The sequence below is a fragment of the Kitasatospora sp. NPDC001175 genome (assembly GCF_053598215.1).
The window spans coordinates 57,672-162,874 of sequence record NZ_JBSFJU010000014.1 but is presented as its reverse complement, the minus strand read 5'-3'; the positions used below and the strand labels follow the sequence as shown (position 1 = coordinate 162,874).

At 72.3% G+C, this 105,203-nt stretch carries 86 protein-coding genes and 8 pseudogenes (1 of these 94 only partly in view); 40 read left to right on the top strand and 54 right to left on the bottom strand.

Features of this window, described 5'->3' with window-relative positions; translation table 11 throughout:
- Positions 1 to 497 (bottom strand): annotated as a pseudogene (locus tag ACWDAK_RS13640) (hypothetical protein); the annotation flags it as partial.
- A 715-nt stretch (positions 498 to 1,212) separates the two neighbouring features.
- On the opposite strand from ACWDAK_RS13640, the gene ACWDAK_RS13635 reads away from it, so the two are divergent.
- Both ACWDAK_RS13635 and ACWDAK_RS13630 read left to right on the top strand, forming a co-directional pair.
- A complete protein-coding gene (locus tag ACWDAK_RS13635) occupies positions 1,213 to 2,550 on the top strand; it encodes a hypothetical protein (protein WP_427393322.1) in 1,338 nt (445 codons plus the stop codon).
- Positions 2,551 to 2,672: 122 nt separating this feature from the next.
- Positions 2,673 to 3,020: a hypothetical protein gene (locus tag ACWDAK_RS13630; RefSeq protein WP_427393323.1), complete on the top strand. Its 348-nt coding sequence runs from the start codon at positions 2,673 to 2,675 to the stop codon at positions 3,018 to 3,020.
- Between the two features lie 101 nt (positions 3,021 to 3,121).
- Here ACWDAK_RS13630 and ACWDAK_RS13625 read toward each other — a convergent pair whose 3' ends face one another.
- The 5 genes from ACWDAK_RS13625 to ACWDAK_RS13605 form a co-directional block, all read right to left on the bottom strand.
- The gene (locus ACWDAK_RS13625; protein ID WP_344637894.1) at positions 3,122 to 3,550 is read right to left on the bottom strand and encodes a spore-associated protein; all 429 of its coding nucleotides are present in this window, start codon (positions 3,548 to 3,550) and stop codon (positions 3,122 to 3,124) included.
- A 229-nt stretch (positions 3,551 to 3,779) separates the two neighbouring features.
- Complete coding sequence (locus ACWDAK_RS13620; RefSeq protein ID WP_344637895.1) at positions 3,780 to 4,739, bottom strand: helix-turn-helix domain-containing protein; 960 nt, start codon at positions 4,737 to 4,739, stop codon at positions 3,780 to 3,782.
- 157 nt (positions 4,740 to 4,896) lie between these two features.
- Positions 4,897 to 5,517: a DinB family protein gene (locus ACWDAK_RS13615; protein ID WP_344637896.1), complete on the bottom strand. Its 621-nt coding sequence runs from the start codon at positions 5,515 to 5,517 to the stop codon at positions 4,897 to 4,899.
- Between the two features lie 103 nt (positions 5,518 to 5,620).
- On the bottom strand, positions 5,621 to 7,114 hold the full coding sequence (locus ACWDAK_RS13610; RefSeq protein WP_427393324.1) for a vWA domain-containing protein: 1,494 nt from the start codon (positions 7,112 to 7,114) through the stop codon (positions 5,621 to 5,623).
- Positions 7,111 to 7,998, bottom strand: coding sequence for an AAA family ATPase (locus tag ACWDAK_RS13605; protein WP_344637898.1), 888 nt, complete (start codon positions 7,996 to 7,998; stop codon positions 7,111 to 7,113). The genes ACWDAK_RS13610 and ACWDAK_RS13605 overlap by 4 nt, the downstream gene beginning before the upstream one ends.
- A 201-nt stretch (positions 7,999 to 8,199) precedes the next feature.
- On the opposite strand from ACWDAK_RS13605, the gene ACWDAK_RS13600 reads away from it, so the two are divergent.
- Positions 8,200 to 9,531 (top strand): M1 family metallopeptidase, encoded by a 1,332-nt coding sequence (locus tag ACWDAK_RS13600; protein WP_427393325.1) that lies wholly within the window; start codon positions 8,200 to 8,202, stop codon positions 9,529 to 9,531.
- Positions 9,532 to 9,576: 45 nt separating this feature from the next.
- On the opposite strand, the gene ACWDAK_RS13595 is transcribed toward ACWDAK_RS13600, so the two are convergent.
- The 3 genes from ACWDAK_RS13595 to ACWDAK_RS13585 form a co-directional block, all read right to left on the bottom strand.
- The gene (locus tag ACWDAK_RS13595) at positions 9,577 to 10,134 is read right to left on the bottom strand and encodes a hypothetical protein (RefSeq protein ID WP_427393326.1); all 558 of its coding nucleotides are present in this window, start codon (positions 10,132 to 10,134) and stop codon (positions 9,577 to 9,579) included.
- An 84-nt stretch (positions 10,135 to 10,218) separates the two neighbouring features.
- Positions 10,219 to 12,111, bottom strand: a complete 1,893-nt coding sequence (locus tag ACWDAK_RS13590; RefSeq protein WP_344637901.1) for an Ig domain-containing protein — start codon at positions 12,109 to 12,111, stop codon at positions 10,219 to 10,221.
- A 636-nt stretch (positions 12,112 to 12,747) separates the two neighbouring features.
- Positions 12,748 to 13,383: an acetate uptake transporter gene (locus ACWDAK_RS13585; RefSeq protein WP_344637902.1), complete on the bottom strand. Its 636-nt coding sequence runs from the start codon at positions 13,381 to 13,383 to the stop codon at positions 12,748 to 12,750.
- Between the two features lie 345 nt (positions 13,384 to 13,728).
- Between ACWDAK_RS13585 and ACWDAK_RS13580 the strand changes: the two genes are divergently transcribed.
- Positions 13,729 to 14,052, top strand: a complete 324-nt coding sequence (locus ACWDAK_RS13580) for a hypothetical protein (RefSeq protein ID WP_427393327.1) — start codon at positions 13,729 to 13,731, stop codon at positions 14,050 to 14,052.
- A gap of 15 nt (positions 14,053 to 14,067) precedes the next feature.
- Here ACWDAK_RS13580 and ACWDAK_RS13575 read toward each other — a convergent pair whose 3' ends face one another.
- Entirely contained in the window at positions 14,068 to 15,285 is a 1,218-nt protein-coding gene (locus ACWDAK_RS13575; RefSeq protein WP_427393362.1) for an RNA-guided endonuclease InsQ/TnpB family protein, read from the bottom strand.
- A 69-nt stretch (positions 15,286 to 15,354) separates the two neighbouring features.
- Here ACWDAK_RS13575 and tnpA point away from each other — a divergent pair.
- Positions 15,355 to 15,726 (top strand): annotated as a pseudogene (gene tnpA / locus ACWDAK_RS13570) (IS200/IS605 family transposase).
- A gap of 67 nt (positions 15,727 to 15,793) precedes the next feature.
- On the opposite strand, the gene ACWDAK_RS13565 reads toward tnpA, so the two are convergent.
- From ACWDAK_RS13565 to ACWDAK_RS13555, 3 genes and pseudogenes are all read right to left on the bottom strand, one after another.
- Positions 15,794 to 16,543, bottom strand: a complete 750-nt coding sequence (locus ACWDAK_RS13565; RefSeq protein WP_344637904.1) for a methyltransferase domain-containing protein — start codon at positions 16,541 to 16,543, stop codon at positions 15,794 to 15,796.
- The gene (locus ACWDAK_RS13560) at positions 16,540 to 17,241 is read right to left on the bottom strand and encodes a TIGR04282 family arsenosugar biosynthesis glycosyltransferase (RefSeq protein WP_344637995.1); all 702 of its coding nucleotides are present in this window, start codon (positions 17,239 to 17,241) and stop codon (positions 16,540 to 16,542) included. The genes ACWDAK_RS13565 and ACWDAK_RS13560 overlap by 4 nt, the downstream gene beginning before the upstream one ends.
- A pseudogene (locus ACWDAK_RS13555) lies at positions 17,215 to 17,889 on the bottom strand (glycosyltransferase family 2 protein); the annotation flags it as partial. The pseudogene ACWDAK_RS13555 and the gene ACWDAK_RS13560, both read right to left, overlap by 27 nt.
- 115 nt (positions 17,890 to 18,004) lie before the next feature.
- Between ACWDAK_RS13555 and ACWDAK_RS13550 the strand changes: the two are divergent.
- The 3 genes from ACWDAK_RS13550 (at position 18,005) to ACWDAK_RS13540 (ending at position 20,914) form a co-directional block, all read left to right on the top strand.
- Entirely contained in the window at positions 18,005 to 18,841 is an 837-nt protein-coding gene (locus ACWDAK_RS13550) for a response regulator transcription factor (protein ID WP_425557688.1), read from the top strand.
- Positions 18,838 to 19,989 (top strand): sensor histidine kinase, encoded by a 1,152-nt coding sequence (locus ACWDAK_RS13545; protein ID WP_344637905.1) that lies wholly within the window; start codon positions 18,838 to 18,840, stop codon positions 19,987 to 19,989. Before ACWDAK_RS13550 ends, ACWDAK_RS13545 begins: the two co-directional genes overlap by 4 nt.
- Before the next feature lie 166 nt (positions 19,990 to 20,155).
- Positions 20,156 to 20,914, top strand: coding sequence for a TIGR00266 family protein (locus tag ACWDAK_RS13540; RefSeq protein ID WP_344637906.1), 759 nt, complete (start codon positions 20,156 to 20,158; stop codon positions 20,912 to 20,914).
- Positions 20,915 to 20,987: 73 nt separating this feature from the next.
- Here ACWDAK_RS13540 and ACWDAK_RS13535 read toward each other — a convergent pair whose 3' ends face one another.
- Both ACWDAK_RS13535 and ACWDAK_RS13530 read right to left on the bottom strand, forming a co-directional pair.
- Positions 20,988 to 23,789 (bottom strand): penicillin acylase family protein, encoded by a 2,802-nt coding sequence (locus ACWDAK_RS13535; RefSeq protein WP_427393328.1) that lies wholly within the window; start codon positions 23,787 to 23,789, stop codon positions 20,988 to 20,990.
- A gap of 59 nt (positions 23,790 to 23,848) precedes the next feature.
- Positions 23,849 to 24,283 carry a ribosomal maturation YjgA family protein gene (locus tag ACWDAK_RS13530; protein WP_344637908.1) on the bottom strand — a complete coding sequence of 145 codons (435 nt, stop codon included), beginning with the start codon at positions 24,281 to 24,283 and terminating at the stop codon, positions 23,849 to 23,851.
- 144 nt (positions 24,284 to 24,427) lie between these two features.
- Here ACWDAK_RS13530 and ACWDAK_RS13525 point away from each other — a divergent pair, with 144 nt between their 5' ends.
- Positions 24,428 to 25,051, top strand: coding sequence for a histidine phosphatase family protein (locus tag ACWDAK_RS13525; protein ID WP_427393329.1), 624 nt, complete (start codon positions 24,428 to 24,430; stop codon positions 25,049 to 25,051).
- Between the two features lie 285 nt (positions 25,052 to 25,336).
- Here ACWDAK_RS13525 and ACWDAK_RS13520 read toward each other — a convergent pair.
- Positions 25,337 to 25,855: pseudogene (locus ACWDAK_RS13520) on the bottom strand (MBL fold metallo-hydrolase); the annotation flags it as partial.
- A gap of 387 nt (positions 25,856 to 26,242) precedes the next feature.
- Here ACWDAK_RS13520 and ACWDAK_RS13515 point away from each other — a divergent pair.
- A complete protein-coding gene (locus ACWDAK_RS13515; RefSeq protein ID WP_427393330.1) occupies positions 26,243 to 29,242 on the top strand; it encodes an AfsR/SARP family transcriptional regulator in 3,000 nt (999 codons plus the stop codon).
- A 15-nt stretch (positions 29,243 to 29,257) separates the two neighbouring features.
- On the opposite strand, the gene ACWDAK_RS13510 is transcribed toward ACWDAK_RS13515, so the two are convergent.
- Together ACWDAK_RS13510 and ACWDAK_RS13505 are read right to left on the bottom strand one after the other, a co-directional pair.
- Entirely contained in the window at positions 29,258 to 29,452 is a 195-nt protein-coding gene (locus ACWDAK_RS13510) for a hypothetical protein (RefSeq protein ID WP_344637912.1), read from the bottom strand.
- A gap of 110 nt (positions 29,453 to 29,562) precedes the next feature.
- The gene (locus tag ACWDAK_RS13505; RefSeq protein ID WP_427393331.1) at positions 29,563 to 30,036 is read right to left on the bottom strand and encodes a winged helix-turn-helix transcriptional regulator; all 474 of its coding nucleotides are present in this window, start codon (positions 30,034 to 30,036) and stop codon (positions 29,563 to 29,565) included.
- 158 nt (positions 30,037 to 30,194) lie between these two features.
- On the opposite strand from ACWDAK_RS13505, the gene ACWDAK_RS13500 reads away from it, so the two are divergent.
- A complete protein-coding gene (locus tag ACWDAK_RS13500) occupies positions 30,195 to 30,590 on the top strand; it encodes a tautomerase family protein (RefSeq protein ID WP_427393332.1) in 396 nt (131 codons plus the stop codon).
- A 95-nt stretch (positions 30,591 to 30,685) separates the two neighbouring features.
- Here the strand turns inward: ACWDAK_RS13500 and map are convergent, their stop codons facing one another.
- A complete protein-coding gene (gene map / locus ACWDAK_RS13495) occupies positions 30,686 to 31,453 on the bottom strand; it encodes a type I methionyl aminopeptidase (RefSeq protein WP_344637915.1) in 768 nt (255 codons plus the stop codon).
- 75 nt (positions 31,454 to 31,528) lie between these two features.
- Between map and ACWDAK_RS13490 the strand changes: the two genes are divergently transcribed.
- Both ACWDAK_RS13490 and ACWDAK_RS13485 read left to right on the top strand, forming a co-directional pair.
- Positions 31,529 to 31,804: a helix-turn-helix domain-containing protein gene (locus ACWDAK_RS13490; protein WP_344637916.1), complete on the top strand. Its 276-nt coding sequence runs from the start codon at positions 31,529 to 31,531 to the stop codon at positions 31,802 to 31,804.
- 327 nt (positions 31,805 to 32,131) lie between these two features.
- A pseudogene (locus ACWDAK_RS13485) lies at positions 32,132 to 32,608 on the top strand (alkaline phosphatase family protein); the annotation flags it as partial.
- A 117-nt stretch (positions 32,609 to 32,725) separates the two neighbouring features.
- Here ACWDAK_RS13485 and ACWDAK_RS13480 read toward each other — a convergent pair.
- The 3 genes from ACWDAK_RS13480 to ctaD form a co-directional block, all read right to left on the bottom strand.
- Positions 32,726 to 33,085 (bottom strand): peptidase inhibitor family I36 protein, encoded by a 360-nt coding sequence (locus ACWDAK_RS13480; RefSeq protein WP_344637918.1) that lies wholly within the window; start codon positions 33,083 to 33,085, stop codon positions 32,726 to 32,728.
- A 163-nt stretch (positions 33,086 to 33,248) separates the two neighbouring features.
- Complete coding sequence (locus ACWDAK_RS13475) at positions 33,249 to 33,782, bottom strand: hypothetical protein (protein ID WP_427393333.1); 534 nt, start codon at positions 33,780 to 33,782, stop codon at positions 33,249 to 33,251.
- A gap of 92 nt (positions 33,783 to 33,874) precedes the next feature.
- The gene (gene ctaD, locus ACWDAK_RS13470) at positions 33,875 to 35,638 is read right to left on the bottom strand and encodes an aa3-type cytochrome oxidase subunit I (RefSeq protein ID WP_449806460.1); all 1,764 of its coding nucleotides are present in this window, start codon (positions 35,636 to 35,638) and stop codon (positions 33,875 to 33,877) included.
- A gap of 277 nt (positions 35,639 to 35,915) precedes the next feature.
- Between ctaD and ACWDAK_RS13465 the strand changes: the two genes are divergently transcribed.
- Positions 35,916 to 37,631: a GAF domain-containing sensor histidine kinase gene (locus ACWDAK_RS13465; RefSeq protein ID WP_344637998.1), complete on the top strand. Its 1,716-nt coding sequence runs from the start codon at positions 35,916 to 35,918 to the stop codon at positions 37,629 to 37,631.
- A 299-nt stretch (positions 37,632 to 37,930) separates the two neighbouring features.
- Here ACWDAK_RS13465 and ACWDAK_RS13460 read toward each other — a convergent pair whose 3' ends face one another.
- From ACWDAK_RS13460 to ACWDAK_RS13445, 4 genes are all read right to left on the bottom strand, one after another.
- Positions 37,931 to 38,317: a pyridoxamine 5'-phosphate oxidase family protein gene (locus ACWDAK_RS13460; RefSeq protein ID WP_344637920.1), complete on the bottom strand. Its 387-nt coding sequence runs from the start codon at positions 38,315 to 38,317 to the stop codon at positions 37,931 to 37,933.
- A gap of 102 nt (positions 38,318 to 38,419) precedes the next feature.
- On the bottom strand, positions 38,420 to 39,166 hold the full coding sequence (locus tag ACWDAK_RS13455) for a response regulator transcription factor (RefSeq protein ID WP_344637921.1): 747 nt from the start codon (positions 39,164 to 39,166) through the stop codon (positions 38,420 to 38,422).
- A gap of 609 nt (positions 39,167 to 39,775) precedes the next feature.
- Complete coding sequence (locus tag ACWDAK_RS13450) at positions 39,776 to 41,035, bottom strand: globin domain-containing protein (protein ID WP_427393334.1); 1,260 nt, start codon at positions 41,033 to 41,035, stop codon at positions 39,776 to 39,778.
- A 181-nt stretch (positions 41,036 to 41,216) separates the two neighbouring features.
- A complete protein-coding gene (locus ACWDAK_RS13445; protein ID WP_427393335.1) occupies positions 41,217 to 42,413 on the bottom strand; it encodes an MFS transporter in 1,197 nt (398 codons plus the stop codon).
- 101 nt (positions 42,414 to 42,514) lie between these two features.
- Between ACWDAK_RS13445 and ACWDAK_RS13440 the strand changes: the two genes are divergently transcribed.
- From ACWDAK_RS13440 to ACWDAK_RS13430, 3 genes are all read left to right on the top strand, one after another.
- Positions 42,515 to 42,835 (top strand): ArsR/SmtB family transcription factor, encoded by a 321-nt coding sequence (locus ACWDAK_RS13440; RefSeq protein WP_427393336.1) that lies wholly within the window; start codon positions 42,515 to 42,517, stop codon positions 42,833 to 42,835.
- Positions 42,836 to 43,247: 412 nt separating this feature from the next.
- Positions 43,248 to 45,131, top strand: a complete 1,884-nt coding sequence (locus tag ACWDAK_RS13435; RefSeq protein ID WP_344637925.1) for an APC family permease — start codon at positions 43,248 to 43,250, stop codon at positions 45,129 to 45,131.
- Between the two features lie 96 nt (positions 45,132 to 45,227).
- On the top strand, positions 45,228 to 46,583 hold the full coding sequence (locus tag ACWDAK_RS13430) for a DUF2254 domain-containing protein (RefSeq protein WP_344637926.1): 1,356 nt from the start codon (positions 45,228 to 45,230) through the stop codon (positions 46,581 to 46,583).
- 161 nt (positions 46,584 to 46,744) lie between these two features.
- Here ACWDAK_RS13430 and ACWDAK_RS13425 read toward each other — a convergent pair whose 3' ends face one another.
- Together ACWDAK_RS13425 and ACWDAK_RS13420 are read right to left on the bottom strand one after the other, a co-directional pair.
- Positions 46,745 to 47,785 carry a PP2C family protein-serine/threonine phosphatase gene (locus tag ACWDAK_RS13425; RefSeq protein ID WP_427393337.1) on the bottom strand — a complete coding sequence of 347 codons (1,041 nt, stop codon included), beginning with the start codon at positions 47,783 to 47,785 and terminating at the stop codon, positions 46,745 to 46,747.
- A gap of 225 nt (positions 47,786 to 48,010) precedes the next feature.
- Positions 48,011 to 48,964 carry a pseudouridine synthase gene (locus ACWDAK_RS13420; protein WP_344637928.1) on the bottom strand — a complete coding sequence of 318 codons (954 nt, stop codon included), beginning with the start codon at positions 48,962 to 48,964 and terminating at the stop codon, positions 48,011 to 48,013.
- Positions 48,965 to 49,142: 178 nt separating this feature from the next.
- On the opposite strand from ACWDAK_RS13420, the gene ACWDAK_RS13415 reads away from it, so the two are divergent.
- Positions 49,143 to 49,616 (top strand): hypothetical protein, encoded by a 474-nt coding sequence (locus ACWDAK_RS13415; protein WP_427393338.1) that lies wholly within the window; start codon positions 49,143 to 49,145, stop codon positions 49,614 to 49,616.
- Between the two features lie 223 nt (positions 49,617 to 49,839).
- On the opposite strand, the gene ACWDAK_RS13410 is transcribed toward ACWDAK_RS13415, so the two are convergent.
- Positions 49,840 to 51,369, bottom strand: coding sequence for a helix-turn-helix domain-containing protein (locus ACWDAK_RS13410; RefSeq protein WP_427393339.1), 1,530 nt, complete (start codon positions 51,367 to 51,369; stop codon positions 49,840 to 49,842).
- 95 nt (positions 51,370 to 51,464) lie between these two features.
- Here ACWDAK_RS13410 and ACWDAK_RS13405 point away from each other — a divergent pair, with 95 nt between their 5' ends.
- From ACWDAK_RS13405 to ACWDAK_RS13395, 3 genes and pseudogenes are all read left to right on the top strand, one after another.
- Entirely contained in the window at positions 51,465 to 51,620 is a 156-nt protein-coding gene (locus ACWDAK_RS13405) for a hypothetical protein (RefSeq protein ID WP_344637931.1), read from the top strand.
- Between the two features lie 17 nt (positions 51,621 to 51,637).
- Positions 51,638 to 52,045: pseudogene (locus ACWDAK_RS13400) on the top strand (cytochrome P450); the annotation flags it as partial.
- A gap of 117 nt (positions 52,046 to 52,162) precedes the next feature.
- Positions 52,163 to 52,843 carry a YoaK family protein gene (locus ACWDAK_RS13395; RefSeq protein ID WP_344637932.1) on the top strand — a complete coding sequence of 227 codons (681 nt, stop codon included), beginning with the start codon at positions 52,163 to 52,165 and terminating at the stop codon, positions 52,841 to 52,843.
- 161 nt (positions 52,844 to 53,004) lie between these two features.
- Here the strand turns inward: ACWDAK_RS13395 and ACWDAK_RS13390 are convergent, their stop codons facing one another.
- The 7 genes from ACWDAK_RS13390 to ACWDAK_RS13360 form a co-directional block, all read right to left on the bottom strand.
- Positions 53,005 to 53,829: a helix-turn-helix domain-containing protein gene (locus ACWDAK_RS13390; RefSeq protein ID WP_427393340.1), complete on the bottom strand. Its 825-nt coding sequence runs from the start codon at positions 53,827 to 53,829 to the stop codon at positions 53,005 to 53,007.
- 288 nt (positions 53,830 to 54,117) lie between these two features.
- Positions 54,118 to 54,999 (bottom strand): ribonuclease BN, encoded by an 882-nt coding sequence (locus ACWDAK_RS13385; protein WP_344637934.1) that lies wholly within the window; start codon positions 54,997 to 54,999, stop codon positions 54,118 to 54,120.
- 169 nt (positions 55,000 to 55,168) lie between these two features.
- Positions 55,169 to 56,380: a threonine--tRNA ligase gene (gene thrS / locus ACWDAK_RS13380; RefSeq protein ID WP_427393341.1), complete on the bottom strand. Its 1,212-nt coding sequence runs from the start codon at positions 56,378 to 56,380 to the stop codon at positions 55,169 to 55,171.
- 222 nt (positions 56,381 to 56,602) lie between these two features.
- Entirely contained in the window at positions 56,603 to 57,247 is a 645-nt protein-coding gene (locus ACWDAK_RS13375) for a hypothetical protein (RefSeq protein WP_427393342.1), read from the bottom strand.
- Positions 57,244 to 58,239, bottom strand: coding sequence for a WXG100 family type VII secretion target (locus tag ACWDAK_RS13370; RefSeq protein WP_344637937.1), 996 nt, complete (start codon positions 58,237 to 58,239; stop codon positions 57,244 to 57,246). The genes ACWDAK_RS13375 and ACWDAK_RS13370 overlap by 4 nt, the downstream gene beginning before the upstream one ends.
- Positions 58,239 to 58,550, bottom strand: coding sequence for a type VII secretion target (locus tag ACWDAK_RS13365; RefSeq protein ID WP_344637938.1), 312 nt, complete (start codon positions 58,548 to 58,550; stop codon positions 58,239 to 58,241). The genes ACWDAK_RS13370 and ACWDAK_RS13365 overlap by 1 nt, the downstream gene beginning before the upstream one ends.
- A 238-nt stretch (positions 58,551 to 58,788) precedes the next feature.
- The gene (locus tag ACWDAK_RS13360; RefSeq protein WP_427393343.1) at positions 58,789 to 58,932 is read right to left on the bottom strand and encodes a hypothetical protein; all 144 of its coding nucleotides are present in this window, start codon (positions 58,930 to 58,932) and stop codon (positions 58,789 to 58,791) included.
- 537 nt (positions 58,933 to 59,469) lie between these two features.
- Between ACWDAK_RS13360 and ACWDAK_RS13355 the strand changes: the two genes are divergently transcribed.
- Both ACWDAK_RS13355 and ACWDAK_RS13350 read left to right on the top strand, forming a co-directional pair.
- Positions 59,470 to 59,928: a helix-turn-helix domain-containing protein gene (locus ACWDAK_RS13355; RefSeq protein ID WP_344637940.1), complete on the top strand. Its 459-nt coding sequence runs from the start codon at positions 59,470 to 59,472 to the stop codon at positions 59,926 to 59,928.
- A 117-nt stretch (positions 59,929 to 60,045) separates the two neighbouring features.
- Positions 60,046 to 60,414 carry a DUF4180 domain-containing protein gene (locus tag ACWDAK_RS13350; RefSeq protein ID WP_344637941.1) on the top strand — a complete coding sequence of 123 codons (369 nt, stop codon included), beginning with the start codon at positions 60,046 to 60,048 and terminating at the stop codon, positions 60,412 to 60,414.
- A 101-nt stretch (positions 60,415 to 60,515) separates the two neighbouring features.
- On the opposite strand, the gene ACWDAK_RS13345 is transcribed toward ACWDAK_RS13350, so the two are convergent.
- Positions 60,516 to 62,159 carry a S53 family peptidase gene (locus tag ACWDAK_RS13345; protein ID WP_344637942.1) on the bottom strand — a complete coding sequence of 548 codons (1,644 nt, stop codon included), beginning with the start codon at positions 62,157 to 62,159 and terminating at the stop codon, positions 60,516 to 60,518.
- 454 nt (positions 62,160 to 62,613) lie between these two features.
- Positions 62,614 to 63,507, bottom strand: coding sequence for an N-acetylmuramic acid 6-phosphate etherase (locus ACWDAK_RS13340; RefSeq protein ID WP_344637943.1), 894 nt, complete (start codon positions 63,505 to 63,507; stop codon positions 62,614 to 62,616).
- 184 nt (positions 63,508 to 63,691) lie between these two features.
- Here ACWDAK_RS13340 and ACWDAK_RS13335 point away from each other — a divergent pair, with 184 nt between their 5' ends.
- Entirely contained in the window at positions 63,692 to 64,894 is a 1,203-nt protein-coding gene (locus ACWDAK_RS13335; RefSeq protein ID WP_427393344.1) for a M20 metallopeptidase family protein, read from the top strand.
- A gap of 45 nt (positions 64,895 to 64,939) precedes the next feature.
- Here ACWDAK_RS13335 and ACWDAK_RS13330 read toward each other — a convergent pair whose 3' ends face one another.
- The gene (locus ACWDAK_RS13330) at positions 64,940 to 65,383 is read right to left on the bottom strand and encodes an ASCH domain-containing protein (RefSeq protein WP_344637945.1); all 444 of its coding nucleotides are present in this window, start codon (positions 65,381 to 65,383) and stop codon (positions 64,940 to 64,942) included.
- 173 nt (positions 65,384 to 65,556) lie between these two features.
- Between ACWDAK_RS13330 and ACWDAK_RS13325 the strand changes: the two genes are divergently transcribed.
- The 4 genes from ACWDAK_RS13325 (at position 65,557) to ACWDAK_RS13310 (ending at position 68,472) form a co-directional block, all read left to right on the top strand.
- Positions 65,557 to 65,754: a hypothetical protein gene (locus tag ACWDAK_RS13325; RefSeq protein WP_344637946.1), complete on the top strand. Its 198-nt coding sequence runs from the start codon at positions 65,557 to 65,559 to the stop codon at positions 65,752 to 65,754.
- 87 nt (positions 65,755 to 65,841) lie between these two features.
- Positions 65,842 to 66,723, top strand: coding sequence for an NAD(P)-dependent oxidoreductase (locus ACWDAK_RS13320; protein ID WP_344637947.1), 882 nt, complete (start codon positions 65,842 to 65,844; stop codon positions 66,721 to 66,723).
- Positions 66,724 to 66,946: 223 nt separating this feature from the next.
- Positions 66,947 to 68,218, top strand: a complete 1,272-nt coding sequence (locus ACWDAK_RS13315) for a C39 family peptidase (RefSeq protein ID WP_427393363.1) — start codon at positions 66,947 to 66,949, stop codon at positions 68,216 to 68,218.
- Positions 68,219 to 68,307: 89 nt separating this feature from the next.
- A complete protein-coding gene (locus tag ACWDAK_RS13310; protein WP_344637949.1) occupies positions 68,308 to 68,472 on the top strand; it encodes a hypothetical protein in 165 nt (54 codons plus the stop codon).
- Between the two features lie 309 nt (positions 68,473 to 68,781).
- Here ACWDAK_RS13310 and ACWDAK_RS13305 read toward each other — a convergent pair whose 3' ends face one another.
- The 5 genes and pseudogenes from ACWDAK_RS13305 to ACWDAK_RS13285 form a co-directional block, all read right to left on the bottom strand.
- Positions 68,782 to 69,303 (bottom strand): TerD family protein, encoded by a 522-nt coding sequence (locus ACWDAK_RS13305; protein ID WP_344637950.1) that lies wholly within the window; start codon positions 69,301 to 69,303, stop codon positions 68,782 to 68,784.
- Between the two features lie 73 nt (positions 69,304 to 69,376).
- Complete coding sequence (locus ACWDAK_RS13300) at positions 69,377 to 69,751, bottom strand: hypothetical protein (RefSeq protein WP_344637951.1); 375 nt, start codon at positions 69,749 to 69,751, stop codon at positions 69,377 to 69,379.
- Positions 69,752 to 69,769: 18 nt separating this feature from the next.
- Entirely contained in the window at positions 69,770 to 70,054 is a 285-nt protein-coding gene (locus ACWDAK_RS13295) for a phosphopantetheine-binding protein (protein WP_344637952.1), read from the bottom strand.
- Between the two features lie 88 nt (positions 70,055 to 70,142).
- Positions 70,143 to 71,261, bottom strand: a pseudogene (locus ACWDAK_RS13290) (amino acid adenylation domain-containing protein); the annotation flags it as partial.
- Between the two features lie 201 nt (positions 71,262 to 71,462).
- Entirely contained in the window at positions 71,463 to 72,476 is a 1,014-nt protein-coding gene (locus tag ACWDAK_RS13285) for a GlxA family transcriptional regulator (RefSeq protein WP_425557696.1), read from the bottom strand.
- A gap of 205 nt (positions 72,477 to 72,681) precedes the next feature.
- Here ACWDAK_RS13285 and ACWDAK_RS13280 point away from each other — a divergent pair, with 205 nt between their 5' ends.
- Positions 72,682 to 73,416, top strand: coding sequence for a DJ-1/PfpI family protein (locus ACWDAK_RS13280; protein ID WP_344637954.1), 735 nt, complete (start codon positions 72,682 to 72,684; stop codon positions 73,414 to 73,416).
- Between the two features lie 165 nt (positions 73,417 to 73,581).
- Here the strand turns inward: ACWDAK_RS13280 and ACWDAK_RS13275 are convergent, their stop codons facing one another.
- On the bottom strand, positions 73,582 to 74,490 hold the full coding sequence (locus ACWDAK_RS13275) for a LysR family transcriptional regulator (protein ID WP_344637955.1): 909 nt from the start codon (positions 74,488 to 74,490) through the stop codon (positions 73,582 to 73,584).
- Positions 74,491 to 74,609: 119 nt separating this feature from the next.
- On the opposite strand from ACWDAK_RS13275, the gene ACWDAK_RS13270 reads away from it, so the two are divergent.
- From ACWDAK_RS13270 to ACWDAK_RS13255, 4 genes are read left to right on the top strand one after another with little or no spacing between them, the layout of a single operon-like run.
- Entirely contained in the window at positions 74,610 to 75,785 is a 1,176-nt protein-coding gene (locus ACWDAK_RS13270; protein ID WP_344637956.1) for a CaiB/BaiF CoA transferase family protein, read from the top strand.
- Positions 75,786 to 75,816: 31 nt separating this feature from the next.
- Positions 75,817 to 76,608, top strand: a complete 792-nt coding sequence (locus tag ACWDAK_RS13265) for an enoyl-CoA hydratase/isomerase family protein (RefSeq protein WP_344637957.1) — start codon at positions 75,817 to 75,819, stop codon at positions 76,606 to 76,608.
- 28 nt (positions 76,609 to 76,636) lie between these two features.
- Positions 76,637 to 77,803, top strand: coding sequence for an acyl-CoA dehydrogenase family protein (locus ACWDAK_RS13260; RefSeq protein WP_344637958.1), 1,167 nt, complete (start codon positions 76,637 to 76,639; stop codon positions 77,801 to 77,803).
- Complete coding sequence (locus ACWDAK_RS13255; protein ID WP_344637959.1) at positions 77,800 to 78,870, top strand: acyl-CoA dehydrogenase family protein; 1,071 nt, start codon at positions 77,800 to 77,802, stop codon at positions 78,868 to 78,870. Before ACWDAK_RS13260 ends, ACWDAK_RS13255 begins: the two co-directional genes overlap by 4 nt.
- Positions 78,871 to 79,142: 272 nt before the next feature.
- Here ACWDAK_RS13255 and ACWDAK_RS13250 read toward each other — a convergent pair whose 3' ends face one another.
- The 5 genes from ACWDAK_RS13250 to ACWDAK_RS13230 all read right to left on the bottom strand — a co-directional run bounded on the left by ACWDAK_RS13250 (position 79,143) and on the right by ACWDAK_RS13230 (position 88,280).
- Positions 79,143 to 79,913, bottom strand: a complete 771-nt coding sequence (locus tag ACWDAK_RS13250) for a 4'-phosphopantetheinyl transferase family protein (RefSeq protein WP_344637960.1) — start codon at positions 79,911 to 79,913, stop codon at positions 79,143 to 79,145.
- 13 nt (positions 79,914 to 79,926) lie between these two features.
- Positions 79,927 to 80,895 carry a ketoacyl-ACP synthase III gene (locus tag ACWDAK_RS13245; protein WP_344637961.1) on the bottom strand — a complete coding sequence of 323 codons (969 nt, stop codon included), beginning with the start codon at positions 80,893 to 80,895 and terminating at the stop codon, positions 79,927 to 79,929.
- A gap of 29 nt (positions 80,896 to 80,924) precedes the next feature.
- Positions 80,925 to 85,697 carry an SDR family NAD(P)-dependent oxidoreductase gene (locus tag ACWDAK_RS13240; protein ID WP_427393345.1) on the bottom strand — a complete coding sequence of 1,591 codons (4,773 nt, stop codon included), beginning with the start codon at positions 85,695 to 85,697 and terminating at the stop codon, positions 80,925 to 80,927.
- Entirely contained in the window at positions 85,687 to 87,108 is a 1,422-nt protein-coding gene (locus tag ACWDAK_RS13235; protein ID WP_344637963.1) for an acyltransferase domain-containing protein, read from the bottom strand. Before ACWDAK_RS13235 ends, ACWDAK_RS13240 begins: the two co-directional genes overlap by 11 nt.
- Positions 87,109 to 87,572: 464 nt before the next feature.
- Positions 87,573 to 88,280: a hypothetical protein gene (locus tag ACWDAK_RS13230; RefSeq protein ID WP_344637964.1), complete on the bottom strand. Its 708-nt coding sequence runs from the start codon at positions 88,278 to 88,280 to the stop codon at positions 87,573 to 87,575.
- Positions 88,281 to 88,624: 344 nt separating this feature from the next.
- On the opposite strand from ACWDAK_RS13230, the gene ACWDAK_RS13225 reads away from it, so the two are divergent.
- Positions 88,625 to 90,088, top strand: coding sequence for a hypothetical protein (locus tag ACWDAK_RS13225; RefSeq protein ID WP_427393346.1), 1,464 nt, complete (start codon positions 88,625 to 88,627; stop codon positions 90,086 to 90,088).
- Between the two features lie 509 nt (positions 90,089 to 90,597).
- Here ACWDAK_RS13225 and ACWDAK_RS13220 read toward each other — a convergent pair.
- Complete coding sequence (locus tag ACWDAK_RS13220; protein ID WP_427393347.1) at positions 90,598 to 92,304, bottom strand: AMP-binding protein; 1,707 nt, start codon at positions 92,302 to 92,304, stop codon at positions 90,598 to 90,600.
- A 394-nt stretch (positions 92,305 to 92,698) separates the two neighbouring features.
- Here ACWDAK_RS13220 and ACWDAK_RS13215 point away from each other — a divergent pair.
- From ACWDAK_RS13215 to ACWDAK_RS13200, 4 genes and pseudogenes are all read left to right on the top strand, one after another.
- Positions 92,699 to 92,917, top strand: a pseudogene (locus tag ACWDAK_RS13215) (hypothetical protein); the annotation flags it as partial.
- A 139-nt stretch (positions 92,918 to 93,056) separates the two neighbouring features.
- Positions 93,057 to 95,831 carry a helix-turn-helix transcriptional regulator gene (locus tag ACWDAK_RS13210; RefSeq protein WP_427393348.1) on the top strand — a complete coding sequence of 925 codons (2,775 nt, stop codon included), beginning with the start codon at positions 93,057 to 93,059 and terminating at the stop codon, positions 95,829 to 95,831.
- 389 nt (positions 95,832 to 96,220) lie between these two features.
- A complete protein-coding gene (locus tag ACWDAK_RS13205; RefSeq protein ID WP_344637969.1) occupies positions 96,221 to 96,751 on the top strand; it encodes a sigma-70 family RNA polymerase sigma factor in 531 nt (176 codons plus the stop codon).
- 61 nt (positions 96,752 to 96,812) lie between these two features.
- Positions 96,813 to 99,611: a helix-turn-helix transcriptional regulator gene (locus ACWDAK_RS13200; protein ID WP_427393349.1), complete on the top strand. Its 2,799-nt coding sequence runs from the start codon at positions 96,813 to 96,815 to the stop codon at positions 99,609 to 99,611.
- 332 nt (positions 99,612 to 99,943) lie between these two features.
- Here ACWDAK_RS13200 and ACWDAK_RS13195 read toward each other — a convergent pair whose 3' ends face one another.
- Together ACWDAK_RS13195 and ACWDAK_RS13190 are read right to left on the bottom strand one after the other, a co-directional pair.
- Positions 99,944 to 100,831 (bottom strand): oxygenase MpaB family protein, encoded by an 888-nt coding sequence (locus ACWDAK_RS13195; protein ID WP_427393350.1) that lies wholly within the window; start codon positions 100,829 to 100,831, stop codon positions 99,944 to 99,946.
- A gap of 74 nt (positions 100,832 to 100,905) precedes the next feature.
- On the bottom strand, positions 100,906 to 101,046 hold the full coding sequence (locus ACWDAK_RS13190; RefSeq protein ID WP_344637973.1) for a hypothetical protein: 141 nt from the start codon (positions 101,044 to 101,046) through the stop codon (positions 100,906 to 100,908).
- Positions 101,047 to 101,339: 293 nt separating this feature from the next.
- Here ACWDAK_RS13190 and ACWDAK_RS13185 point away from each other — a divergent pair, with 293 nt between their 5' ends.
- Positions 101,340 to 101,912 carry a sigma factor-like helix-turn-helix DNA-binding protein gene (locus ACWDAK_RS13185; protein WP_427393351.1) on the top strand — a complete coding sequence of 191 codons (573 nt, stop codon included), beginning with the start codon at positions 101,340 to 101,342 and terminating at the stop codon, positions 101,910 to 101,912.
- Positions 101,909 to 102,673 (top strand): anti-sigma factor family protein, encoded by a 765-nt coding sequence (locus tag ACWDAK_RS13180; protein WP_344637975.1) that lies wholly within the window; start codon positions 101,909 to 101,911, stop codon positions 102,671 to 102,673. The genes ACWDAK_RS13185 and ACWDAK_RS13180 overlap by 4 nt, the downstream gene beginning before the upstream one ends.
- A gap of 591 nt (positions 102,674 to 103,264) precedes the next feature.
- Here the strand turns inward: ACWDAK_RS13180 and ACWDAK_RS13175 are convergent.
- Positions 103,265 to 105,203 carry the 3' portion of a BTAD domain-containing putative transcriptional regulator gene (locus tag ACWDAK_RS13175; protein ID WP_427393352.1) on the bottom strand. 1,508 nt of this gene lie beyond the right edge of the window, so 1,939 of the gene's 3,447 nt are visible here — the last part of the coding sequence; the start codon falls outside the window, past its right edge; its stop codon occupies positions 103,265 to 103,267.

Here is a 105,203-nt window from a genome sequence, read left to right as displayed (position 1 = left end):
ATGAGCAGGTACACCGCGACGCGGGTCCGCCTCGGGGCTCGGGAGGCGGCTGGGTGGGCAAGCGGGCCGTCGGCTGCGCCGGCGTGCGGCCGCCCGCATCGCGGGCAGTCGCCGCGCAGCCGTCGGCGGTACGACAAACCGACGATGAGCAGGAGGGCGGCACCGGCCGTGTTCAGTAGCACCTGGGCCAGCCCGGTGGCGCTCTCGATCCCCGAGAGCGTCGCGATTGCCACGAAATAGATCGGCAGCCCGGTCATTCCCACGACGAACACCGGGAGCGCCACGATCAGTGCCGTCACCACCGCAACCCGGCCGAGCTTGGCGAGAGTTCGGGTGCTGGCCAGGCAGGCGCCGCCGGCCAGGAGCGCGAGGGCCGCCAGGAAGAGCTGGACCCCCGGCGCGTACGCGGAGTGCTCCTTCCATTGCACGGTGGTGCCCGTCACCGCCCAGGTGACCTCGACAGCGGCGTACAACACGCCCCACACTGCGGCGACCACGGGCGTCCACACGGGCCACCGCCGCCACCACAACATCCGCCCCGGGCTTGCGGTCGGCGGCTTAGGAACGCCACCTACTTCCGAGTTCGCAGGAACAACCACCGTGACCCCCGTATATCCGGATTGCCGACGCTCCAAGATTCCGCGTCACCCGCGCTGGTCACATCCATCCCACGGATCATCCGGCTTCCCCCGCGCGGGGGAAGCCGGATCGTGAGTGTTAGCCCGGCCGGAGGATCCATCGCGCCCGCACTCCGACCAGAGGATCCTTGCCAGCCGCGAAGGCCACCAATTGTGCAACGTTCCTCCCGCACCGCTTCCAAGGAGTTCGTGCCCTCCTCACCAGACCACTGCTCCCACAAGCCGCCCGGCGCGAGCAACGGCTGTGCACGGCTGGTGCCGAGCACGCCGTCGAGGTACAGAGTGTCCCCATGGCCTTCCGCTGGCATTGCCGGTCGTCGCTCTCGTCCACGGGACGTGGAAGAAGTAGGGCCTGGTCCAGGTAACGGCGCAACAGGCCCGCATCCTGGTCTGCTCCAATCGTCGCGGATACTGGCGCGGCCCGGGCCCTGCCAGCATGATGCTCAAGCCCCTACTGGCGGGGCCCTCCATGAGCGCCTGCGGGCCGCGAAGTCGGGGTTCGGCGTGCTTACGGAAGTCGAACGGAGGCCCGCCATTGCGCCGGAGCGGCGGGCCCCGGTGGCAGGGTGAACCCGTGCCAGCCACCCGCCCGCCCGCCCGCTCCGCCACCGTGCTCGCCGTCTGCGCCCTGGTCGCGCTGGTCGCCGCCCTCGCGCTGACCGTCACCCGGGGCGGGACGCTCGGTAACTCCCGTCCGCTGCACGGTTGGTACCTCGCCGACCTCGTCCTGTTCGCGACCGCCGTGGCCCTGCTGCGCCGAGTGCCCGCGCCGCGGGTCGCCGGACTGGTCCTGGCGGGCAGCGTGGCCGTCGCCGCCACCGGCCTGGCGGCACCGCCGCGCACCAGCGACGACGTGTACCGCTACGTCTGGGACGGCCGGGTCCAGGCCGCCGGTGTCTCGCCGTACCGGTACACGCCCGACGACTCCGCGCTCGCCCGGCTCCGGGACCCAGCGCTGTTCCCGCCGGACCCCTGCCGGGCATGGAACGAGCACCGTACCGCCTCGGGTGTCTGCACCCACATCAACCGGCCCGGCGTGCACACCATTTACCCGCCCGTCGCCGAGTTCTGGTTCCTCGGTCTGCACGCGGCCGGCGGGACCGTGCGGACCGTCCAGGTCGGCGGCGCGTTGCTCGCGGTCGCCACCACCGGGGTGCTGCTGGTCCGCCGCCGGGACTGGCGCGCGGCGCTCTGGGGATGGTTCCCCGGCATCGCGATCTGGTCCGTCAACGACGCCCATGTGGACACCCTGGGTGCGTTGCTGCTGGTCATCGCCCTCGCGCTGGCGGTCAGGCGGCGCGTCGTCGCCGCCGGGGCCGCGCTCGGCGCGGCCGTCGCCACCAAGCTGCTCCCCGGACTCGCGCTGCCCGGCGCGATGTCGGGCGTGCTCGCCCGCCGTCCGGGCCTCGGTGATCTGGTGCTGCCCGGCGCCGCGCTGGCCGCGTTCGCGCTCGCCTACCTGCCGTACGTGATGGCCTCGGGCACCGGGGTGATCGGCTACCTGCCCGGCTATCTGCGCGAGGAGGGGTACCAGGACGACGGCGGCATCGGGCGGTTCGGCCTGCTGCGGCTGCTGCTCCCGGCGGACTGGGCGCCGTACGCGGCCGCTCTGGTGCTGGCGGTGGTCGTGCTGTACGTCCTGCGGCGAGGCGACCCGGCGCGTCCGTGGAGCGGTGCGCTGCTGGTCACCGGTACCGCGCTGCTGCTGGTCGCGCCCGCGTACCCCTGGTACGGCCTGCTGGTCGTCGCGCTGGTGGCGCTCGACGGGCGCTGGGAGTGGCTGGCCGTCCCCGCAGCCGGGCAGGCGCTCTATCTCCTCCAGGGCGGCGCCCAGCAGCCCGCGTACGGCGCCGCGTTGGCCGTGGTGGTACTCGGCGCGATCGTGCGACGTGCCCGGATCAAGAAAAGTTGACGTCTCGTCAACTCGGTGCAGTGCGAAGGTGACGCGAGGAATCGTTTCGGCGGATGCGGGGCCTCCTACCGTGGTGCCTGTCCGACCTGGCAAACCCTGCCATCGAGAAGGAACACCTGATCATGCGTCTCCGCAACGCCGCGACGGCCGCCACCGCCGCTCTCCTGCTCGTGCTGACCGTGCCCGCCTCGGCCGGCGCGGCTCAGGGCGAGTTCACCTACCGGTTCATCGGCCTGGACGGCTCCCCGCAGATCGGCCGGCTGATCGACCCGCCGAGCCGAGTGTGCGTCAACCTGCCCGAGGTGGCGGATCCGAACGACTCCGAGCCCGCCGACACCCCGCGCAACCGCACGGCCTCGACCGCCACGGTCTTCAAGGACGCCGACTGCGGAGGCGACCGCTTCAGCCTTCGACCGTTCACCGGCCACGCCTCCGAGCGCCTGAAGTTCCGTTCGGTGGTCTTCTCCTGAGGCCCGCCCGGAGCCGGCCGGCCTCGGCCCTCGGAGGAAGGCCGAGGCCGGGGGATCACGGACGGTCCTCAGTCACGGTGCGTCCTGGTGCGGCTGGTCCGTCAGCCGCACCAGCCCGGGCCCTCGCCCCACCAGCCACCGGAGTTGTAGTCCTCGCCGCCGAAGTAGATGCACTGTCCGGGGGCGTACAGGTAGACCGGCCCGGCGTAGGAGCTGTAGTTGCCGGCGTCCTGCTGCCGTCCGCTGCCGTCGCCGTAGGTGATGTAGGCGCCGGTGAGGGTCGGGGTGCCGACCCGGCTGTTCTTGATGGTGACCACACAGTTCTTGCCGGTCGAGCCGCTGTAGGTCAGGTAGACCGTCGAGGTGCCGCCCGGCAGGTTGAAGGAAGCGCGAGTGCCGTAGCTGGAACCGCAGACGGACTGCGGGGTGTAGTGGGCGATGGCGGCGTCGGCGGTCGCGGGGACCGCCAGCAGGCCCGCGCCGACGACCGTGGTGAGGGCCGCCAGACGGACTGACGTTCGGAAGGACATTCCGGCTCCTTGGTGTCGATCCTGCTGTCTGCAACGCTCTCCGTGCACTGTGCTCCGGGCGGTTCGCGGGACGGGACCGGCCTGTCCGGACCGGGTCCTGCCGGACCTCGGGTGCGAGACTCCCCCCAGTGCGGCCGGGCCGGGTCTCCCGGTGCGGCCGTCCTTGCAGAGCCTGCCGTGGGACGGGCCGGCCTGTCTTGTACGAAAGCGAAAGCGTGCCGCTGCCCGGTCAGAACCGGCCGGTCAGGACCGGCCGGTCAAAGTAGGCCGGTCCGGCGGGGCCGTCCGCTGCCGGGAGCAGCGCGGCGCTGGTCACCCGGCCGCGGAGTCGGTCGGTCGGCTCGGGGAGCCCGGCGCCGAGATCGCGCCAGCCGAAGAACTCCCGGGGTGAGCAGCCGACCATCCCCTTGAAGGTGCGGTCGAGGTGGGCCTGGTCGTAGAACCCGCACCGCTCGGCGATCAGTGCGCCGCACGGCCGGCCCGGGGCCTCGAACGCCTCGAGTGTGCGCTGCAGCCGGGTGATCTGGGCCACCTGCTTCGGCGGCACCCCGATCTGCGAGCGGAAGCGCAGTTCCAGCCGGCGGCGGCTCCAGCCGGTGAGATCGGTCAGCTGCTCCACCGTCGTCTGCCCGCCGGAGGCCCGAAGCGCGTTCCAGGCGCGGGCGACCGCCGGATCCCACTCCGTTCCCTCGGCCAGCCCGGCGGTGAAGAAGGCGTCGAGGATGCCGAACCGCGCCGGCCAGCCCGCTGCCCCGGCCAGGCGATCGACCAGTTCGGTCGCACCGCGGCCGATGACCTCGGAGACGTCGGTCCACCGGTTGCCGAGCTCGGCCGCCACGGGACCGAACATCCGGTACGCGCCCTGCGGGGTGAGCGAGACCGTGACTCCCCGCAGCCGGCCGTCGTGCGCCGCGATCGTCGCGGTACGCCGCAGACCGCTCACCACGGAGGTGAACCGTGCGACGGGGCCCGGCTCCACCGCGTCGACCAGGGAGATCACACCCTCGAAACCGAGCGCCAACGTGATGACGTCGGTGGGTACTTCGATGCGTCGTCGCGGCTGCGGCAGTCTCATCCGGTAGCCGCGGTAGCCGAGGACCCAGTCCCGCAGCGCGGGACCGGGACGGCCGTACACCATCGTGCACTCGCTGCCGGTGGACAGTGGTAATCGCTGGTGGTCCATTGCCATGGGCTCGTCCTCCACTCGCCGTCCTGATGTGGGCACGATGGCCCAGTGCGTCGGAAGGCGTCAACGAGATGGGTGTCAATCCCATTGCGTGAAGGGCAAGTTGAGCCTTCTTCGGAGTGAGAGCAGCCGAGTCGTGATCCGGCCGTGACGGGATGGGTCAGTGCTGCCGTGCGCGGTAGAGGTCGCGGATCAGGGCGATCTCGGCTCCGTGGTGCAGCAGTTCCTGGTTGACCCACCAGACCGTCTCGATGAAGAGGTCCTCCGGGTCGCTGCCGTACGGGTACCGGCTGAATCCGACCGTGTCGAGCGCGGCGTCGTCGGCACCGAGCAGCACCGCTCGCCAGGCCGTGGCAGCGGAGTCGAAGACCCTGATCGCCCCGGCGGCGTCCGCGGCGACCGGGTGGTCCTCCCGGGTCAGTCGGTGGCTGCCGTCGGTGTGGTCGGCGCGGAGGGCGAGCATCTCGCTGAGGTGGCTCAGGCGCCACGCGATGGTGGTGAACGGCGGCGGCGAGGGGTGCGGGCTGTCTGCCGAGTCGCGTCCCCAGCCGCCCGCACCGACCAGGAAGGCCGCGCTCGGCCCGGGCCCGTCCACACGCCGGCGGATCGACCAGCAGCCTGGTGCCGGCTCCCAGCGGTACTCCTCGTCGGTCATGGGTGCGACGTCGACGTCCACGCCGTTGCCACTGTCCGAGACCGGGCCCGCCATCCGGTCGGTGAGGCGCTTGCGGGCGAAGTCGAACTGCTCCAGCAGTGGGACCAGTCGAGGTGGCGTGGTCAACTAACCCTCCTGTGCTCAGCCGGCCGGCGGGGAAGGCGGCTTGCCCTCGCCGGACCGACCCTGCCACAGCCGGCCGGCGACCGCACTCGGATTCCCGCGTTACTCAGACCGGCAGCAGCCGGGCGATGAGTTCGCCCAGGCGGCGGGCGTTGCGGCAGGAGTGCATCTCGACGAGTCCGGCGTACGCGTGAGCGGCGGAGTCGCCAGTGGCCCAGAGCTCGGTCTGCTCGGGGTTGAGCCAGTAGACCCGGCGGGCGCGTTCCGAAATCCGCTTCAGGGCGGGCAGGTTGGGATCGCGGCCGTTGTTGCGGGCGTCGCCGAGGACGAGGACGCAGGTGCGCGGACCGAGCGCGTCCGGATAGTGGTCGGCGAACTCGCCCAGTGCGGCGCCGTAGTCGCTGTTGCCGTGGAAGCCGACCACCTTGGCCTCGGTGAGGATGCGCCGGCTGAGCGCGGCCGGGTCGGCGGAGCCCGCGGAGACCAGCCGGGTCACCTCGTCGGTGCGGTTGACGAAGGCGAAGACGCGGACCTTGCTGAACTGGTCGCGCATCGCCTGCACCAGCAGCATGGTGAAGTCCGCGAAGCCCGCCACCGAGCCGGACACGTCGCACAGCAGCACGATCTCGGGCCGGCCGGGGCGACGCCGGCGGTAGGCCGGACGCAGCGGTACGCCGCCGGTGGAGAGCGAGCGCCGAAGGGTGCGGCGCAGGTCGATCCGGCCGCCGCTCGCCTTGCGGCGGCGGGCGGCCAGCCGGGTGGCGAGCTTGCGGGCCAGCGGCTGTACCGTGCGGCGCAGTTCGGCCAGTTGGTCGCGGCCCGCGAACAGGAAGTCGACCTGGTCGGTGCTGGGTGCCACGGCGCGCCGGGCGACCTGGTCGGTGCCGCGCAGTTCGGCGACGCGCCGCCGGGCCTCGGTGCCCACCAGACCGCGGAAGCCCTGGATCCGGCGGCGGATCCCGTCCGCGTCCAGCCGGTCGGTGAACCCGGGCGGCTGTCCGGCACGGAGGGCGGCGAGCACCCGGGCCAGCAGGGTCTCCGGCTGCAACCGGCTGAGGGTCTGGTACGCGGACCAGCCCTGGGCGGTGGGGCCGGAGCCGTACCTGCCGAGGGTGTTCACCGCCTCGCCCGCAAGCCGGGTGAGGGCCGCGCGGTCGTCGGCGGCCAGTGCCTCGGCCAGCCGCTCCCTCAGGTCGTCCAGGACGGCCCGGTCGGCGGGGTTGACGGGACTGACCGGGCTGACGGGGTTGACGGGCTCGGCGGTGGCGGGCCCGGCCGGTCCGGGGTCCGCGCTCCGGCGGGCGGCCTCCGGGGTGCCGACGCCGAGCGGGAAGTAGAGGTCGAAGGTGGCGTCGAACACGGCGCGTTGGCCGTCGGTGCGCAGCAGTGCGGCGGCGAGCCCTTCGCGGATGTACGCGCGGTCGGTGAGGCCGAGCACGGCGAGCACGGAGGCGGCGTCCACACTCTCGCCGGGGCCGATCCGCAGGCCGTGGCCGCGCAGTGCCTGGACGAACCCGGTCAGCCGCTCGGGCAGGGCGTTCACCGGCTCGGCGGCGTCGGCCGCGCCCTGGTCGGCCTCGCTCACTTTGGTCTCGCTCATGTCAACGTCAGCTGACGGGAGGCCTTCAGCACGTCGTCCTGGTGCTTGAGGATCACACCGAGGCTGTCGCGGACCACCGTCTCGTCCAGGGTGTCGGCGCCGAGTGCGAGCAGGGTCCGGGCCCAGTCGATGGTCTCCGCCACCGACGGCGACTTGCGCAGTTCCATCGCCCGCAGCGCGCCGACCACCTTGACCAGCGATTCGGCGAGCACCTCGTCCAGGCCGGGCACCTTCAGCCGGACGATCCGCTGTTCCAACCGGGCGTCGGGGAAATCGAGATGCAGGAACAGGCAGCGGCGGCGCAGCGCTTCGGAGAGCTCGCGGGTCGCGTTCGAGGTGAGCAGCACGAACGGGCGGCGGGTGGCGGTGATCGTGCCCAGTTCGGGCACGGTGACCTGGAAGTCGCTCAGCACCTCCAGCAGCAGGCCCTCGACCTCGACATCGGCCTTGTCGGTCTCGTCGATCAGCAGCACGGTCGGCTCGCTGCCGCGGATCGCGGTGAGCAGCGGCCGGGTGAGCAGGAACTCCTCGCCGAAGATGTCGGTGCGGGCCGCCTCCCAGGTCTCGTCCCGCCCGGCGGTGATCCGCAGCAGTTGCTTGGCGTGGTTCCACTCGTACAGCGCGCGGGACTCGTCGATGCCCTCGTAGCACTGCAGCCGGACCAGTCTCGCGCCGCCGACCCGGGCGACCGCCTTCGCCAGTTCGGTCTTGCCGACCCCGGCCGGGCCCTCCACCAGCAGCGGTTTGCCGAGCCGGTCGGCCAGGAAGACCGTGGTGGCGACCGCCGGCGAGGCCAGATAACCCGCCTCGGCCAGCTTCGCGGACACATCGTCAACCGAGGTGAAGAACCCGGTTCCGGTCGGCTGCGCGCCGTCGTCGCTCATTTCGCCAACTCCCCTTCGCCCAGCGTCGTACCGAGTACCTTACTGGTCGGTCACTTGGCTGGTTCGAGTCGCGGGACCGCTCGGGGAGGGGCAGTGGGCGGACCGCATCCGGGGACGACGGGTGACCTGCGCGGGGTGAGCCCGGCGGTAGGGTGGGTGCCACGGCACCACGGCGGGCCCTCGCAGAGAGCGGACGAACCGGTGAACTCCCAGCAGGCGCGAGCCACCAGCGGCTACTTCCCCGACAGCGGCGACCCGCGCTACCGCGTCCGGCGGTACGAGCTGAAGCTCGACTACCGGCCGGAGGGCAACCGGCTCGTCGGCAGCGCCCGGATCGAAGCCGTCGCCGCCCCGGGACCGGACCGGCTGGGGGAGTTCGTGCTGGACCTGGCCGGTCTGAGGGTCGGGCGGGTCCGGGTGGACGGACGGGCGGCGCAGCACACCCATCGCGGGGGCAGACTGCGGATACGTCCGGCCGTGCCCCCGGCGCCGGGCGCCGAGTTCACCGTCGAGGTGCGGTGGTCCGGCAAGCCCCAGCCGGTCCGCAGCCCGTGGGGCGGGATCGGCTGGGAGGAGACCGAGGACGGCGCCCTGGTGGCCGCTCAGCCGGTCGGTGCGCCGTCCTGGTTCCCGTGCAACGACCGGCCCTCGGACAAGGCCGCGTACCTGATCTCGCTGACCGTGCCGTCCGGGTACACGGTGGTACTCGGCGGGCGCCTGCTGGCGCGCGCCGCGCACGCGTCCACCACCACCTGGGTCTACGAGCAGCCGGCCCCGACGCCCAGCTATCTGGTCGGGCTGTCGATCGGCTCGTACCGGGCGGTGCGGCTGGACGAGAGCCCCGCCGCCGTGCCGCAGCTCGGGTACGTCCCGGCCCGCCTGGCAGCGCGCTTCGAGAGCGACTTCGGGCGGCAGCCCGAGATGATGCGGTTGTTCCAGGAGCTGTTCGGCCCCTACCCGTTCGGCGAGTACACGGTGGTGGTGGTCGATGAGGAGCTGGACGTGCCCGTCGAGGCCCAGGGGCTCGCCACCTTCGGGGTCAACCACCTGGACGGCGCGCGCGGCTGGGAACGGCTGGTCGCCCACGAGCTGGCCCACCAGTGGTTCGGCAACAGCGTCACCGTCGCCGACTGGCAGCACATCTGGCTGAACGAGGGCTTCGCCAAGTACGCCGAGTGGCTCTGGTCGGAGCGCTCCGGCGGCCCCGCCGCCCACACCCTCGCCGAGGCCGCACACCGCCAACTCTCGTCCCTGCCACAGGATCTGGTCCTCGCCGACCCGGGCCGCCGGCTGATGTTCGACGACCGCGTCTACCAGCGTGGTGGCCTCACCGTCCACGCCCTGCGCCGCGTCCTGGGCGACGACACCTTCTTCCGGCTGCTGCGCGACTGGACCGACACCCACCGCCACTCGACCGTCACCACCGCCGACTTCACCGCCGCCGCCACCCGCTGGGCCGGCCGCCCACTGGACGACTTCTTCACGGCCTGGCTGACCGAACCGGCACTCCCGCCCCTGCCGGGTGGTGACTGACGGGCCCGGGCCGCCGGTGAGGAGTTCAGGCCGGGTGTTCCGCCGTCAACCGGTGACCTCGACGGTGACGGTGTAGCTGCCCTGCCCCGGTGGGCAGCGCATCGCCTCGCCGCAGCTGCGCCGCCCGGCGGTGACCTTCGCACTGCCCGGCCGCCGGGCGACGAAGTCGGCCGCGGCCACGCCGCAGCCGCCGCCGGGCTCGCAGGCCCCCGTGGGTGTGCTCCCGCCGGAGACGGCCGCGAGCACCTGGGAGTCGGAACTGGCCGGGATCGACCAGTAGGTGCTGTGCAGCCGGACCAGCACGGCCGTGCCGGTGCCCACCCGGACCGTGCTGCCCGCGGCGTGCTCGTCGAGGAGGACCGACCCGGGCGGGGCCGTACCCGGAGCGGAGGCCGTCGGGGAAGCCGTCGTGGATGCCGGGGCGGACGCCGGGTCGGATGGTGTAGCTGACGCCGGGCCCGGGGCGGACGGCGACGATGGCGATGACGGCCCGGCGGAGGCCGGGCGGCCGCCGGTCGTCGAGCAGCCGCCGACGGCCAGGGCGGTGCTGAGCAGTGCGCCGAGGATGTGCGCGGTACGCCGGTGAACCGTTCGAGGATTCACGGTCCCTCCTGTCGTGGTCTCCCCTTGGACGGCCGCGGGGGCGAGCCGGTTCCGGCCCGCCCCCGCAGTGGGAGTGACGTTACGTCAGGAGACGGTCACGTCGTCGTAGTAGGTGTAGGTCGCGTCGCCCGGGTAGTTGTCGTCCTTGTTGGTGAGGGTGAGGGTGTAGCTGTGGCCCGCGGTGAGGGAGCCGGTGGCCTGCTTCCAGCCCGAGCCCAGGGTGCAGGTCTTGGCCAGGACGGTCTTGCTGGTCCCGGTGGTGTTGTCCTTGAGGGTCGCTGTCGCCCAGTCGTAGGTCACCGTGTCGTCGCAGGTGACGTCGTACCAGAAGGAGACCTTGCTGCTGCCGGCCGGCGCGGTGAAGGTCTGGGCGATCGAGGAGGTGGTGGTCGGGTTGGCCGAGCCGAGCATCGCGCCGTAGCCGCCGCTGTGCGCGGCGGAGGCGGAGGCACTGGTGACGCCGCTCGCGCTCCAGCCGCTCAGGCTGCCGGTCTCGAACCCGCCGTTGGTGATGGTGCCGCCACCGCCGCCGGAGCCGGAGACGGACCAGGAGAAGGTCGCGCTACCGGAGGCGCCGGTGCCGTCCTTGGCGGTGACCGTCACCGAGGAGGTGCCTGCGGTGGTCGGGGTGCCGGAGATCAGTCCCGAGGAGCTGATCGACAGGCCGGCCGGCAGGCCGGTGGCAGAGTAGGTCAGCGTCTGGCCGGAGGCCGAGTCGGTAGCGCTGATCTGCAGGCTGACCGCGGTGCCGACGGTGCCGCTCTGGCTGCCCGGGTTGGTCACCGTGACGGTGTTCTGGCCGGTGCCGCCGCCCACGATCGGGTGCGAGATGGCGCAGGAGTTGGTGTCGTTGGACCAGCTGGCCTGCTCGGCGAAGGTGCCGGTGCCCATGGTCACCATGGCCGCGCCGCCCGCCGTGCCGGGGCTGAGCCAGGCGCACTCGTCCGAGTTCTCCTGGCCGTTGTAGGAGCTGCCGGCCTGCTGGTTGGTCCAGCCGCCCGCCGGGAACTGGTCGGACATCGTCTCGTGCCACTCGTGGCCGAGGGTCATCGTCCAGCCGTCCAGGGCGCCGGGCGAGTTGACGAAGCCGACACCGCAGCCCGCGCCGGAGTCCATGTTGTAGGGCTGGTTGGAGAACGCCAGATCGCCGTAGGGCGAGCTGACCGCGCCGCCGGTGAGCGAGCTGTCACCGGTGTAGTCGTGCCAGGCACAGTACTGGTTCTGGTAGTTGTCCGGGTTGGTGCCGTGCGGCGAGAGGATCACGTAGTAGGCGTCCCGGTTGGCCGCCGCCGTGGTGTTGCCGAAGTGGCCGGCTGCCTTGACGGCCTCCTGGCCCAGCTGGTTGCCGCTGGCCGCGCTCGGCGAGGAGCCGGAGTTGTCGTACCAGACGCCGGCCAGCACGCCGCCGCTCTGGTAGGGGACGAAGCTGGCGTTCGAGGGGCAACTGGTCGCGCCCGCCGAGACGTTGGGGCCGTCACACCACTGCGTCAGGTCGGCCGACCACAGCTCGTTGCCGGTGCCGATGTCCTTGAACATCTCCTGGGCGACCGGTGCGCCGCCCTGCGCGTCACCGGAGAAGGTCAGGTCGCCGTTGCCGTTGGTGCTCTGCGTACCCCACTGGGTGCCGTAGAAGACCAGGTAGACCTTGGCGTGGCCGTCCAGGACGCCGACGCCGTTGGTGCCGCCGCCGTACGACAGCGTCTCCGGGCCGGTCGCGACGTGCGGTGACGGCTGGGCAGCGGCCCAGGCCTTCATCTTGGCGTTCTGCTGGATGGTCGGCACCACACCGTGCCGGTAGTCGTGCCCGTACGCGGGGCTGTACGGGTTGGCGACGGATCGGGTCCGGTTCTGCTGCGCGTCCGGCGCGGCCGCCGCCTGGGGTGCGGTGGCGGCGATCAGGGCGCCGGTGACGAGGGACAGTGCGGCGAGGCCGGTCAGGGCGGCTCTGGCCGCGCCGCGGCTGTGGGGGTTGCCCATGTGCGGGGGATCCTCTCTCCTGCAGGTCGCCCGGGCGCCGGTCGGCGGCGGGCGGTCGGGGCTGCGTGGGACAGGTGGCGGGGCGCACTGGTCGGACGGTAGCCCGGTGACCGGGCCGGACGCCGGAGGTGTCGCACGGCAGGGCGGGAGAGCGAAAGGTCACGCGGTGTCTGCGCAGCGGAGGATCCTGGCAGCCGAGGAACTCGGGACACGGCGTAGCGGTCCGCTTGGGGCTCTCGTCCTGTTCCGGCGGTGGGGCGGTGGAACCAACCGTGGTGGATCGCACGGTGTCTGACGATCTGACAGGTTGTGCGCCTCGCTGTCGTGAAGCAAAGCACTGCCGGGGAAGGCGGGTCAACGGAGTCGGCGTGGAGCTGACGCGCTTTTTACCTCCCGACCGATCGATCGGGAGGTTAGGTGTTCGGGATCGTGTGCGATGCATTCATGGACGTCAGAGGGCTGCGGCTCGCCCTCGGCACCGCGAGGGCCCGCCCGGCCGCAAGGGCGGGCGAGGTGGTGCGAGGCGCAGGGTGCACGCGACCGCCGCGGTGGCCAGAGCCACCGCGGCGGGATCGGATGGGGTCGAAAGCTGTGCTTCCGGGTATCTCTTGACTCATCGTGAGCCGCTGCGGCGGCTCAACTCAGCGGCCACACCGGCAGCACCGTCCGCTTCCAGGTGCTGTTGGCCACCGTGGCGAAGGAGGCGTACCAGGCGACCAGCGCGGTGATCAGGCCGACCCATCCGCCGATCCTGATCCAGTCGGTCGACTGCGCGAACGCGCCGATGGTGAGGAACAGGAAGGTGAGGCTCAGGGTGGCGAAGACGCCGAGCACGGCGCCGTTGGTGCGCAGTGCGGCCATCGTCATGTAGACGGTGAAGATGGTCCATGCCAGCAGGAACAGGCCGGTCGCCTGGTACAGCTGCGGCTCCTGCATCAGGTGCGGCACCACTCCGCCGACGTACCCCCAGTACGCGAGCCAGAAGGCCCCGAGGGAGGCGAACGCGGTGGCGGCGAAGGTGTTGCCCCGGCGGAACTCCCACATCCCGGCGAGCACCTGCACGATGCCGCCGTAGAAGAAGGCCAGCGGCAGCACCACGTAGCCGACCGCCCCGTTGATCAGTCCGGCGTTGAACCAGCTGAGCACGAAGGTGGTCATGGCCAGGGCCGCCAGGCCCAGCGCGCCCGGATCCGCCGTGGCGGGGGCAGTCGGGGCGGGTGCGGCGACCGGCGCGGCGGCGGGCTGCGAACCCGATCGGTCGGCGTCTGCCACGATGACTCCTTTCCGCGGCGCGGGCGTCCGCCGCCCGGTCGGGCCGTCGGGCCGGAGCGGACTGGGACGGATGCGGCGCCGAGGGTTGCCCGGAGGCCCGGCTGCGGTGTCCATCGGAGGTGGTGGACGCCGACCTGACCACCATCTTTCAGGGTAGATCGGGCAAAAGGATCGGCAAGGCGGCCACGGACGCTCGTTCCGGCCGCAGGGCCGGGGAGAATCCGCCATTCCGCCGGGAACGGAGAGCCGCGCCGAACAGAGAAGGCCAGCATGGGCGGGGACAGGACAAGACGTGTCGGCGTCGCCCTGCGGCGACGGCCCGTTCCGTCGGAAGGGGAACATGCCATGCTCGGCCTGAACAAGGTTCTGGGGACGGCAACCGCGGCCCTGGCGCTCGCTGTTGTCCCGGCCCTGTCCGCCGCCGCCGCGCCCGTCGCCGGATCGACGGACACCCGGCTCGCGGGCTGTATCACCTGGCTTGACAGCGCCGGTCCCGGCGGAGCCGGTCGCGGCCACGCGAAGTGCCAGGGGATGGGCGTCTACGTCAGGGCCACCGTGCACTGTGCGGACGGCAGTTCGTCCACCAGCGGCTGGCGGTGGGAGTACAACAAGGCGGAGTGCCCCTACTCCGTGAAGGCGCGCGGCGTCACGTACCAGACCAGGAGTTGACTTCCGTTCCCCGCCCTAATGGACGGGGATCCCTACCACGGTCGTCTGACCGTCTCGGTGGGTTCCTGCTTCTTCGCGCTGTGCCGGTACGAGCACCGGTCTTACCTGCGCTCCACAGGCTGTCACCGCCAGTCCGGCGGCTTTGGCGACGTTGACCGCCGCGTTGACGTCCCGGTCCAGGACGGCCCCGCACGTCCACTTCCGGACGTTGAGCGGCTTGGGACCGTTCTGGACACCGCAGGTCGAGCAGACCTGTGAGGTGGGCTCGAAGCGGCCGATCCGGTGGAAGGCGCGCCCGTACCGGGATGCCTTGTACTCCAGCATGGCCACGAACCGCGACCATCCCGCGTCGTGCACGGACTTCGCCAGGCGCGTTCGGGCGAGCGCCTTCACCGCCAGGTCTTCCACGGCGACCGCTTGGTTCTCGCGGAGCAGCCTGGTGGACAGCTGGTGGTGGAACTCGCCGCGCGCATCCGCCACCCGCGCGTGAGCGCGGGCGACCTTGATGCGGGCCCTGTCCCGGTTCTTGCTTCCCTCGGCCTTGCGGCTCAGGGCTTGCTGTGCCTTCTTGAGGCGCTTCTCGGCGCGGCGCAGAAACCTCGGGCTGTCGATCTTTCGACCGTCCGAGAGGACTGCGAAGTGGGTCAGCCCGAGGTCGATGCCGACCACGGCGTCCGTCTCGGGCATTCGGGTCAGGTCGTCGGCCGGGTCGGTCTCCACCACGAACGAGGCGAAGAAGCGTCCGGCGGCGTCCTTGACCACGGTCACCGTGGAGGGCGTCGACGGCAGTTGCCGGGACCACTTCACCCGCGCATCGCCGATCTTCGGCAGTGACAGGTCGCCGCCGGTGGTGATCGACCAGCGGGCGTTCGCGGTGAACCGGATCGCCTGCCGGTGATCCTTGCGGGACTTGAACCGGGGTGCTCCTGTGCGCGGGCGTTTGCCCTTGAGTTCGTCGAAGAAGTTCCGGTAGGCCGTGTCCAGGTCCCGCAGGGACTGTTGCAGTACCACGGCGGACACCTCACCGAGCCAGGCCCGCTCCGGTGCCTTCTTCGCCTCCGTAAATGCCTTCGACAGCGCCCCGGACGGGACGAACGGCAGCCCAGCCATGCGGGCGTCCTCACGGGCGCGCAATGCGTCGTTGAACACGACGCCGGCGCACCCGAACGCCCTTGCCAGCGAAGCACGCTGAGGCCCGTTCGGGTACAGGCGGAAGCTGTACCCGAGCTGCATAATGCCGCACCGTACATGTTGGTTCATGGCTGAGTACAGAATGTTTGTACTGGTCGGCACTGTGCTTTCATGCTGCACGCGCATTTGGTTTTCGTGACGAAGTACTGACACAAGGTGTTCGCCGACCGGCACCTGACGCGCATGGAAGAGATCATGCGAAGCGTCCGCCAGGACTTCGAGGTGGCGCTGGTCGAGTTCAACGGTGAGAACAACCACGTCCACCTACTGGAGAATTTCCCGCCGGAGGTCGCCCGGTCGAAGCTGGTCAACAGCCTCAAGGGCGTCAGCTCCCGCCGGATGCGACAGGAGTTCCCCGACCTCATCGAGCACCATTGGCGGGCACAGCGCCTGTGGTCCAGCTCGCACTTCGCCGGATCGGTCGGCGGTGCACCGCTGTCGACAGTCCGCCAGCACATCGAACAGCAGCACCCGCCAGCCTGACCGCCTTCGGCGGGCCACCGTCAACAGTGCGGGAAGGTGCACACCCGTACACATGTCACCACAGGGTTCACAATCGCTTCACCACCAGGCTGAAGCCCGGTGCACTGCGATTGGAGCTGGTAGCGCCGCTGCCGGACGACCGTTCACGGTGGGCGTGATCGCCGTGGTCGCGGGCGAGCGCCAGGAAGCACCGGCCGTGCGAGGTCCAGCGCTCCCGCTCGACCAGGCCCGCGTGCGCCGCCCGGCGCACGGTCGCCTCGGCACCGAGCCGTGCCCACCGGAAAGGCGGACCGCAGCGGCCGTCGGGGCCCTGCACCTGTACGGTCAGCCGTTCGTCCACCGCCGCCGGCTCCACCTCAACCAGCAACCGGCCGTCGGGCGAGAGGAGTTGGGAGACCCGGTGGAGCAGCGCGTCCGGGTCCCCGCCGATCCCGAGGTTGCCGTCGGCGAGCAGGACCGTGCCCCATCGCCCCTCGGCGGGCAGCCGGTCGAACAGCGAACGGCAGAGCGCCGGACCGCCCAGGTGCTGGGTCCGGGCCACCGCCGTCAGCGTCACGTCCACCCCCATCGCGGGCACACCCAGTGCCAGCAGCTCCGCGACCAGGCGACCGGGGCCGCAGCCCAGATCGAGCACCGGGGTGCCGAGCCGGACGCAGCGCCGCAGCAGTTCGTGATCGGCCCCGGCGGCGGGCGCGCACCAGCGCTCGACGTCCAGCCGCAGCCGCCCGCCGTCCGAGCGGCGCAGCCAGAGCGGGCCCCGCCCGGACGAGATCGCCTCGGCGAACGGGTCGTCGACCCACGGCCGGGTGGCGGTCACCGGTCCGCTCCGCCGTGCTCCGGCGCCGAGCGCTCGCCCAGCGCGCCCGCGACCGACCGCCAGGAGCAGGCGAACTGCCCGCCCGGCCGGAGCGCGGCGACCTCGGCGGCGTCCCGGACGCCGTCCACGTCGGTCAGCGGCGGCAGGTGGCGGACGGTCAGACCGCTCAGCCGGGCCAACAGGACCGCGCCGGTCCGATCGCAGGACATCGGCACCCCCGCCAGCAGCCGGCGGGCCAGCTCAGCCGTCGGCCGGGCCAGGCCGAGCGCCCAGAAGCCGCCGTCCGTCGCGGGGCCGTACCAGGCGTCCACCCCGCTCCGCCGCGCGGCGGACAGCGGTTCGGCGAGCATCCGCGCGGTGAGCTGCGGGGTGTCCATGCCCACCAGCAGCGCGGGCGCACCGGGTGCGGCGTGCGCGAAGGCCGCCGCCAGCCGTACGTCCAGGCCGCCCGGCGACTGCGGGACCACCTCCCAGCCGGGCGGCAGCCAGCGGCCCGGGACGCCGTCCAGGACCAGCACCCGCCGTCCGGCCGGGACGGTCGACAGCGTGCGCAGGGTGTCCGAGAGCGCGGCCTCGGCCAGTGCGGCGGCCTGTTCGGGGGTGCACGGCGGGGTGAGCCGGGTCTTCACCCGGCCGGGGAGCGGCTCCTTGGCGATCACCAGCAGGGTCGGCGGCGGAGCGGCGAGCACGGCCCGCATGTCCCGGACCGCCTGACGGGTGCCGCGCAGGGTGCCGGTCACCTTGGAGCGGCCCGCGCGCGGGCGGTACTCCACCGGACGTTCGGCGATGCGCATCCCCGCCGCCGCCGCGGCGAGCACCATCTCCAGCGGATAGCCGGAGCGCCGGTCGCCGAGTCCCAGGGCCAGCAGGCGTTCGCGCCGGGCCGCGCGCATCGGGCCGAGATCGTGCAACGGGGCCCTGGTGCGGGCCCGCAGCCGCCGGGCCAGCTCGGCGTTGGCCAGCCGGGCGTGCAGCGGCCAGGCCCGGGCGGAGGTCGGACGGCGCCGTCCGAGCACCAGGTCCGCCGAACCGGCCAGCACCGGCCCGGTCAGCCGCGGGAGCTCGGCCGGATCCAGCGAGCCGTCGCAGTCGAGGAAGCAGACGAGTTCGGCGCCGGCCGCCAGCAGACCGGCGTGGCAGGCCGCGCCGAAGCCCCGGCGCGGCTCGTGGACGACCGTCGCGCCCATCGAACGGGCCAGCTCGGCGGAACCGTCCGTGGAACCGTTGTCCACGACGATCGCGCGCCAGCCGGACGGGATCCGGTCGAGCACCCAGGGCAGCGCCGCGGCCTCGTCCAGGCAGGGCAGCACGACGTCGACGGAGGCCGGTGGGGGAGGAGTGGTCACCCGGCTGACGCTACCCGGCGCGGGCCGGGCGGCAGCGGCTGTGCGACCTTACGGAAGTCGTACGGAGCAGTGCGCGGCGGCCGGTCCGGGCGGCGGGTTTCCTATCCTCGAAGGCGTGACAGACAACCCCGCCACCCCGGCGGCACCCGTAACCGCGCCTGTGCCCGCGACCGCGCCGAACGGCCGGGAAGCCGGCACGGGCACACCCGCGAGCGGAGCGGCCGCCCGGCCCGCGCGGATCCTGGTGGTCGACGACGACCCCACCGTGGCCGAGGTGGTCGCCGGCTACCTGACCAGGGCCGGCCACCGGGTGGAGCGCGCCGCCGACGGTCACGCGGCGCTGGCCGCGGTGGCGGCGGCCCCGCCGGACCTGATCGTGCTGGACCTGATGCTCCCCGGCATCGACGGCCTGGAGGTCTGCCGTCGGCTGCGCGCGAGCGGCCACGGCACCGAACTGCCGGTGGTGATGCTCACCGCCAAGGGCGACGAGGCCGACCGCATCCTCGGCCTGGAACTCGGCGCGGACGACTACGTCACCAAGCCGTTCAGCCCGCGTGAACTCACCCTGCGGGTGCAGTCCGTGCTGCGCCGCTCCCGGGCCGCCGCCGCGCCCGCGAACTCCGCGGGACTGCTGACGGCGGGGGATCTGTCGCTCGACCCGCAGGCTAGACGGGCCCACCGGGCCGGACGTGAACTCTCGCTCACCCTGCGGGAGTTCGACCTGCTGGCGTTCATGATCCGGCACCCGGCGACCGCATTCGGCCGGGAGGAGCTGATGCAGCGGGTCTGGGGCTGGGACTTCGGCGACCTGTCCACCGTCACCGTCCACGTCCGCCGGCTGCGGGAGAAGATCGAGGACGACCCGGCGGCACCCCGCCTGATCAACACCGTCTGGGGCGTCGGCTACCGCTTCGACCCGGCCGGGGCGAGTGGGGGAGTGGAGGAGTCGTGAAGGACCTGCTGCTGATCGCCGCCTACGCCGCCCTCGGCGCGGGCGCCGCCGGACTGCTCGGCTGGCCGGCGGTCCGCCTGCTGCGCCGCCGCTCGCTGGCGCTCTCGCTGTTCTGCGTGGCCGTGGTGACGGTGCTCGCGATGACTGCCGGGACGCTGGCGGTGGCACAGGCGATGTTCCTCTCCGAGCACGACCTCGGTGTGGTGATCACGGTGCTGTGCATGGCGGCCGCGGTCTCACTGGGCACCGCCGCGCTGCTCGGCCGCCAGGTGGTCGCGGGCAGCCGGGCGCTGGCCCGGGCGGCGCGCACCGTCGGCAGCGACGACGGCTTCGCCGCGCCCGCGCAGCCGCTCGGCTCCGAACTCGCCGAGCTGAGCGCGGAACTGGCCGCCACCAGTGCGAGGCTCGCCGAATCCCGCAGGCGGGAGCAGGCGTTGGAGCACTCCCGGCGGGAGCTGATCGCGTGGATCTCGCACGATCTGCGGACGCCGCTCGCCGGACTGCGGGCGATGGCCGAGGCGTTGGAGGACGGCGTGGCGGAGGACCCGCCCCGCTACCTCACCGGGATCCGCACCGAGGTGGACCGGCTCACCGGCATGGTGGACGACCTGTTCGAACTCTCCCGGATCCAGGCCGGTGCGCTGACCCTCTCGCTCGCCCGGGTCTCGGTCTACGACCTGGTAGGTGACGCGATCGCGGGCGCCCACCCGCTGGCGCGGCAGCGCGGGGTGCGGCTGGAGGGCGGCCGGGTGGAGGCCGAGCCGGTGGAGGTGGACGGCCGGGAGATCACCCGGGTGCTGGACAACCTGCTGGTGAACGCCATCCGCGCTACTCCGGCGGACGGGGTGGTCGCGGTGGCGGCCCGCCGTGAGGCCGACGAGGTGGTGCTCTCGGTCACCGACGGCTGCGGCGGCATCCCCGAACAGGACCTGCCGAGGGTCTTCGACACCGGCTGGCGCGGCGTCAGCGCCCGTACGCCGCGCTCCGCCGACGGCTCCCGTCCCGAGCACGGCGACAGCGGCGCGGGCCTGGGGCTGGCGATCGTGCGCGGCATCGTCGAGGCCCATGCGGGCCGGGCGAGCGTACACAACGTCAGCGGCGGCTGCTGCTTCGAGATCACGCTCCCGAGTGCCGCCGGGGGGCGCTGAGCCGGAGCACTGCGGATCACCGGCCTGAACCGTTGCGGTCGCCGGGTGCCGCCCCTCTTGGGGCCTTTGCCAGTCTTTTCAACTGTTTTAACGACCCTTGAAGGCGGTGGCGCTACCGTTCCCGTGGGCGGTACGGCACCGCCCCGAGAGCGGGGGAGAAACCGTCATGCAGGCAGTGGTCAAGGGCAGCACGATGCCGGTACTGGAGATCCAGCTGGAGGCCGGGGAGAAGGTGATCTCCCACCACGGCGAGCTGTCCTGGATGTCCGCGAACATGCACATGTCGCAGACCACCAACACCGGCGGCCCCGGCGGTGGCGGTCTGCTGAACACGCTCAAGCGCGCGGTCAGCGGCGGCGGCATCTTCCTGACCCAGTACGAGGCGCAGAACGGCCCCGCCATGGTGGCCTTCGCCGCCAAGGTCCCGGGCCACATCCTGCCGGTGGACATCGCCCCTGACCGGAGCGTCATGGTGCACCGGCACGGCTGGATCTGCGGCACCCCCGGGATCACCCCGACGGTCGCGCTGCAGCAGTCCTTCCGGGGCGGCTTGTGGGGCGGCGAGGGCTTCGTGCTGCAGAAGCTGCAGGGCCAGGGCCGCGCCTGGATCGAGCTCTCCGGCGAGCTCACCGAGTACACCCTCGCGCCGGGCCAGACCATGCTGGTCCACCCCGGGCACGTCGGGATGTTCGACGAGTCCGTGCAGTTCACCATCACCAGGGTGCCGGGCATCGCGAACAAGATCTTCGGTGGTGACGGCCTCTTCCTGGTCGCGCTGACCGGTCCGGGCCGGATCTGGCTGCAGAGCATGCCGCTGTCCGGCCTCGCACACGCCCTCGAGCCGTACCTGGCCCGGGACGGCGCCGTGGCCAGTGCCGAGGGTGCCGGTATCGGCGGCATCGTCGGCGGCATGCTGCGCGGCTGACGTGGTGTCTCGGGGGCGCCCCCGCTGTGGCGGGCGCCCCCGAGAACCGTCGGTCAGTGGTGGTCCGCCGGCGTCAGCGGTGGCTCTGGAACTGCACCACCTGCTGGTAGGTCGGCCGGTTCTGCCAGGTGGTCTTGCCGTCGGTCACCCCGCCGAGCGGGCGCTGGATGATCGAGTCGGCGCACCACTGGTCGCCCGCCGAGCAGTCTCCGTCACCGGGGTAGACCTGGGTCGGGGTCTGGGCCAGCGCGCTCCTGAGGGTGCTGAGCAGCACCGTCCGGCAGGCCGCCAGGTCCCCGCCCCCGCAGTACGGCTGGGCCAGCGGGCCCGCCACCTGGTCGCCGAGGACGTGCCGCAGGTCCTTGTCGAGGTAGCTCCACCACCCGTACTGGAAGGACGAACCCTTGTGCGGGATGGACTCGTTGGCGCTCACCCCGCCGCTGGTGGCGCCGGTCTGCCCGCCCGAGGGGGACTCGTTGATCTGCACGGCCCCGGTCAGCGCGGTGAACAGCCCGTCCCCGAGCCCGGGCCGGAACACCCCGTCGGCCAGCAGCGGCCACCACGCGTCCATGGTGCGGATGGCGTCCGCGTCGGCGTAGCTGTGGCTGCCCGCCGAAGTCTCCTTCCGCTGCCCGCCGCCTGCCCGCCAGTTGGCCAGCTTCTGTACGGCGTCCGCCAGCGCGGGGTCGGTCACCGGTGCGCTGCCGATCACCCGCAGCAGGTCCGGCAGTACGTCCTCCACCCGCAGGTCGGTCAGCGCCGCGCTCTCCATCGCCTGGGTCAGCGCCACCCTGGAGACCTTGTTACCGCTGCTGACGAGGGACTTCACCCGGGCGTCCAGCAGGTTGGCCCGGTGCACCGAGCCGTTTCCGAACCCGGCGCTCGCGTAGTCGGTGGCCTGCTTGTTGTTCCAGGAGACGTAGTAGTCCTGGTCGACGGACTGCGGGTGCTCGGCGGGCGGGGTGTACCGGGCGGTGTTGGTGGCCGGGTCGAAGTCGGCCCACTCGGAGGAGGGCTGGGCCATGAGCGGCAGCCCGGGGTCGACCCCCGGAGCGCGGACCGGGTTGCTGCCCGAGTTGTAGTACGCCGTGTGCTGGGAGTCGGCGTAGAACCAGTTGAAGGTGTACCCGATGTGCTGCGCGGCCTGCTGGAAGCTCGCCGGATCGTGCACCGCGCCCGGGTCGTTGAACATCTGGAAGCCGATGATGGAGTCCACCTCGTGCCGGTAGGTGGAACGCAGCGAGGTGAAGGCCACGGGAGTGCCGCCGACCGTGCCGCGGGCGGTCACCAGGCCGTAGTTCGAGCGGTACATCACCAGCGTGTACGAGCCCGCCGGGGTGGAGTCGGCCGTGGTCGGGTTCCACGCGTCCTTCCGGTCCAGCCGGTCGAAGGGCAGGCACTGGCCGTGCCAGAGGTAGGAGTTGCTGGCCAGCGTGACGGGGGAGCCGTCGGTGGTGCAGAGCGGGACGGCGTAGGTGTCGGTGATGTCCTGCCCGGCCGAGGTGGCGCTCCACGCGTAGTCCTGGCCGCGGCCCAGCTCCACGTAGAAACTCAGCCCGGCGAAGGCCGCGCCGCGCGCGCTGATCCCCGGGCCCTGCAACTCCTCCAGCATCAGCAACTGCGGGGCGAAGTAGCCGGTCTGCGGGCCGAAGACCGCGATCGGGTGCCCGTCGTCGGTGTAACGGCCGGACACCACCAGGGCGTTGGACATCCCGTGCTTGGCGGTGAGCAGGTTGCCCGGAAGCACACCGGCCGCCTTGGTGGTGCTCTGGTTCGCCGAACCGGTGGCGTCGTAGATCAGCCGCTCCGGCACCACGGACCCGGGATCGGGCATCGCCACGCCCTGCGGATCGGCCGGCGGCTGCGCGTACGGGAAGCTCTGCCCGTCGTGCAGGGTCTGCACCGCCTCCGGGTCGTTCGACTCGCGCAGCGAGCTCCACACGGCGTCCCCGGCGGCCTTGCCGTAGCGGGCCTCGGCGGCCAGTTTCACCTGTGCGGAGGCCAGTTCACCGCCGCCGCCGGAGCCGAACAGCGCGCCGATCACCGAGGCCAGCGCCACCAGGTCGGTCAGCTTGAACGGCTCGATCCCGCCCGCGTTGGTGATCGCGTCCACATGGCCGGTCAGGTCGTACTCGCCGGGGAAGTAGCGCCCCTGGTACGACTCGTTGATGTACTGGTTGATCCCGTCGAGGTAGGCGCGGGCGTCGGTGAGCGCCTGCTGGGCACGCGGGCCCTGGGCGGCGACCGCGTCGATCTGCGCCTGGAGCTCCTGTTCCGTGTAGGGGGCGGCCTGCCAGAAGCTCTGCTCCAGCTGGCGGTTGGCCGCCGCGCCGCCCGCGAAGCCGGAGAGCTCCCCTCGCCCGACGTGCCGGAACAGGTCCATCACCCAGAGCCGGTCCTGCGCGGCGGCGTAGCCCGCGCCGAACTCGGTGCCGTAGCGGGTGGTGCCGGTGATGTGCGGAACGCCGGTCGCCTTGTCGCGCACGATGGTGACGTCCGAGCGGGGCGAGCTGGTGGACGCCACCTGGTCGGCCGGGACGCCGAACGAGGAGTCGTTGAAGAAGCTGCGCAGGGTGCTGTCGGTCAGCCCCGGATAGGCGGACGCCAGGTTCGCGTACGGCCCCAGCTGGTCGTCGGTGTGCGCCGGACGGGTGCCGAAGACCCGGTTGACGAGGATGTCGGCCAGTGTCGCGTTGCCGTTCTCGCCCGGCGGGAGAACGTCCAGACAGCGGCCGCCGCAGAGATCGCCCGCGACGGCGGGAGCAGCCTTGGGTGCTGCCGGTGCTGCCGGTGCGGCGGCCAGGGTGAACGCCGCCAGGAGAACCGCCGTGAGTGAGGCGGCCTGGAGTCTGAGCGCGCGGATGCGTCGTTGCATACCAGCTCCTCCGTTGATACTACGGGGAGTTGACGGTAGGTCTAATACTGGCCGATTGCCTAGACTCCGGACGCGCCGTTGTGTCTCCGGCGCCTTTGCGCGGCGCCCACCGCGCGGTGCACCAGCCAGCCGAACGCGGCACCCGCGACGTACCAGCACAGGTCGGGGACGTTGAAGGTGGTACCGAGGACGAGCCGGGCGAGAACGCTCCGCCGGGACAGCTCGGCGGGTATCCCGGTGGCCTGGAAGAACTCCACCGCCCAGCTGACCCCCAGGGCGACCAGCGCGGCCTTCGCGGGCCTGATCCGCGGCGCGGCCAGGACGACCAGGGTGTACACCAGGACGGTGTAGAGCACGTCCCCGGCCACCTTGCCGGCATCTCCCGGCAGCACGCTCCTGCTGCCCAGGCCTGCCGCGACGGTCAGCGCAGCCGCGATGAGCGCGCACAGACGGGACATCAGGAGCGGTTTGTGGCCCTTGGGAAGATCATTCATGCGGGACACCGTAGTGCGTCCGAGCCAGCCGGGCCGGTGTCCTCTTCGGCCGTCGACCGGAACCGCTGGAACCGGAGCGGCAGGAACGGCGTCGACCCCAGGACAACGTGCAAGATCGTGATGGATCGCGAAGGAGCCCTGGACATGACGGGAACGGCCACCCGCTACCTCTATCTGGTCCGCCACGGCGAGGCGTTGCCGGACGAGAGCGGACTGTCGGACGACGGGCGCCGGCAGGCGGTCCTGCTCGGCCGTCGGCTGGCGAACCGCCCCATCTCGGTGGTCCACCACGGCCCGCTGCCCCGGGCCGCACAGACCGCCCGCCTGATCGGCGAACACCTGGACGGCGCCGCTCTCGAGGTCTCGGAGACTGCCGGCGACTATTTCCCGCACTTTCCGCAGCGGGACGAACTGCCCTCCGACTGCGCCGACTTCCTCCTGCGTTTCCTGTCCCAGGCGACGGCCGAGGACCGTGAGCGCGGTCCGGTGCTGGCAGGCCGGGCCCTGGAGCAGTTCACCGGCCCGGTGGCGGGCGACGAGGAGCGCCACGAACTGGTCGTCACCCACAACTTCCTGATCGGCTGGCTGGTGCGGCATGCCACGTCCGCCCCGGAGTGGCGTTGGCTCGGCCTCAACCACGGCAACGCCGCCCTGACCGTCATCCGCTACTCGCCTGGGCGACCGTCGTCCGTCCTGGTCTACAACGACATGCGGCACCTGCACGCTGAACTGTGCTGGACCGGATTTCCTCCTGAGCTTCGGCTTTGAGTCCAGCGACCGATTGGAGGCCGCCCGCACGATACTCCGTGCCGCCGTCGGCTCCCTCGCGCCGGCCGAGACCCTCGACCTGCGCGTCCACGCGGAGGTCCACCCGCACCTCCCGAGCGCCTTGCTACCGCCCGGGAATCCGGCCAAATCCCGGACGCCGCCGATCAAGTAGCGGAACATGGAGGTCCGACCGAGGCTTTGCAACTCTGTACAACCGGCTCGGCGGAGGAGTGGTTTATAGGGGTCGCCGCTCTCCGCCGATGTGCTCTGGAGCGTGGCTCCGGCGATGAAAAGGTCGGCGTCTGCGCTCAGTTGGGCCAGGGCCGGGTCCGGCCCGGCATCGCCGCTGTAGGCGAGGGTCAGGCCGGGGGCGGTCAACCGTACGCCCGCGTGCGGGACATGGTGCGGCAGCAGCGCGGAGTCCAGCCGGAGAGGTCCCACCCGGTGGTTCGACGGGAGTGGGTGCACGTCGAAGACGTCGAGCAGATCCTCCGTCGGTTCCATCGCCTGGACGCGTCCGATCACCCCGGGAGGACAGTAGAGCGGCAGGCGGGCGCCCCGCTCCGTCGCGAAGTAGCGCGCGCGGCACAGGGCGCTGAGGTCGGCGCAGTGGTCGGGGTGCTCATGGGTGATCAGCACGGCGTCCAACTGCCCGTCTGCGCAATGCTCCAGCAAGCGCGGGAAGGTCGCGTAGCCCAGGTCCAGCACCAGTCGGAACCCGTCGTACTCCAGCAGGTAGCCGCTGGCGCCCCGGCCGGCCTCGGGCCAGGCCCCGCACGTCCCCAGTACCGTCAGTCTGCGCACCGGCTGATGTTCTCATGAGCGGTTCCAGCGGCCGGACTTGGGTGGACCGGGCGTACGGGCGGTCGGTACGCCGTGAAGCGGTGGACCCGTCACGTGGCCGGGAAGCGCGGCGGACATCGCGTTCACCTGGACCAGCCGGCCGTTCACCCGGACCAGCCGGCCGTTCACCCGGACCGCTCGCCCCGGTCCGCGCGGGCCCGCGCCGATGGGCGCGGTCCCGGCGCGCCGGAAGACGGGCGCCGACACTCGGATCGCATGCGCCCTAACCGTTCCATCCTGCTCACCCGTCATTAATATGACCGAACGGTTTCCGTACGGAAGTGTCGCGCGATCGGCCGGAGGCCGGCCCGGTCGTGCCGGGGAAGGGAATGTGGCTTGGAGGGGGCGGTGCGGTTCAATGTGCTCGGCGCCATGCAGATCTGTCTCGACGGGGCCGACGTCCCGGTCGGGCCACCACAGCAGCAGGCCACGCTCGCCGCGTTGCTGCTCCGCTCGGGGCGAGCTGCCTCGCTGCACGAACTGGTCGGCATGGTCTGGGGCGAGGAGGCCCCGGACTCCGCGGTAACGAGTCTGCGCACCTACGTCTGGCGGTTGCGGCAGCGACTGGAACAGGGGCGCGCCACCCCGCAGTTGCTGCTCTCCGCCGGGTCCGGCTACCGGCTGGCGGTGGCGCCGGCCGGCGTGGACGCCCACCGCGCCGAGGAGCTGGCGGCCGAGGCGGCACGCGCCCGCGCGGCGAGGTGGCACGAGGAGTGCGCCCGGCTGCTCACCGAGGCTGTGTCGCTGTGGCGGGGCGAGCCGCTGGCCGGGGTGCCCGGACCCTTCGCCGAGCAGCAGCGCTCCAGGCTCGCCGAACTGCGGCTGATGCTGCTGGAGGAGCGCTTCGATCACGACCTATTGCTGGGCCGGTACCCGTCCACCATCCCGGACCTGACCGCCTTCACCGGCGAACACCCGCTGCGGGAGCGGCCGTACGGCTTCCTGATGGAGGCCCTGTACCGCTGCGGACGGCAGGGCGAGGCGCTCGCCGTCTTCGCCAGGGCGCGGCAGCTGCTGGCCGACGAGCTCGGTGTGGACCCGGGGCCGGAACTGCGCGAGTTGCACCGGCGGATCCTGGCCAACGACCTGGCGCCACACACCGGGGCGCCCGCGCCGGTACGGATCGGCGCGGGGCCCGCCGCGCCCCCGGCCGCCGTGCCCACGACCTCGCCCGCCCCTGCCCGTCCCGCTCAACTCCCGCCGGACACGGGGGACTTCAGCGGCCGCGAGGAAGCGGTGGCGGAACTGCGCGAGGCCCTGCTCGGCGCGGACCGGACCGCCCTGACGGTCGCCTCGGTCAGCGGGATGGGCGGCATCGGCAAGAGCACCCTGGCGCTGCGGGTGGCGCACCAGGTCAAGGAGCGCTACCCCGACGGCCAGCTCTACGCCGACCTGCGGGGTACCGGGACGGACGCGGCCGAACCCGGTGTGGTGCTGGGAAGCTTCCTGTCGGCGCTGGGAGTGCCGGGCCAGGAGATCCCCCGTTCCCTGGAGGACCGGACCCGGCTCTTCCGTACCGTGCTGGACGGCCGGAGCGTCCTGCTGCTGCTCGACGACGCCAGGGACGCCGCCCAGGTCAGGCCGCTGCTGCCGGGCTCGGCCGACTGCGCGGTCGTGCTCACCAGCCGGGCCCGCCTCGCCGGGCTGCCCGCCACCGCCCACGTCCGGCTGTGCGTGTTCGAGACCGAGGAGGCGCTGGCCCTGCTCCAGCGGGTCATCGGCACCGAACGCGTCGCCGCGGAACGGGCCGACGCCGTCGAGCTGGTCGCCTCCTGCGCGAACCTGCCGCTCGCCGTGCGGATCGTGGCGGCCCGGCTGGCCGCCCGGCCGGGCTGGACGGTGGCGAACCTGGTGCGCAGGCTCGGTGACGAACGCCGGAGGCTGACCGAACTCCAGGCCGGCGAGCTGGCCGTGGCCGCCGTGTTCGAGCTCGGCTACCACCAGCTGACCGAGTCCCAGTCCCACGCCTTCCGGACGCTCGCGCCCGTCACCGGGGGGAGCATCGGCCTCGGCGCGGCGGCGGCCGCCCTGGGCCTCACCGAGGACGAGGCGGAGCCGCTGCTGGAGTCACTGGTCGACACCGCGCTGCTGGAGTCGCCGTCGTCGGGCCGCTACCGGTACCACCAGCTGGTCCGGGCCTTCGCCCGGCAGCTGCCCGCACCGGCGGGCCGGGAACAGGACGGCGGGCGCACCGGGGTGGCCCACCGGCTGCTCAACTTCCTGCTGGGAGCCGCCGGATCGGCCTTCCAGCAGATGGTCCCGGGCGACCCCGTGCACACCACGCTCACCCCGGGAGACCCGCGCGGACCGCGCTTCACCGGCCTGGCGGACGCCCGTGCCTGGGTGGCCGAGGAGTTCGACGGGGCCGTCCACGTCATCCAGCTCGCGGTGCAGGGTGGCACCGCGACTCCGGAGCTGCTGGACACCGCGGCCGACCTGCTCATCGCGCTGAGTCCGTTCGGCCGGGACATCCCCTACAGCCAACTGGCCTCCGCCGCCGCGGCGGTGGCCGAGAAGGCCGTCCGCACCGGCAACGACCGCGCCGCGGGCCGGGCTCTCTTCGTGTGCGGCAACGCGGCGCTGCAGACCACCCGGCTGGCAACGGCGAGCGCCCACATCCGGCTGGCGACCGAGGCCTGCCGCCGTGCCGGTGACACGGTCATCCTGCGTCAGACCTTCAACGACCTCGGTGTGATAGCGCAGTTCGAGCAGCGCTACGACGAAGCCGTGCACTACTTCGACCAGGCGCTGGCCCTGGCCCGGCAGATGGGCCACCGCTCGGGCGAACTCGTCACCGTGCTGAACGCGGCCATGGCCAGGCTGCGCAGTGGCCGGGCCGACGAGGCCGTGGCGGCCTGTGACGGCGCACTGCCGTTGCTGCGCGAGGTAGCCGACCACCACGGCACCGCCCACGCGCTGTGCGTGCGGAGTCTGGCCCTGCACGAGCTGCGGAGGTACCCGGAGGCGCTCGCCGGGTACCGGGAGTGCCTCGAGATCTGCGCGAGCTCGGACATCCCCGGCCAGGCGGCCCAGGCCCGCTACCGCGGTGCGGCCACGCTGCGGGCGCTCGGCCGGCTGCCGGAGGCGTACCGGGCGGCGGAGCGGGCCCTGGCCCACTACCGCACCGCGGTCGGCAGTGAGCGCGACCGGGGCCACGCACTGCTGATCCTCGCCCAGGTCTCGCTGGACCTCGGCCGTGTCGAGGAAGGGCTGGCCCACGCGGCCGAGGCGCACTTGGTGCTCGGCGGCATCGGGCTCCCCGAGGCCGCCGAGGCCGCGGCGCTGGCGGGCCGGGCCCGCTCCCTCACGCTCGCGCAGGCCACGGACGGCCCGATCCCGCCGGCCTGAGCGGGAACGGCCCGATCAGACCTTGGTGTTCCACTCGGTCACGTCGCTCGGCGGCTGCGGCCCCGAGCCGCCGCCGGCGACTGCGTGACCGGTGGGCACGTCGTGGGTGACAGCGGAAGCGACCGTACCGGCGGCGGCCAGCACGGCGGCTACGGCGGCCGGGACGAGTACCGCCGCACGGAATCGGCGGAACACTGCAGATCGCTTCATGAGGAGACTCCCGGTCGGTTCAAACGGTGTGCTCAGGCCCTCATCCTCACCGCTCGCGATCTATGTCTCATATACGAGCTGGTCACAGGGGTTCGGTGACCGCCCCGGTGCTACGGCCGGGGCACCGGGCGGGCGCCGGGGCCCTGGACCAGCTCCACCTCGGCCAGGCCCGTCACCGGGTGTCCCCGTTCGCAGACCAGGGCCAGACGGACGTCCGCGCCGCAGTCCGCGTGCCGGTGCCTGGTGGCCGGACCGGCCGGGTCGCCCCGGTGCCGGTCGCCCCACTCCTTGAGCGAGAGCAGGATCGGGTACAGCTCGCGGCCGCGCGGGGTCAGCCGGTAGCCGAACCGGGTGCGCCGGCCGGCCTCCTGGTACGGGAAGCGTTCCAGCAGTCGCGACTCCACCAGCTCGTCCAGTCGCCGGCTCAACACCGCGGCCGAGACCGCCAGATGGCGCTGGATCTCGTCGAAACGCTCCAGGCCGCGTGCGATCTCCCGGACGACCAGGAGCGCCCACGGCCGTCCCACCACTTCCAGCGCGCGGCCGATGCCGCAGTTGCTGACGTCCTGTTCACCCCACTCCACGGACCCACTGTAGCCGTTCAGAGATGTTGGCTTTCGATTTGAAAGCCAGCTGCGTAGACTGCTGACCGTCCATCAGGAAGTCGGGACCGGATCGCACTGCCCGTGGCGGCCGGTCATCGGTCCGGCCCGCCGCCGGCCGCCATCAGGAGGTACGTGCCATGCCGCTCGTCCGCATCACGCTCAGCTCCGACCGCCCCGCCGAGCAGCGGCCGCAGATCGCGGCTGCGGTGCACCGCGCGCTGGTCGACGCCGTCGGCATCCCGGAGAAGGACCGCTTCCAGATCGTCCAGGCCCTGCCCGCCGAGCAGATGTTCTTCGACCACGAGTACCTCGGCGTCGACCGGCGCGACGTCGTCTGCGTGGAGATCACGCTGCGCCGGGGACGCCCGGAGGAGACCAAGCGCGCCCTGTACCGGCGGATCGCCGAGGAGGCGGGCAAGGTCGGGGTCCGGTCCGAGGACGTCCTGGTGGTGCTGACCGAGAACGGTTCGGCGGACTGGTCCGCAGGCCGCGGTGAGGCCCAACTGCTCGACCTGGAGCAGCAGATGAGCTGACGCCGGACGGTGGGGGCCGGTGGCCGGCCGGTCGGCGTGCGCGGCCCGGTGGCCAGCCCGTCAGGGCGGGGGTGGGACGCGCGATGGCCGGCCGGTCACGGCAGGGTCAGGATGCGCGGCCCGTCCTCCGTGATGGCGACGGTGTGTTCGGCGTGCGCGGCCCGGCTGCCGTCGTGGGTGAGCAGGGTCCAGCCGTCGGGGGCGGTGCGGTAGTGGTCCCGCCCGCCGGCCAGGAACATCGGCTCGATCGCGAGGACCATGCCGTGCCGCAGGACCATGCCGCGTCCTGGGCGTCCGTCGTTGGGGACGTGCGGGTCCTCGTGCATGCCGCGGCCCACGCCGTGGCCGCCGAAGTCGGCGGGGATCCCGTAGCCGGCCGCGCGGCCGACGCTTCCGATGGCGTGGGAGATGTCTCCGATCCGGGCGCCGACCACCGCCGCCTCGATGCCCGCCGCGAGGGCGCGCTCGGTGGTCTCGATGAGCGCCAGGTCGGCGGGCGCGGGCGTGCCGACGACGAAGCTGACGGCCGCGTCGCCGGTCCAGCCGCCGAGTTCGGCCCCGCAGTCGATGCTGACCAGGTCGCCGTCGCGCAGCCGGTGGCCGGTAGGGATGCCGTGCACCACGGCGTCGTTGACCGAAGCGCAGATCACCGCCGGGAACGGGGTGGCGGCGAAGCCGGGGCGGTAGCCCAGGAACGGCGAGTCGGCCCCGGCCTCGCGCAGCACCTCGCGGGCCACCTCGTCCAGTTCCCGCAGGGACACCCCCACCGCCGCCGTGCGGCGTACCGCGTCGAGTGCGTCGGCGACGACCCGTCCGGCTTCTCGCATCGCGTCCAACGCCGCGTCAGTCTTGATCTCCACCATCTCCGGTGGCCTCCCCGGTCGATCCCCGTGACCCCACAGTGGGCCAATTCTTATACCGGTATTAGTATCACGGTCATGGTGCGCACCCCACTCACTCCCTTCGAACGTGAACGCGGCGAACGCCTCGGTGCTCTGCTCCGGCAGGCCCGGGGCGAGCGGAGCATGGTCCAGATCGCGGCGGCGGCGGGCCTGTCGGCCGAGACGCTCCGCAAGATCGAGACCGGCCGGGCTCCGACGCCGGCCTTCTTCACGGTGGCGGCGCTCGCCGGAGCCCTCGGTCTGTCCCTGGACGAGCTGGTCCGGCTGTGTGCTCCCGTGGGTGAGGGGGTCGCCGGACGGTTGTCGGCCTGAGCCGAATGGCGTTCCAGTGGAGCGAACTGACGTCCAGGCGGCGAAGATGATCTGCCCCTGACATTGGCCGAGTGTTCACTCGGCACCCCCGCGCGAGGGAACTCCGCTACGGCAGACCCGTACTCGATCTGACGCAGCCATGTCTCAAGGCACTGTTGTGCGAGTGGCGGAGAGGGAGGATCTGATGTCCGGAATGACCCGACGCAGGCTGCTGGGCTCGGTGGCCGGGGTGGCGGGCGGGGCGGCGGCGATGAGTCTGCTGCCGGCGAGTGTCCAGCGTGCGGTGGCGGCGGGGGTGCCCGGGCGCGGCTCGCTGCGGGATGTCGAGCGAAGGTCTGGGCGAAGACCGCCTTCATCCTCAACTACGACGAGAACGACGGCCTGTTCGACCACGTCCCGCCGCCGGTGCCCGAGGCCGGCACGCCCGGCGAGTTCGTCCGGGGGCTGCCGATCGGCGGCGGCTTCCGGGTTCCCTGCATCATCATCTCGCCCTGGACGGTGGGCGGTTGGGTGGCATCGGAGGCGTTCGACCACACCTCGGTGCTGCGGTTCCTGGAGTGCTTCACCGGTGTCCGGGCGGCCAATGTCACCGACTGGCGCCGGGACACCTTCGGCGATCTGACCTCGGCCTTCCAGTTCGACCGCGGGGTCCACCGCCCGCCCGGGCTGCCCGACACCGCCGCCCGACTCGCCCTGGCGAAGCGGGAGGTGGCGACCCTGCCGCCGCCGCAGCTGCCGGGCGCCGACCAGGAGTTCCCGCGCCAGGAGCGCGGCCACCGTCCGCACCGCCCGGCCGGCTCCTGATCCGACGCCCGGAGCCCGGCAGCCTCGGACCGGCCGGGCTCCGTCCGGCCCCGGGGTGCCGCCAGGCCGCTGTTGCCGTCGGCGGGGGCACCGCGAGGTGCGCGCAGGTGGCTCCCGTCAGACTTCGAGCACGCGCGCGGAACCGACCGGCCACGGCGTCTGGGGAGAGCCGGTTCCGGCGTCGAGGTCGACGTAGCTGCCGTCGCAGTTGCCGCCGCGGTAGAACCGCACGGGGTGGCCGCTGTCGTTCCACACCGAGTTGAACGGGCCCAGGCCGTCCTCCACCAGGCACGTTCTGCTGTCGAACGGGGGCGACCAGTACACGGGACCACCCGACCAGCCCGTCTCGCGCCACCCACAGACGGCGCCGCCGGGGCACTGGGCCGGGTCGCGGTGGCCGGCGGGTGCGGCGGCGGCCGGCCCGGCCGGCGTGAGGGTGAAGAGCGTCGCAACGAGAGCGGTGGTGAGTCGGCGCATGGGCCGGTCCTCCGAGTTCGTGTCAGAACCATCATCGGCACTATGGAGATTCGGAATGTCGGGCACCGCGCAGAACCCGCGCGCGGGGTCGCGCTGCCGGCGTGCGGCTGCCAGGTGAGCGCCCCACGGTGTCGCGAACGAGGCGGCCGGGCGGCCGACTCGGTCACGAACGCGGGCGGGTGGCCGCGACGAGCAGGGCGACCAGGGAGAGTCCGACGGAGCCGCAGGCCGCCGCGGCAAGTGCCGGTCCCGACAGCGTGCCGGCGCGGGCGGACAGCACGATGGACACCGCGACCACGGAGGAGGCCGAGACCCCGGCGACCAGCCAGGCCAGCAGCACGACCTGGGGCCTCGGACGGTCGAGGCACGACGGCGCGCCGGGCAGCACCTCCGCCCAGTACCGGCTCTCCTCGCGCCGCTCGCTCCGGTGGTCGGCGACCGCGGCCAGCCGCAGCGCCGCGCCCGCCACCGCGCTGCCGGCGGCGAGCGCCGCGGGCAGCTGCCAGGTGGCCGGGGAGAGCAGCAGTAGACCGGTACCGGCCACGCCCAGCCACCAGACCAGACAGGCGGTCGCGGACAGCCGGACGGACCTGGGGCGGTCGTCGCCCGCCCGCAGGTCCGCCACCGCCGGGATGTACCAGACGCAGCCGGACGCGGTGAGTGCGGCGGCGCCGAGGGCAAGTACGGTGTGCGGCATGGCGGTTGTCCTCCTCGGACTCGGTACGGGATCGGGGGCCGTCCCCGCCCCGGTGGGAGAGGGTCGGGGCGGGGACGGAATCTGATTGACCGTCAGTCGGTCTTGGACGGCTCACCGGACCGGGCGGGTGCCACGCCGGCCAGGTGCTTGGCCGCTTCGCCGTGGTTCTGCAGGTAGTCCAGCGCGGCGATGTCCGGGTGGTGCAGATCGAAGGCGGGGGACTCGGAGCGGATCCGGGGCAGGGAGGTGAAGTTGTGCCGGGGCGGCGGGCAGGAGGTGGCCCACTCCAGCGAGCGGCCCCAGCCCCACGGGTCGTCGACGGTGACCTTCTCGCCGTACTTGGCGGTCTTCCAGACGTTGTAGAGGAACGGCAGGATCGACAGACCGAGCAGGAACGAGCCGATGGTGGAGACGGTGTTCAGCGTGGTGAAGCCGTCCGAGGCCAGGTAGTCGGCGTAGCGGCGCGGCATGCCCTCGGCACCCAGCCAGTGCTGGACCAGGAAGGTGGCGTGGAACCCGATGGTGAGCGTCCAGAAGGTGATCTTCCCGAGGCGCTCGTCGAGCATCCTGCCGGTCATCTTGGGCCACCAGAAGTGGAATCCGGCCATCATCGCGTACACCACGGTGCCGAACAGGGTGTAGTGGAAGTGGGCCACCACGAAGTACGAGTCGGAGACGTGGAAGTCGATCGGCGGCGCCGCGAGCAGCACGCCGGTCAGCCCGCCGAACAGGAAGGTGACCAGGAAGCCGACCGTCCAGAGCATCGGGGTCTCGAAACTGAGCGAGCCCTTCCACATGGTGCCGACCCAGTTGAAGAACTTCACTCCGGTCGGGACCGCGATCAGGAAGGTCATGAAGGAGAAGAACGGCAGCAGCACCTGTCCGGTGACGTACATGTGGTGCGCCCAGACCGACAGCGACAGGCCCGCGATGGCGATGGTGGCCGCGATCAGGCCTGAGTAGCCGAACATCGGCTTGCGGCTGAACACCGGAACGATCTCCGAGACGATGCCGAAGAACGGCAGGGCCAGGATGTACACCTCGGGATGGCCGAAGAACCAGAACAGGTGCTGCCAGAGCATCGCCCCGCCGTTGGCGGAGTCGAAGACGTGCGCCCCGAACTTGCGGTCCGCCTCCAGCGCGAACAGCGCGGCGGCCAGCACCGGGAAGACCAGCAGCACCAGCAGCGAGGTCAGCAGCACGTTCCAGCAGAAGATGGACATCCGGAACATCGTCAGACCCGGTGCCCGCATGCAGATGATCGTGGTGATGAAGTTGACGGCACCGAAGATGCTGCCGAACCCGGACAGCGCCACACCCATGATCCACATGTCCGCGCCGACACTCGGCGAATGGACCGCGTCCGACAACGGCGCGTAGGCGAACCAGCCGAAGTCGGCGGCGCCCTGCGGGGTGAGGAAACCACCCGCCGCGATCAGCGACCCGAACAGGAACAGCCAGTAGGACAGCATGTTCAGCCGGGGGAAGGCCACATCGGGGGCGCCGATCTGCAGCGGCATGATCCAGTTGGCGAAACCGGTGAACAGCGGCATGGCGAACAGCAGCAGCATGATCGAACCGTGCATCGTGAACGCCTGGTTGAACTGCTCGTTCGACAGGATCTGCGTCCCCGGGCGGGCCAGCTCCGCGCGCATCACCAGCGCCATCGCACCGCCGACCAGGAAGAAGCCGAACGCGGTGACCAGGTACATGGTTCCGATCGTCTTGTGATCGGTGGTGGTGAGCATTCGCACCAGCGCCGAACCGGACCTCCTTCCGAGGACAGCGGCCGCGGCCGGCTCTTCCTTCTCCTCGATGGCAGCCACCGGCCGCCCTCCTTCACATCCACCGAACATGGCTCAGCCGCACCCAAATGGCTCTCGGGCGGCGATTCATCCTCGGTTCGGGGCCCTCGGCGGCCACAGGGCCGATGGTCCCGGCGGCCCCCGCCGACCGGTCCACGGCTCACGTGCCGTTCGTCCGCCCCGGCCGTGGACCGGGCGAGGTGGGCATCCGCGCACGTGAACCGTCCCCCGGCGGACCGACCCGGGCACCGGACCGATAGCGTTGGACGGGCACGTACGGCTGCGCCGGCCGAAGCGGAACCAGGAGGACGACGTGGGCGGGAAGGGGATGCCCTCGCGGCTTCCGCAGCTTCGACTGGACGAACTGCTGGAGGAGTTGCAGGCCAGGATCGACGACGTGCGCGGCACCCGCGACCGGGTGCACGGCCTGCTGGAGGCGGTCCTCTCGGTCGGACGGGAGCTGGACCTCACCCAGGTGCTGCGCCGGATCGTCGAGGCGGCCAGCGCGCTCTCCGACGCCCGCTACGCCGCGCTCGGCGTGATCGGACCCGACGGGCACACCCTGTCGCAGTTCCTGACGGTCGGTCTGTCGGACGGGGAGATCGCCGCCATCGGCCCGTACCCGAGCGGCAAAGGCCTGCTCGGCCAATTGATCCGTCACCCTGAACCGCTGCGCCTGGCCGACCTGTCCGAGCACCCGGCCTCGTACGGCTGCCCGGCCCACCACCCCGGGATGCGCACCTTCCTCGGGGTCCCGGTGCGGGTCCGCGAGGAGGTCTTCGGCAACCTGTACCTCACCGACAAGCGCAACGGGCAGGAGTTCGACGCCGACGACGAGGCTCTGATCTCCGCCCTCGCCGTGGCGGCGGGTGTGGCGATCGACAACGCCCGGCTGTACGAGGAGGCCCGGCGCCAGCAGCGCTGGCTGCGGGCCAGCGGGGAGATCACCCGCAGCCTGCTCTCCGGGGCGCCCCGCCAGGAGGTGCTGGCGCTGATCGCGGAGCGGGCCCGAGAGATCACCGGTGCCGAGCTGGCGGATCTCTCGGTGCCCGTGGCGGGGGACCGGCTGCGGGTCGAACTGGCCGTCGGCGGGGACAGCGCCGGACGGCTCGGGCTGACGGTGCCGATGGACGGGACGCTCTCCGGTGCGGCGTTCGCGGCGGGTTCGCCGGTGACCACCGCGGACCTGGCCGGCGACGAACGGTACGCGGCCGGGCCGCGCCGCTCCGACGGGCTGAGCCGTTTCACCGGCCTCGGACCGGCGGTGGCGGTGCCGCTGAGCACGGCGGCCGGGCGGGTCCAGGGTGTGCTGCTGCTGGCCCGCACGGCCGGTCGACTGCCGTTCGGCAGTGAGGAGATCGGGGCCCTGCCGGGCTTCGCGGACCAGGCCGCGCTCGCCCTGGAACTGGCCGAACGCCGCCGGGACGCCGAGCAGTTGGCGCTCTTCGAGGACCGCGACCGGATCGGCCGCGACCTGCACGACCTGGCCATCCAACGGCTGTTCGCGACCGGAATGACGCTGCAGAGCGCGGCCCGGCTGATCGAGCAGCCGGCCGCCTCGGAGCGGGTGGTGCGGGCGGTCCAGGACCTGGACGAGACCATCAAGATCATCCGCTCGACCATCTTCGGCCTGCGGGCGCGGGACGGCGAGGAGCGGGGCCTGCGGGCCCGCGCGGCCCGGGCCGTCGCCGAGGCCAGGACCACCCTGGGGTTCGCACCCCGGCTGAGCATGGAGGGGCTGCTGGACACCGACGTGCCGCCGGCGGTCGCCGACCAGGTGATGGCGGTACTGGCCGAGGCGCTGAGCAACTCCGCCCGGCACGCGCGGGCCACCCGGGTGGAGGTCACCCTGCACGCGACCGGCGGCGAGGTGGTGCTCCGCGTCACCGACGACGGCATCGGCCTCCCGGCACAGCAGGGGCACCGCAGCGGCCTGCGCAACCTCCAGGAACGCGCTCAGCAGCTCGGCGGCACCTTCACCCTCGCCGCTCCCGCCGGTGGCGGTACCAGCCTCCAGTGGTCGGCGCCGCTCACCCGGCTCTGAACTGCGGGCCTCAGCGCTGCCGGGCCCGGTGACGAGGCCATGACCGCCTACCCGCCACCGCGGACCGGACCTCGCCACCATCGGGCCCGGTGACGACCCGGCTGACCATCCTGCCTGAGCTCTGGCCTGCTTCACCCTCGGACGGGAGCCGCTCCGAGAACCAGGCTACTACGGGCGGGCAGCCGGGGCGCGGAGAGCGAATGGACAGGGCATCAGGCGGCGGACGGTCCGGCCCGCGGCGGTGAGCCTCCACAACACGACGCGGTCGTCCGCCGCCGCACCGCAGCGCCGGGAGCGGATCAGTGACGACTAGCGCTCAGGGTGCGGCCTGTGACCAGCTCCGGCCGGATGCGGATCTCGACCTGTCCGGAGTGCGCCGTACGGTCCGCCGCCGCGCTGCCCGGCAGCGTGATCACCCGAGCCGGGCCGAGGACGGTGACGGACCATCCGCTGCCGTCCACAGTGTCGACGTGGTCCGCCTCGAACGCGACCAGCGAGCCGTCCACGGCCCGCACCAGGGCCTCCCCGCCGTCCGCCCGCAGGACCACCCCGTGCTCGTCCAGCCGGAACCGGGCGGGCAGCACGGCCGGCAGCGCGCCGACCGTGTAGACGACGCGGCCCACCGACGCGCTTTCCAGCAGGGTGAGGCACCGTTGCTCGGCGAGCCAGGGGAGTTCGGGTTTCATGTGGTTCGGTCCTCGGGGGGCGAAGGGCGCGCAGGCCGGGGCGGTCTGCCACCGCACGGGCGCTTGGCGCCTCGCCTGCGGAACCGGCGCGGCTCCGCGGGGTCAGCGGCGTGCCAGGCCCCCGTCCGGTGCGGGACGGGAAGGACGGTCAGGGGTGCCGCGTCCGACGGAGGACGGGGACTGGCTGCCCTGGGTGGCGATCACGGCGGCCTGGACCCGTCGCTCCACACCGAGCTTGGCGAGCAGCCGGGAGATGTGGTTCTTGACGGTCTTCTCGGCGAGGTACAGCCGTTCACCGATCTGACGGTTGGTCAGCCCTTCGCCCACCAGCTCCAGGATCTCCTGCTCCCGGTCGGTCAGTGCGGGCAGCACCGGTCGGCGGGGCGCCTCGGACTCGCCGCGCAGCCGGGCCATCAGGCGGGTGGCCGCGCCGGAGTCGAGCAGGGACTGACCGGAGGCCACCGTCCGGACGGCGGAGACCAGATCCGTGCCGCTGATCTGCTTGAGCACATAGCCGGCGGCCCCCGCCATGATCGCGTCCAGCAGGGCCTCCTCGTCGTCGAAGGAGGTGAGCATCAGGCAGGCCAGCTGGGGCATGGTCGAGCGCAGCTCCCGGCACACGCTGACCCCGTCGCTGTCGGGCAGTCGGACGTCGAGCACCGCGACGTCCGGCCGCAGCGCGGGCACCCGGGCGAGCGCCTGCTCCGCCGTGGCGGCCTCCCCGATGACGGTGAGTCCGGGCTCGGCGTCCAGGAGGTCCTGTACGCCTCGGCGCACCACTTCGTGGTCGTCGAGCAGGAAGACCCGTACGGTCCCCTCGGCACCAGCGCGCTCCGTGCCTTCCGGCATGACCCAACTCCGTTCCCTGCGTGTGCCCGCCCTGTTGGGGGCCACTGCATTGTCTCCGGAGCCGGGAGCCGTCGACAGGGCCGGAAGGCCCTACTCGACGCCGGTCCGCCGCCGTCCTCGCGACCGGGGCCGGCCGGCCTCACCGCCGTCCTCGGGACTCGGGGATTCGGCCGGCTCTCACCCGGACCGGGTGCGCGGCGGGGCCGAGCCGCCCGGCCGCGCCGGACATCCGCCGGGTGGGCCCGGCCTCCACCTCGGCGGCCCGGTGCGGAGTTCGACCCGGATGTCGGCGGTGGGCCCGCTCGGCAGACTGGTCATCGGCGATCAACCTCCTCGGTTGCAGACCAGGCTGTCCGACCGGGAACAGCGAGCCGAGGGCCGAACGTCCCTCAACCGCCGAGCCGTTCGCCCCCGGCCGGACGCCGCCGACGGCGACACCCGGCCCGCCCCGCAGGGACCTTCGACGCCTGCCGTCGTCGATCCGGGGAACGCAGAGTGGTACCGCCATCCGGACCGAGGGGACTGACGACACCATGGCCACACGTCACCTGTACTGGCTCGCCCGCCGCTGCCTGATGCGGATGGTCTCGTGGCAGCACTGAACCCTGCTCAGTCCCGTGCGGCGGCGACGAGCGGATCGTGGTGGATCCGGTCGGCCGGCACCCCCGAGGCGAGCAGCGTGGCCCGCACCGCGCCGACCATGCCCGGCGGGCCGCTGACGTAGGCGATGTGCTCGGACCAGTCGGGTCGTTCGCCCAGCGCGTCCGGCAGCGGACCCGGGCCCGGTTCGGACCCCGCCCCGCCCCCGGTCACCGGAGTCACCTCCAGCCAGGGGAACCGCCCGGACAGTCTCGCCAGCGCCTCCCGGTCGTACAGGTCCGCCTGGCTCCGGGCGCCGACGAACAGGTGCGCCCGCTGCCCCCGCGCCCGCCGCTCGGCCAACTCCCCGAGGATCGCCTTCAGCGGGGCCAGGCCCGTGCCGCCGGCCACCAGCAGCACGTCCCGGGGGTCGTCCACCGCCGTCATCACACCGCGCGGCGGCCCGAGCCGGACCGCGTCCCCGGCCCGGGTCCGTTCCACCAGCGCCTCACTCACCCCGCCCGCGGCCGTCCGGCGGACGTGGAACTCCAGCACACCGTCCGGCCGAGGGGCGCAGGCCATCGAGTACTGCCGCCAGGTGTGCGGCAGCAGCGGCGACTCGATGGTCGCGTACTGCCCGGCCCGGTACGGGTACGGCTGGCCCGTCCTGATCCGGAGCACCGCGACATCCGGCCCGCGGCGCTCGTGCCCGACCACCTGGCCGTGCCAGTACGGCGGTTCGGTGATGGCCGACTCCGCCCCGTCGACCATCGCCTTCACCGCGAACCGCAGCATCCGCAGCCACGCCTGCTCCAGCTCCACCGACCATCCGGCCCCCGCCCGGCTGCGCAGCGCCACCGCCAACGCCTCCTCGAACGCGTGGTAGTGCGCCGGCCACACCCCGAGCTTGCGGTGGTCGCCACCGAGCTGGCGGAGCACCGCGAGCACATGGTCGAGGCGGTGCAGGTTCTCGATCAGATACCTGAACATCCGCGCCAGGTGGTCCTGCTGGAACTCCATCGACTCAGGGAAGAGCGCGCGCAGATACGGCCTGCGCTGGAACATGAACGCATAGAGCTGCTCGATGAGGACGTCGAACGGCGTCACCAGGTCCAGCCGGCTCATGATCAGCTGCTGGTCGCCGTAACCGTCGTACACCGTCCCGCCCGGCCCGATGGCAGGCCGCGCGGCGGACGCCCCCTCCGGGCTGAGAATCTGCCGGCGCAACCGCATCGCATGGTGCCGGGCAAGCAGTCGGTCGTACTCGTCGGTCCTGGTGTTGATCTTCATGGCGAGAAAGCCTAACGCTTCGTCAACTATCTGAAATTCACGGCCTGTTGGGCCATGGGCGAGTAGGGCCGAACGGCCCTTGACAGTGATCGTCGCGTCGTTCCGCGCTGCGCTGCACGGCGGCCGGGCGCTCGCGCGATGGGCCGCCCCGGTGCCGGGGCGGCCCATCGCGGAGCAGTGCTCAGGCGCCGGTGGTTGCCCTGCGGGGTTCGCTCGGCGCGAGGGGCGCGGCCCGGGTGGGCGGTGGCGGGAGGACCCGGGTGGTGGTCACCGTGGCGCCGAGGGCCAGGACCACGGCCCCGAGCGGGAACCAGCGCTCGCCGAGGAGGGCGATGAACGCGCTGCCCGCGGCGCCGCCCGCGGCGGTGCCGAGGTAGAGGGCGCTGCTGTTGAGGGAGATGAGCAGAGGAGCGTTGGCCGGGTCGATGGAGGCGAGCCGGTGGGGGAGGGCGACGGAGACCGACCAGCCGGCGATCGGCGTCACGACCGCGTAGGCCAGCGCACCCGGCATGGTCGCGGCGGCCCAGGGTAGTGCCGCGAAGGCGAGCGCGGCGACCGCGCTGCCGACCAGCAGCACCCGGCGGGCGCCGAGCCGGTCCACCAGCCTGCCGCCGAGCCAGCTGCCGGCGACCGAGGCGACGCCCGTCGCGAACAGGATCAGGCTGAGCCGGCCCGGGTCGCCACCGGTGGCCGGGTGCACGGCGGTGGCGAGATAGATGTAGACGGACTGGAAGGCGAGGAAGAAGACCAGAGTGGTGGCGGCCGCGCCGAGCACGCGGCGGTCGCCGAGCGGGGCGAGGCGGGCCCGAAGACCGGGTGCCGTGGCGGATGGAGCGGGCAGGTCGCGCAGCATCAGCGCGATGCCGGCGAAGGCAGCGGCGCCCAGGGCGGTGACGAGCCACATGGTCAGCCGCCAGTCGGTCCGCCCGACCCAGGTGCCCAGTGGCACGCCGAGTGCGGTGGCGACGGTCATCCCGCCCAGCACCGTGGCCAGCGCCCGTCCGCGCCGCTCGGGCGGGACGACTGCGGTGGCGACGGCGTTGGCGGTCGGGGTGTAGAGCGCGGCTCCGGCGGCGGCCAGCGCCCGGGTGGCCAGCAGGAGGCCGTACGTCGGGGCGAGCGCACTGAGTGCGTTGGCCACGGTGAACACGGTCAGTGCGGTGAGCAGCAGCCGGCGGCGCGGCCAGCGGGCGGTGAGCGTGGCGAGCACAGGGGCCAGCAGGGCGTAGGCCAGCGCGAAGACGGTGACCAGCTGGCCCGCCGCCGCGACGGAGACCCCCAGGTCCTCGGAGACACGGCCGAGTATCCCGGCCATCACCATCGAATCGGTGCCCATGGCGAAGGTGCCGAGGGCGAGCAGGAGCAGGCGAAGGCGCACGGGTTCCCTCCCGGAGTGGCGCGCGGCCGATCGTTTGATACTCGTCAAACAATATGAATTGGTGGATGATTGTCAAACAATCGCGCCGAAGGAGGGTCGCCATGGCGGATGAGCTGTTGCCGCAGCCGGACACCGCGGACATCGAACTCGTCAAGGTGCTGCACGCCCTCGGCGACCCGGTGCGGCTGCGGCTGCTCGCCATCTACGCCGACGGCGCGGAGCACACCTGCGACCCCCGAGGGCTCGGCCTCGAGCAGCTCCACAAGTCGACCGTCTCCCACCACATGCGGGTACTGCGCGAGGCGGGCATCACCTCCACCAGGAGTGCCGGGCGCAACCGCTTCGTCCGGCTGCGCCGCGACGACCTCGACGCCCGCTTCCCCGGCCTGCTGGACGCACTGCTCCGCTCCCTCGAGCGCTGATCCGGCCGGTCGGGACCCAGGTGGATACCCAGGTGGAGGGGGCCGCCGGAGCCGGGCGGGGGGATGCCCGGCTCGCGGCGCCCGGTGGCGGACGGCCCGGGTCGCCGGCGACTGTGATCAAGTCGTGAGATTCCGGCTGCGCATCCGTCAAGTTCCGGGCGGCCGCTGACCGTTCGAGTACGGACTCCGTCGTTCCGGGCCGCGAACCAGGCCCGGTGACACCGCTGGATGGACATTCGACTATCGGGGATCCGAGTGATGGTCGCATACTCTGACCTGACCGTCGGTCCGGCGGCAAGATCTTTTACAGGCACGGGAGTACACGGTGGTTACCCCAGCACCGGTCGGTCCTGGCTCCACACCGACGGCGCGGCAGCGCTTTCGCGCGTGGATGCTGGAGGGCCTGTCCGACATGGCCAAGCATCATCCGGGGCCGGACGCCCAGGCCCCCGAAGCCCACAAGGGGCAGCGGTGGTGGAAGGTCATGTGCCTGACCGGCCTGGACTACTTCTCGACCCTCGGCTACCAGCCGGGCATCGCCGCGCTGGCGGCCGGCCTGCTGTCCCCGGTCGCGACGATCGTCCTGGTGCTGGTGACCCTCTTCGGTGCGCTGCCGGTGTACCGCCGGGTGGCGCAGGAGAGCCCGCACGGCGAAGGCTCCATCGCCATGCTGGAGCGGCTGCTGTCGTTCTGGAAGGGCAAGCTGTTCGTCCTGACGCTGCTCGGCTTCGCCGCGACCGACTTCCTGATCACCATCACGCTCTCGGCGGCCGACGCCACCGCCCACCTGGTGGAGAACCCGCACCTGACCGGCACCCTGCACGGCCACCAGGTGGTCATCACCCTGCTGCTGGTCGCCCTGCTCGGCGCGGTGTTCCTCAAGGGCTTCACCGAGGCGATCGGGCTGGCGGTGGCCCTGGTCGCGGTCTACCTGGCGCTGAACGTCGTCGTCGTGGTGGTGGGCCTGTACCACGTCATCGCCGCGCCGCACGTGATCACGGACTGGTCCAGCGCACTCACCGCCCAGCACGGCAATCCGGTGGTCATGATCGGGGTGGCCCTGGTGGTCTTCCCGAAGCTGGCCCTCGGTCTGTCCGGCTTCGAGACCGGTGTGGCGGTCATGCCGCACATCGAGGGTGACCCCGACGACACCGAGGAGCGGCCCACCGGGCGGATCCGCGGTACCCGCAAGCTGCTGACCGCGGCGGCAGTGATCATGAGCGCGTTCCTGATCACCACCAGCTTCATCACCACCCTGCTCATCCCGGCCGACGAGTTCCAGACCGGAGGGAAGGCCAACGGGCGCGCCCTGGCCTACCTGGCGCACCAGTACCTCGGCGGGGCGTTCGGCAGCATCTACGACCTCTCCACCATCGCCATCCTCTGGTTCGCCGGCGCATCGGCCATGGCCGGCCTGCTCAACCTGATGCCGCGCTACCTCCCGCGCTACGGCATGGCCCCGCACTGGGCCCGCGCGGTGCGGCCGATGGTGATGGTCCTCACCGCCGTGGCCTTCCTGGTGACCTGGCTCTTCGACGCCGACGTGGACGCCCAGGGCGGCGCCTACGCCACCGGTGTCCTGGTGCTGATCAGCTCGGCCGCCATCGCGGTGACCATCGCCGCCCGCCGGGCCGGCCAGCGCGGCTGGACCGTGGCCTTCGCGGCCATCTCGCTGGTCTTCGTCTACACGACGGCGATCAACGTCGCCGAGCGCCCCGACGGTGTGAAGATCGGTGCCTGCTTCATCGCCGGGATCATACTGGTCTCGCTGCTCTCCCGGCTGGCCCGCGCCTTCGAACTCCGGGTCACCAGCGTCAACTTCGACGACACGGCCGAGCGGTTCCTGCGGGACTGCGCCCACCGGACGATCCGGCTCATCGCGAACGAGCCCAACAGCCGCGACATGGCGGAGTACCGCGACAAGCTCCGCCAGATCCGTGCCGACAACGACCTCCCGGCGGAGGACGACCTGGTCTTCGTGGAGGTCACCGTCCGGGACCCGTCGGACTTCGAGGCCGAGCTGACGGTACGCGGAGAGGTCATGCACGACCGCTACCGGGTGCTGGCGCTGGAGAGCTCCAGCGTCCCCAACGCCCTGGCGGCGCTGCTGCTGCACGTCCGGGACCTGACCGGCCAGCAGCCGCACATGTACTTCGAGTGGACCGAGGGCAACCCCTTCGCCCAGTTCCTGCGGTTCTTCCTGTTCGGCCAGGGCGAGGTCGCACCCGTCACCCGCGAGGTGCTCCGCGAGGCCGAACCCGACCGCAACCGCCGCCCCCGCGTCCACGTCGGCTGATTCCGCGGCCCGCCGGTCGGCGCCGGCGCGAACGGCGCCGACCGGGCCCTGAGACTAGGGTGGAGGAGTTCAACCGGGCCTGGTCGGGGACTGGTGGTGGGCGATGTGATCCGCTGGGTCCACCTGGAGTCGCAGTGGCGCCGAGAGGCGCTGCGGACCAATCTGTGGGTCGTCCCGACACTGGAGGTCGTCCTCGCCGGCGGCCTCTTCGTCGTCACCTGGATGCTGGACCGGGCGGCGTACCGGGGCGCGCTGGCCCTGCCGCCCTGGGTGATCAGCGGAACGGCCGACGCGGCCCGGCAGATCCTCGCCGCCATCGCGGCGGCCCTGATCACCGTGGTCGGCGTGGTGTTCTCGATCATGATCGTGACGCTCACGCTGGCCTCCACCCAGTTCGGACCGCGGATGCTGCGGACCTTCATCCGCGACCGCACCACTCAGCTCACCCTGGGCACCTTCGTCGGGACGTTCGTCTACGCGATCCTCGCGCTGGTCTCCATCGGCCCCTCCTCGTACGGGGACTTCGTCCCGCACCTGTCGATCACCGTGTGCATGGTGCTGGTGCTGGTCGACCTGGCGGTGCTGATCTACTTCATCCACCACATCGCCACCTCCATCCAGCTGCCCCGCGTGATCGCCAGCATCGCGGTCGAACTGTCCGAGGCGATCGAGGCGGGCGCGGGGGAGCCCGAGTGGGAGGGTGAGGTCGAGCGCGGCCCGTCGGCGGCCGAGCTGCACGTCCGGCTGAACGAGTCGGGAGCGGCGGTGCCGGCCCCGGCCAGCGGCTATCTGCAGTTCATCCGTCACCGCACGCTGGTGCGCATCGCAACCGAACTCGACGCCGTCATCCGGCTGGACCACCGCCCCGGGCACTTCCTGGTCCAGGGACACCAGCTGGCCACGGTCTGGCCCGCCGCGGCGGCGCCCGAGGTGGCCCGCAGCTTCGCCCGGGCCCACATCACCGGCCCCTCCCGTACGCTCGCCCAGGACATCGCCTTCGCGGTCGACCAACTGGTCGAGATCGCCATCCGGGCGCTGTCGACCGCGGTGAACGACACCTTCACCGCGCTGACCTGCATCGACTGGCTGGGCGAGGGACTGTGCCGGATCGCGGCCGGCTGGCAGCCCAACCCGGTCCACCGGGACGAGGCGGGCCACATCCGGGTGATGGCGGTGCCGGTGAGCTACGAGCGACTGGTCCAGCGCGCCTTCGAGAAGATCCGCCAGGCGGGCCGCGGCATGCCGGCGGTACTGATCCGGCAGCTCGACGCACTCGCGCAGATCATGGCGGAGACCACCACCCCGGAGCAGCGCCGGGTGCTGCTGGAACAGGCCGAGATGATCGACCGGCTGAACGCCGAGACGGTCACCGAAGCGGCCGACCGCGCCGACGTCCACCGCCGCTACCTGGCCGTACTCGCGGTCCACGCGAGCCTGACCGAGCAACCCTGACCCGCCGGTCGCCGTCCGGCGGCATCGCAGGACCCCGCACGACTCAGCGGCGCAGGCGGTTCGCGCCAGGCCGCGCCACACACGCTTCCTCGCGGAACAGGGCGGAACAGGGCGGAACAGGGCGGAACAGGGCGGTTCGCGGAGGCGACCGGTCCGTACGCTCAGTCCGAGCGGCGGATCGCCAGCAGGGCGGCGTCGTCGTCGAGGCCGGCGCCGACGTGGGCGTGCACATCGGCGACGAGGTGGTCCAGCAGGGCGCCGGGGTCCTGCTCGGGCAGCTGGGACAGCCGCTCGGCGACGGGATAGAACCGGCCGCCGGGGTCGCGGGCCTCGGAGATGCCGTCGGTGTGGAGCAGCAGCAGATTGCCTTCGCCGAACCGCACCTTTCCGGCCTGGTACCGTCCGCCGGTCAGCTTCAGCAGAGCCAGCGGTGGAGCGTCGACGGGCGGCCGGACCTCGCTCACCCCGGTGGCGGTCCGCAGCAGCGGCGGCGGGTGGCCGCAGTTGACCACCTGGACCGGGCCCGCCCCCTGGGGGACGTCGAGCAGTACCGCCGTGACGAAGTCCTCGGCGCTCAGGTCGCGGCGCAGCGCCGAGTCCAGCCGGGTCGCGACCTCGGCCAGGTCGTCCTCGGCCCTGGCCGCCTCGCGGAACACCCCGAGGACGTCGGCGGCCGTCTCCACCGCGATCAGCCCCTTGCCCCGGACGTCGCCCAGCAGCACCCGGATCCCCCTCGGGGTGCGGACCACCTCGTAGAGGTCGCCGCCGATCCTGGCCTCGGCGGCCGCCGCCAGATACCGCACGGCGATCCGCAGCGAGCCCACCCGCGACGGGACCGGCCGCAGCAGTGCCCGCTGGGCGGTCTCCGAGACGGTGCGGACCTGACGCAGTTCCCGTTCGCGTGCGGCGACCAGTGCGACGTTCGCGCTGCTTATCAGCGCGACGGCGAGCACCGCACCGGCGGCGGTGGCATGAACGACCGGGGACACGAAGGGATTGGTGAAGACCAGGAGCAGCACCACCACCGTGGTGAGCACCCCGGCCAGCAGTGGTACCAGTGCCCGCCGGGTGCCCACCCCGGCCAGTACCGGGACCGCCGTCAGCACGGGGGAGAAGGTGGACTTCGGCCCGGTCGCGAGATCGAACGCGACGGTCGCCGCGGTCACCACGGCCCCGGCCAGCACCAGCCAGCGGAAACCCACGGGCGGGAGCGACACGTAGCGCGGTGGCCGACCTCGGGCGCCCCCGGCGTCGTCGGACACTGCGGCCGCCCTTCTTCCGGACGGCCCCACCTGCCGGAGCCGTTTCCTCTCTCCTACTGTTCACCACCCGGCGCGGGTCTGCGACAGGGAGCGAGGCGGCGCGGTCCCGGCGCCCGATGCGTCAGCCGGGGACCCGGAGCGGCTGTCGACGCCCGTACGGCCCGCTCAGGCGGCCACCCGGTCGGCCGGACCCCCGGAAGGGGCGGGCCAGCTCTCCAGGGCGCGCCGGCTGCGGAACCTGTGCTGCTCCCCGGTGACCGGGTCGGTGAACTCCAGAGACCTGGCCAGCAGTTGCAGCGGGGAGCGGAAGTCGTCCAGGGCTGTGTCCGGGAGGATCTCCGGGTAGAGCGGGTCGGACAGGATCGGCACGCCCAGGCCGCACATGTGCACCCGTAGCTGATGAGTCCGGCCGGTCACCGGGGTGAGGCGGTAGCGGCCCAGCGCACCCCGGGTCTCGGCCAGTTCGATCCGGCTCTCGCTGTTGGGCGGGCCGGGGACCTCCTGGGCGGTGAGGACGCCGTGCTCCTTGACGATCCGGCTGCTCACCGTGCGCGGCAGGTCGAGCGCCGGATCGTAGGGCGCGACCGCCTCGTACTCCTTGCGCACCTGCCGCTCCTGGAACAGCCCCTGGTACGCGGCCCGGTGCTCGGGCCGGATGACGAACATGGCGAGGCCCGCGGTCAGCCGGTCGAGCCGGTGCGCCGGGCTTAGCGTGGGCAGGTCGAGCTCCCGGCGCAGCCGGGCGAGCGCGCTCTGGGTGATGTGCTGTCCGCGCGGCGACATCGCCATGAAGTGCGGCTTGTCCGCGACCACCAGGTTCTCGTCGCGGTGCAGCACCGTGATCGGGAACGGCACCGGGACCTCGTCGGGGAAGTCGCGGTGGTACCAGAGGAAGGCACCCGGCGCGTACGGAGCGTCGGGTGCGATCGGTCCGCCCGTCCCGACCACGGCGCCCTCGCCGAGCATGGCGTCGATCACCGACGCCGGTACCGGCAGCCGGTCGACCAGGTGGTCGCGCACCGTGGCCCACTTGCGGTCCACGGGCAGGCGGAGGCGGACCGGGTCGATGCCCAGTCGTTGCGGCAGAGGGGCGGGCGGCGCCTTGGTCTTGCGTCTCATCGCGGGTCAGCGTAGCGGTCGGCCGGGCGCGCGGGCGAACCCATTCCAATAACAGGTCGATCGCACACCCACTTGCGAATGTAAATAAGACTATTTCTGGGATTCGAGAAAGGTATTGCATTGTCGATCAGTGTGGATATTTAATTGTCCCGCCCTGCTTCTCATGGAAGGAAACACGGTGTCCAAGTTCCGGAATTACTTCTCCGTCGCGCTCGCAACCACTGCGCTCACCGTCGGCGGCGTGCTGGCCGGTAGCGCGTACGCTTCCGCGCCTGCCGCGACCGGCCACGGCGTACGGGAGGGCAAGAGCGTCAGGAGCGATTCCCACTTCTACCCGACGGCCACGCTGAACAAGAACCAGGCGTGGACTTCCGGGAACGGCCGGACGGTGCTCCGGGTCCAGGAGGACGGCAACTTCGTGCTCTACAAGGACGGCCGGCCGGCCTGGCAGGCTCCCGGGGCCTGGCCGAACGGCAACGCCGCGGTGATGCAGGAGGACGGTAACTTCGTGCTCTATGACCGGAACGGCCACCCGCTCTGGGCCTCCAACACCTGGCACCGGGGCGCCTACGTGGCCGTGCAGGACGACGGCAACGTGGTCGTCTACGACCACAACAACCGTCCGGTCTGGGCCACCAACACCGGGGACTGACATCGACTCCCCGCATCACTGGACGGCCGTCGGCCTTCGCGCCCGGATTGATTCGGGTGCGAAGGCCGATGTGCCGATTCCCGGAATTACGTACCGAGGTGCTCTGATCCGCAGTCGCCGATGCCTCGGGCTCCAACAACTCATGGGCTCCGGCATCCCCGGTGGGCGTCCAGGCTCCCGATGCCCCCGGCTCCAGGTGCTCCGGGGTCGGGGATGTGCGGGCTCAGATGTCGCGGAAGGTCTCGATCTTGGCGCCGACCGAGTTCAGTCGCTCGGCCAGGTCCTCGTAGCCGCGGTTGATGACGTACACGTTGCGCAGTACGGAGGTGCCCTCAGCCGCCAGCATCGCCAGCAGGATCACCACCGCCGGGCGCAGCGCGGGCGGGCACATCATCTCGGCCGCCCGCCAGCGGGTGGGCCCCTGGACGAGCAGCCGGTGCGGGTCCAGCAGCTTGACGTCGGCGCCGAGGCGGCCCAGCTCGGTGAGGTAGATGGCGCGGTTCTCGTAGACCCAGTCGTGGATCAGCGTGGTGCCGTGGGCGGCAGCGGCGATCACTGCGAAGAACGGGATGTTGTCGATGTTGATGCCCGGAAAGGGCATCGGGTGGATCTTGTCGATCGGTGCGGTGAGCTTGCAGGGGCGCACGGTCAGATCCGTCAGCCGGGTGCGGCCGTTGAGCGCCGGGTACTCGGAGCTGCGGTCGTAGTCCAGGCCCATCTGCTCCAGCACGGCGAGCTCGATCTCCAGGAACTCGACCGGCACCCGGCGGATCGTCAGCTCGGAGGAGGTGACCACGGCGGCGGCCAGCAGGCTCATCGCCTCGACCGGGTCCTCGGCGGGCGCGTAGTCGACGTCGCAGGTGATCTCCGGCTTGCCGTGCACGGTGAGGGTGGTGGTGCCGATGCCCTCGATCCGCACGCCCAGCCGCTCCAGGAAGAAGCACAGGTCCTGGACCATGTAGTTCGGGCTGGCGTTGCGGATCACGCTCACCCCGTCGTGCCGGGCGGCGGCCAGCAGGGCGTTCTCGGTCACGGTGTCGCCGCGCTCGGTCAGCACGATCGGCCGGTCCGGCGAGACCGCGGGCGAGACGCTGGCGTGGTAGCTGCCGCCGGTGGTGGCCACCTCCAGGCCGAAGCGGCGCAGCGCGGTCAGGTGCGGCTCGACCGTACGGGTGCCGAGCTCGCAGCCGCCGGCGTACGGGATCTCGAAGTGGTCGGCGCGGTGCATCAGCGGACCGAGGAACATCAGCACGCTGCGGGTCCGCCGGGCGGCCGCGACGTCCATGGCCGCCAGGTCCAGCTCAGCGGGCGGGGTCAGTTCCAGATCGCGTCCGTCGTTCAGCCAGCGGACCTTGACGCCGATGCTGGTGAGGACGTCAAGGATGCGATAGACCTCCTCGATCCTGGCGACCTCCCGGAGGGTGGTCCGACCGGTGGTCAGCAGTGAGGCACAGAGCAGCGCGACGCAGGCGTTCTTGCTGGTGCGGACATCGATGGAGCCCGACAGCCGGGTGCCGCCGGCCACCCGCAGGTGCATCGGACCCGCGTAGCCGAGCGAGACGATTTCGCTGTCCAGGGCCTCGCCGATGCGGGCGATCATCTCCAGACTGAGGTTCTGCTTGCCCTGCTCGATCCGGTTCACCGCACTCTGACTGGTTCCCAGGGCCTCGCCGAGCTGGGCCTGAGTCAGGCCTCGGTGCTGACGGGCATCACGGATGAGCTTGCCGATACGCATGAGGTAGTCGTCGGTCACGCAGCAGACCATATCTCATATTTGAGATACGACTGGCGCGGGGAGGTTCCGGAGTCGATGCCGGGCGTCGCGCCGCAGCCCCTAGGCCGCCCCTCATGGCGACCACTCTTCCCGAGCCCGCACCGGCCACCGTCGGCGTGACCGAGCTGCTCCAGGACCTGTACGGCGGCTACGCCGCACTCCGCGCGACCGCTCCCGTGCAGCGGATCACCGGCCCCGACCGACTGCCGTTCTGGCTGGTCACCAGGTAGCAGGACGTCAAAGACCTGCTTACCCCGCGCTGCTCCCCGCCGCCGTCGAGGAGCTCACCCGCTACGACACCCCCGCGCCGCTGGCGATCCGCCGGTTCCCGCTGGAGGACCTCACCGCCGGTGAGGTCACGATCCCCGCCGGGGAGACCGTGCTGCTCTCCCTCGGCTCAGCCAACCACGACCCGGACCGCTACGAGCGGCCCGACCGCCTCGACCTCCGGCGCCGGGAGAGCACCCACCTCTCCCTCGGTCACGGGATCCACTACTGCGTCGGCGCGCCCCTGGCGCGGATGGAGACCGGCATCGCCATCGCCACCCTGCTGCGGCGCTTCCCCGATCTGGCCCTGGACGTCCCGCGCGACACCCTGCGCCGGCGGCCCTCGATCCGGGCCCGCGGGCTGCTGGCCCTCCCGGTGCGGTTCTGACCCCGGGCACCTGATCGGCCGGGCGGTGCCCTCGACCACCGCCCGGCCGATCGGACTGTCGTCGACGCGTCAGGCGCGCCGCCCCCAACTCGCAAGCCGCGCTGAGAACATGGCGGGATGAGCGGAAAGCCGACCGGTGCCGGGGAGTCGCTGCCGGCCGTCCTGATGGTTCTGACCGTGGTCAGCGGCTTCCTCGACGCGGTCAGCTTCCTCGGACTGGGCAGGGTCTTCACGGCCAACATGACCGGCAACGTGGTCCTGGTCGGCTTCGCGGCGGCGGGTGCGCCGGGGTTCTCGGCCGCGGCCTCGCTGACCTCGCTGGCCGGGTTTCTCGCGGGCGCCGTGGCGGGCGGACGGTTCGCGGTGGCGATGAACTCCCGTCCGACGCACCGGTGGTTCGGCGGAGCGCTGGCGGCGGAGGCGGTGCTGACCGGCCTGGCCGCCGCCGTCGCGGCGCTGGCCTCGGGTGAGGCGGGCCGCTACGCGGTGATCGCCGTGCTCGCGGTGGCCATGGGCTTCCGCAACGCCTCGGTGCGCAGGGCGGCCGTCGCCGACCTGACCACCACCGTGCTCACCATGACGCTGACCGGCCTGGCCGCCGACTCGCGGCCGGCCGGCGGCACGGGCCCGCGTTCCGGGCGCCGGGCCGGGGCGGCGGTCGCGATGGGGCTCGGCGCCTTCCTCGGCGCCGGGTTCCAATCGCACCACGGGGTGGCCTGGTCGCTGCTCCTGGGTACCGTCGTGGTCACGGCGTTGGCCGTCGGCCACGTGGCCCACGGTGAGCTCACCGTGCGCTGACCCGCGAGAAGCCGGCCCGGGTGTGGGGGAGCCGGCCAGGGCGCCGCACGGTGTCCTGGGCAGGACGATCACCTGTGAGATGTGGGGGTGGGCGATCGAGCACGCCGGGCCGGACACCGTGCGGCACACCGGTGGGCCGTCGGGGATCACTGCCGTCAAACCTACGCCGTACCGGATGCGGTGACGATGGACTCGATTCGGGGATCATGGTGGTTTCCTCCACCCCGGCTGCGGTACTCGCCCGGGGAGAGGCCGGTCTCGCGGCGGAAGAACCGGCAGAAGTACGCGGGATCGGCGAAACCCGCCTCCTTGGCTATCTGTCGTACCGTCAGATCCGTTCGCAGGAGTAGCCGTTGTGCATCGAGCGTTTGGCTGCGCCGGATCAGGCTGCCCGGGGTCAGGCCCAGCGCCGACTTCACGATCTCGCTCAGGTAGCCGGCCGAGATGCCCAACTCCCGTGCGTACGAGCGCACCGAGCGCTCCGCCTGCCCCGGTCGGGCGATCAGGCGGGTGAACTCGGCCACCAGCTCGGCCGGTCGTCCGCCGACCCGGTCCTCGGCCGCTGGGGCGTCGCCCGCACCGGCTGCCGCCCGCAGCGCCCACACCGACAGCACGTGCAACTGCGAGCGCAGCACTCCGGCGTACCCCATCTCGGCCGCGCGGTACTCCCGGGCCATCGCCTCGATCAAGTCGCCGAACCGTCGCGCCGCCCCCTCGTCCAGACTCAGCCACGGGCGGCTGCTCAGCTCGCGCAGCGCCGCACCGTCCTCGGGGTGGGCCAGCAGGAACTCCTCGTTGAAGAGCACCACCCAGCCGTTGACGTCGTCGGCGTCCTCCCAGTGGTGGACCTGGCCGGGGGTGATCACGCACAGGTGCGGTGGGCGCAGCGGTCTGCGGGCCAGGTCCACCACATGGCAGCCGGAGCCGTCGGCGATGTAGACGATCTCGTAGAAGGAGTGCCGGTGCGGAAAGGCCGCCCGTGACATCGGGCCGATCGAGTCGAATGATCCGATCGCGAACGGAGGTACCTGCGGGGCCGGTACCTCCAGTACGTGCAGTGGGACCGCGAGATTCCGCGCCCCGCCCGGCCCGGGGCCTCGGGTCTCGCGTGTCCGTTCCGCCACCGAGTGCCGTGCGGGCTGCTCGTCAGCCCACTGCCCGGCCGTCGGCTTCCCGGGCCGGGCCCAGGACGGGACCTGGCTCCAACGATCGTTCCATCGCAGCAGTCTGCGGGCGCCACCGGAGGGCGTCCACCCCGCCCGGCAGTCGCCGTCTCACTCCGCCGGCTCGGTCTGCTCCTTCCGGTGCTGCTGGTGCTCCCAGAGGGCGTGGCCGGCCAGGGCGCCCGCGAAGACCGTGAAGCCCACCCCGACCAGCCAGGACTGCACCACCAGCACCGTGCCGATCACGCCGTAGGAGAGCGCGTTGGAGATGATCAGCGGGCGGAAGACCAGCTCGGAGAAGAACCGCAGTCCGACCAGGGCCAGTACCGTCAGCGCGGAACCGGGGAAGAGCGCCCGCCACGGCACCCGGCCGCCGAGCAGCAGCCACTTGGTCCACCAGAAGAACAGCAGACCGCCGCCGAGCGCGGTCGCCAGGCGGAGCGCGGGCTGGGCCGGGCTGGACTGCCAGGGCACGCCGGCCCAGGAGGCGACCAGCAGGAAGCCGACCAGCCCGGCGAGCCCGATCGCCTGCCGCCAGACGGCGTGCCAGGCGGCCGGGGGCAGCCGCCAGACACGTTCGTAGCCGGTCTGCACGGCCGCCATGAAGGAGATGCCGAAGACGCTGGCGACCGCGAGGCTGAGCGCGGTGGTGGTGCTGAGCGCCTGGGTCGGGGAGGAGAACAGGTCCCGGACCTCCTGTGCGGAGCGGCCGGAGAGTCCGAGCCCGTCCACCACCCAGCCGGCGAACCCGGCTCCGTGCACGGGGGAGGCGGCGGCGACCACGATCAGCAGCGGGACGAGGGTGACGAAGCCGAGGGCCGCGAAGCCCATCGCCCGGTGCATCAGCTCCATCTCGCGCCCGTGGCGCCAGATCCGGTGGACCGCGATCCGGATCGCTCCGTGCCTGGGCAGTGGTCCGGTGAGCGCGCTCGCCCCGGTCCGGCGGTTGCCCCGCGGCCCGGGCCCGGCCGCGCGCTCGGGTGCTCCGGACATGGTCACCGATCACCTCCGTTCCCAGACTCTCATCCGGCACCGGCCCGGGCCCGGCCGGACACGGCTCGCCGCCCGTCCGGAGCCGACCGCTCTCCGCGGAGCCGTACGTCCACCCGGGCTGCCCGGGCCTTGGAGCGGTGTGTCAGGAAAGCGGTCGTGAGCCTCCACGTCACCAGAGGTCGGTGCGGTGTCCCGAGACCAACTCGCCGATGTGCGACAGGACTTCACCGGTCGGTCGCGGATCGAGCCTGCGGCCGTCCCGCAGACGCAGCGCGATCTCGTCGACGGCGGCCTCGCGGGCGCCGATGACGGCCTGGTACGGGACGAGCCGGGCGGCACGGATCCGGGCGCCCAGGCTTCCCTGCGCCGGGCCGGCCGACTCGGCGCGCAGTCCCCGCTCCAGGCAGCGCTCCACGAAGGCCGCGGCCGCCGGGGCCTCCTCCTCCGACACCGGGAGCGCCACCACCTGGACCGGTGCCAGCCAGGCCGGGAAGGCGCCGCCGTGCTGCTCGATCAGGTGGGCGACGGCCCGCTCGACGCTGCCGATGATCGCTCGATGGACCATCACCGGGCGGTGCCGCGAGCCGTCCGGGCCGATGTAGCCGAGGTCGAACTGCTCCGGCTGGTGGAAGTCGACCTGAACGGTGGACAGGGTCGCCTCCCGGCCGGCCCCGTCCGCGATCTGCACGTCGATCTTCGGGCCGTAGAAGGCCGCCTCGCCCGCCACCGCTTCGTACTCCAGCCCCGAACTCTCCAGCACCTCGGTGAGCAGCGCGGTCGAGCGCTCCCACAGCTGGGGTGCGGCGACGTACTTCCCACCCTCACCCGGCAGCGACAGCCGGATCCGCGCCGGGGTGATCCCCAGCGCCCGGTAGGCCCGCCGGATCAGCTCCAGGGCCGCCCGCACCTCGTCGGCGACCTGGTCGATGGTGCAGAAGACGTGCGCGTCGTTGAGCTGGATCGCCCGCACCCGGGTCAGCCCGCCCAGCACCCCGGACAGCTCCGAGCGGTACATGCCGCCCAACTCGGCCATCCTGAGTGGGAGTTCGCGGTAGCTGTGAGCCCGGGAGCGGAAGATCAGTGCATGGTGCGGACACAGGCTCGGGCGCAGCACCATCTGCTCACCGCCCAGGTCCATCGGTGGGAACATGTCGTCGCTGTAGTGCGACCAGTGTCCCGAGATCTCGTAGAGCTCGCGCTTGCCGAGCACGGGCGAGTACACGTGCCGGTAGCCCGCCCGCCGTTCCACCTCGCGGATGTACTCCTCCAGGCTGTGTCGAACGGCGGCGCCCGCGGGCAGCCAGTACGGCAGGCCGGAGCCGATCAGCGGGTCGGTGTCGAAGAGGTCCAGCTCGCGGCCGAGCTTGCGGTGGTCGTGCATGGGTGGTGGTCTCCCTGTGATCGGGTGGGGCGGGCGACCACGGGATCCACACGACGAAGCCCCGGGGCTCTCGCCCCGGGGCTTCGCGGTAGGAACACGAATCAGCGTGCCGGGACCGAGTCCGGCGTCGTCGTCAGGTTCACAGCGCGCTTCATGCGATCAACGCTAGCAGCGATCATGCCGTTCGGACAACGGTGTTCATCGCTCCGCGGCCCGTCGCCGTCAGCTCAGCACGTCGGCCAGCTGCGGCACCAGCTCCGGTCTGGACAGTTCGAAGGCCAGCCAGGAGCCGTCGCCGAACTCCAGGTCCAGCCGGCAGCGTTGCCGGGCCGGATGCGGCTCACCCCGGCGCCGGTACGTGCCGTGCGGCAGCTCGGCGATCACCTGGGCGTCGTACGGTTCGTCGTGCACCCGGGTGCAGGTCAGCAGGAGCAGCCGATGGCTGGTCACCGCCAGGGCGATGCGGGTGCTCAGTCCGGCGGGCGGCCGGTCGCCGGAGAGGTGGCAGGAGACGAGCAGACGCCCGGCCGTGCTCTCCCAGCCACCGGACCAGGCGCCGCCGTGGAACTTCCGCCGGATCGCCGGGTAGACCCGGTTCTCCACCCACTCCGCCGCGGCCTGGAACCAGGTGGGCGGCCAGAGCCAGACCAGGAAGCCGAAGGCCCGCTCCAGGCCGCCCGCCTCGCGGTCGGGGTTCGGCAGGTACTCCCGGGGGAGGGCGGGAAGCAGGCCGTCGAGATAGCCGGGAGCCGCGGCCAGGAGGGTCTCCCCCGGACGCAGGTGGGCCGCCACGACGGGGTGCAGCCAGGCGTCCCCGGCGGGTGCCGGGGCCGAGGCCCCCTCGGGCGGGAGCTGGGAGGTGCTCACCCGAACGCCTCCTCGATGCGGCTGCGGTCGACGTGGTACGGCTCGGGCTCCTCGGTGCCGTGCGGGTCCAGCGAGCGCTGTCCGGTGTCACTGGTGAGGAACTCCTTGAGCGGGTCCTTCCAGTTGTTCTCCATGCCGAGCCCGTGCTCCACCGCGCCCAGGGTGTGCTCGCCGAGCTGACCGGCCACCACATGGTGCGCGAGCCGGTCCCGGAAGCTGAGACCGTTGGGGTTCTTGAGCATGCTGCCGTTCTGCCGGATCACCTTGGCCGCCGCCCGGACCGCCTGCCGCGCCTTCTTGACCTCCTCGACCGACTTGCCGGCCCGCTCCGCCGCCTTCAGCTCCTTGACCGCGTCCATCAGCTCGCGCAGGGTCTTGGCCAGTCCCGCCGAGACCTTCTCGATCTTCGCGATGTACACGGCCACCTCGGCCTCGCTGACCAGGGCGTCCACCACGGTGGCGAGACCGGCCGTGAACAGGTCGAGGATGAAGCTGGTCGCGAGCATGCCGACCAGCAGGTCGATCAGCTCGGTGATCAGGTGGATCACCGTCTCCTCGGCCAGCGCGCACTCCGCGGCCGCCTGGCCGAGGATCCCGGCCGTCTGGGCCATGTCGTCGGCGGTACCGTCCATCGCCTGGACGATCTCACCCATGTGCCGGCCGAAGGCCTCCGAGGCCTGCCCGTGCCAGTTCGCCGAGAGCTGCCGGGCGCCGGTCCGCAGGTCGTCGGCGACCTTCTGCATCTCGACCGCCTGCTGCTGCCAGTCCTTGGCGGCCTCGGTGAGCAGCTCCGGGGCTCCGGTGACCTTTTCGAGCAGCTTGATGGCGCCGGTCTGCTCCAGCGTCCACTGCACGGCGTCGTCGAGAGCGCCGTCGATGCCGCTGCGATCGGGCTTCTTGGCCTCCTGGATCTGCGGCAGCGTCAGATGACCGGGCTGTTGCGCCCACTGGTACGCCCCGCCGCTGTCGGCCGGCCCGCCGGGGTCGATCATCAGGCACCCCCGCCCATGGCGCCGCTGGTCGCCGACTCGGCGTCGCGGTAGTTGCCGCTCGCGCCCGTCAGCCCCTCGACGGTCTCCCGCAGCAGGCCGTCCAGGTCCAAGCAGTCCTGCACGTCGGCGTCGGAGTGCTCCTGGTAGGCCGAGTGCAGGTTCTGTGCGTCGGGCAACAGGCCGAAGGCGTCCGAGGGGACCGAGATCGAACCGATCGCGCTCATGATCTGCGACACCCGCTCGGCCGCGTCCTCCACCTGTCCGGCGTAGACGTCGAGGGCGTCGGGATGGACATGATATCCGTCTGACACTCTTCCCCCTTTTCCGGCGATGTACCTTGCGCACCGCACTGGGGCGATGAGGTTATCGCACATGCGAGTCCGTTCAGAGCTGGCCCAACTGCGTTGCAGAAAAGTCTCGTAAAGAAATTCCCATGAAATTGTGGCCGCTTGAACCGGGCCCGCCGGGCGCCTCGGGTGGCCAGGTCGAGGTGGGGGGTGGCGGCATTCTGGTGACGCGTCACAATCCCACGGGTGAATCGGTGTGGAATCAGCTGACGACCGCGCCGAATCCGACGAAGAGGCAGATCGGCACGGACAGCAGTGCCAGTAGCGGCCAGGCGAATCGCAGGTACTGGTCGTAGCGGACCTTCGCCAGGCAGACGCCGCCGACGGTGACGGCGGTGGTCGGCACCCACACACGGCGAGCACGAACAGGAAGACCGCCGCACTGCCGTAGAGCGCTCCGTCGAAGGTCGGGCAGACCTCGCCGGTGTGCGGGTCGCGGATGCCGTAGCGGCCGTCGACGGGGGAGAGGAGCAGGTCCTCCAGGCGGCTGGTGACGGGCAGTCCGACCGAGATCCGGTGGTACGTCCCCCGGATCCGGATGCCGCTCGCGTTGCGCTGATGCTCCCCGGGCGGGATCAGGAAGGCCAGGGCCAAGACCGGAACGGTGAGCAGTGTCAGCACGGTGATCGCGCTCGGGAAGGTGACCCGGCGCTTCCCCGTCGCCCGCGGCTGGTCCGGAGGTCCCGTCGCCCGCTCCTCGCTGCTCCCGGTTCGGTGCCGTCCCCCCAGCACCATGCGCAGTGCGGCGGGCGCGCCGCCGCCGCTGCTGGGCCGTACGGGCAGGGGCGGCCGTCGAGGTGCTGTCTGCTTGTCAGCAGCGGACTCCCTAAAATTCCCTGTTGATCCATAAGTGATGTACTTTTAGGGTCAATAGCGGAGCCCGATGCGGGTGGAGCGTGGTTGGGAGGGCGTGGTGCGGCAGCTCTACTACTCGGTGGAGCAGGTGGCGGACCTGCTGGGACTGCACGTCAGAACGGTGCGCGGCTATGTGCGGGAGGGGCGCCTGAAGGCGACCCGGGTCGGCCGGCAGTACCGGATCACCCGCGAGGACCTGGAGGCCTTCACCGGTGTGCCCGCCCCCTCGGCCGTCCGCCGTACCCGCCATGCCGAGGTGTCCGGCATCGTGCAGATCGACGCGATCGGCGCCGAGGAGACCGTCCGCCTGACCAACACGGTGATCGCAGCCGCGCAGAGCCGGGGCGGGGAGAGCGGTGACCACCTGCGGGTGGAGACCGTCTATGACGAGGAGCGAGCGATCCTCAAGATCATCGCACTGGGTGGCCTCGGCACCGTGGCGGACCTGCTGAAGGTCGTCGAGGCGCTGGTCGACGAACCGCGCTGACCGGCGTTCCACGCCGGCTGAGCCGAAGGCGGCACTCCTGCCGAGGCGGGAAACCTGCTCAAGGAACAGGCGCGACCGCGCCGGAACCCCTACCCACGACAGAAGGGACACAGCCCCATGGCAGACATACTCCAGCAGCTCGAAGGCACACCCGTCCTGGTCTGCGCACCGGACGGCGCACCGCTGAGCGGCGAGCGCGAGGCGACCGACCTGATCGGCAACGGGGCCTACCAGGGAGCAGCCTGGGTCGCAGTCCCGGTCGAGCGGCTCACGGACGACTTCTTCCGGCTGCGGACCCGCGTCGCGGGCGACATCGTCCAGAAGTTCGCCAACTACCGGCTCGGGCTCGCCGTCATTGGGGACATCTCCCGGCACGTGAGCGTCAGTACCGCGTTGGAGGACTTCGTCCGCGAGAGCAACCGCGGCCGCCAGCTCTGGTTCCTGTCGGACCTGGACGCCCTGCGGGCCCGGCTCGCGGGCCGCTGACGGCCGGAGGCGTCGAACACGGGCTCCGGCGCCCGCCGGTGCGTCTGCACGCGGCGAAGGGGCCGGGCGCCGGCCCGACCCCTTCGCCGCGGTGCTGCCACTCAGCCGAGCTTGGCCTTGAGGAACCCCGCGCCGTTGTAGGAGCCCCAGCCGGTCACCTTGTCGTAGCCCTTGGCCGCGCTGTAGGCGCCGTTGGAGCCGCTGGTGACGTCGTGGAAGGCAGCGCCGTAGCCGGCCGAGGAAGCCAGCGAGTAGATGGTGCTGTTGGCGAAGCCGAAAGCGGGCTTCGACTTGGCCTTGGCCTCGCTGTTGTAGACGGCGGTGAACGCCGCCCAGTTGGGAGCGGCCGCGCTGGTGCCGCCGTAGGTGTACCAGCCGCCCCCGGTGTAGACGGCCCAGCCACTGGCGGGGTCGGCGACGGCGGCGACGTCGGGCACCGCGCGCTTGGCGCCGGTGTTCACCTTGGTCTGGTAACTCGGGGTGGCGAAGACCGAGGAGACGCCGCCGCCGCTGCCGCTCCAGGCGGTCTCCCGGCTCCAGCCGCCCGAGGAGGTGGTGGAGAGCGTGGTGCCTCCGGTGCCGGTGACGTACGGATCGGCAGCCGGGAAGTCCACCGAGGTGCCGCCGTTGCCGGCGTCGTCGGAGCCGCTGTCACCAGAGGCGGCGTAGACCGACTGCCCCTGAGCGGCGGCCTCCTTGAAGTCGGTGTCCACCGCGACCCGGTTGGACGCCGTCTCGCCCGCCTCGTAGATGCCCCAACTGATCGAGATGACCGGCACGTTGTCGCTGACCAGCTTGCTGTAGAGGGCGACCTCGCCGGCGTCGCTGTTCGGCGCCTCGTAGACCTTCACAGCGGCGCCGGGCGCCAGCGCGTGGATGACCTCGATGTCCAGCTCGACCTCGCCCTGGCCGGACAGGTCGGTGGTGCCGCCGCCGGCGCTGACCACGGCCGGGGTGGGCGGGGTGAGGCCGTAGTACTTGTCGTAGGCGGTGATGTTCGACTGCTGGAAGGCGGAGAACTCCGCCACCGCGACCGTCTGTCCCTTGCCGGTGTAACCGGCGCTGATCGCGGAGTTGAGGTTGTACGCGGTGCGGGCCTTGGCCGGGCTCAGCCCGGACGGGGCGTGGCCGGCGGCCTCGGGGAAAAGCTTGCCGGAGCTGAAGTGCCGGTACTTCGCGTAGTTGTCGAGCCCGGAGACGTTGCTCACCGCGGCGGCGATCTCGGCCGGCAGCACGGGCTGCGCGGTGTTGGCGTAGAAGTCGCGGCCGGTTCTGCCGTCGTGGAAGTTCGCCAGCCTGGTGCCGAACGCCTGCTGCACTCGTGCGGCGGTCCCGGTGGCCTCCAGGGTGAGGTGGTTGGCCGTGACCTCGCCGACCGCCAGGCCCTGGGACTTCAGGTAGGCGGACACCTTGGCCACCGTCGCCGGGGCCGCGCCGAACCGCTGGGCGAACTGGCCGACTGTCAGATAATGCTGGTAGCCGGGCGACTTCGGGTCGGTCACCTGGGCCAGGAAGGCATCAAGGCCCGCCCTGTCACGCTGGTTGAGGCTGACGGCCACGGTTATCCGCTGGTCCGCCGCGACGTCACCGAGCCGGGTCGAGTGGCTCACCGCCGGTATCACGTTCCCGTCCAGGGCGACCCGCTGGACCGCGGCGGGCGCCGCGAAGGCCGGCGCGGCGGCGAGCGCGATGATCGGCAGCGGTGCGGCGATCAGGCCGATGAGGGGCTTGAGGCGGGATTTCAAGGAGGTCCTCCAGGGACGAAGGGTGCGCCGAGGAGTCCCCGCGGGGATCCGGCGGGGACGGCGCTGACAGCTGGATGACCTCAACGGTAGGAGTGCAGAGGCTCCGTCAAAAGGGGTGCGTCCCTTGCCAGTTACATGAAGCGACAATGTCCCCGGATGTCGCCGTCATGACAGCGCCCGCGCCCGAGGAGGTCCGGCAGGGTGCGCCGAGGTCGCGGTGGGGCCGGGAGAGGGTCCGCCCGGAACCGGGCAGATTGCGCCGGCGAAATCCAATGTTCACGGCTGGTTGACCCACCGCCATGGCGCCGACACTTCACTGCCGCGCCGCCGGCACCCATCCCCCGGCTCCCCTCCGACAGCGCGCCTCACTCGCCATGATCGTGTACATCCTGCCCTGCGAGCAGACGGCTGCGCAGCCCCGGGATCCGATCAATTCCCTTCGGTGGCAGGGAGGTTACGAGAGCAGCTGGTCGATTGCGGTCCGCACCACACCGTCGGCCGCGGCCAGCGCGGCTCGGGCGGCCGCCGGGGTGGCGCCGGTGAGCAGCCGGACCAGAGCCGGCTTCAACTCGCCGTCCGCGGCCCGCAGCGCGGCGCGACAGGTCTCGGCGTCGGCACCGGTGGCCTGGACCAGGATGGTCAGCTTCCGGCCGACCAGCTTGGCGTTGGTCGCGGCCACCTCCGTCATCAGGTTCGACCAGGTCCGGCCCAGTCGGACCATCACCGCGGTGGAGAAGCTGTGCAGCACCAGCTTCTGCGCGCTGCCGGCCTTCATCCGGGTCGAGCCGGTCACCACCTCGGGGCCGGTGTCGGTGCACACGTGCAGGTCGGCGAGGTCGGCGAGCGGCGCCCGCGGATCGCAGCTCACCAGTACGGCCGTCGCCCCGGCCGCCCGGGCGGCCGCCAGCGCGCCCGCCACGTACGGGGTCCGGCCGCTCGCCGCGAGCCCGATGACCACGTCGACCGGCTTCAGCCCGGCCACCGCCCGCCGCCCGTCCGCCTCGCTGTCCTCGGCGCCCTCCACGGCCCGGGCCAGCGCACCCGGTCCGCCGGCGAGATGGGCGGTGATGCGGCCGGGTTCGAGCCCGTAGGTCGGGGCGAGCTCGGCGGCGTCCAGTACGGCGTAGCGGCCCGAGGAACCGGCGCCCACGTAATGCACCCGGCCGCCGCCGTGCAGCGCCGCCACCGCCGCGTCCACCACCTGGGCCAGCACCGGCAGGGCGCGCGCGACGGCGGCCGGCACCTCCGCGTCGGCCGCGTTGACGGCGTGCAGCAGATCGAGGGTGGACAGCAGGTCGATCCCGGTGGTGGCCGGGTTGCGGCGCTCGGTCGGCGGCAGGGCGGTCACGGGGCCTCCAGGAGCGGACGGCGTTCGACTGCTCCGCACGATACGTCCTGACGCCCCGCCAGGTCACCGACCCGCGGGCTGCCCCGGGTGCGTCAGGTGCGCGCCGGACCGTGCACAGGTGTTGCAACTTGCCGGCGACGGGCTTGAGATGGGGGGAGGCACCGACGAGAGGCGGAGGACGACCATGTCGACGGTCGAGCGGGCGCGGGAACTCCAGGGCGAACTGGCCGAGCTGCGCCGGGCACTGCACCGCGAACCCGAACTCGGACTGCACCTGCCGCGTACCCAGGAGAAGGTGCTGGCCGCACTGGACGGACTGCCGTTGGAGATCAGCACCGGACGTTCGCTCAGCTCCGTCACGGCCGTCCTGCGCGGTACCGGCGCCCCGGGCGGGGCGGTGCTGCTGCGCGGCGACATGGACGCGCTGCCGGTTCAGGAGACCACCGGTCTGGACTACGCCTCCCGGATCGACGGACGGATGCACGCCTGCGGACACGATCTGCACACCGCCGGACTGGTGGGTGCGGCCAGGCTGCTGTGCGACCGGCGGGAGCAGCTCAGCGGCGACGTGGTGTTCATGTTCCAGCCGGGGGAGGAGGGCTTCAACGGCGCCGGCATGATGATCGACGAGGGCGTCCTGGACGCGGCGGGGAAGAAGCCCGACGCCGCGTACGCGATCCATGTGACGTCGAGCCAGATTCCGTGCGGGGCGGTCTACGCCCGGCCGGGCGCCATGATGAGCGCCTGCGACGAGCTGCGGGTGACCGTCCGCGGCCGGGGCGGCCACGGGTCCTCGCCGCACCGCGCCAAGGACCCGGTGCCGGCGGTCTGCGAGATGGTCACCGCCCTGCAGACCCATGTGACCCGCACCTTCGACGTCTTCGACCCCGTGGTCGTCACGGTCGGCCGGCTGAGCGCGGGGAGCAAGAGCAACATCATCCCGGAGAGCGCGGCCTTCGACGCCACCGTCCGCAGCTACTCGGCGCAGAACCGGGAACTGCTGCGCACCGGACTGCCCGCCCTGGTCGAGGGCATCGCACGGGCCCACGGCCTGGAGGTCGAGGTGGAGTACGAGGTGCTCTTCCCGGTGACCGTCAACTCCCCGGACGAGACCGGATTCGCCCTGGACACCGCGCGCGAACTCCTCGGCGCGGAGGCGGTCCTGCCCGCGCCCAACCCGATCAACGGCTCGGAGGACTTCTCCCTGGTCCTGGAGCAGGTGCCTGGCGCCATGCTCTTCCTCGGCGCCGTCCTCGCGGACCGCGACCCGCGGACCGCCCCGACGAACCACGCGCCGTCCGCCGCCTTCGACGACGCCGTCCTCTCCCGGCAGGCGGCCCTGCTGGCCGACCTGGCCACCCGCCGCCTGGCGGCCACCGCAGGCTGAACGGTACGGCAGGCGCGGGGCGCGGAGGAGGGCGCACGGCTGGGCTCAGAGTGCGCGGACCAGCCGGAAGCGCTCCAGGACCACCAGGCTCGCGTCGTCCACGGTGAAGGCCGGATCGTCCAGTGCCGCCCTGTGCTCCGCGCCGTGCCAGTACTCCTCGTGGTCCGCCCGCCACCGGGCGACGGTGCTGTGGCCCTCGCCCTCGTCCACGGCGTGCGCCAGGTCCACCTCGGCCAGCGGGACCACGCGTACCTCCGTCACCTCGATCACGGCCACCGGACGGTCGGCGGAGTCGACCACCGCGAAGCGCTCGCCGACCCGCGGCAGGGGCTCGTTCTCGCGCTCGTACGCGGTCCGCAGGCCGGTGGTGGAGGTCTTCGAACCGTCCAGGATCGCGTCGACCAGCCGGTCGCGGAGCGGTCCGGGGAAGGCGAAGCAGGCCCTGGGCAGCGCGGCGACGTCCAGGGCGGGGAGATGATCGCTCGTCATACCGGCCACGGTAGCCGCCGGAGCGGTGCCGGCCCGACCGTTTTCCGCGTGACCCGTGCCGGCCCGACCGTTTTCCGCGTGACCCGTGCCGGCGACCGGAGCGCCGCCTGCGCACATCCGTAGCCGGCCGGCTCTCCGCGTGACCCCGGCGCGGTCTGCTCGTTGGAGAGGGCATGAAGAAGCGCAGCATGCTCGCCGTCGCGTCCCTCGCAGTCGGGGTGGTCGCCTCGCTCACGGCACCCAGCGCCCACGCGGGCCAAGCCGACGCCGGCACCTCCGGCAGCCGCGGTACCGGTGTCAGCTCACCCGACAACGTCCCGCTTCCGGACCAGTCCGCGCAGGGCGAGGTCGAGGACGCAGCCGGTCAGTGACCGGTCGAACGGTTTCTCGCGGCAGTTGACGTACAGTCAATCCGTACCGAACCGGTGCGGATGACTTTGACGGCGAGGAGAGAGACCATGGCCGCGCTCACGGTGGGCTTTGTCGGACTCGGTTCGATGGGGCGCGGAATGGCCGCCAACCTGGTCCGGTCGGGCTTCTCCGTGCAGGTCTGGAACCGCTCGCCCGGGCCGGTGAAGGCCCTGGTCGAGCAGGGTGCGCGGCCAGCCGCCGACCTGGCCGGGATCTTCGGCAACGACATCGTCGTCTCGATGCTCGCGGACGACCGCGCGGTCGAGTCCAACCTCCACGATCCCGGCCTGCTCGAGGGCGCCCGGGCGCGGCTGCACATCAACATGGCCACCATCTCGCTCCCGCTGGCCCGCCGCGCCGCCGAACTGCATGCCGAGCACAAGATCGGCTACCTCGCCGCGCCCGTCCTGGGCCGCGCCGAGGTGGCCGAGGCCGGCAAGCTCAACATCCTGGCGGCAGGCCCGGACGAGCTGCTGGAGCAGGCCGAGCCGTTGTTCGCCGCGATGGGGCAGCGCACCTGGCGCCTGGGCAGCGAGCCGCACCAGGCCAACGCCGCCAAGATCAGCGCCAACTTCCTGCTCGCCTGCGCCATCGAGTCGCTGGCCGAGGCCACCAGCCTGGCCGAGGCCAGCGGCGTCAAGCCGGCCGACTTGGTTGAGCTGCTCACCAACACCCTCTTCCCCGGCCCGGCCTACACCGGCTACGGCTCGATGATCAGCGAACGGCGTTACGAGCCGGCCGGGTTCCGCCTCGTCCTCGGTATGAAGGACGTCAACCTCGCCCTGGAGGCGGGCGGCGAGCAGCACGTTCCGCTGCCCTTCGGCGGAGTGCTGCGCGACGCCTTCCTGGACGCGGTCGCCCACGGCGACGCGGATCGGGACTGGTCGGCCGTGGCCGAGGTCGCCCGCCGCCGGGCCGGCCTGGACTGAGCCGCCACCGGGCGCGGTCGAGCGGCGGCTCCGCGCCCGGCTCCGTACTCCAATGCCGCCACGCGAGCCCTGGGAGGCCGGCACTGTGAACGATTCCACGTCACGGCGGACGATGCTGACGGCCGCACTCGCCGCAGCGGCCGGCACCGTCGCGCCACCGCTCCACTCCGCGTCCGGGGCCGCGCCGACGTCGGCGCCGACATCCGCGCCGACGTCCGCGCCGATGTCGGCGTCCGGGCCGATCCCCGCTTCCGACGGACCAGGCTCCCCGGTGGAGTACCACGCCTGGACCACCACCGCCGACTGGCGCCAGGGCGCTGACCACGGCACCCGCCCGGCCGACGGCGACCGTCCGGGCATCACCATCACCACCCCGGTGGGCACCACCGACTACCCTGACCCGCACACCGGCACCACCTCCACCTGGGAGTACGCCACCTGGACCGGCCCCGTACGGGAGTTGACCACCCCCGCCACCGAGCTGGTCGCCTCCTGGAACGCCCACACACCCGTCGGCACCTGGATCGCAGTCGAACTGCGCGGCAGCTACAGCGACGGCGAGACCACCCCCTGGTACACCATGGGACGCTGGGCCGCCTCCGACCAGGACATCCGCCGCACCTCGGTGGAGCACCAGCAGGACGGCAGAAGCCGCATCTCCACCGACACCTTGGCCATTTCCGACCCGGCCGGCGGTCTGCGCCTGGCCTCGTACGCGCTGCGGCTGACCCTGTACCGCCGTCCCGGCACCGAACTCGCCCCCACCGTATGGCGGTTGGGCGCGATGACCTCGGACCTGCCGGACCGCTTCGAGGTGCCGGCCTCGGTACCGGGACCGGGTCGTGAACTGGCCGTCCCGCGCTACTCACAGGAGATCCACAAAGGCCAGTACCCGCAGTACGACAACGGGGGAGAGGCCTGGTGCAGCCCCACTTCCTCCCAGATGGTCATCGAGTACTGGGGTCGCCGTCCCGTCCCCGCCGACCTGGCCTGGATCGACCCGGCCTACGCCGACCCCCAGGTCTGCCAGGCCGCCCGCGGGACCTACGACCACCAGTACCGGGGCTGCGGCAACTGGCCCTTCAACGCCGCCTACGCCGCTACCTACCCGGACCTCCAGGCCGTGATCGCCCGCCTCACCTCCCTGACCGACCTCGAACGCCTGATCCGCGCAGGCATCCCGGTCATCACCTCCCAGTCCTTCCTCAAGTCCGAACTCGACGGCGCCGGTTACGGCACCGACGGCCACCTGATGGCGGTGGTCGGCTTCACCCCCGACGGCGACGTGATCGCCAACGACCCCGCCTCGCCCGGCGATGACCAGGTCCGCCGCGTCTACCGGCGCCGCCAGTTCGAGAACAACTGGCTGCGCACCAAGCGCTACGACGCGAACGGGCAGGTCACGAGGGGTTCGGGCGGCATCTGCTACGTCTACTGGCCCGTCAAGTCAGTACCAAGTCAGCACCAGGCGCTGCGCGCGGTCGGGATCAGCTGACGAGGACGAGGTGCCGGCCGACGGCCGTCTCGATGACGTGGTGGCAGCGGTTGCCGCCGTCTCGGGTCAGGTGGCCGTCCCGGTCCCCGGTGACCGTGATGGGCCTGGACGAGCAGACCGAGCTGATCCTGACTCAGGCCCCGCCGGTCACCAGCGCCCCGATCCGGGCGAGCGCCACCGAGGACCTCGCGGTGCTGGCGGATCGGGACGGCGATGTCGAACGGGGTCGCGGGCGAGGCGCCGTCGGAGCGTGATCCACCCCAGACTCCGCGGCGGGCAGGAGGGGCCGGGAGTAGCCGTGGTGGGCACCGTTGCCGCGTCGTGAAGGGCGGATTATCCACGTCCAGGGGATTCCCGTGCGGTTGACGCAGAGGATGGCGTGGTCACTCCCTTTCGTGGCGGCCCGGCCCGTGGGGCGCCACCCGGTCCCAGTGTGCGGGCGGGCTCTTCCTGTCCTCCTGTGCCGTTGAGCAGCATGTCGCGCATGTGTCCGAAACAAGTCGCACGTCACCAGGACGGACATCGCGGGCTCCGGGGATCGCGAGGCTTGACCCGGGTTTTGCTCAACTGCCCATGATCCGGGCAAAGGCGGCCGGATCGGCGTCGAAGCCGCGGACGCTGGCCCGGAACCGCCAGACCCCCGAGTCGTCCCGGACGAACTCCGCGACCCGCGCCGCCGTCGCCTCGCCGACGGTGTCGAAGTCCACCGCCGCGAGCTGATCGCGCCGCTCCCGGATTCGGACGTCGGGGTGGGCTATGTCCGCGAAGGTCACCCGGCCGCCGCCCTGCTGGATCGCGACGCCCACGACAACCCTACGGTAGCGGCTCGCGAGACGGTCGAGCTCCAGGACCATGCGCTCGTCGACGCCGAAGCCCCGGCCGTCGCGGCTGTCCCGGTTCAGCGTGATCGTGCCGTCGGGGGAGCGGCTGTCGAAGTACACCAGGTAGACCGGGTCGCTGTCCGGGGTGTCGGTGGCGTAGGTCGCGCCGATCAGGTCCAGGTCGTGGGGCACCGTACCGGCGGGATTCGGATCCCACTGCAGGTCCACTTCGATCCGTCCCAGACCCTTGTTGAGACTGCTCACAGGACACTCCGTCCGTCGGCGCACCGACCTTCCATGGTGCCATGGCCGACCCGTCTGACACCGAGTAACCGGCTTACAGTGACGCATAATTGACAGGAAACCGACGAGGCAGGCCGGGCGGGCCGGTGGCCGGCACGTCGGAGGCCCGCTCCGTGGCGAGGCGGCCCTGCCCGGTCTCGGTGATCGCTTCGTTGGCGAGCGCGTGGACCGCCGTGACCAGCCGCCGGCGGGGGCGATCCGTACGGAGGGACTCCTCGGCCCGCCCGCGCGCGACGAGCCGGTCGACCCGGGACATGACGGTGTCGTGGCGCACCCGTACCTGCTCGTTGCCGAGGTGGGGGACCATGGGCGCGTACCGGCCGCGGTAGCTGACGAGCGGCCAGGGGGCCTGCGCCAGGCCGGCGACGGCCTCCTCGGGGACGCCGGAGTCGAGGCCAGCCGCCACCATCGAGGCGTCGATTTCGGCCTACTGCGCGGGGAGCCGATCGTGCCCCGGGCGGAGTTGCGAACCCCTCGGCAGTCGGGTGGAGAGCAGGTCCCACCACTCGGCGAGCGTGCGGCGTTCCGCCAGCTCGACGAAGGAGAGTTCGAGCCCGGCCCGGTGCCAGCGTTCGACGAGGTGCATGAGGCGGATCGAGTCCGGGCCGAGCAGCTGGAGTTCGTCGTCGTCCGGGATGTCGGTGGGCTCTTCACCCAGCGGGACGGTGGCCTTCATCATCTCCCGGGTGAGCGGCTCGAAGCCGTCGGACATGGTGGACCTCCTGGTCGGTTGCGGTGGGTCGATGGGGAGCGTGGTCACGCGGAGGTGGCAGTGGAACCTGGGCCCGGGTTGACGTGCTGTCGTCAGCGGTGAGGGCGGCCTCGATCTCGCCGAGCTCGATCCGCAGGCCGCGCAGCTTCACCTGGTGGTCGGTCCGGCCCAGGTACTCCAACTCGCTCTGCGGCGACTGCCGGACCAGGTCGCCGGTGCGGTACATCCGGCTCCCGGGCGGTCCGAACGGGTCAGCGACGAAGCGCTGCGCGGTCAGCGCGGGCCGCCCCAGGTACCCGGACGCGAGCTGGACGTCGGCCAGGTAGAGCTCGCCGGCCGAGCCGGGAGCAACCGGCTGCAGGAACGCGTCCAGCACGTGGGTGCGGGTGTTCCAGACCGGCCGGCCGATCGGCACGGAGGCGCCGGGCCGCCCGGGATCGTGCGCGCAGGCGGTGACGTCGACGGCGGCCTCGGTGGGGCCGTACAGGTTGTGCACCGGCGCGCCCATCGCCTGCGCGGCCCTGGTGGCCAGGTCGGCGGGCAGCGCCTCGCCGCTGCAGATGATCCGCCGCAGGCGGGTCGGCAGGGCCGAGCCGGGTTCCGCCAGGTAGGCGCTCAGCATGGCGGGCACGAAGTGGACGGTGGCGATGCCCTCCTGGCTGATCATCAGCTCGGCCAGGTACGCCGGGTCCCGGTGTCCACCGGGCCGGGCGACCACCAGGGTGGCGCCGGTGATCAGCGGCCAGAAGAACTCCCGCACGGAGACGTCGAAGCCGCTGCTGGTCTTATGCAGCACCCGGTCGTCCTCGGTCAGCCCGTAGGCGTCCTGCATCCAGCGAAGTCGGTTGCAGATCGCGCGGTGCGAGACCGCCGCGCCCTTGGGGCGGCCGGTCGAGCCGGAGGTGTGGATGACGTACGCGGTGTCCTGCGGCGCGGGGCCGGCGGCCCGGGCGGTGCGCAGGTCGCCGTCGGGCAGCGCCGCCAACTGGGCGGTGGTGCACGGGTCGTCCAGGAGCAGGGTCGCCGCCTCGCCGGGCAGCGACGCGGCGACCGAGCCGGTGGTGAGCACCACGACGGGATCGGTGTCCGCGAGGATCGACGACAGCCGCCCGGCCGGGTGGTCGAGATCCAGCGGCGCGTAGGCGGCGCCGGACTTCAGGACGGCCAGCAGCGAGACCACCAGCTCGATCGAGCGGGGCAGCCGGATCTGCAGGCGCGCCAGTGGCACCTGCGACTCGCCGTGACTCCATGTGACGAACCGTCAACGCCTGGTCCACGAAAGAGCCGTCGGCCCTGCGGGCCCGGCCCCGGTGGCCTTGTGGAGCGTACGGCGGGGCCCCGGAATCCTCCGGTGTCCGGCGGTTGCGGTCGCGTACCGGGCAGCGGTCCCTCTACGGCGCCTCCGTCCTCATCCGCGGCCGTCGACGGCGTCCGTCGGAACCGCTTCCGACGGTGCCGGGAGCGCGGCGGAGGGCGGGCCGGCGCGGAGCGCCAGCCGGTAGGCCGAGGGTGAGATTCCGTAGTGCGCGTGGAAGGCCTGGCGCAGAGTCTCGGTGGAGCCGAAGCCGCAGCGTCCGGCGATGGCGGCGAGCGGGAGCGCGGTGGTCTCCAGCAGCCGGGCGGCCGCTTCGGTGCGGGCGGTGCGGACGAAACGGGCCGGAGGCTGGCCGAGTCGGTCGAGGAAGAGACGGGACAGGTGCCGTTCGCTGATGTCAGCCCGGGCGGCGAGGGCAGCGGTGCCGAGGTCGGCGTCGAGATGGCCGGTGATGTGCAGGACGAGCCGGCGCAGGACCCGGTGCTCGGGCGGCGGGTCCTTGACGTAGATGGACAACTGCTCCTGGTTTCCAGGCCGTTGCATGTAGGTGACCAGCCAGCGGGCGACCAGTCGGGCCAGCTCGGGCCCGTGGTCGGCCTCCACGGCGGCCAGCGTCAGGTCGAGCGCGCTGGTCACACCGGCCGAGGTGCTGACGTCGCCGTCGACGAGGTAGAGCGGGCGCGGGTCGACCGTGACCTTCGGGTGCCGGACGGCCAGTTCGCGGGCGTACGCCCAGTGGGTGGTGGCCCGCCGGCCGTCCAGCAGGCCGGCCGCGGCGAGGATGCTCGCACCCGTGCAGACCGAGGCCACCCGGCGGCTGCGGGCCGCCAGCCGCCGGACGTGGGAGACGAGATCGGCGTCCGCGGCCGCCGTCAGATGGCCGAGGCCGCCGACGACCAGCAGGGTGTCCAGGGGGCCGCGGACCCGCTCGACGGCGGCCTGGCTCATCAGGACGAGCCCGGTGGAGGAGCGGACGGGCCGGCCGTGAGGTGTCGCCAGCCGCAGGTCGTAGGCGGGTTCGGCGCCGAGCCGGTTGGCGGCGTCCAGGGTGTCGGCGACGCAGGCGATGTCGAGCAGGTCCGCTTGGTCGTAGCCGATGATCACCACCTGGCGGGCAGTCGTCGTCACGGCCGCCAGCCTACGCCCGCCGGTCCGGCGGCCGGGGATCGCAGGATTCCGGACAACCGGACGGGGTGCCGGTTGCCGCATCCCCGGGCCGGCGGCGACGGTGGCTTCGAGGGGCCGGAGCGCGACCGGGACGCAGCCGGAGCGCTGCCGCCGATGCCATCCGCAGCCAGCGAGGAATTCAGCCATGACCACCATCACCGAGACCGCGCAGCCGGCCCGGACCGTCGCCTTCGTCGCCTACCCGGGAATCACCGTGCTCGACCTGGTCGGTCCGCTCCAGGTCTGCGCCGCGCTGGCGGACACCGTGCCGGGCATCCGGACCGTCGTGCTGGGAGAGCGGATCGAGTCGATGGGCACCGATACCCCGCTGTCCGTGCTGCCCAGTCACACCTTCGACGAAGTCCCCGACCCCGATGTGCTGGTGGTGCCCGGCGGTCTGGTGCCGACACTCGCCGCGATGGCCGACGAGACGCTGCTCGCCCGGCTGCGCCGGGCCGCCTCAGGCGCGTCGGTGGTCGGCTCGGTCTGCACCGGCTCGCTGTTGCTGGCCGCCGCCGGGCTACTGGAGGGGCGCAAGGCCACCACGCACTGGCTGTTCCGCGACCTGCTCGTCCCTTTCGGCGCGACCCCGGTGGCCGACCGCTGGGTCGAGGACGGACGGTACGTCACGGCCGCGGGTGTCGCGGCCGGCATCGACATGGCGCTGCACCTGGCCGGCCGACTGGCCGGAGAGGACGCCGCCCGGCAGGTGCAGCTGCTGATCGAGTACGACCCGCAGCCGCCGTTCGGCGGGATCGACTGGGCCGCCACCGACACCGCGAGCTACGCGCCGTTCGGCAAGCAGGTGCTGACCGAGGCCCTGGCCGGTCACCCCGAGCTGCTCGCCCGGCTCGGCGGCGGGCCGTTTCTTCGCAAGTAGGCTGTTCACCAGGGGGATTCACACCGTGAGCCGTCCGGCCGGATCCGCCACGCCGGTACGCGCCGGGTTCCGCCCCGTTGCTCGGCACGTCCGCGGAGAGCGGCCGAACGGGCCCGGGCGGCCCAGCGGTTCGTCCCGGCCGGTCCTCGCGCAGGCCACCGGACGCTACGCCTCGGGTGTGAGGGCGGGCGAGCCGAACAGCCCGACCACCCGCTGGACCGCCGCGTCACCGCTGTCCGACCGGTGCACGGCGGCGATCGCCGTCCGAAGGTGCGGCGAACTGCCGCGCAGTGGACGGTGGACCACACCGGACAGGCCGAGCGAGCGCACCTGTTCCGGCGCCAGGGCCACGCAGAGGCCGGCGGCGACGTAGCTGAGCAGGCCGGGCAGGTCGTCGGCCTGTCCCAGCGGCCGGGGGGTGAAGCCTGCCTGGGCGCAGGCGAGCGCGACCTGCTGGGCGAGCCCCGGCAGGGCGCCGGGGCGCAGTACGGCGAAGTCGTGGTCGGCGAGGTCCGCCAGCGCCAGCGAGTCCTGCGCGGCGAGCCGGTGGTGCTCCGGAAGCACGGCGATCAGCCGCTCGACGCCCACCTGGTTGACCGTCAGTTCGTCGCTGCCCGAGATCGGGAGCCGGACCAGGGCGAGGTCCAGCGCGCCGGCGTGCAGCATCGCGATCAGCTCGACCGAGGGGTGCTGACGCAACTGCAGCCGCAGCCCGGGGAGTTCGGTGTGGGCTCGGCGCAGCAGATCGGGCACGTAGTGATAGCCGAGGCTGCTGATGAAGCCGAGCCGCACCTCGCCCTCCCGTCCGCTGGCGACGCGCCGGGCCCGGTCCACGGCGGCGGCCTGGGCCTCCAGCAGCCGCCGCGCGTCCTCGGCGAAGGCCCGGCCGGCCGGGGTGATCCGCACGCCGCGCGGCCCGCGCTCGAACAGGCTGACGCCGAGTACGCGTTCCAGTCGCTGGATCGCCTGGCTGAGCGGCGGCTGGCGCATGGTGAGCCGATCGGCGGCCCGTCCGAAGTGTTGCTCCTCGGCGAGCACGACGAACTGTTCGAGGAGTCGCTGTGTCAGTTCCATATGGCACAGCATATGGAATGGCACGTCAGGAAGTATTGGACGATATGAATTCCCCCAGAGTTGACTGATGGCATGTCAACCGGCGACCGGCCGGTTCCCAATGACACCGGAGGGCAGCGATGTCGCCAGAACAGGAGCGGGGGGCGGGCCCGCTCGCCGGAGTGCGCGTGGTCGAGCTGGCCAGCGTGATCATGGCACCGTACGCGGCCCAGCAGCTGGGCGACCTGGGCGCCGACGTGATCAAGGTCGAGCCGCCGACCGGGGACATGACCCGGCACCTCCCCCCGCAGCGCCACTCCGGCATGGGGGCGGGCGCGCTCAACCTCAACCGGAACAAGCGCAGCGTCGCGATCGACCTTAAGGCCCCGAACGGCCGCGACGCACTGCTGGCCCTGATCGCCACCGCGGACGTGTTCATCACCAACGTCCGCCCGCACGCGCTGGCCCGCCTCGGACTCGGCTACGACGAGGTCGCCGCGGTCAACCCGGGGCTGGTGTACGCCAACGCCCAGGGATTCCGCAGCGATTCGGCCCTGGGCAACCACGCGGCCTACGACGACATCGTGCAGGCCGCCTCGGGCCTGGTGTGGCTCAACGAGCAGGTCAGCGGCGAGCCGTACTACGTGCCCACCGTGCTGGTCGACAAGGTCTGCGGCCTGGTCATCGCGCAGTCCGTACTGGCCGCGCTGCACCACCGGAACGCCACCGGCGCCGGCCAGCACGTCGAGGTGCCGATGGCGGACACCATGCTGGCCTTCAACCTGGTCGAGCACCTGGCGGCGGCCACCCTCGACCCGCCGGAGGGGCCGATCGGCTACCCGCGCGCGCTCAGCTCCCGGCGCCGGGCCTCCCGCACGGCGGACGGCTGGATGTGCATCCTGCCCTACAGCGACCGCAACTGGCGGGACTTCTTCGCGTTCGTCGGCCACCCCGAGCTCGCCGATGACCCCCGCTTCCGCTCGCTCGGCGACCGGGCCCGCCACGCCGACGAACTGTACGAACTGGCCGGGCAGTTCGCCGCCCGGCACAGCAACGCCGAGTGGCAGCGGTTCTGCGACTCGGTCAGCATCCCGGCCGCGCCGGTGCTCAGCCTGACCGAGGCCGCCACCAGCGGGTACGCCCGGCAGGGTGGCCTTCTCCAGCGGGCCGAGCACCCCACCGAGGGCGGCTACCACCTGATCGGCCAGCCCGTGCGCTTCTCGCGGACCCCGGCCGGCCTGCACCGGCACTGTCCCCGGATCGGGCAGCACACCGAGGAAGTGCTCGCCGAGATCGGCTTCCACCCCGCCTCCTGACCAGCCGTCGACCACGAATCGAGCAGCCGTCATGACCGAGCAGGAACCCCTGCACGTCGAACACCGACCGAACGGGGTCGCAGTGCTGACCCTCACCGACCCGGACCGCCGCAACCCGATGACCGGCCGACTCACCGAGCAGTGGCGCGCCGCCGTACAGGCCCTGAGCGGGACCCCCGACCTGCGGGCCGTGGTGGTGACCGGCACCGGCCCCGCGTTCTGCTCCGGGGCCGACCTCGGCGACCTGGCCGCCGGGCACGGCCTCGGCATCGCGGCGGCCCGGGCCCATCTCGCGGCCTTCTACCGGGCCTGGTTGGCCGTCCGTGACCTGCCCGTGCCCACCATCGCCGCCGTGGGCGGCCACGCCATCGGCGCCGGACTCGCCCTCGCCCTGGCCTGCGACCTGCGGTACGCCGCCGCGGACGCGAAGCTCGGCGCACCCTTCGTCCGCCTCGGCCTGCACCCCGGGATGGCCACCACCGCGCTGCTCGCCGAAGCGGTCGGCCTGCCGCGCGCGCGCGAACTGCTGCTCACCGGACGGCTCGTCGACGGCACCGAGGCCGCCGCGATCGGCCTGGTCCACCAGGCACTGCCCGCGGACCGGGTGCTCGCCGCCGCACTCGCGGTCGCCGACGGCATCGCCGCCGCGGCGCCGCTCGCGGTGCGGCTGACCAAGGACGGTCTGAACCGCCCTTTGATGACCGTCGAGCAGGCCCTGGCCTGGGAGTCCCTGGCACAGCCGGTGACGACCGCCACCGCCGACTTCCGCGAGGGCGTCCAGGCCCGTCGGGAGCGCCGCACCCCGCATTTCACGGGCAACTGACCCCGCCCACGACCAGAGGAGCACCGCGATGACCCCGCCCACCACCGGCGCCCGCGCCGTCCAGCTACGGCCCGAAACACAGCGGCTCCGACGGGAAGTCCGGGACTTCCTCGCCGAGGAACGCGCCGCCGGAACGGTCATGGGCCGCCCCGACTCCTGGCTGACCGGCTGGGACCCGGGCTTCACCCGCCGGCTCGCCGAGCGCGGTTGGGTCGGCATGGCACTGCCCAAGGAGTACGGGGGCGGTGGGCGCGGCAACCTCGAACGCTACGTCGTCATCGAGGAGCTGCTCGCGGCCGGCGCACCGGTCTCGGCCCACTGGGTCGCCGACCGGCAGGCCGGCCCGTCGATCCTGCGTCACGGCACCGAAGAGCAACGCCGCCGCTTCCTGCCGCGAATAGCCGCCGGCCGGTGCTTCTTCTCCATCGGCATGAGCGAGCAGCACGCCGGCTCGGACCTGGCGGCGGTCCGGACCCGGGCGGAACGGACCGACGACGGCTGGCGGTTGACCGGAACCAAGACGTGGACCGGCGGCGCCCACCTGAACGACTACGCCATCGTGCTCGCCCGTACCGACGACGAGTCCGGCGACCGCCACGCCGGGCTCAGCCAGTTCATCGTCGGCCTGCGCGACCCGCGGGTGCGGATCGAGCCGATCCGCCTGCTCAGCGGCGAGCACACCTTCAACTACTTCCACCTGGAAGGCGTCGAGCTCGGCGCCGACGCCCTGCTCGGCCGGCCCGGGGACGGTTGGCGGCAGGTGACCGGTGAGCTGGCACTGGAACGCAGCGGGCCCGAACGGTTCCTGTCCACGGTGCCGCTGCTCACGGCACTCGTCGAGCAGCTGCGGCGAGGGGCCTGCACCCCCGAGCAGCACACCCGGGTCGGCCGGCTGACCGCGCGGCTGTCCTCGATCCGGCAGCTGTCGCTGGGTGTGGCCGCCGCCCTGGAGGCCGGCCGCCCGGCGGACGTGCAGGCCGCCCTGGTGAAGGACCTCGGCACCCGCTTCGAGGGCGAACTCGTCAACGAAGTACGGGAGATCCTCCCGACGGCCGCCCGGACCGACACCACCAAGGGCAGCTACCCCGAACTGCTCGCCACCGCGATCCTGCACTCCCCAGGCTACACGCTGCGCGGCGGCACCAACGAGATCCTTCGCGGAATCATCACCCGAGGCCTGGAGCTCCCCTCATGACCACCGATCACCTCCGTACGCCCGCCGCCGTGCTCGCCCGGCACCCGGGCGACGCCCTGGACAAACCCGCCGCTGCCGCCCGCGCCCTGTGGGACGCCCTGACCACGGCCGACGCGCTGCCCCCGCCGGACACGGACCCGCACGCCCTGGTCGCACTGGTCCGCGAGGCCGGCCACCACGGCTGCCCGGCACCGCTCGCCGAGACCCTGCTGGTCGCCGGCCCGCTGCTGGCCCGGGCCGGGCTGGCCGTGCCGGACGGGCCGCTCACCTTCGCCCGCGGCCCGCTCGACGTCCGGTTCGCCAACGTCGACACGGCCAGCCGGGTCGGCCCGCCGGGAGCAGCCGGCACCGACGACGCGGTGCACGTCAGCGGCACGCTCTCCCGGGTGCCGTGGGCCCGGGCCGCGCAGGCCGTGGTCGTGCTGACCGAGGGGCCCGGCGGGCCGGTGCTGCTCGCACTCGAACCGGACGAGTACCGGCTGCTCGAGGGAGCCAACCTCGCGGGCGAGCCCAGGGACGGGGTCGTCCTGACCGACACGGCGGTTCCCGCCGACCGGGTCCGCCGCGTCCCGGAAGCCGTCCTGGCCGAGGCCGAATGGCGCGCCGGGCTGGCCCGGGCCGCGCTGATCGCGGGTGCCGCGCGGCGCTGCGTCGAGCTCACGGTGGCCCACACCGCGGCCCGGTCCCAGTTCGGCCGTCCGCTCAGCCACTTCCAGGCCGTCAAGCAGGAGGAGGCGAAGCTGATCGAGGAGGCGGCCCTGGTCGGTGCGGCGGTCGAGGCGGCTGCGACCGCACTGGGCGACCCGGGCGGCGCCGCCTTCGCGGCCCAGGCCGCCGCCGCGCAGGCATCCGCCTCGGTGGGCGAGATCACGCGCATCGCCCACCAACTGCACGGCGCGATCGGGTTCACCGAGCTCAGCCCGCTGCGCCTGGCCACCACCCGGCTGTGGTCGTGGCGGGACGAGGACGGCAACGAGCAGGCCTGGTTCGCGCGGATCGGCCGACACGTGGTGGAGAGCGGTACGGGCCGCCTGTGGCCGCTGGTGACCGGCACTCCCGCGGCCTGACCGCGGGGCCGGACCGGCGACGCCGAAGACCGGGGATGCCCGGCCGGGGTTTCCTCCCGGCTGGGCATCCCCGGTCTTCGGCGTCTGATGGCCGATCATCCTGGCCCGGCGGTCGGCACGGTGGTCTCGTGGACGGCGCCTGCTGAATGTGAACGGTTCGGAGCGTCACCCAACGGCCTGAGGTGCGCGACGGGGCCCTGCAATTGACCACAACGGCTGTGGTGCTACGGACATCGTGAAGATCGCCGAGTGGTCCGGCAGGTCTGGAGCTTCTATGGGGCCCACGAAGGCCAGGTGAGAGTGTGCAGGTGCACGGGGCCGGAGAGACCGGCCGGGCGGGCGAGGGCGGCCGCCCACGCCGGCCCCAGCGGGAGATCCCGAACCTCCCAGCGCGTGCGGATACCCGGTACCCGGCCGGTGACTTCCACTGCCGTCCCGTCTCCCGCACGGCCCGGGTGAACGTCGAAGACGCGGAGGTCGGCGGCCATGCCCACCCCGGCCCCCTTCAACACGGCCTCCTTCCGGGTCCAGCAGCGCAGGAAGGCCCGGTCTCGTTGTGCGGGATCCGGGAGCGCGTCGATGTGGGCCCGCTCCGCAGGTGTGAGCACCTCCGGTGCCAGAAGCTCCGCGTCCACGCCGCCGTACCGTTCGACGTCCACCCCGACCGGATCGGCGGCGACCGCCAGCAGACCACACCCCGAGGTGTGGGAGATGCTGATCCACAGTGAGTTCCGGGGATGCGCCACCACCGGCGGACCGTGTCCCGGATCGCCGCAGCCGGGACACGGCCGGCGCCCCAACCGGACCGCGAGCGGGGGCGTTGCCAGCAGGTCGGCCAGAACGAGCCGGACCGCGACCCGGGTGGCGACGAACTGTGCCGACTTCGCGGCTGTCCGCAGTCTGGCCGCGCGTTGCCGTTCGTCCGCCGTCAGCAGGCTCAGGTGGACCGGGCCGACCGCCCGCGGGAGCGCACAGTGCCAGATGTGCACCGGACCGCCGGAGGTGAAGTCCGCCGGCGCGACCGGCCTTTCGACCGCAGTCACCGATGTCCCCGTCCTACAGCCGGAACAGCAGTCCGCCCGAGTACCAGCCGGAGCCGACTGCCAGGGCGAGCACGAGGTCACCACGCTGGAACGGGCCGGATTCGAGGTACTCGGAGAGGACGACGGGGATGGAGGCGGAACCGGTGTTGCCGCGGTCGGGGAAATTGGTGACGAACCTGCCGGGCTCGACCCCGATCGCCTCTCGGACCGGGCCGTGGACCGCATCAGTGCCCGGATGCGGTACGACCCAGTCGATGTCGTCGATGGTGAGCCCGTTCCGCTCCAGCAGAAGCCTGGCCGCGCCCGCCTGGCCGGGAACGGCGTGCCGCGGCAGGTCCGGTGAGACCTCGATCCAGCCGGTCGCGGCAGGCACGGCCACGACGCCGGACCTGGTGCCGTCGCTCACCAGCAGGGAATCCAGCAGCGCGGAACGGGACGCCGGGCCGCGCCGCAGGACCACTGCGCCCGCGGCGTCTCCGAGGGTGACGCTGCCGTACCTCGTGGGGTCGACACGGCGGGAGAACTGGTCCGCCGATACCACCAGCGCCGTCCGCCAGTCACCTGCGGAGGAAAGGAAGGCCGCCGCGGTCTGCACGCCGTGGACGAATCCGGTGCAGGCACCGCACAGGTCGAAGGCAAGGCCCCGACGGCTTCCGAGCGCCGCCGCCACCTGCGGCGCCAGATCGGGGACGTACAGCCGCTCGGTCCAGTTGGTCAGGATCAACAGGTCGATCTCGTCCGGAGCCACCGCGGCGTCGCGGATCGCCTGCCGGGCGGCCTGGAGGGCCATGTCGGCGACGGTCTCCGTGGCGCTGGATCGGTGCCGGGACTTCACGGTGATGGTGCCCACGGCGGGGTCGACGCCCTCCCCGGTGGTCTGCGCGGCGCACTCCTCCCGGTGCGGTGGGTAGTAGTGCCCGTAGCCGAGGATCGCGATGCCGGCGTCCTGCCAGTTCGGCGCCGCGGTGCTTGTGGTGGTCATGGTTCTCCTGGGGACGTCGGACGTGGGCATCAGGGCGCGGGCCGGCCGAGGGTCACAGTGGCGATCCCGCTGACCCTCGCCAGCACGAGACCGTCGGCGGTGACGGCCACCCCCTCGTTGCGCGGCGCACCGGAGTCCAGGTCGGACAGGTCGTGAGCCGAGCCGTACAACCTCAGGTCGCCCCGCTCGGTGGGCGCGTCGAACAGCTCGATCCGCCTGATCGAGCGGGGTACCCGGATCTCGGCCGGCTCGCCCGGGGCCTGGATCACCGCCAGCTGCACCAGGGCCTCCAGCACCAGCTCGGGGGTCAGCGCGTTCGGGAACCAGCGGTGCCGTGCAGCGGGGTCCAGCCGCAGCCGGCCCCGTCGTCCGTCCGGTTGCACGGACGGCTCGGCCACGGGGCGGAACATGCCGGAGAGGCGGATGCCGGGGGCATTCCCGTACAGCGGGTGGACGGCCTCACCAACCCGGGCTTCGGCAGGTTCCGGCCAGCGTGGCGCCGGCCGGGCCGCGTCACCGAGTCGCACCTCCACGCTGCCGTGCAGCTTGTCGCGGACCAGCACCCGCCCGCCGGGGGCCACGACATCGCCGGTGATCCGGACCCGGACGACGGAGTCCGCGCCTTCCCGCGCGTGCAGCCGTGCCGAGACCCGCACGGTCTGCGGTCGGTCGGGGCCCGGCACCCGGAGGAAAGCGGCCAGGACGAGGTTGTCGAAGGCGACGGGCACCATGCCCGGGAGGAGCCGGACCGCGGCCTCGGCGGCGAGTTCCGGGTAGAACGACCCGGGCAGGGTCGGCAGACCACGCACCAGGTGGTGGGTGAGGTAGCCGTCCCGTTCGAGGTCGAAGGTCCGCAGCAGGGTCACACTCTGTGCGGTCGACTCCTCGACGTGGTAGGCGGACCCGCTCCGCGCCGACGCCCGGGACGGGGCCCCGGTCGTACGGTCGCACCAGGGGAGGTAGCCGGGAGCGGTGCGCTCCAGGACCGCGCGTTCGCGGTCGCCCAACTGCACCGTGCCGACCGGGCGATCGGGTTCGGCGAGTTCGGCGAGGAAATGCCTGACCCCCTCCTGCGAGTTCATCGGGGTCAGCTCTCCCGACGTGTCCAGATAGCTGCGCCACAGCGGCCCGCTGGCGAAGCCCGCCTCGCCCCAGAGGCCGAACCCGACCGTGTACTGGTCGTGGCCGCAGGCGGCGGCGTACTGGGCCGCGCTGTGCAGGAACTCGTTGCCGGCGGCGTAGTCGGTGTCGCCCGGCTGGCCGAGGAAGCTGTTGGCCGATCCGAAGTTGCACCAGGTCAAGGGGAGTTGGTCGCCGAACGCGTTGGCCAGGTTGGTGTGGGCGAGCAGCTTGAGGTCCCGCACCGCGGTGAAGTCGGCCAGGGACTTGTTCCCGACCAGGGCGGTGCTGATGATCCCGGCCACGTTGAGCAGAAGATCGACCCGGGGCTCGGCGTGCAGCACCTGCTCGATCGCGCGGCGGACCTCGTCGGCGTCACGCAGGTCGCAGGCCAGATAGCTGACCCGGCCCTCGCCGCAGTGCTCGGTGAGTTCGTCCAGCGTGTCGCGGACCTCCCTGGCCCGCACGAGCCGTTCGAAGGCCCGGTCGGCCTGTGGCACGGTCAGGGCGTGCGGGCCAGTGGTCCGGCTCCTGATGAACTCGGCCTTTCCGGCCTCGACCGCCGCCAGATCGAGACCGTCGACCGCGGTCGACCCCAGCACGAACAGTCGTGGCGCCGCGTCGCGGGCAAGGGACTTGAGCACCTCGGCACCGATGCCCCGGGCACCGCCCGCCGCCACCACCACGGACGACCTGGTCAGCGCGGCGGGTCCGGGACGGGCGGACCGGCGTTCGGCGCGCACGAGGAGACGCTCGCCGCCCGCGTAGTAGACATCGGGCAGCAGGCGCTCCGCGTCGGCTTCCGCCCGCAGGTCCTCGGCGGCCGAGGCGAAGTCGGGCGCCTCGTGCACCACGGCGTAGACGGCGGAAGGGCCGAACTCCTGGGCGAGAACCCTGACGAAGCCGGTGAACAGTCCCGACAGGGGGTGCGGGGTGCGGTCGGACCGGATGCCGCCGAGCACCAACACCGTGAACGAATGCCCGGTCGTCCACCGTGCGGCGGCGGCCCTGGCGGCCAGGAACATGGCGTCGTGCAGTCTGAGCACGGCGCGGTGCTCCGGGCCGGCGGGGTCGAATCCCGCGGCGACCCGGCTCAGGTCGCAGACGATCTGCAGCTGGGCCGGATCCGACCCGGCCAGCAGGTCGTCGAAGGCGTCCTCGGTGAGTTCGACCTGCCGCACCGACCCGTCCCGACGGGCCACCGCGCCGTCGTGCCCGACCTCGACGACCGTCGCGCTGTTCCCGTCCAGGCCCGTCGTCGCCGCGTTGTTGGTGAGCAGGACGGCCGCAGCCGGGACGACCCGCCGCGCGGGCCGCACCGGCCGGCGCGGGTGCGGCGCGAGAGTCAGCACGTGGCGGTCCATCCGGGTCACCGCCGCTGTGGCCTCCTCGGCCGTCCCGCCGTGCCTGGATGCCGCACCGGCGGCGGGTGCCGCGCCGTCCTCCCGGCGCAGACTCAGCACGTGCGCCCGTTCCCCGGGGCCGGGGCGACGGCTGATCCGTGCCTCGGGAGCCTGGCCGAGCAGGAAGGCGACCAACTCGTCCCCGCCCTCGGCGCCCTGGAGGCCGCCGGCGGACCGTGCAGCGGGCTCGTCGGCGACGCCGACGTCCCGGATGGCCGCGAGGACCGGCAGTCCCTCCTCGGCCGCCACGCCCCGGGTGGTCACCGCGAAGAGGTAGGCGCCCTCCCGCAGGGGTTCCGGTCCGAGCGTCGCCGCCTGCCACTCGGCGAGGCTGTTGCCGCTCACCCCGCCGACCAGGGCGATCTCCAGATCGCCGAACTCCAGGTACCGGCAGGCGAGTTCGAACGCCTCCAGGAGCGAGGCTCCGCCCTGGTCGACCGTCGCGTTGAGTCCGCGCAGATCAAAGCAGTTGGCGAGGCGGCCCGCGATGACATTGGGCATCTCCCCCGGGGAGGAGTCCTCGGTGGGCGGTGGGATCAGGCCGGTGACCCTGTCGCGGAACGCGCCGAGGTATTCCTTGACCCCCGGTCCGGCGCCGGCCTCCGCCGCGACCCGCTCCACCTCGTCGAGGTGCGCGCGCAGCCGGTACAGCAGCGCACTGCGCGTGGGGCCGGCGTGCCCCACCACCACCCCCGTGCGCTCGCCCCGGCGGGAGAGCGCTGCACGGACCGCCGGGGCCAGGCGATGGACGCACTGGACCAGCATCAGTTGGGTCCGGTCGAGCCTGCGGACGGCCGGCGGCGGCAGACGCAACTCGTCGCGCCCCGGCGGCGGGTACTCGTCGCCGAACCCGGTCGCGCCGTCGGGCAGTCGGGCCGCCCACCCGACCACGACGAGGTCGTCGTGCTCGCGCCTGCGGTACGGGGAGGCAGCGGGCAGGTGCGGACCGTGCTCCCGCACCAGGAGGTGCGCATTGGTGCCGCCGAACCCGAACCCCGAGACGGCGCCGATCCGGGGGCGCCCGTCGCTGCTCCAAGCCACTGCCGCCCCGGGGACGGCCAGCCGTGAGCCGTTCAGCCCGGCCGCCTCGGACGCCGCCCGGAACCGGTGCTGAGCCGGGATCACCTGGTGGCGCAGGGCCAGCATCAGATGGATCACGGAGACCACCCCGGCCGCCCAACCGGTGTGCCCGATCAGTGACTTGTTGGACACCACCGGGACGGTGCCGCGCCCCGGGTAGCACTCGCGCAGTCCGGTGAGCTCCGCGAGGTCGCCGGCCGGGGTGCCGGTGGCATGCGCGACGATCAGCCCGACCTCCTCGGGTGACACACCGGAGTTCTCCAGCGCCCGAGTGATGGCCAGCTTCTGTCCGGCCACGGCCGGCTTGTAGATGGAGGTGCCCTTCCCGTCGGCCGACAGCCCAGAGCCGACGACCACCCCGTGGACGGTGTCGCCGTCCGCCAGGGCGCGGTCCAGCCGCTTGAGGACCACGACGGCGGCGCCGTCGGAGAACAGGACCCCGTCGGCGTCGGCGTCGAAGGAGCGGACCCTGCCGGTCGGCGAGAGGCCGCCGTTCTTGGCGAACAGCACGGACATGGTCGGCGTCAGGACGAGGGCTCCGCCGCACACCGCGATGTCGACGTCCCCGGCCAGGATCTCGCGCACGCCCAGGTCGACGGCGTAGAGGGAGGACGAGCACGCGGTGTCGATCAGGTGCACCCTGGTGTCGGCCGGCAGGATCCGGTGCACCGCGTCCCTGGCGATCCGGTGCGGCAGGTACCGGCCGGGCTCGCCGGCACGGGGGAAGTGCCGGCGCATCATCGAGCGGAGCTGCCCGGTGTCCGCCTCGTCCAGGCCGTCGGCCCCGGCGAGGAGACCGGCGGCCAGGAGGGCCTCCTCCTGGTGCTGGCTGCCGTCGGCGGTGTAGCCGAGGCAGAGGCTGTACCGGTCACCGTCGGTGCGTCGCACCTCGGCCATCGCCTGGTCGACACAGTGCCGGAGCCAGACCTGGGCGTAGTCGTCCCGGCCCGGCAGGGTGCCGGTGACGAAGCCACCCGCCTGTTGGTACGTCTTGTCCGGAGCGGACCGGTCGGAGCTGACGAAGTCGTCGGTCCGCCAACGCTGCGGCGGCGGATCGGCGAGGAGTTCCGTGCCCTCCTGGAGGAGGTTCCAGAACTGCTCCGGGCTGGTGGCGCCGGGCACGGTAAGGCCCATCCCGACCAGTGCCACAGCGTGCGACGCGTGGTTCCGGTCGGTGTTCGGAGCGGGTTCAACGCGCATGGGCGGCACTCCCCGACACCCGGGCCTCGACCCAGTCCAGCACGGCGCCCACCGTCTCGTAGGCAGCGGCCCGGGCGCCGTCCGGTTCGGCCGGCAGCCCGAAGTGACCGCGTACCCGCACCAGCAGCTCGGTCTGCTTGACCGAGTCGACGCCGAGGTCGGCTTCCAGATGGGCGTCCTCGGTGAACACCTCCTCGGGGTACTCCAGTGCCTCGGCGTAGAGAGTCCGGATCTCCGCGAGCAGCTCGGTACGGGAGCGGCCGGCCGTGGTGGGCCCGCCCGCCTCGAAGGAGGCGGGCGGGGGTACCGCAGGCCCCGGTTCAGGTGCTGCGGGAACCCCGCTCGGCGTGTCCTCGGGCCGTACGGTCACGGGTCGCGCGTCCACGGGATGCCGCGGCTCCCGGGGTGCAGAGGCCGCCGACGCGGTAAGACCCGGTTCGCGCAGGAACGCCGCCGTCTCCGCCAGGCCGCGGGCCTCGTCCCTCCCGGACAGCGGAGCCAGTGCGGTGATCTCCGGGAACGCCGCCCCGGCCAACCCGGACAGTGTGCTTCCGGCGCCCATCTCGACGAAGATCCGGGCTCCCGCACCGTGCATCCGCCGCACGGCGTCGCCGAATCGGACTGGTGTCACCAGATGCAGGCTCAGCAGCTCCGCGAGCCGGTCCGAGTCGCGGTAGAACCGGCCGAGGATCGGCGAGAACACCGGCACGGCCAGCGGACGCTGCCGCACGTCACGGATGCGGCGGAGCACTTCGACGCGCACCGCCTCCATCTCGCGACTGTGGAACGCGACCGGCGCGAGCAACCGTACGGCGGTGACCCCGATGGTGTCGGCGATCTGCTCGACCTTGCGCAGGCCGGCCAGCGGACCCGAGAGGACGACCTGTCCGGGGCCGTTGACCACGGCGATCCCCAACCTCGGCTCGGCGACCAGGTCCAGGAGCTTGCCGGCCCGATGCTCGTCGCAGGCGAGGGAGAGCATCCCGCCGGCCGACGATCCGAGCCGGGTGGTCACCGCGATCCGATGGCAGATCAACTCGGCGCCGGCGCGTGCCGAGAACGCGCCGGCGCAGACCAGCGCGGTGATCTCGCCGAGACTGTGCCCCATCAGGACAGACGTGGAAGCGTCCCGCGCCTGCAGCAGGCGGAAGACTCCGAGCGAGGTGCCGAACACGGCGAGTTGGAGGATCTCCGGGTCCTCGGTGAACAGCCCTTCGGGGCCGAGCGGGTCGCGGGCGAAGAGTCGCGGGCTCACCTCCTTGCCGAGGATGTCCCGGGCAGCCGCGTCGACCTCCGCGAAGAGGTCCCGGAGGACCGGGTCCCCGCTCGACCAGATCGCGTGCAGAGCTCCCCTGCGGTAGCCGCCCTGACCGGGGAACAACCCGACCGTGGTCTCGATGCCTGACAACACGAAGTACTCCAATGCAGTGGAACGGAGGGCGTTGGCACCCGGCGGCCGGGTACTCGGCCACTCATCCCGGACCGTGGCCGCCCCACGCCGGAGGGAGCCGAGTCCCGGCGCACCCGGGTGGCTCGCCGGGAGTCCTTACGCACGTCAGCGGCCATGGGTTCACGACGGATCCGGGAAGCCGCGCTGAGGGCCGGTTCCTCCGGCCGGACCCCCATCGGCGCGAGGGAGGCCGCCCAGCAGGAGCAGCTGGCGGAGCACCGTGACCTCGTGGCGCAGCGCGAGGTCTCGGCGTTCTCGGTCGCGACGGATCCGCCGAGCAGGGCCGGTCGTGCGAGCACCCCGGTGGCGAGCAGGCCGAAACGACGACCCGGGTGGCGAAGCGCACCATGGTGGTGACGCACGACACGCCGCCGCCCGGTCCGGCGTGGCGGCGCGCAAGCCAGGAACGCTTGACGGAGGGTCGGTCACGCGCACATCCGAACCACCAGGGACGCGGACCCGCCCAGCGCGTACACGAGGGCGCTGTAGGTGATGAACGGGAACTTCCGGTAGTGCCGGCGGACCTTCAGGAAGAACGCGCCCGCGATCAGGGACATCCCCACGGAGTACACCAGGCCGACGGGGGCCCGGTCGAACCCGGCGTATGCCAGGACGGTCACCGCGTACACGGCCGCGTTGACCACGAGGGCGGCCTGTGAGCTCCCGGCGGACGACTCGTCCGGGTTCCTGCTCTCGGTGATCAGCAGGCTCGTGTTCATCAGCAGGGCACCGGCGAAGAACATCGTGTTGCCGGTGTAGAAGTCGTTGAAGAACAGGCCGCCGCAGAGATCACCGGTGAAAGCGTCGGGATCGCAGTACTCGTTGAAGGCGGCCGAGGCGACTTCGTGCAGGCCGTTCCCGGTGGCATAGAAGTACACGCCGGTGGTGAAGAGGAGGAAGAGCCATTTCCCCTCCCTCGACCGCAGGGCCGAGAAGTCGCGGGAGACCTCCCTGAAGATCAGCGCCGGAATGATCACCGTGACGAGGATCAGTACGGTCACCTGTAGCAACTCGTGCAGGCGCAGGAAACCGTACGGTTGCAGCAGGACTTCGGTGGTGAAGGAGAAGCGCTCGACGGCGACGAGCACGACGGACAGGGAAGTGAGCGTGAACAGCAGATTCATCCTGCTCATGGCTTGCACGGCATCGAGACCTTCCGGGCTGGGGTGGTGACGGCGGGTTTCGCACGGGCTTACGCACCGCTGCGGCCTCTCGTTCAGTCGACCGCCGTCGCTCGCCGCGTACGGTGCCGTCGGCGGCCGGTGTCGGTCAACGGCAGGTCGCGCCGAAGCCCTTCGGCCGGTGGGCCGGTGGTGCTGACCTGCCGCTGTGAGCGGTGGGTGCCGTGACGGGCGTGTGAGGCGGATCACGTGGATGGGCCGGGTTGTGGTTGAGGAGTTCACGGGCCGGCTCCGTAAAGGAGCGCGGACGGCTGACGGAGGAACGGGCAGCCGGTGGAACTACCTAGGGAAACGAAATGATCCGAGCACGTGCCGCGACACTGGCGGCCGTCCTGGCAGCGGGGATCGCAGCGCTGACGGGCTGTTCGCCGAGCGGGACGACCGCGAAGCCGAAGCCCGCCGAGAGCGCGACGGCGTCCTCGCCCGTCAGTTACGTGCCGGGCACGGCGCGGGAGAACAACGCACCTGCCGACACCGGGGACTTCGCCGCCGGGGCGGCGAACACGGCGGCCGCGATGAAGTGGGTGCAGCTCAGCGTGGGCGCGGCGGGTCCGCTCAATCCGGTCGTCCACAACGCCGCCGGGTTCACGCTCTACCGGTTCGACAAGGACACGGCGAAGCCGTCGAAGTCCACCTGCGATGACGCCTGCGCCACGACCTGGCCGCCGGTCCTGGTCCAGCCCGGCTCGCGGATCTTCCTGGACGGCGTGTCGCGGTCCGACGTCGGTGCCGTCAAGCGCGACGACGGGACGTTCCAGGTGACCATCGGCGGCTGGCCGGTGTACCGCTTCAGCAAGGACACCGCTCCGGCGCAGGCCAACGGCCAGGGCGTGGGCGGCACTTGGTTCGCCGTGACGCCGGAGGGCGGCAAGGCCAGCCAGTCCCGGCAGGGTACCGACGCCGATACCGGCCTGGACTACAAGAACGGCACCGCGAAGGAGAACAACGCGCCGCCGAACACCGGGGACCAGTACTCCGGGCCGCGCAACAGCCCGGAGGCGATGAAGTGGGTGCAGCTGACGGCGGGTTCGGCGGGTGGCCTGACTCCGATCGTGCACGACGGCGCCGGGTTCACGCTCTACCGGTTCGACAAGGACACGGCGAAGCCGTCGAAGTCCACTTGCAATGACGCCTGCGCCACGACCTGGCCGCCGGTCCTGGTCCAGCCCGGCTCGCGGATCTTCGTCGACGGGGTGCCGACCTCGGAGATCGGCATCGTGACCCGGGCCGACGGCACGCGTCAGGTGACGATCGGTGGCTGGCCGGTGTACCGCTTCAGCAAGGACACCGCTCCGGGGCAGGCGAATGGTGAGGGGGTCGGCGGCACCTGGTTCGCGGTGTCCCCGCACGGCGGGAAGGTGCTGCGCCCGGCCGCCGAGAGCGGTGCGCCCGCCGCGTCCGCTTCGCCGACGTCCGCCTCCGCCGCACCGAGCGCGTCCGCAGCCGCTTCGCCGAGCGCGTCCGCTGCCGCGCCGTCGAGCACGGCCGGAACCCCGGTGGCCCTCGGAAGCGGCGTGGTCACCCTTGACACCGGCGTCAACTTCACGGAGCCGAAGGGATCGGAGGCCGTCGCCGGCCCCGGCTGCAAGAACGTCCAGAAGGGGGACCAGGCCTCCTCACTGGACCTCAGCGGCGGACCGGTCAAGATCTGGACCGGCCGCGACTGCACCGGCTCCTCGGCCGTGGTGACCTCAAGCGTTCCGGACCTCGGCGCGATCGGCTTCGACAGGAAGATCGCCTCGATCCGGTTCGGGGACTGAGCGGTCCCGGGTGCCTGGGCCCTGTGGGCCGATCGAGCGGGACTCCGGTGCCGGGCCTGTGGCCCGGCCGGGGTCCCGCTCGGCTTTCCGGGCGTCCGGCCGATCGTCGGACACCAGCCGGTTCTCCCCGATGACCGGCGGGCTCTCGCGTCGGCACGGGCGAGCGGGTCGGGGTGTGAACGCGGACGACCGCCCGGCGCGGTGCCGGGCGGTCGTCGCAGAGATTGCCGCAGGGGTCAGGAGACACGGACGACGATCTTCCTCCTGGCGCGCTTCGAGGCGCTGTGGCGCAGGGCGTCGACGGTCTCGTCGAGGTCGTAGCGCGGTCGATGAACGGCCGGACGGCGCCGGTGTCGACCAGGGCCGCGAGCGTCTCCAACTGCTCGCCGCTGGGGCGCATGAAGAACGGTTCGACCCGGATGCCGTGGCGGGTGGCCACCTCCTGGGCCCGTGGGACCCACACGGTGGAGACACGTCTTATGCGCGCTGCGGGCGGCGGGTTCAACGGGTCATGCCCGCAGCTCGGGGAACTGGTCGTCGCGCCACTCCAGGTCGAGTGCCGTACCGGCGTCCGCCGCCCGCTGTTCGCGCTCGCGCAGCTCGACCCGGCGGATCTTGCCGGAGATGGTCTTGGGCAGCGCATGGAACTCGACCCGGCGGACCCGGAGATACGGCGGCAGGTGCTCGCGGGCGTGCCGCAGGACGGCGAGCGCGGTCTCGCGGTCGGGCTCCCAGCCGGGGGCGAGGGAGACGTACGCCTTCGGTACGGCGAGGCGGATCGGGTCGGGTGCGGGGACGACGGCGGCCTCGGCCACGGCCGGGTGCTCGATCAGTACGCTCTCCAGCTCGAAGGGCGAGACCTTGTAGTCCGAGGCCTTGAAGACGTCGTCGCTGCGGCCGATGTAGGTGATGTGTCCGTCGGCGTCCCGGACCGCGACATCGCCGGTGCGGTAGTAACCCCCAGCCATCACCTCGGCGTTGCGCTCGGGGTCGCCGAGGTAGCCGGTCATCAGGTTGACGGGGTGCCGGGAGAGGTCGAGGCAGATCTCGCCTTCGTCGGCGGGCTCTTGGCGGACCGGGTCGACCAGCACCACCGGAACTCCCGGCAGTGGACGGCCCATCGAGCCCGGCTTGACCGGGGAGCCCGGGGTGTTGCCGACCAGCAGGGTGGTCTCGGTCTGCCCGAAGCCGTCCCGGATGGTCAGTCCCCAGGCGCGCTCGATCTGCGCGATGACCTCGGGGTTGAGCGGCTCCCCGGCCGCGACCAGCTCCCGCAGCGAACCGGGGCCGGCCGACAGGTCGGTCTGGATCAGCATCCGCCAGACCGTCGGGGGAGCGCAGAAGGTGGTGACCTCGGCCCGGTGCAGCTGCTCGACCAGGCGGGCCGGGTCGAAGCGCGAGTAGTTGTGGACGAAGATGGTCGCCTCGGCGATCCACGGCGCGAAGAAGCAGCTCCAGGCGTGCTTGGCCCAGCCGGGGGAGCTGATGTTGAGGTGGACGTCGCCCGGGCGCAGCCCGATCCAGTACATGGTCGTCAAGTGCCCGACCGGGTAGGAGACCTGGGTGTGCTCGACCAGCTTGGGCTTGCTGGTGGTGCCGGAGGTGAAGTAGACCAGCAGCGGGTCGTCGGCGGAGGTCGCCGCCGTGAACGGCGCCGGCGACTCGATGGCGTACGCCTCGGTGTACGACGCCCAGCCGGGGACCGGGCCATCGACCACCAGACGCGAGTAACCGCCGGGAACCGTCGCGAACTTGGCGGTGTCGGCGGCGTTCGCCAGCACATGGCGGGCGCCCCCGCGTTCGATCCGGTCGCGCAGGTCGGCCCCGCCGAGCGCACTCGTGGTCGGCATGATCACCGCACCCAGCTTCATCACCGCGAGCATGGACTCCCACAGCTCGACCTGGTTGCCCAGCATCAGCAGCACCCGGTCGCCCCGCCGCACGCCCTGCCCGGCCAGCCAGTGTGCGACCCGGTCCGAGCGGCGGGCCAGGTCGTCGAAGCTGTACTTCGCCTCGCTGCCGTCCTCCTCCACGATCCACAGTGCGGTCGCCGGATTGCCCCGCGCGATCACGTCGAACCAGTCGACCGCCCAGTTGAACGGCCCCTTGAAGACCGGCCAGCGGAACTCCTCCAGCGCGGTCCGATGGTCTCCCAGCATCTGCAACAGCACGTCCCGCGCGGCTCGGTAAGGCTGGGTGGCGGAGTACGTCGTCACGGCAATCGGCTCCTGAGGGCAGGTGAAACGGCCGGGCCTCGGGCAGGCCCGGCGCACGGGTACCAACACCGCGCGTCGGCCAGGTGCCGCTCGGATCGGGCAGGCAGCCGCGCTGACGCACGGAACAACTGACGTGTCGACAGCCGTCCGGGTTCAATCCGGTCGTGCTCGGTCCGCGGGCCGCTCCTGTCCGAGGAGGGCCTTTCTCCAGGGTGGAGAGCGTACGCGGGCCGACCCGGCACGACAGGTGTGACTCCAGGGCGTGCATCGGCTCCTCGTCCAGACGTGCACGCGCCGCACGGCAGTGGCCGTCCAGGCCAGGTGCACCACCTTCTGACGGGTGCCCGGTCGGCGTAACTGGACAGATGATCGAAAACCGGGATAGCTGTGCCGTATGGAAGCGCACGGCGATCGTATGAACGGAAATCTCCCGGCGGACCTCACCAGCTTCGTCGGACGTCGGCGCGAGCTCGACGAGGTGCGTCGGCTGCTGTCGGCCGCCCGGCTGGTGACCCTGACCGGCGTCGGCGGGGTCGGCAAGACCCGGCTGGCACTGCGGGCCGCCGCCGAGCTGTGGCCGGGGTTCCCGGACGGGGTGTGGGTGGAGCTGGCGTAGCGCAGCACCGTCGGTCTGAGCCAGCCACCGGGAGGTTCGCACAGGCAGCCGCCAAGTCGATCGGCATTCTCCTCCGGTATCGTGGCCGGGCCCGTAGCCGCTGGTCAGCGGCGGTGTCGGCGAGGAGGGGAAGCGGGTGTTCGGTCGGGCGGGCGAACGGGAACGGCTCGACGGGCTCGTCCGGGAGGTGTCCGGCGGGCGGGGGCGGGCCGTGGTGTTCCGCGGTGAGCCGGGGATCGGGAAGACCACGCTGCTGGATTTGGCGGAGACCCTCTGCCGCGAGGCCGGGATGACCGTACTTCGGGGCAGCGCCAACGAGATCGAACAGCGGCTGCCGTTCGCCGCCGTGGTCGACTGCCTGGGCGCGGCCGAGCGCCCGGAGGTGGTCCGGATCCGCGTGCTGCTCCGAGGGGACGCACCTTCTGGGGCATTCCCCGGGGCCGCCGGTCAGGAGCCGCTGGTGGCCGAGGCGCTGCAGGCGCTGTTCGACGCCTGGTGTTCGACGGGCCCGGTGGCCCTGCTGCTGGACGATCTGCACTGGGCCGACCAAGCGAGTCTGGCCGTCGTCCACCGCCTGACCCGCTCGCTGGACCAGCTGCCGTTGCTCGTCGTGCTGACCAGCCGCTCCTGCGGAGAGGACAGCGGCTTTGGCCGACTGCTGGCGGCACTCGCGGACCGCGGGGTGCCGGTGGTCGACCTGGGACCGTTGGCCGAGCCCGACGTGGCCCGGCTCGTGGCCGCGCAATCCGGTGGTCGGCCGGACGGGCGGCTGCTGAAGCACGTCGCCGGTGCCGCCGGGAATCCGCTGTACGTGAGGGAGCTGGTCTCGGGGCTGCTGGACACGGGGCAGATCAGGGTGTGCGGCCCGGTGGCGGAACTCGTTTGCGACCGGCTGGCTGTTCCCGCCTCGCTCAGTGCGGCGATCCTGCGCCGGATCGGCTCCCTGCGCGGCCCGACCCGCGAGCTGGTGGGCGTGCTCGCACTGCTGGGCAAGGGTTTCACGGCGGAGGAGATGACGGTGGCGGCGCAGCGCTCCGTGTTCGAACTGGTGGAGCCGGTGGCCGAGGCCCTCATGGCCGGAGTCCTGGAGGAGCGCGGCACCGGGCTGGCGTTCCGTCACGACCTCGTCCGCCGTGCCGTCGAGGAGAGCCACCCGCCCGCCCTCCGAGCGGCGCTCCACCAGAGGATCGGGCGCTCACTGGCCGGGGCCAACGCGCCGGCGGAACGGGTGGCCGAGCACCTGGTGATGGCTCCCCGACTGGGTGGGCAGGACATGTCGTGGCTGCGGTCCGAGCTCGACCGGCTGCTCGCGCGTGCGCCCGGCCTCGCCATCGACCTGCTACGGCGGGGCATGGGGGAGTCGGCCGAGCGTGACCTGGAGGTCGACCTGGTCCGGGCCCTGCTGTGGGCCGGCCGGTTCGCCGAGGCCGAGGAGGAGGCGCGGTCGTTGTTGACCGGCGCCGTCCTGCCCTCGCGGTGGCGGGGGACGGTCCGGTGGTGGCTGGCCCAGGCGTACTTCCGGCAGGGGAGGCTGACGGAGTGCGAGGAGACCGTCCGTACGGCGGAGCGCGCGGACGTCCTGACACCCGGCCAGTCGGCACGCTTCCACGGGCTCGCCGCGCAGTGCAGCTATCTCCGGGCCGAGTACGACGCCGCCGAGTGGAGGGCGTCTTGGGCGGTCGCGATCGGCCGGGAGAGCGGCGACGCCGATGCCACGGCCTACGGCCTGTGCCTGCGCGCGTCCGTGCTGCTGGTCGGCCGACGCTCCGAGGAGGCGCTGGCCCTCGTCGACGAGGCGCTCGCTGCCGTGGGTGGCGGGGAGCCGGGGTCCGACGTGCAGATGGCCCCGCACCTGATCCGCGGCTACTGCCTGGTCGGCACCGACCGGCTGGCCGAGGCGCGTACGGCCTTCCGCGCCGGATCGAGGACCAACGACAGTGGCACGTTCCTGACCTGGTACCACTGCGCGCTCGCACAGTTGGAGTTCCTCCGCGGAGACTGGGAGGCCGCGCTCACCGAGGCTCAGACCGGGCTGGAGGTCCCCGACTTCCACGGGGTCGGGCCCGACCTGCGGGCGGCGGCCGCGCTCGTTCAGATACACCGGGGCCGACGTGACGAGCACACCGATTTCATTCGCGACCACGAACCGGACCTGCGCGGACGGACCGTCATCGGATACTGCCACCGCTGGGCGCACGCCATGCTGTGTGAGGCCGAGGGGGATGACGAGCGGGCGTTCCAGCTGCTGGAGTCGTTCCATCGGCGACCGGACCAGCAGGGCAGGTTCTCGGTCGCCGACTTCGTCGTCCCGGACACCGCGCGGCTGGCCCACTCGCTCGGACAAGGCGACCGGCTCCGCGCGCTGGCCGCCTCCGCCCGGGATGTCGCGGACGCGCAACCCACCGCGAGCAGAAGGGCCGTGGCCTTGCTGTGCTCCGGACTGGCGGGAGGCGATCCGACCTCGGCGGCCGAGGCGGCGGAGCTGTTCCGGGAGGCGGACCGTCCGTTGTACGCGGGCATCGCCCATGAGAGCGCCGCACTGCTGTCGGCGCGCGCGGGCCTGCGTAAGCAGGCCCGCGAGGAACTCGCCCGAGCGGTGGAGGTCTACGGCGCACTGGGTGCGGACTGGCCCGCACGCCGGGCCGAGGAGCGGCTCCGGGCCGAGGGCGTGAGGCCGGCCGGCGGACGGTCCGCGAGCACTCCGGGGACGGGTTGGGAGTCGCTCACCGCAACCGAGCGGACGGTGATCGCGATGATTGCCGAAGGGTGCTCCAACCCGCAGATCGCCGACCGGATGCACCTGTCCCGCCGGACGGTGCAGACCTACGTCTCGCGGATCCTGGCCAAACTCGGCAAGTCGTCCCGGGTCGAGCTGGCGGTGGTCGCGTCCGAGCGGGCCCGGGAGCCGTGAACGAGGCGGCGTTACCGTATGCCGTCCCTCGGCGCGCTGTCACCGGCGGCCCGAGACCACACTGGCCCGGTGCTCACCTCGACCAGCCGACCGGTGGTGGCGAGCGGTCCTTCTCCCGCTGCGTGTCGGCGCGCTGCAGGGGGAGCGACCGTCGGACGGATCGTCCGGGCGGGTATCCGGCGGAGCGGCTGTACGGTGCAGCACTCCGACCGCCTCCGCCCGCAGAACCCCGCGGTGAGGGGCGGCGACCGGGTCGTTCCGTCCTCCGCGCCCGGCACAGACAGGCAGGTGGAAGGGGTTTTCCCGGAACCAGCGCCAGTTGGCGGATGTTTCGCGCATCGACCTCGGTCAGGGTCGTCCCGAGCACCCGACCAGAGGATCGATCCACCATGAGCCACACCCGGATGTCAGACGCCGACTTCGACCAGCTCCTGACGGCGCACCACCGAGCTGTGCACGCCTACCTCGCCAAGCGCACCTTCGGTGATCGGCAGCTGGCAGAGGACCTGACCCAGGAGACGTTCGTCCGTGCGCTGAACCATCCGGAGATCCTCACAAGTGGTCAGGCGACACCGCTGCCCTGGCTGTACCGGGTGGCGCGGAACCTGCTCATCGACCATCTCCGGGCCCGCGGCAGCCGTCCGGCCGAGGTCGGCACGCCGGACCTCGCGGCTGTCGCCGGGGAGGAGGCGCTGGGGAACGAGATCGACCGGCTGCTCAACAGCTGGTCGGTCCGGCAGGCGGTGGCCTCGCTGAGTCCCGCCCACCGTGCCGTGCTCACCGAGATCCACTTCAACCACCGTTCGGTCCCCGAGACCGCCGAGCTGCTGGGAGTACCGCCGGGTACCGTCAAGTCCCGCTGCTTCTACGCGATCCGCGCGTTGCGCCTGGCGCTGGAGGAGCACGGCCTGGCGCCCTGAGCCGACCCGCGCCGGCACCGAGGGGACGGGGAGCCCGCTTCGTACCGGTATTTTCTGGATCATGAAGCACGGCAGCGCCCACCTGATCGGCCGCGAGGCGGAGACCCACAGACTCGAGGAAGTGCTCTCGGCGGCTGCCGAGGGCACCGGCCGAGGGGTGCTGTTGCTGGGTGAGGCCGGGATCGGCAAGTCGGCCCTTCTGGCCCACTGCGCCGCCCAGGCCCGAACACGCGGGTTCTCTGTGCTCCGGGGCGAAGCCAGCGAATGGGAGCGGTCGTTTCCGCTGTGGCCCTTCCTCGATCTCCTCGGCACTCCCGACCGGGCCGCCGTCCTGGCGTTGCTGCAGGCCACCGGGCGGGGAGCGGCGGATCCCGTACCGGCGGCCGCGGAACGGCTGTTCCAGATCGTCGAACGGTGGTGCACCCTCGGGCCGGTCCTCCTGGTGCTGGACGACCTGCACTGGTCCGATGAGGCATCGGCGTCGCTCTGGGGCCGCCTGGCCTGCCAGGCCGAGCAGTTGCCGCTCGTGGTGGCTGCCGCCGCCCGGTCCGGAGAGGGCCAGGCGGTGATCGACCCGCTGCTCGGGGCGCTGGAGCGCAGCGACGGTCTGATCCTCCCCGTACGCCCGCTGGACGAGGAGGAGCTGGCCGAACTCGCGGCCGTCCGGCTGGCCTCCTCTGCCGGGCCGTCCCTCCGCCGGGAGCTGGCACGCACCGGCGGAAACCCGCTCTACGCCACCGAGTTGCTGGCGCTGCTGCGCCGCCAGGACGCCCTGACGGTCGGCTCCGACGGACTGGAGATCCTGCCCGGGCATCAAGTACCCGCGCCGACGGCGGCGTTCACCGATCGGATGCAGCGGCTCTCCACCGGACTGCGCGAGGTGCTCCGGGCAGCAGCCGTACTGGGTGTGGAGTTCCGGCCGGCCGATCTCTTCGCCGTCCTGGACCGCTCGCCGACCGACCTGCTGCCGCTGATCGACGAGGCGTTGACAGCGGAGATCCTGGTACCGGCCGACGACCGGCTGGCGTTCCGTCACCACCTCATCTGGCAGGTCTTCACCGAGGCCATCCCCGTGGCGCTGCGCGGCGCCATGCACCGGCAGGTCGCGCGGACGTTGGCCCGGGCGGACGAGGACTTCGACGCGGTGGCCACCCACCTCTTGCAGGCCGACGGGCTCGAAACCGACGACTGGGCGTGCGGCTGGGTCCGCGACAACGCGGCGGCACTGGTCGACCGTTCCCCACAGGCGGCGGCGCAACTGCTGGAGCAGGCACTCCGCGGTCCGGGGCCGACCGCGTCGGCGGTGTTCCTGCGGCTGAGGCTGGTCGAGGCGCTGATGAGGTCGGGGCGCGCAGCCGAGGCCGAGACCATGGCCCGCGCTATCGCCACCGGGTCGGCCACCGAACCCGAAGCCGCAGCCGAGGCGTCCTGGCTGCTCGCCGAGACCATCAGCCGGACGCGTTCGCTGAGCGACGGGATCCGCGAGTCGGTGGAGGTGCTGCGCGTCGCGGTGGGGCTCGAAGGACTCGGAGAGCGGTGCGCGGCCCGGCTGTACGCGGAGAGCGCCCTCTACCTGAATGCGGCCGGGCACACCGACGAAGCGGCCTCGGCCGCGGAGGCGGGAGTCGCCCTCGGTAAGCGCAGCGGAGACGACTTCGCCATCGCGTTCGCCACTCGGACACTGGTCGAAATGAGCCGGTTCCGAGGCGATGACGCCCAGGCTCTGGTGTTGACCGACCGCGGCCTGGCGCACTGCGCCGACGGCGCGCTGGTCCGGGTCGAGGCGGTTCTCAGGACCCAGCGGCTCAAGGTCCTGTCGTCCGTCGGCCGGTCCGGCGAGGCGGAGGCGGAGATCGGCCGGCTCCAGACGGCACGCGAGCGGATGCCCGTCCCGCACGTGGGGTCCTCCATCGCCATCGCGGACCACCACTTCGTCGCGGGCGAGTGGGATGACGCCCTCGCGGAGGTCGAGTACCTGGCAGAGCCCACCTACCGGGTCGTGGCGGGCTCCTGGCACGGACTGGCGGGTCTGGTGGCGGCTCACCGGGACGACCGGGCCCGCTGCGAGGTCCACCTGAGGGCGATGCGCGACCAACCGCTCGACGGGGTGACCGGGATCAGCGTGGCCGACTGGCTCCTCATGGCGCGTGCGGTCGCGGCCGAACAGGCCGGACGGCCGGAGGAGGCACTTGCGACCCTGCGACCGGTGCTCGACCCCGACGCCGCGGTCCAGGTTACCGAGGGCCCCGAGTGGATACCGGTGATGGTGCGGTTGGCCCTCGGCCTGGGTGACCGTGCGACGGCCGAGGAGGCGGCCGGGCTCCGGCCGCCCTTCGCCGAGGAGCACCTGTCCGACCGCTGGCGGCACGCCGCGGCCTACGGTCGCGGCCTGCTGGCGGCCGACCCGGCCCCGGCGCTGGCGGCTGCCGCGTACTATGCCGCGCACGCCCGTCCGCTGCGCCACGGGATGGCGTTGGAGGACGCGGCCGAACTGCTGGCCAGGCAAGGCGAGTCGGCACAGGCGAAGCGCCGGCTGGACGAGGCGGTGGAGGTCTACACCCGGCTGGGAGCCCGTTGGGACATCCGGCGGGCGGAGACCAGGCTGCGCGCCTGCGGGGTGCGCCGGGGTGCCCGCGGCCCGAGGTCGCGGGCGACCTCGGGCTGGGAGAGCCTGACGCCCACCGAGCTCCGGGTGGCCGAACGGGTCGCCGCGGGCTTGTCGAACCCGGAGATCGCCGCCGAGCTGCTGCTCTCGCCGCGCACCGTGCAGACCCATGTCTCGCACATCCTGGGGAAGTTGACGGTACGATCGCGGGTCGACGTCGCCCGTGAGGCAACCCGGCGAGGCGTCCTGTCGTAGGGCCCGGAGTCGAGCGGAGACGCCCGCACGAGTCGCGGGGACAGCCCCGGCCCGAGGCCGGGGACCGGCCAGCCGGACGACGCCTCGGTGCTCCTCATGTTCGGTGCCCGCCTTCACCACGAGACCGGCTCCGCAGCTCACCGCGTCGGGAGGCGATGGTGCGTGCCCCCTGCCGGGACCAGTGGTTGATGCCGAAACAGCCGGTCAGGCGGCGCAGTTCGGGGAACCGGTCCTCGCCCCACTCCCGCGCCAGGCCCGTGCCCGCGTCCACCGCCCGCTGTTCGCCGTGGGTGCAGTACCAACATCCGCCGGAACTCCGGACCATGCCCCATTCAGGGCCGCCGGGTTTGTTCACTCAGCCGTCGGCCGGAGGGGATGCTCGACTTGCCCAGCCGTGCGACGGCCTGGCTCAGCACGGGCACGGGGAAGTCGAGGCGCTTTGCACGGGGGATCAGAAAAGCCGCAGACCGGACGGCACGCAGGGCCGTGTTCGCCACCGGCGCCGGTATGCCGGGCTGCCCGTAGCTCTCGCGGGCCCAGGACGGCATCAGTGAGTACCCAAGACGCGAGGCCACGGTCCACGCCGGGCGCATTGACCGGTGCAGCCCGTGGAGCGGCGGCCGCGCGACGAAGCGGTGTATCGCCATCGCCTCGGCGGTGGCGGCCAGCACGGGCCGCATGCCGCAGAGGTAGTCCTCCAGGTCCGCCACCGACCCCGGGGCGTCACCGGACGCCAGGCCCATCAGGGCCGCGACCTGTCGCTGCTCGCGGACATAGCGATCCGCCTGCCGGGCCGAGAGGTCCAGACCGCCCCGCAGAACCGCATGCAGATTGGACCTGACCAGAGCGCAGTGCACCCAGAGCAGCAGGTCGGGAGCGTCGACCCGGTGGACCGCTCCGGTCTCGGGGTCGCGGATGCGCAGCCGCTCGTGCACGAGCCGGACCCGGGCACCCGCTCGCTCCGCCTGTTCCCTGGTGCCCCAGGTCGTTGCGACGATGAAGGAACCGGTGCCCGTGAGACGGCCGAAGGGATCGTCCTCGAAGGAGGAGTTCTGCACGATGCCGAGAGCCGCTACCGGGTGCAGCGCCTGCAGATGGAGCGCGCTGATACCGCCGATCCACATCGCGGGGTCCGCGTGGAGGTGCCAGGTCACCGAAGACGGCCCGAAGAGCCCCGGATCAGGGGCGTCCGGATCGCGGGGGACGGAACGGGTGATCATGGGCGGCCTTCGCTGGTCTGCTTCGGCAGGGACCTCCTGCGCGTGAGGCTTTACGCGTCGGCCCGGACATGGGTTCACCTCCGGCTGTCGCAGCTGATGCGCCGGGCTCTGCCGGCGGCTTCGGCCTTGATCCGGGTGCGGACGGCCCGCAGCCCGGTGAGGCGCTTCTCGCGCCGGTCCAGCCGAACCAGCCCACCGAGGGTCTCATCGGTCACCAAGAGTCGCTGCGGCAGTGATCTTCCTGCACTGTGATCGCCGACATGCCGCACACCTTGGCACATCCCACTGACAGACACCGCTGGCGGCCGCCCCGCGCCGCCCGGCCAGCTCTATGCCGTGCCACGAATCCGTGGAACGCGGCCACCCGCACCACGGGCCCGAGCGGCTCTTCGCCGACCGCAGCGGATTCCGGGCAGCGCTGAACCGGTTACCGTCCTCGTTCGTAATGCATGAGTGCCCGGTCGCCAGCGACGTCGGCCGGGGCCCCGCGAGCACGAGGACGGCCAGATTGACGAACCGTTCAGATGAGCGCCACCTGGCGCAGGCGCTCTACGCCCGACACGCCGGCGACGTGTACCCGCATGCCCTTGCCGTAGCCGACGGCGACCGGGCGCGGGCGGCGGAACTGCTGCGCCTCGCGCTGCTGGCGGTCGTTCGCCGGCCCGTGGTGGCACAGGGACGCGCGGTCGGCGAGCGGCTGACTGCGGAGGTCAGCCGACTGGCGGCCCCGGCCAACGCCACGCAGCGGAGGTTTCTGCTGCGGCGGAGGCCGAACCCGCTCCCGCTCACGCGGCCGGAACCGTCCGAGGCCGGCCTCGTGGCGGTGGTGTCGCCCCGTCGGGAGCTCGCCGCCGGGCCGACCGCGCCCGCCGCCGGAACGCCGCGGCGGCCGGCCATCGCCGAGGCCCTGGCCGCGCTCCCGGCGGAGCACCGAGAGGCGATCACCGAGTCGTTCCTCAGGGGCCGAACCGTCCACCAGGCCGCCGAGCTGCTCGGCCTGCCACCGCAGGCGGTGAAGTCCCGCGTCTTCTACGGGCTCCACCGCCTCGCGCTCGCCCTCGAAGAACAGGAGTCGGCGTGAACCGGAGTGCCGCCTGCGCCGAACTCGGTGCCTATGTGCTCGGTGGATTGGACGCCGCGGAGGCAGACCGGTTCGAGGAGCATCTGCTGACCTGCGACTACTGCCTGGGCGAGGCCGATGCCTTCCAGAAGGTCCGGGACCTGCTGCTCCCGCTGGTCGGGCAGCCGTTGGAGGCCGTCGAGCCTGAGGACGGCCGCGGCACCGCACCGGATCCGGCCGCGGCACCGCCCGCCGTCCCCGACGAGGACGTGCTCACCTCGCTGTTGGCCGACGTCGCCCGCGAGCGGCACCGCCGCAGGTGGCGTCTCGCGGCGGTGCTCACCGCTGCCGCCGCGCTGGTCGTCGCGCTGCCGTTCGTCGCGCTGCGCGCGGGTTCCGGACACACGGTGGCCGCGCCCGCCGTGAGCCCCACCCCGAGCCCCGCCGTGATGCTCATGATGACCGGCGAGCAGCACCGGGCCGCCGATCCCACCACCCGGGTCTCCGGTTCGGTGGGGCTGGAGGACAAGGGGTGGGGAACCCATGTCGCGCTCCAGTTGAGCGGGGTCGGCGGCCCCCTCACCTGCTCGCTGGTCGCGGTGTCGAAGGGCGGCCAGCGGGAGACGGTGACCAGCTGGTCCGTGCCGCCCGCTGGCTACGGCGTGCCCGGCCACCCGGATGCCCTGGTGGTGCACGGCGGCACCTCGTGGTCCCGTGGGCAGCTCGACCACTTCGAGGTGTGGACGGCGGACGGGCGGCAGCTGCTGTCGATCCCCGTCTAGCGACGCCTGCCCGAAGGGACGGCCCGATCCAGTCGGGCCCATCCGCTCCGCCGTCGCCGGCCCGCTGAAGGCCGCTCGCCGCTGGGCCAGGCGACACCGCCGTCCCCGGCGCCCGAGGATGTCCGCCGGATGGCGCAGTTCCCCGGCCCAGCGTGGCCGCCGGAGTGCTCGACGATCCGTCGGCGCCCGGCCGGAACCACGTTTCGGACGCGTCGGCCAGCCCCTCGGACGATCCGGCGGCGGAGCCGGCCGTCGGATGTCTGCGCACGCCTGCCTCGTACAGGCTCGATCACACGGTGCGGCCTGCTGAATTACCGTCACCACTCCATAGCTCCATGCCGAGCGCGCCGCGCTTGGCGCTGCAGGGGGTACCGCTTGGCGCCCTGACGTCCGCGGAAGCATGACGAAGGGGTCGCCCGCGCGGTGTGGGCAACTCCTGTCTGCTCTGTCGGCGATCAAGTCTCGGACATCGGTTCAGGCCTGAGGTGAGCTTGCTCCGCTTCGACGGACACTGCTCAGCAGATGGCCGCGCTCCGCCGTCGGACCGGGCCCCGGCAGGAGAGGAAGACCCGCCGGAGCCGGCCCGCCGCGTCACATGACCGTCACCTCTGCCGCCGCACCGCGCCCCAGGAGGCCGTGGAGGAGCGGGGTGGCGGGCAGCGACGGGTGCAGGTAGACATGCTCACGGCGTTGTTCGACGGCGGCGAGCAGGGTGCGGAAGGTGGCCTTCGCCTCCTCCGTGCGCCCGGCGCGGTGCTGGGCCTGGCCGAGCAGGCCCAGGTGCAGCGGGTGGCGCAGGCGCGTGCTGGACCCGCGCAGTTCGGCCAGCGAGGTGTGCATCAGGCCGAGGCCGTCCGCCTGTCGCCCCGAGTGCGTCAGGCCCCACCCTTCGAGCAGACCGAGCATCGCCTTCCAGTAGAGCAGCCCGTGTTCGCCCGCCAGCCGGACGCCCTCGGCCGCGGCGGCGCACGCCGTGACGGCGTCGCCCTCCCAGGCCGCGATGACCGCGTCCACATAGAGGGCGAAGCACCGGTCGGAGGGCCTGCTCTCGTACTCGGTCAGCCGCAGCAGCTCACGGCGGCGCGCCCCTGCGGCCCGCCGGTCGCCCAGGAGCCAGCGGGTGAAGGCGTCGTACGAGCGCAAGGAGACGCGAGGGTCGTGCTGGAACGTACGGGCCAGCGAGTGGCCCTCACGGGCGAAGCGGTCCGCCATCTCGACGCCGCGCTCCAGCTCGGCCAGCGCTTGCGGCAGTTGGCCGCTGACATGCAGCACGATGCCCTCGCCGTACGCGGCGCCGAGCATCGCCACGGGCTCGTGGGTCCGGTCCGCGATGTCCCGCAGCAGGCCGGACAACCGCCGGGAGGCGTCGTACCGGCCGGTGACGAGATAGGCCGCGCACAGAGCCCAGAGCGCCGACGGGTCCTCAGGTGCCTGAGTGGCCTTGCCGAGGGCCCGGCCGCGTGCGAGCTCCGCCTCGGCCTCGGGGTGGCCGTAGCCCCGGGTGGTGGCCAGTACCTGGCCGAGCTGGATGTGCAGCCGCTGCTTCAGGCACAGGGTCGTGGGGTCGTCGAAGGGCAGGGAACCGACGAGGTGCACCGCCCGGCGCAGCCAGGTCTCCACCTGTTCGTACGCCAGCTGCTGTTCGGCGTGCTCGGCGGCGCGCAGCAGGTGGGGGAGTGCCTGCTCGGCGGGGAGCGCGTTCTTGGCGTGCCACGAGTGGTGGGCCACCCGCTCGATCTCCTCGTCCGCCACCTGACCGTGCCTGCGGGGACACAGGGCCTGGGCGACCCGGGCGTGCAGCCGGTGCCGGTCCTCGCGCGCGAGCTCGTCGATCAGTGTCTCCCGCACCAGCGCGTGGGTGAAGTGGAGCCGCTCGGGGTGGTGCGGGTCCTCGCCGAGGAGCCCGGCGCGGATCGCCGACTCCAGCGCCTCGGCGACCGGTTCGTCCTCGGTGGCGGTGCGCTGGAGCAGGTCGGCGTCGACCTCGGCGCCGATGACGGCGCACAGCCGTAGCACGCGCAGGACGGGAGCGGGCAGTGCCGCGAACCGCTGGTGCAGGGCCTCGCGCACGCCGGTCGGAATGCGGGCGAGGAGCACGTCCGCCGCGTCCGGGCGGTGCAGGCTGCGCGCGTTGTCGAGGAGGGAGAGCAACTGCATGACGAAGTACGGGTTGCCCTCGCTGCGCCGGTGCAGCACCTCGATGACCTTCGCGTCGACGCCAGGCCCGGCCTGCGCCCAGACCAGGGAGGCGACGGCCTGCCGGGACAGTCCGCCGAGCCTGAGGGTCTCGGTCCTGGGGCCGCGCAGGATCTCGGTGATCAACCGGCGCACCGTGGCGTCGGACTCGACCTCCAGCTCACGGGCGGTCAGTACGATGCCGAGCGGGTGGCCCTGGCGGCGGATGCTCAGGAGCCTGAGCAGGTCCAGGGAGGCGGTGTCCGCCCAGTGCAGGTCTTCGAGAAGCAGCGCGAGCGGCTGCTGGGCGGCCAGGGTGAGCAGGACCTCGCAGACCGCGTCGTGGGTGAGGAAC

Bases quoted from the DNA above. Each gene is read 5' to 3' on its own strand.
- ACWDAK_RS13625 (WP_344637894.1), bottom strand. From the start codon at position 3,550: ATGTCCTTCCGAACGTCAGTCCGTCTGGCGGCCCTCACCACGGTCGTC.
- ACWDAK_RS13440 (WP_427393336.1), top strand. From the start codon at position 42,515: ATGGCGGATGAGCTGTTGCCGCAGCCGGACACCGCGGACATCGAACTC.
- ACWDAK_RS13490 (WP_344637916.1), top strand. From the start codon at position 31,529: ATGGTGCGCACCCCACTCACTCCCTTCGAACGTGAACGCGGCGAACGC.
- ACWDAK_RS13500 (WP_427393332.1), top strand. From the start codon at position 30,195: ATGCCGCTCGTCCGCATCACGCTCAGCTCCGACCGCCCCGCCGAGCAG.
- ACWDAK_RS13385 (WP_344637934.1), bottom strand. From the start codon at position 54,999: ATGTCCGGAGCACCCGAGCGCGCGGCCGGGCCCGGGCCGCGGGGCAAC.
- ACWDAK_RS13225 (WP_427393346.1), top strand. From the start codon at position 88,625: ATGATCCGAGCACGTGCCGCGACACTGGCGGCCGTCCTGGCAGCGGGG.
- ACWDAK_RS13610 (WP_427393324.1), bottom strand. From the start codon at position 7,114: ATGAGCGAGACCAAAGTGAGCGAGGCCGACCAGGGCGCGGCCGACGCC.
- ACWDAK_RS13270 (WP_344637956.1), top strand. From the start codon at position 74,610: ATGTCGCCAGAACAGGAGCGGGGGGCGGGCCCGCTCGCCGGAGTGCGC.
- ACWDAK_RS13240 (WP_427393345.1), bottom strand. From the start codon at position 85,697: ATGCGCGTTGAACCCGCTCCGAACACCGACCGGAACCACGCGTCGCAC.
- ACWDAK_RS13265 (WP_344637957.1), top strand. From the start codon at position 75,817: ATGACCGAGCAGGAACCCCTGCACGTCGAACACCGACCGAACGGGGTC.
- ACWDAK_RS13575 (WP_427393362.1), bottom strand. From the start codon at position 15,285: ATGCAGCTCGGGTACAGCTTCCGCCTGTACCCGAACGGGCCTCAGCGT.
- ACWDAK_RS13420 (WP_344637928.1), bottom strand. From the start codon at position 48,964: ATGAGACGCAAGACCAAGGCGCCGCCCGCCCCTCTGCCGCAACGACTG.
- ACWDAK_RS13295 (WP_344637952.1), bottom strand. From the start codon at position 70,054: ATGTCCGACGGCTTCGAGCCGCTCACCCGGGAGATGATGAAGGCCACC.
- ACWDAK_RS13395 (WP_344637932.1), top strand. From the start codon at position 52,163: ATGAGCGGAAAGCCGACCGGTGCCGGGGAGTCGCTGCCGGCCGTCCTG.
- ACWDAK_RS13560 (WP_344637995.1), bottom strand. From the start codon at position 17,241: ATGCGGGCCGTGCTCGCCGCTCCGCCGCCGACCCTGCTGGTGATCGCC.
- ACWDAK_RS13330 (WP_344637945.1), bottom strand. From the start codon at position 65,383: ATGACGAGCGATCATCTCCCCGCCCTGGACGTCGCCGCGCTGCCCAGG.
- ACWDAK_RS13370 (WP_344637937.1), bottom strand. From the start codon at position 58,239: ATGATCGACCCCGGCGGGCCGGCCGACAGCGGCGGGGCGTACCAGTGG.
- ACWDAK_RS13480 (WP_344637918.1), bottom strand. From the start codon at position 33,085: ATGCGCCGACTCACCACCGCTCTCGTTGCGACGCTCTTCACCCTCACG.
- ACWDAK_RS13335 (WP_427393344.1), top strand. From the start codon at position 63,692: ATGTCGACGGTCGAGCGGGCGCGGGAACTCCAGGGCGAACTGGCCGAG.
- map (WP_344637915.1), bottom strand. From the start codon at position 31,453: ATGGTGGAGATCAAGACTGACGCGGCGTTGGACGCGATGCGAGAAGCC.
- ACWDAK_RS13195 (WP_427393350.1), bottom strand. From the start codon at position 100,831: ATGATCACCCGTTCCGTCCCCCGCGATCCGGACGCCCCTGATCCGGGG.
- ACWDAK_RS13525 (WP_427393329.1), top strand. From the start codon at position 24,428: ATGACGGGAACGGCCACCCGCTACCTCTATCTGGTCCGCCACGGCGAG.
- ACWDAK_RS13450 (WP_427393334.1), bottom strand. From the start codon at position 41,035: ATGAAGATCAACACCAGGACCGACGAGTACGACCGACTGCTTGCCCGG.
- ACWDAK_RS13630 (WP_427393323.1), top strand. From the start codon at position 2,673: ATGCGTCTCCGCAACGCCGCGACGGCCGCCACCGCCGCTCTCCTGCTC.
- ACWDAK_RS13605 (WP_344637898.1), bottom strand. From the start codon at position 7,998: ATGAGCGACGACGGCGCGCAGCCGACCGGAACCGGGTTCTTCACCTCG.
- ACWDAK_RS13260 (WP_344637958.1), top strand. From the start codon at position 76,637: ATGACCCCGCCCACCACCGGCGCCCGCGCCGTCCAGCTACGGCCCGAA.
- ACWDAK_RS13540 (WP_344637906.1), top strand. From the start codon at position 20,156: ATGCAGGCAGTGGTCAAGGGCAGCACGATGCCGGTACTGGAGATCCAG.
- ACWDAK_RS13580 (WP_427393327.1), top strand. From the start codon at position 13,729: ATGCTCGGCCTGAACAAGGTTCTGGGGACGGCAACCGCGGCCCTGGCG.
- ACWDAK_RS13300 (WP_344637951.1), bottom strand. From the start codon at position 69,751: ATGGTGGCGGCTGGCCTCGACTCCGGCGTCCCCGAGGAGGCCGTCGCC.
- ACWDAK_RS13455 (WP_344637921.1), bottom strand. From the start codon at position 39,166: ATGCCGGAAGGCACGGAGCGCGCTGGTGCCGAGGGGACCGTACGGGTC.
- ACWDAK_RS13315 (WP_427393363.1), top strand. From the start codon at position 66,947: ATGTCGGCGTCCGGGCCGATCCCCGCTTCCGACGGACCAGGCTCCCCG.
- ctaD (WP_449806460.1), bottom strand. From the start codon at position 35,638: ATGTTCGGTGGATGTGAAGGAGGGCGGCCGGTGGCTGCCATCGAGGAG.
- ACWDAK_RS13320 (WP_344637947.1), top strand. From the start codon at position 65,842: ATGGCCGCGCTCACGGTGGGCTTTGTCGGACTCGGTTCGATGGGGCGC.
- ACWDAK_RS13530 (WP_344637908.1), bottom strand. From the start codon at position 24,283: ATGAATGATCTTCCCAAGGGCCACAAACCGCTCCTGATGTCCCGTCTG.
- ACWDAK_RS13620 (WP_344637895.1), bottom strand. From the start codon at position 4,739: ATGGCAATGGACCACCAGCGATTACCACTGTCCACCGGCAGCGAGTGC.
- ACWDAK_RS13245 (WP_344637961.1), bottom strand. From the start codon at position 80,895: ATGACCACCACAAGCACCGCGGCGCCGAACTGGCAGGACGCCGGCATC.
- ACWDAK_RS13390 (WP_427393340.1), bottom strand. From the start codon at position 53,829: ATGTCACGGGCGGCCTTTCCGCACCGGCACTCCTTCTACGAGATCGTC.
- ACWDAK_RS13355 (WP_344637940.1), top strand. From the start codon at position 59,470: ATGCGGGTGGAGCGTGGTTGGGAGGGCGTGGTGCGGCAGCTCTACTAC.
- thrS (WP_427393341.1), bottom strand. From the start codon at position 56,380: ATGCACGACCACCGCAAGCTCGGCCGCGAGCTGGACCTCTTCGACACC.
- ACWDAK_RS13200 (WP_427393349.1), top strand. From the start codon at position 96,813: ATGAAGCACGGCAGCGCCCACCTGATCGGCCGCGAGGCGGAGACCCAC.
- ACWDAK_RS13325 (WP_344637946.1), top strand. From the start codon at position 65,557: ATGAAGAAGCGCAGCATGCTCGCCGTCGCGTCCCTCGCAGTCGGGGTG.
- ACWDAK_RS13590 (WP_344637901.1), bottom strand. From the start codon at position 12,111: ATGGGCAACCCCCACAGCCGCGGCGCGGCCAGAGCCGCCCTGACCGGC.
- ACWDAK_RS13460 (WP_344637920.1), bottom strand. From the start codon at position 38,317: ATGAAACCCGAACTCCCCTGGCTCGCCGAGCAACGGTGCCTCACCCTG.
- ACWDAK_RS13255 (WP_344637959.1), top strand. From the start codon at position 77,800: ATGACCACCGATCACCTCCGTACGCCCGCCGCCGTGCTCGCCCGGCAC.
- ACWDAK_RS13510 (WP_344637912.1), bottom strand. From the start codon at position 29,452: ATGAAGCGATCTGCAGTGTTCCGCCGATTCCGTGCGGCGGTACTCGTC.
- ACWDAK_RS13230 (WP_344637964.1), bottom strand. From the start codon at position 88,280: ATGAGCAGGATGAATCTGCTGTTCACGCTCACTTCCCTGTCCGTCGTG.
- ACWDAK_RS13465 (WP_344637998.1), top strand. From the start codon at position 35,916: ATGCCCTCGCGGCTTCCGCAGCTTCGACTGGACGAACTGCTGGAGGAG.
- ACWDAK_RS13275 (WP_344637955.1), bottom strand. From the start codon at position 74,490: ATGGAACTGACACAGCGACTCCTCGAACAGTTCGTCGTGCTCGCCGAG.
- ACWDAK_RS13350 (WP_344637941.1), top strand. From the start codon at position 60,046: ATGGCAGACATACTCCAGCAGCTCGAAGGCACACCCGTCCTGGTCTGC.
- ACWDAK_RS13475 (WP_427393333.1), bottom strand. From the start codon at position 33,782: ATGCCGCACACCGTACTTGCCCTCGGCGCCGCCGCACTCACCGCGTCC.
- ACWDAK_RS13405 (WP_344637931.1), top strand. From the start codon at position 51,465: ATGGCGACCACTCTTCCCGAGCCCGCACCGGCCACCGTCGGCGTGACC.
- ACWDAK_RS13535 (WP_427393328.1), bottom strand. From the start codon at position 23,789: ATGCAACGACGCATCCGCGCGCTCAGACTCCAGGCCGCCTCACTCACG.
- ACWDAK_RS13435 (WP_344637925.1), top strand. From the start codon at position 43,248: ATGGCCAAGCATCATCCGGGGCCGGACGCCCAGGCCCCCGAAGCCCAC.
- ACWDAK_RS13205 (WP_344637969.1), top strand. From the start codon at position 96,221: ATGAGCCACACCCGGATGTCAGACGCCGACTTCGACCAGCTCCTGACG.
- ACWDAK_RS13280 (WP_344637954.1), top strand. From the start codon at position 72,682: ATGACCACCATCACCGAGACCGCGCAGCCGGCCCGGACCGTCGCCTTC.